Origin of the sequence: Bradyrhizobium sp. 17 (assembly GCF_023073515.1) — a bacterium.
GTDB lineage: Bacteria > Pseudomonadota > Alphaproteobacteria > Rhizobiales > Xanthobacteraceae > Bradyrhizobium > Bradyrhizobium canariense_D.
The window spans coordinates 100,409-212,754 of record NZ_JADPJQ010000073.1 but is presented as its reverse complement, the minus strand read 5'-3'; the positions used below and the strand labels follow the sequence as shown (position 1 = coordinate 212,754).

105 protein-coding genes, 2 tRNA genes and 3 pseudogenes (1 of these 110 cut by a window edge) are annotated in these 112,346 nt (G+C 64.1%); 51 read left to right on the top strand and 59 right to left on the bottom strand.

The genetic code is table 11. The annotated features are described in order from the left end of the window. On the top strand, positions 1–1,170 hold the 3' portion of the coding sequence (locus IVB13_RS14820; RefSeq protein WP_247489370.1) for an acyl-CoA dehydrogenase family protein. 27 nt of this gene lie to the left of the window's left edge; only the last 1,170 of its 1,197 coding nucleotides appear in the window; its start codon lies off the left edge, out of view; the stop codon is at positions 1,168–1,170. A 107-nt stretch (positions 1,171–1,277) separates the two neighbouring features. Here the strand turns inward: IVB13_RS14820 and IVB13_RS14815 are convergent, their stop codons facing one another. The 4 genes and pseudogenes from IVB13_RS14815 to IVB13_RS14800 all read right to left on the bottom strand — a co-directional run bounded on the left by IVB13_RS14815 (position 1,278) and on the right by IVB13_RS14800 (position 6,883). Further along, positions 1,278–3,602: a xanthine dehydrogenase family protein molybdopterin-binding subunit gene (locus tag IVB13_RS14815; protein ID WP_247489369.1), complete on the bottom strand. Its 2,325-nt coding sequence runs from the start codon at positions 3,600–3,602 to the stop codon at positions 1,278–1,280. A 124-nt stretch (positions 3,603–3,726) separates the two neighbouring features. Continuing rightward, positions 3,727–4,812 carry a trypsin-like peptidase domain-containing protein gene (locus IVB13_RS14810; protein WP_018453660.1) on the bottom strand — a complete coding sequence of 362 codons (1,086 nt, stop codon included), beginning with the start codon at positions 4,810–4,812 and terminating at the stop codon, positions 3,727–3,729. 168 nt (positions 4,813–4,980) lie between these two features. Beyond that, complete coding sequence (locus IVB13_RS14805) at positions 4,981–5,856, bottom strand: dihydrodipicolinate synthase family protein (protein ID WP_018453659.1); 876 nt, start codon at positions 5,854–5,856, stop codon at positions 4,981–4,983. 63 nt (positions 5,857–5,919) lie between these two features. Further along, positions 5,920–6,883 (bottom strand): annotated as a pseudogene (locus IVB13_RS14800) (VOC family protein). A gap of 202 nt (positions 6,884–7,085) precedes the next feature. On the opposite strand from IVB13_RS14800, the gene IVB13_RS14795 reads away from it, so the two are divergent. Both IVB13_RS14795 and IVB13_RS14790 read left to right on the top strand, forming a co-directional pair. Continuing rightward, a complete protein-coding gene (locus IVB13_RS14795) occupies positions 7,086–7,952 on the top strand; it encodes a S1C family serine protease (protein ID WP_247489366.1) in 867 nt (288 codons plus the stop codon). Then, positions 7,949–8,320 carry a helix-turn-helix transcriptional regulator gene (locus IVB13_RS14790; RefSeq protein WP_007614569.1) on the top strand — a complete coding sequence of 124 codons (372 nt, stop codon included), beginning with the start codon at positions 7,949–7,951 and terminating at the stop codon, positions 8,318–8,320. The genes IVB13_RS14795 and IVB13_RS14790 overlap by 4 nt, the downstream gene beginning before the upstream one ends. On the opposite strand, the gene IVB13_RS14785 is transcribed toward IVB13_RS14790, so the two are convergent. The 4 genes from IVB13_RS14785 to IVB13_RS14770 all read right to left on the bottom strand — a co-directional run bounded on the left by IVB13_RS14785 (position 8,317) and on the right by IVB13_RS14770 (position 13,156). Then, positions 8,317–9,390 (bottom strand): HAMP domain-containing sensor histidine kinase, encoded by a 1,074-nt coding sequence (locus tag IVB13_RS14785; protein WP_018453655.1) that lies wholly within the window; start codon positions 9,388–9,390, stop codon positions 8,317–8,319. The two genes, IVB13_RS14790 and IVB13_RS14785, sit on opposite strands and share 4 nt — an antisense overlap. Further along, positions 9,377–10,069 carry a response regulator transcription factor gene (locus IVB13_RS14780; protein WP_018453654.1) on the bottom strand — a complete coding sequence of 231 codons (693 nt, stop codon included), beginning with the start codon at positions 10,067–10,069 and terminating at the stop codon, positions 9,377–9,379. The genes IVB13_RS14785 and IVB13_RS14780 overlap by 14 nt, the downstream gene beginning before the upstream one ends. Positions 10,070–10,165: 96 nt before the next feature. After that, positions 10,166–10,633, bottom strand: a complete 468-nt coding sequence (locus IVB13_RS14775; protein WP_247489364.1) for a hypothetical protein — start codon at positions 10,631–10,633, stop codon at positions 10,166–10,168. Between the two features lie 186 nt (positions 10,634–10,819). Further along, the gene (locus tag IVB13_RS14770) at positions 10,820–13,156 is read right to left on the bottom strand and encodes a Tex family protein (protein ID WP_018453652.1); all 2,337 of its coding nucleotides are present in this window, start codon (positions 13,154–13,156) and stop codon (positions 10,820–10,822) included. 298 nt (positions 13,157–13,454) lie between these two features. On the opposite strand from IVB13_RS14770, the gene IVB13_RS14765 reads away from it, so the two are divergent. Together IVB13_RS14765 and IVB13_RS14760 are read left to right on the top strand one after the other, a co-directional pair. Further along, positions 13,455–14,570, top strand: coding sequence for a ring-opening amidohydrolase (locus tag IVB13_RS14765; RefSeq protein WP_247489362.1), 1,116 nt, complete (start codon positions 13,455–13,457; stop codon positions 14,568–14,570). 124 nt (positions 14,571–14,694) lie between these two features. Next, a complete protein-coding gene (locus IVB13_RS14760; protein WP_247489361.1) occupies positions 14,695–16,164 on the top strand; it encodes an amidase in 1,470 nt (489 codons plus the stop codon). A 38-nt stretch (positions 16,165–16,202) separates the two neighbouring features. On the opposite strand, the gene IVB13_RS14755 is transcribed toward IVB13_RS14760, so the two are convergent. Then, positions 16,203–16,523, bottom strand: a complete 321-nt coding sequence (locus tag IVB13_RS14755; RefSeq protein WP_247489359.1) for a hypothetical protein — start codon at positions 16,521–16,523, stop codon at positions 16,203–16,205. A gap of 148 nt (positions 16,524–16,671) precedes the next feature. Here IVB13_RS14755 and IVB13_RS14750 point away from each other — a divergent pair, with 148 nt between their 5' ends. Further along, positions 16,672–17,580, top strand: coding sequence for a PaaI family thioesterase (locus tag IVB13_RS14750; RefSeq protein ID WP_204512304.1), 909 nt, complete (start codon positions 16,672–16,674; stop codon positions 17,578–17,580). 69 nt (positions 17,581–17,649) lie between these two features. Beyond that, positions 17,650–18,015 (top strand): hypothetical protein, encoded by a 366-nt coding sequence (locus tag IVB13_RS14745; protein WP_166517536.1) that lies wholly within the window; start codon positions 17,650–17,652, stop codon positions 18,013–18,015. Here IVB13_RS14745 and poxB read toward each other — a convergent pair. From poxB to IVB13_RS14730, 3 genes are all read right to left on the bottom strand, one after another. Beyond that, positions 18,012–19,748 carry a ubiquinone-dependent pyruvate dehydrogenase gene (gene poxB, locus IVB13_RS14740; protein WP_204512305.1) on the bottom strand — a complete coding sequence of 579 codons (1,737 nt, stop codon included), beginning with the start codon at positions 19,746–19,748 and terminating at the stop codon, positions 18,012–18,014. The two genes, IVB13_RS14745 and poxB, sit on opposite strands and share 4 nt — an antisense overlap. A gap of 80 nt (positions 19,749–19,828) precedes the next feature. Beyond that, on the bottom strand, positions 19,829–20,461 hold the full coding sequence (locus IVB13_RS14735) for a 2-dehydro-3-deoxy-6-phosphogalactonate aldolase (RefSeq protein ID WP_247489357.1): 633 nt from the start codon (positions 20,459–20,461) through the stop codon (positions 19,829–19,831). Positions 20,462–20,474: 13 nt separating this feature from the next. Beyond that, the gene (locus IVB13_RS14730) at positions 20,475–21,389 is read right to left on the bottom strand and encodes a 2-dehydro-3-deoxygalactonokinase (protein ID WP_085360499.1); all 915 of its coding nucleotides are present in this window, start codon (positions 21,387–21,389) and stop codon (positions 20,475–20,477) included. 239 nt (positions 21,390–21,628) lie between these two features. Between IVB13_RS14730 and IVB13_RS14725 the strand changes: the two genes are divergently transcribed. Beyond that, on the top strand, positions 21,629–22,726 hold the full coding sequence (locus tag IVB13_RS14725; RefSeq protein WP_085360501.1) for an LLM class flavin-dependent oxidoreductase: 1,098 nt from the start codon (positions 21,629–21,631) through the stop codon (positions 22,724–22,726). 57 nt (positions 22,727–22,783) lie between these two features. Next, a complete protein-coding gene (locus IVB13_RS14720; RefSeq protein ID WP_247489354.1) occupies positions 22,784–23,353 on the top strand; it encodes a flavin reductase family protein in 570 nt (189 codons plus the stop codon). 189 nt (positions 23,354–23,542) lie between these two features. Here the strand turns inward: IVB13_RS14720 and IVB13_RS14715 are convergent, their stop codons facing one another. The 5 genes from IVB13_RS14715 to IVB13_RS14695 form a co-directional block, all read right to left on the bottom strand. After that, a complete protein-coding gene (locus tag IVB13_RS14715; RefSeq protein ID WP_247489353.1) occupies positions 23,543–25,420 on the bottom strand; it encodes a sigma-54-dependent Fis family transcriptional regulator in 1,878 nt (625 codons plus the stop codon). A gap of 109 nt (positions 25,421–25,529) precedes the next feature. Then, positions 25,530–28,835, bottom strand: coding sequence for a carboxyl transferase domain-containing protein (locus IVB13_RS14710; protein ID WP_247489351.1), 3,306 nt, complete (start codon positions 28,833–28,835; stop codon positions 25,530–25,532). A 126-nt stretch (positions 28,836–28,961) separates the two neighbouring features. After that, the gene (locus IVB13_RS14705; RefSeq protein WP_247296136.1) at positions 28,962–29,627 is read right to left on the bottom strand and encodes an aspartate/glutamate racemase family protein; all 666 of its coding nucleotides are present in this window, start codon (positions 29,625–29,627) and stop codon (positions 28,962–28,964) included. Between the two features lie 12 nt (positions 29,628–29,639). Continuing rightward, positions 29,640–31,322, bottom strand: coding sequence for a cache domain-containing protein (locus IVB13_RS14700; RefSeq protein WP_247489349.1), 1,683 nt, complete (start codon positions 31,320–31,322; stop codon positions 29,640–29,642). A gap of 175 nt (positions 31,323–31,497) precedes the next feature. Beyond that, a complete protein-coding gene (locus IVB13_RS14695; RefSeq protein WP_247489347.1) occupies positions 31,498–32,043 on the bottom strand; it encodes a hypothetical protein in 546 nt (181 codons plus the stop codon). 84 nt (positions 32,044–32,127) lie between these two features. On the opposite strand from IVB13_RS14695, the pseudogene IVB13_RS14690 reads away from it, so the two are divergent. Next, positions 32,128–32,601, top strand: a pseudogene (locus IVB13_RS14690) (hypothetical protein). A 3-nt stretch (positions 32,602–32,604) separates the two neighbouring features. On the opposite strand, the gene IVB13_RS14685 reads toward IVB13_RS14690, so the two are convergent. Further along, complete coding sequence (locus IVB13_RS14685) at positions 32,605–33,204, bottom strand: TetR/AcrR family transcriptional regulator (protein ID WP_247489345.1); 600 nt, start codon at positions 33,202–33,204, stop codon at positions 32,605–32,607. A gap of 110 nt (positions 33,205–33,314) precedes the next feature. Here IVB13_RS14685 and IVB13_RS14680 point away from each other — a divergent pair, with 110 nt between their 5' ends. Next, on the top strand, positions 33,315–33,692 hold the full coding sequence (locus IVB13_RS14680; protein WP_026232569.1) for a tautomerase family protein: 378 nt from the start codon (positions 33,315–33,317) through the stop codon (positions 33,690–33,692). A gap of 10 nt (positions 33,693–33,702) precedes the next feature. Here the strand turns inward: IVB13_RS14680 and IVB13_RS14675 are convergent, their stop codons facing one another. Together IVB13_RS14675 and IVB13_RS14670 are read right to left on the bottom strand one after the other, a co-directional pair. Further along, a complete protein-coding gene (locus IVB13_RS14675) occupies positions 33,703–34,632 on the bottom strand; it encodes a GTP-binding protein (RefSeq protein WP_247489343.1) in 930 nt (309 codons plus the stop codon). A gap of 3 nt (positions 34,633–34,635) precedes the next feature. Continuing rightward, a complete protein-coding gene (locus IVB13_RS14670; RefSeq protein ID WP_247489341.1) occupies positions 34,636–36,126 on the bottom strand; it encodes an amidohydrolase family protein in 1,491 nt (496 codons plus the stop codon). A 992-nt stretch (positions 36,127–37,118) separates the two neighbouring features. On the opposite strand from IVB13_RS14670, the gene IVB13_RS14665 reads away from it, so the two are divergent. Then, on the top strand, positions 37,119–38,072 hold the full coding sequence (locus tag IVB13_RS14665; RefSeq protein WP_085384409.1) for an alpha/beta hydrolase: 954 nt from the start codon (positions 37,119–37,121) through the stop codon (positions 38,070–38,072). On the opposite strand, the gene IVB13_RS14660 is transcribed toward IVB13_RS14665, so the two are convergent. The 3 genes from IVB13_RS14660 to IVB13_RS14650 all read right to left on the bottom strand — a co-directional run bounded on the left by IVB13_RS14660 (position 38,069) and on the right by IVB13_RS14650 (position 39,646). Further along, on the bottom strand, positions 38,069–38,896 hold the full coding sequence (locus tag IVB13_RS14660; protein ID WP_247489339.1) for a hypothetical protein: 828 nt from the start codon (positions 38,894–38,896) through the stop codon (positions 38,069–38,071). The two genes, IVB13_RS14665 and IVB13_RS14660, sit on opposite strands and share 4 nt — an antisense overlap. 103 nt (positions 38,897–38,999) lie before the next feature. Beyond that, a tRNA-Glu gene (locus tag IVB13_RS14655) sits at positions 39,000–39,074 on the bottom strand. Positions 39,075–39,301: 227 nt separating this feature from the next. Continuing rightward, complete coding sequence (locus tag IVB13_RS14650; protein ID WP_018453628.1) at positions 39,302–39,646, bottom strand: hypothetical protein; 345 nt, start codon at positions 39,644–39,646, stop codon at positions 39,302–39,304. Between IVB13_RS14650 and IVB13_RS14645 the strand changes: the two genes are divergently transcribed. The 3 genes from IVB13_RS14645 (at position 39,645) to IVB13_RS14635 (ending at position 42,260) form a co-directional block, all read left to right on the top strand. Continuing rightward, positions 39,645–40,655, top strand: a complete 1,011-nt coding sequence (locus tag IVB13_RS14645; RefSeq protein ID WP_247489337.1) for an RluA family pseudouridine synthase — start codon at positions 39,645–39,647, stop codon at positions 40,653–40,655. The two genes, IVB13_RS14650 and IVB13_RS14645, sit on opposite strands and share 2 nt — an antisense overlap. A 174-nt stretch (positions 40,656–40,829) precedes the next feature. Next, positions 40,830–41,729 carry an RNA polymerase sigma factor RpoH gene (rpoH, locus tag IVB13_RS14640; RefSeq protein ID WP_007596598.1) on the top strand — a complete coding sequence of 300 codons (900 nt, stop codon included), beginning with the start codon at positions 40,830–40,832 and terminating at the stop codon, positions 41,727–41,729. 189 nt (positions 41,730–41,918) lie between these two features. Then, a complete protein-coding gene (locus IVB13_RS14635; protein ID WP_018453625.1) occupies positions 41,919–42,260 on the top strand; it encodes a hypothetical protein in 342 nt (113 codons plus the stop codon). 184 nt (positions 42,261–42,444) lie between these two features. Here IVB13_RS14635 and IVB13_RS14630 read toward each other — a convergent pair whose 3' ends face one another. The 4 genes from IVB13_RS14630 to IVB13_RS14615 all read right to left on the bottom strand — a co-directional run bounded on the left by IVB13_RS14630 (position 42,445) and on the right by IVB13_RS14615 (position 45,924). Continuing rightward, the gene (locus IVB13_RS14630; RefSeq protein WP_018453624.1) at positions 42,445–43,071 is read right to left on the bottom strand and encodes an N-acetylmuramoyl-L-alanine amidase; all 627 of its coding nucleotides are present in this window, start codon (positions 43,069–43,071) and stop codon (positions 42,445–42,447) included. Positions 43,072–43,105: 34 nt separating this feature from the next. Beyond that, positions 43,106–44,317: a GGDEF domain-containing protein gene (locus tag IVB13_RS14625; RefSeq protein ID WP_085360511.1), complete on the bottom strand. Its 1,212-nt coding sequence runs from the start codon at positions 44,315–44,317 to the stop codon at positions 43,106–43,108. A 564-nt stretch (positions 44,318–44,881) separates the two neighbouring features. After that, positions 44,882–45,493: a LysE family translocator gene (locus IVB13_RS14620; RefSeq protein ID WP_007596605.1), complete on the bottom strand. Its 612-nt coding sequence runs from the start codon at positions 45,491–45,493 to the stop codon at positions 44,882–44,884. Between the two features lie 56 nt (positions 45,494–45,549). Beyond that, positions 45,550–45,924, bottom strand: a complete 375-nt coding sequence (locus tag IVB13_RS14615; protein ID WP_018453620.1) for a response regulator — start codon at positions 45,922–45,924, stop codon at positions 45,550–45,552. A gap of 130 nt (positions 45,925–46,054) precedes the next feature. Here IVB13_RS14615 and IVB13_RS14610 point away from each other — a divergent pair, with 130 nt between their 5' ends. Then, the gene (locus IVB13_RS14610; RefSeq protein WP_247489335.1) at positions 46,055–46,888 is read left to right on the top strand and encodes an SDR family oxidoreductase; all 834 of its coding nucleotides are present in this window, start codon (positions 46,055–46,057) and stop codon (positions 46,886–46,888) included. 195 nt (positions 46,889–47,083) lie between these two features. Here the strand turns inward: IVB13_RS14610 and IVB13_RS14605 are convergent, their stop codons facing one another. Further along, positions 47,084–47,890, bottom strand: a complete 807-nt coding sequence (locus IVB13_RS14605) for a lytic murein transglycosylase (protein ID WP_247489333.1) — start codon at positions 47,888–47,890, stop codon at positions 47,084–47,086. 504 nt (positions 47,891–48,394) lie between these two features. On the opposite strand from IVB13_RS14605, the gene IVB13_RS14600 reads away from it, so the two are divergent. Next, positions 48,395–48,631, top strand: coding sequence for a hypothetical protein (locus IVB13_RS14600; RefSeq protein WP_007614643.1), 237 nt, complete (start codon positions 48,395–48,397; stop codon positions 48,629–48,631). Between the two features lie 18 nt (positions 48,632–48,649). Here the strand turns inward: IVB13_RS14600 and IVB13_RS14595 are convergent, their stop codons facing one another. The 3 genes from IVB13_RS14595 to dnaG form a co-directional block, all read right to left on the bottom strand. Then, positions 48,650–49,027, bottom strand: coding sequence for a DCC1-like thiol-disulfide oxidoreductase family protein (locus tag IVB13_RS14595; protein WP_247489416.1), 378 nt, complete (start codon positions 49,025–49,027; stop codon positions 48,650–48,652). 209 nt (positions 49,028–49,236) lie between these two features. Further along, entirely contained in the window at positions 49,237–51,387 is a 2,151-nt protein-coding gene (rpoD, locus tag IVB13_RS14590; protein ID WP_247489331.1) for an RNA polymerase sigma factor RpoD, read from the bottom strand. 377 nt (positions 51,388–51,764) lie between these two features. Further along, complete coding sequence (gene dnaG, locus IVB13_RS14585; protein ID WP_247489329.1) at positions 51,765–53,777, bottom strand: DNA primase; 2,013 nt, start codon at positions 53,775–53,777, stop codon at positions 51,765–51,767. Between the two features lie 161 nt (positions 53,778–53,938). Between dnaG and IVB13_RS14580 the strand changes: the two genes are divergently transcribed. Beyond that, on the top strand, positions 53,939–54,502 hold the full coding sequence (locus IVB13_RS14580) for a chlorite dismutase family protein (RefSeq protein ID WP_085360595.1): 564 nt from the start codon (positions 53,939–53,941) through the stop codon (positions 54,500–54,502). Here the strand turns inward: IVB13_RS14580 and IVB13_RS14575 are convergent. Next, positions 54,499–54,897, bottom strand: coding sequence for a gamma-glutamylcyclotransferase family protein (locus IVB13_RS14575; RefSeq protein WP_018453612.1), 399 nt, complete (start codon positions 54,895–54,897; stop codon positions 54,499–54,501). The genes IVB13_RS14580 and IVB13_RS14575 overlap by 4 nt on opposite strands. 45 nt (positions 54,898–54,942) lie before the next feature. Next, positions 54,943–55,854: a transglutaminase family protein gene (locus IVB13_RS14570; RefSeq protein ID WP_018453611.1), complete on the bottom strand. Its 912-nt coding sequence runs from the start codon at positions 55,852–55,854 to the stop codon at positions 54,943–54,945. A gap of 91 nt (positions 55,855–55,945) precedes the next feature. On the opposite strand from IVB13_RS14570, the gene IVB13_RS14565 reads away from it, so the two are divergent. Continuing rightward, a complete protein-coding gene (locus tag IVB13_RS14565; RefSeq protein WP_247489327.1) occupies positions 55,946–56,752 on the top strand; it encodes an N-formylglutamate amidohydrolase in 807 nt (268 codons plus the stop codon). An 11-nt stretch (positions 56,753–56,763) separates the two neighbouring features. Here the strand turns inward: IVB13_RS14565 and IVB13_RS14560 are convergent, their stop codons facing one another. Beyond that, on the bottom strand, positions 56,764–57,384 hold the full coding sequence (locus IVB13_RS14560; protein WP_085384410.1) for a LysE family translocator: 621 nt from the start codon (positions 57,382–57,384) through the stop codon (positions 56,764–56,766). A 165-nt stretch (positions 57,385–57,549) separates the two neighbouring features. Here IVB13_RS14560 and IVB13_RS14555 point away from each other — a divergent pair, with 165 nt between their 5' ends. The 3 genes from IVB13_RS14555 to IVB13_RS14545 are packed head-to-tail and all read left to right on the top strand — an operon-like array spanning position 57,550 to position 58,836. Then, positions 57,550–57,864, top strand: coding sequence for a metalloregulator ArsR/SmtB family transcription factor (locus tag IVB13_RS14555; RefSeq protein ID WP_007614659.1), 315 nt, complete (start codon positions 57,550–57,552; stop codon positions 57,862–57,864). Further along, positions 57,857–58,327: an SRPBCC family protein gene (locus IVB13_RS14550; protein WP_247489325.1), complete on the top strand. Its 471-nt coding sequence runs from the start codon at positions 57,857–57,859 to the stop codon at positions 58,325–58,327. Before IVB13_RS14555 ends, IVB13_RS14550 begins: the two co-directional genes overlap by 8 nt. Further along, positions 58,324–58,836 carry an SRPBCC family protein gene (locus IVB13_RS14545; protein ID WP_085360525.1) on the top strand — a complete coding sequence of 171 codons (513 nt, stop codon included), beginning with the start codon at positions 58,324–58,326 and terminating at the stop codon, positions 58,834–58,836. The genes IVB13_RS14550 and IVB13_RS14545 overlap by 4 nt, the downstream gene beginning before the upstream one ends. Positions 58,837–58,854: 18 nt before the next feature. Here the strand turns inward: IVB13_RS14545 and IVB13_RS14540 are convergent, their stop codons facing one another. Beyond that, complete coding sequence (locus tag IVB13_RS14540; protein WP_007614662.1) at positions 58,855–59,079, bottom strand: hypothetical protein; 225 nt, start codon at positions 59,077–59,079, stop codon at positions 58,855–58,857. A 360-nt stretch (positions 59,080–59,439) separates the two neighbouring features. Here IVB13_RS14540 and IVB13_RS14535 point away from each other — a divergent pair, with 360 nt between their 5' ends. Together IVB13_RS14535 and IVB13_RS14530 are read left to right on the top strand one after the other, a co-directional pair. After that, on the top strand, positions 59,440–60,246 hold the full coding sequence (locus tag IVB13_RS14535; RefSeq protein ID WP_085349611.1) for a transglutaminase family protein: 807 nt from the start codon (positions 59,440–59,442) through the stop codon (positions 60,244–60,246). Further along, positions 60,246–60,437, top strand: a complete 192-nt coding sequence (locus IVB13_RS14530; RefSeq protein WP_085349612.1) for a hypothetical protein — start codon at positions 60,246–60,248, stop codon at positions 60,435–60,437. The genes IVB13_RS14535 and IVB13_RS14530 overlap by 1 nt, the downstream gene beginning before the upstream one ends. Positions 60,438–60,464: 27 nt before the next feature. Here the strand turns inward: IVB13_RS14530 and IVB13_RS14525 are convergent, their stop codons facing one another. Next, positions 60,465–61,238: a DUF2189 domain-containing protein gene (locus IVB13_RS14525; protein ID WP_247489323.1), complete on the bottom strand. Its 774-nt coding sequence runs from the start codon at positions 61,236–61,238 to the stop codon at positions 60,465–60,467. A 312-nt stretch (positions 61,239–61,550) separates the two neighbouring features. On the opposite strand from IVB13_RS14525, the gene IVB13_RS14520 reads away from it, so the two are divergent. Further along, on the top strand, positions 61,551–63,779 hold the full coding sequence (locus IVB13_RS14520; protein ID WP_247489321.1) for an ATP-binding protein: 2,229 nt from the start codon (positions 61,551–61,553) through the stop codon (positions 63,777–63,779). Here the strand turns inward: IVB13_RS14520 and IVB13_RS14515 are convergent, their stop codons facing one another. The 6 genes from IVB13_RS14515 to IVB13_RS14490 all read right to left on the bottom strand — a co-directional run bounded on the left by IVB13_RS14515 (position 63,780) and on the right by IVB13_RS14490 (position 69,034). After that, positions 63,780–64,223, bottom strand: coding sequence for a hypothetical protein (locus IVB13_RS14515; protein ID WP_085360599.1), 444 nt, complete (start codon positions 64,221–64,223; stop codon positions 63,780–63,782). Between the two features lie 81 nt (positions 64,224–64,304). Further along, a complete protein-coding gene (locus IVB13_RS14510; protein ID WP_018453600.1) occupies positions 64,305–64,772 on the bottom strand; it encodes a MarR family transcriptional regulator in 468 nt (155 codons plus the stop codon). 9 nt (positions 64,773–64,781) lie between these two features. Continuing rightward, the gene (locus tag IVB13_RS14505; RefSeq protein ID WP_247489414.1) at positions 64,782–66,392 is read right to left on the bottom strand and encodes an acyl-CoA synthetase; all 1,611 of its coding nucleotides are present in this window, start codon (positions 66,390–66,392) and stop codon (positions 64,782–64,784) included. A 127-nt stretch (positions 66,393–66,519) separates the two neighbouring features. Beyond that, positions 66,520–67,656, bottom strand: coding sequence for an epoxide hydrolase family protein (locus tag IVB13_RS14500; RefSeq protein WP_247489412.1), 1,137 nt, complete (start codon positions 67,654–67,656; stop codon positions 66,520–66,522). 160 nt (positions 67,657–67,816) lie between these two features. Further along, entirely contained in the window at positions 67,817–68,272 is a 456-nt protein-coding gene (locus IVB13_RS14495; protein ID WP_247489319.1) for a GatB/YqeY domain-containing protein, read from the bottom strand. A 33-nt stretch (positions 68,273–68,305) separates the two neighbouring features. Then, positions 68,306–69,034, bottom strand: coding sequence for an alpha/beta hydrolase (locus IVB13_RS14490; protein WP_247489317.1), 729 nt, complete (start codon positions 69,032–69,034; stop codon positions 68,306–68,308). Between the two features lie 146 nt (positions 69,035–69,180). Between IVB13_RS14490 and carA the strand changes: the two genes are divergently transcribed. Together carA and IVB13_RS14480 are read left to right on the top strand one after the other, a co-directional pair. Continuing rightward, positions 69,181–70,371 (top strand): glutamine-hydrolyzing carbamoyl-phosphate synthase small subunit, encoded by a 1,191-nt coding sequence (gene carA / locus IVB13_RS14485; RefSeq protein ID WP_247489315.1) that lies wholly within the window; start codon positions 69,181–69,183, stop codon positions 70,369–70,371. 165 nt (positions 70,372–70,536) lie between these two features. Continuing rightward, positions 70,537–71,058, top strand: coding sequence for a hypothetical protein (locus IVB13_RS14480; protein ID WP_247360997.1), 522 nt, complete (start codon positions 70,537–70,539; stop codon positions 71,056–71,058). Between the two features lie 124 nt (positions 71,059–71,182). On the opposite strand, the gene IVB13_RS14475 is transcribed toward IVB13_RS14480, so the two are convergent. After that, on the bottom strand, positions 71,183–71,707 hold the full coding sequence (locus IVB13_RS14475; RefSeq protein WP_007596666.1) for a DNA starvation/stationary phase protection protein: 525 nt from the start codon (positions 71,705–71,707) through the stop codon (positions 71,183–71,185). A gap of 113 nt (positions 71,708–71,820) precedes the next feature. Between IVB13_RS14475 and IVB13_RS14470 the strand changes: the two genes are divergently transcribed. Then, the gene (locus tag IVB13_RS14470) at positions 71,821–72,522 is read left to right on the top strand and encodes a class I SAM-dependent methyltransferase (protein ID WP_085360537.1); all 702 of its coding nucleotides are present in this window, start codon (positions 71,821–71,823) and stop codon (positions 72,520–72,522) included. A gap of 263 nt (positions 72,523–72,785) precedes the next feature. On the opposite strand, the gene IVB13_RS14465 is transcribed toward IVB13_RS14470, so the two are convergent. Beyond that, on the bottom strand, positions 72,786–73,157 hold the full coding sequence (locus IVB13_RS14465) for a helix-turn-helix transcriptional regulator (RefSeq protein WP_018453591.1): 372 nt from the start codon (positions 73,155–73,157) through the stop codon (positions 72,786–72,788). A 113-nt stretch (positions 73,158–73,270) separates the two neighbouring features. Here IVB13_RS14465 and IVB13_RS14460 point away from each other — a divergent pair, with 113 nt between their 5' ends. The 3 genes from IVB13_RS14460 (at position 73,271) to greA (ending at position 78,736) form a co-directional block, all read left to right on the top strand. Further along, positions 73,271–74,440: an MFS transporter gene (locus IVB13_RS14460; RefSeq protein WP_204512332.1), complete on the top strand. Its 1,170-nt coding sequence runs from the start codon at positions 73,271–73,273 to the stop codon at positions 74,438–74,440. A gap of 145 nt (positions 74,441–74,585) precedes the next feature. Continuing rightward, complete coding sequence (gene carB / locus IVB13_RS14455; protein ID WP_247489313.1) at positions 74,586–78,050, top strand: carbamoyl-phosphate synthase large subunit; 3,465 nt, start codon at positions 74,586–74,588, stop codon at positions 78,048–78,050. A gap of 212 nt (positions 78,051–78,262) precedes the next feature. Continuing rightward, a complete protein-coding gene (gene greA / locus IVB13_RS14450; protein WP_007596674.1) occupies positions 78,263–78,736 on the top strand; it encodes a transcription elongation factor GreA in 474 nt (157 codons plus the stop codon). A 116-nt stretch (positions 78,737–78,852) separates the two neighbouring features. Here the strand turns inward: greA and IVB13_RS14445 are convergent, their stop codons facing one another. Next, positions 78,853–79,332: an Lrp/AsnC family transcriptional regulator gene (locus IVB13_RS14445; protein WP_007596676.1), complete on the bottom strand. Its 480-nt coding sequence runs from the start codon at positions 79,330–79,332 to the stop codon at positions 78,853–78,855. 264 nt (positions 79,333–79,596) lie between these two features. Here IVB13_RS14445 and trxB point away from each other — a divergent pair, with 264 nt between their 5' ends. The 5 genes from trxB to IVB13_RS14420 all read left to right on the top strand — a co-directional run bounded on the left by trxB (position 79,597) and on the right by IVB13_RS14420 (position 83,460). Then, entirely contained in the window at positions 79,597–80,562 is a 966-nt protein-coding gene (gene trxB, locus IVB13_RS14440) for a thioredoxin-disulfide reductase (protein ID WP_018453588.1), read from the top strand. A 5-nt stretch (positions 80,563–80,567) separates the two neighbouring features. Next, positions 80,568–81,491, top strand: coding sequence for a LysR family transcriptional regulator (locus IVB13_RS14435; RefSeq protein ID WP_007614700.1), 924 nt, complete (start codon positions 80,568–80,570; stop codon positions 81,489–81,491). A 460-nt stretch (positions 81,492–81,951) separates the two neighbouring features. Further along, complete coding sequence (locus IVB13_RS14430) at positions 81,952–82,860, top strand: 4-hydroxy-tetrahydrodipicolinate synthase (protein WP_247489311.1); 909 nt, start codon at positions 81,952–81,954, stop codon at positions 82,858–82,860. Positions 82,861–83,037: 177 nt separating this feature from the next. Next, positions 83,038–83,184 (top strand): hypothetical protein, encoded by a 147-nt coding sequence (locus tag IVB13_RS14425; RefSeq protein ID WP_247489309.1) that lies wholly within the window; start codon positions 83,038–83,040, stop codon positions 83,182–83,184. A 96-nt stretch (positions 83,185–83,280) separates the two neighbouring features. After that, positions 83,281–83,460: a hypothetical protein gene (locus IVB13_RS14420; RefSeq protein ID WP_007596684.1), complete on the top strand. Its 180-nt coding sequence runs from the start codon at positions 83,281–83,283 to the stop codon at positions 83,458–83,460. A gap of 129 nt (positions 83,461–83,589) precedes the next feature. Here IVB13_RS14420 and IVB13_RS14415 read toward each other — a convergent pair whose 3' ends face one another. Continuing rightward, a complete protein-coding gene (locus tag IVB13_RS14415; RefSeq protein WP_007596685.1) occupies positions 83,590–84,267 on the bottom strand; it encodes a ParA family protein in 678 nt (225 codons plus the stop codon). A gap of 458 nt (positions 84,268–84,725) precedes the next feature. Then, positions 84,726–85,088, bottom strand: a complete 363-nt coding sequence (locus IVB13_RS14410) for a hypothetical protein (protein ID WP_247489307.1) — start codon at positions 85,086–85,088, stop codon at positions 84,726–84,728. A 322-nt stretch (positions 85,089–85,410) separates the two neighbouring features. Here IVB13_RS14410 and IVB13_RS14405 point away from each other — a divergent pair, with 322 nt between their 5' ends. The 7 genes from IVB13_RS14405 to IVB13_RS14380 all read left to right on the top strand — a co-directional run bounded on the left by IVB13_RS14405 (position 85,411) and on the right by IVB13_RS14380 (position 90,752). After that, on the top strand, positions 85,411–86,577 hold the full coding sequence (locus tag IVB13_RS14405; RefSeq protein WP_247296195.1) for a CaiB/BaiF CoA-transferase family protein: 1,167 nt from the start codon (positions 85,411–85,413) through the stop codon (positions 86,575–86,577). Between the two features lie 2 nt (positions 86,578–86,579). Continuing rightward, positions 86,580–87,503 (top strand): CoA ester lyase, encoded by a 924-nt coding sequence (locus IVB13_RS14400; protein WP_085360601.1) that lies wholly within the window; start codon positions 86,580–86,582, stop codon positions 87,501–87,503. 6 nt (positions 87,504–87,509) lie between these two features. After that, positions 87,510–88,448, top strand: a complete 939-nt coding sequence (locus tag IVB13_RS14395) for an AEC family transporter (protein ID WP_247489306.1) — start codon at positions 87,510–87,512, stop codon at positions 88,446–88,448. Further along, complete coding sequence (locus IVB13_RS40185) at positions 88,445–88,579, top strand: hypothetical protein (protein WP_256467693.1); 135 nt, start codon at positions 88,445–88,447, stop codon at positions 88,577–88,579. The genes IVB13_RS14395 and IVB13_RS40185 overlap by 4 nt, the downstream gene beginning before the upstream one ends. Positions 88,580–88,688: 109 nt before the next feature. Continuing rightward, positions 88,689–89,759 (top strand): hypothetical protein, encoded by a 1,071-nt coding sequence (locus tag IVB13_RS14390; protein ID WP_085354353.1) that lies wholly within the window; start codon positions 88,689–88,691, stop codon positions 89,757–89,759. 47 nt (positions 89,760–89,806) lie between these two features. Beyond that, the gene (locus tag IVB13_RS14385; RefSeq protein WP_247489304.1) at positions 89,807–90,004 is read left to right on the top strand and encodes a hypothetical protein; all 198 of its coding nucleotides are present in this window, start codon (positions 89,807–89,809) and stop codon (positions 90,002–90,004) included. A 343-nt stretch (positions 90,005–90,347) separates the two neighbouring features. Beyond that, on the top strand, positions 90,348–90,752 hold the full coding sequence (locus IVB13_RS14380) for a nuclear transport factor 2 family protein (protein ID WP_247489302.1): 405 nt from the start codon (positions 90,348–90,350) through the stop codon (positions 90,750–90,752). Positions 90,753–90,861: 109 nt separating this feature from the next. Here the strand turns inward: IVB13_RS14380 and tenA are convergent, their stop codons facing one another. The 4 genes from tenA to IVB13_RS14360 form a co-directional block, all read right to left on the bottom strand. Beyond that, positions 90,862–91,536 (bottom strand): thiaminase II, encoded by a 675-nt coding sequence (gene tenA, locus IVB13_RS14375; RefSeq protein ID WP_247489300.1) that lies wholly within the window; start codon positions 91,534–91,536, stop codon positions 90,862–90,864. Between the two features lie 260 nt (positions 91,537–91,796). Then, complete coding sequence (locus IVB13_RS14370; protein ID WP_247296207.1) at positions 91,797–92,405, bottom strand: Abi-alpha family protein; 609 nt, start codon at positions 92,403–92,405, stop codon at positions 91,797–91,799. A gap of 75 nt (positions 92,406–92,480) precedes the next feature. Further along, complete coding sequence (locus IVB13_RS14365; RefSeq protein ID WP_247296209.1) at positions 92,481–92,831, bottom strand: hypothetical protein; 351 nt, start codon at positions 92,829–92,831, stop codon at positions 92,481–92,483. A 317-nt stretch (positions 92,832–93,148) separates the two neighbouring features. Then, entirely contained in the window at positions 93,149–93,448 is a 300-nt protein-coding gene (locus IVB13_RS14360) for a hypothetical protein (protein WP_247296211.1), read from the bottom strand. Between the two features lie 893 nt (positions 93,449–94,341). On the opposite strand from IVB13_RS14360, the gene IVB13_RS14355 reads away from it, so the two are divergent. Both IVB13_RS14355 and IVB13_RS14350 read left to right on the top strand, forming a co-directional pair. Further along, positions 94,342–95,031, top strand: coding sequence for a hypothetical protein (locus tag IVB13_RS14355; protein ID WP_247489299.1), 690 nt, complete (start codon positions 94,342–94,344; stop codon positions 95,029–95,031). Positions 95,032–95,287: 256 nt separating this feature from the next. Then, complete coding sequence (locus IVB13_RS14350) at positions 95,288–95,605, top strand: DUF1648 domain-containing protein (RefSeq protein WP_247489297.1); 318 nt, start codon at positions 95,288–95,290, stop codon at positions 95,603–95,605. A 145-nt stretch (positions 95,606–95,750) separates the two neighbouring features. Here the strand turns inward: IVB13_RS14350 and IVB13_RS14345 are convergent, their stop codons facing one another. From IVB13_RS14345 to IVB13_RS14330, 4 genes are all read right to left on the bottom strand, one after another. After that, entirely contained in the window at positions 95,751–96,398 is a 648-nt protein-coding gene (locus IVB13_RS14345) for a hypothetical protein (protein ID WP_247489296.1), read from the bottom strand. 256 nt (positions 96,399–96,654) lie between these two features. Next, complete coding sequence (locus IVB13_RS14340) at positions 96,655–98,268, bottom strand: tyrosine-type recombinase/integrase (RefSeq protein ID WP_247489294.1); 1,614 nt, start codon at positions 98,266–98,268, stop codon at positions 96,655–96,657. 95 nt (positions 98,269–98,363) lie between these two features. Next, positions 98,364–98,440 (bottom strand) — tRNA-His (locus IVB13_RS14335). Positions 98,441–98,634: 194 nt separating this feature from the next. Continuing rightward, the gene (locus IVB13_RS14330; RefSeq protein WP_018453573.1) at positions 98,635–99,066 is read right to left on the bottom strand and encodes a phasin; all 432 of its coding nucleotides are present in this window, start codon (positions 99,064–99,066) and stop codon (positions 98,635–98,637) included. Positions 99,067–99,592: 526 nt separating this feature from the next. Here IVB13_RS14330 and IVB13_RS14325 point away from each other — a divergent pair. After that, positions 99,593–102,997: a PAS domain-containing protein gene (locus tag IVB13_RS14325; protein WP_247489292.1), complete on the top strand. Its 3,405-nt coding sequence runs from the start codon at positions 99,593–99,595 to the stop codon at positions 102,995–102,997. A gap of 190 nt (positions 102,998–103,187) precedes the next feature. Beyond that, on the top strand, positions 103,188–104,357 hold the full coding sequence (locus IVB13_RS14320) for an AI-2E family transporter (RefSeq protein WP_247489290.1): 1,170 nt from the start codon (positions 103,188–103,190) through the stop codon (positions 104,355–104,357). A 90-nt stretch (positions 104,358–104,447) separates the two neighbouring features. Here the strand turns inward: IVB13_RS14320 and IVB13_RS14315 are convergent. Next, a pseudogene (locus IVB13_RS14315) lies at positions 104,448–104,594 on the bottom strand (acetyl-CoA C-acyltransferase); the annotation flags it as partial. A 90-nt stretch (positions 104,595–104,684) separates the two neighbouring features. Between IVB13_RS14315 and IVB13_RS14310 the strand changes: the two are divergent. After that, on the top strand, positions 104,685–105,179 hold the full coding sequence (locus IVB13_RS14310; protein WP_143273320.1) for an MAPEG family protein: 495 nt from the start codon (positions 104,685–104,687) through the stop codon (positions 105,177–105,179). Between the two features lie 3 nt (positions 105,180–105,182). Here the strand turns inward: IVB13_RS14310 and IVB13_RS14305 are convergent, their stop codons facing one another. Continuing rightward, complete coding sequence (locus tag IVB13_RS14305; protein WP_247489288.1) at positions 105,183–107,186, bottom strand: BTAD domain-containing putative transcriptional regulator; 2,004 nt, start codon at positions 107,184–107,186, stop codon at positions 105,183–105,185. Positions 107,187–107,337: 151 nt separating this feature from the next. On the opposite strand from IVB13_RS14305, the gene IVB13_RS14300 reads away from it, so the two are divergent. The 3 genes from IVB13_RS14300 to IVB13_RS14290 all read left to right on the top strand — a co-directional run bounded on the left by IVB13_RS14300 (position 107,338) and on the right by IVB13_RS14290 (position 109,272). Beyond that, positions 107,338–107,526, top strand: coding sequence for a hypothetical protein (locus IVB13_RS14300; RefSeq protein ID WP_085348785.1), 189 nt, complete (start codon positions 107,338–107,340; stop codon positions 107,524–107,526). 42 nt (positions 107,527–107,568) lie between these two features. Beyond that, positions 107,569–107,796: a hypothetical protein gene (locus IVB13_RS14295; RefSeq protein ID WP_085348786.1), complete on the top strand. Its 228-nt coding sequence runs from the start codon at positions 107,569–107,571 to the stop codon at positions 107,794–107,796. 570 nt (positions 107,797–108,366) lie between these two features. Continuing rightward, positions 108,367–109,272, top strand: a complete 906-nt coding sequence (locus IVB13_RS14290) for a hypothetical protein (RefSeq protein ID WP_247489286.1) — start codon at positions 108,367–108,369, stop codon at positions 109,270–109,272. Positions 109,273–109,359: 87 nt separating this feature from the next. Here IVB13_RS14290 and IVB13_RS14285 read toward each other — a convergent pair whose 3' ends face one another. Next, positions 109,360–110,532 carry an acetyl-CoA C-acyltransferase gene (locus tag IVB13_RS14285; protein ID WP_247489284.1) on the bottom strand — a complete coding sequence of 391 codons (1,173 nt, stop codon included), beginning with the start codon at positions 110,530–110,532 and terminating at the stop codon, positions 109,360–109,362. A gap of 151 nt (positions 110,533–110,683) precedes the next feature. Then, positions 110,684–112,273, bottom strand: coding sequence for a phosphoglycerate dehydrogenase (gene serA, locus IVB13_RS14280; RefSeq protein ID WP_247489282.1), 1,590 nt, complete (start codon positions 112,271–112,273; stop codon positions 110,684–110,686). Positions 112,274–112,346 lie beyond the last annotated feature (73 nt).

The window sequence follows — 112,346 nt, the reverse complement described above, 5'->3', positions numbered from 1 at the left end:
CGCGCCTTCCAGGACGAGGTGCGCGGCTTCATTGCCAGAAACCTCACCGAGGAGATGAAGCGCGCGACGGCGCTGACGCCGTCGGTGTTCTCCGATCCCGATATCGGCATGGCCTGGCAGCGCACGCTGCACAAGCAAGGCTGGGGCGCGCCGGGCTGGCCGGTCGAGCATGGCGGGCCGGATTGGACCCCGGCGCAGCGCTGGATCTTCGAGACTGAAAGCGCGCGGGCCGGCGTGCCCAATGTCAATGTGATGGGCGTGAAGATGGTCGGGCCCGTCATCATCGGCTTCGGCTCGCCCGAGCAGAAGAACTTCTACCTGCCGCGCATTCTGTCCGGTGAGGATTATTGGTGCCAAGGCTATTCCGAGCCGGGCTCCGGCTCCGATCTCTCCTCGCTGAAGACGCGCGCGGTGCGCGATGGCGACGACTACGTCATCAACGGCACCAAGATCTGGACCACGCATGCCCACCACGCCAACCGCATGTTCGCGCTGGTGCGCACCAGCGACGGGCCACGGCAGCAGGACGGCATCAGCTTCATCCTGATCGACATGAAGACACCGGGCATCACGACGCGTCCTATCCTCACCATCGGCGGCGACCACGAGGTTAACCAGGTATTCTTCGACGACGTGCGCGTTCCCGTGGCGAACCGCGTCGGCGAGGAAGGCAAGGGCTGGACCTACGGCAAGTATCTGCTCGAGTTCGAGCGCGGCTCCGGCATCGCCTCGGCGAAGCTGCGCGAGGGGCTGAAGGCGATCGCGGAGCTTGCCGAGTCCGATCTGACGGGCCGCGCGATCGACAGTCCCGACATCGCGACGCGCATCTCCGAAGTCGAGGTCGACATCGACGCGCTGGAGATGACCGAGCTGCGCGTGCTGTCGGCGCTGCAGACCGGACAGAATCCCGGTGCGGTGTCGTCGATCCTGAAGCTGCGCAACAGCGAGATCCGCCAGGCCGTGACCCGGCTCGGCGCCGACGTGATCGGCCATGACGCCCTCGCGGTCGAGCCGATGCGCCCGCTCTACAAGCTCAACCACGAGCCGGCGATGCCGGAGGAGATGCTGACGGTGATGCCGGAATATCTCAACGGCCGCGCCTATACGATCTTCGGCGGCACCTCGGAGATCCAGCGCGATATTATTGCGAAGATGATGTTGGGGATCTGAGGGGCACTGGCGCTACATTCTCACTGTCGTCCCGGTCTCACTGTCGTCCCGGCGAAGGCCGGGACGACGAGTTGGATTTGTGGCGACAGCCAGCACGACAATGGCCGCTAACCGCCCACCTTCGCATCCCGGATCGCCTGCCAGATCTTCTGCGGCGTCAGGGGCGTGTTGAGCTGGGTGATGCCGAGCTCGGCGAGCGCATCCATCACGCCGTTGGTGACGCAAGGGGGGCCACCGATGGCGCCGGATTCGCCGCAGCCCTTGGCGCCGAGCGGATTGGTGCGACAGGGCGCGGAATCGTCGAGCGTCACCACGATCGGCGGAACGTCGTCGGCGCGCGGGATGCAATAGTCCTGGTAGCTCGCCGTGAGCAGCTGGCCGTCGGCATCATAGGACACCCCCTCATACAGCGCCTGGCCGATACCCTGCGCCACGCCACCATGGATCTGGCCGGTGACCAGCATCGGGTTCACGGCGACACCGACGTCGTCCACGGTGGTGTAGCGCACGACCTTGGAGACGCCGGTCTCGGGATCGATCTCGACCTCGCAGATATGGGTGCCGTTCGGCCAGCTCGGACCATCGACCTCGCCTTCGGAATCGACGCTGAGCTTTGCGCCGCCTTCCTTCTCGGCCAGATCGAACAGGCTGATGCGGCGGTCGGTGCCGACCACGGTGAGCATGCCGCCCTGGTATTCGATGTCCTCGATCGAGGTCTCCAGCACGTTTGCCGCCTTCTCACGCGCCTTCTGAATCAGATCGTTGGAGGAGACAGCGACCGCCGTGCCGCCGACGAACAGCGAACGCGACCCGACGCTGCCGAAGCCCGTCGCCAGATCGGTGTCGCCCTGGACCACGTCGATCTTGTCCATGGCAATGCCGAGCGTGTCGGAGATCATCTGCGTGTAAGTGGTCTGCAGCCCCTGCCCCATCGCCATGGTGCCGGAATGCAGGACGACGCGGCCCTGCGCGGTCGCGTGCAGGCTGACCTTCTCGGTGTGGGCGCGGCCGCCGGTCCACTCGATATAGGAGGTGAGCCCGCGGCCGTAGAGCAGGCCCTTCTTCTTCGCCGCTTTCTTGCGCGCGGCAAAGCCGTCCCAATCCGCAAGCTTCACGGCGCGATCGAGCATGTGCGCGAAGGCGCCGGAATCGTAAACCTGCCCCGCAGCATTCGTATAGGGCAGTTGCGCCGGCTTGATGTAATTCGCTTTCCGGATCGCGCGCGGATCCATGCCGATTTTTCGTGCAGCCGCGTCGAACAGGCGCTCGACGATGAACACGGCCTCCGGGCGGCCCGCACCGCGATAAGCGCCGACCGGCGCGGTGTGGGTCATCACCGACTTCACCTCGAAATGTACCAGCGGCAAATCGTAGACGCCGGTCTGCACGAACGGCCCCAGCACCAGCGGGATGATGTTGGCCGCGCCTGAGGAATACGCGCCGGTGCAGCCGATCGAGCTGACGCGGTAGGCCAGCACCTTGCCCTTCTCGTCGAGCGCAAAGGAAGCTGTCGAGGTAAGATCGCGGCCGTGGGTGCCACCGACGAATTCGTCGGTGCGGTCGCCGCGCCAGCGGATCTTCCTGTTCAGCTTGGTTGCGGCATAGGCGACGATGCCGTCCTCGGGATAGAGGTTGGTCTTCTGGCCAAAGCCGCCGCCGATATCGCCGACCAGCACGCGAACGCTGTCCTTGGGACGCTTCAGCACGGCCTCGGCCAGCACGTCGCGGGTCGAGGCAGGCGTCTGCGACTGCACATGCAGCAGGAGACGGCCGGACGTCTTGTCGATCTCGGCAATGGTCGAGCGCGGCTCCATCGCCGAGGGCACCAGGCGCTGGCTGACGAGATCGAGCTCGACGGTATGCGCCGCCCTGGCAAAAGCCTCGTCCACCTTGGCGGCATCGCCGTAAGCCATCGCGCCGACGATGTTGTCGGGGGCCTCCGGCCACACCACGGGCGCGCCGGGCTTGACCGCCTCGACGGGATCGACCACCGCCGGCTGCACGTCATATTCGACCACGATCGCTTCGGCTGCGCTCTGCGCGTCGGCACGCGAGGAGGCCACCACGGCAGCCACGGCCTCGCCCGCATAGCGCACGATGTCGTGCGCCAGCAGACGGCGTGGCGGCACCGTCATCGGCTTGCCGTCGGGGCGCTTGAAGATGCTCAAGGTCGGGATAACGCCGATGTCGTCCTTGACGAGGTCGGCGCCGGTATAGACCGCGGTCACGCCGGGCATCGCCGTGGCGGCGCTGGTGTCGATCGAGACGATCTTCGCATGGGCATGCGGCGAGCGCAGCAGGTACAACCACAGCGCGCCATCTTCCGGCTTGTCGTCGATGAACTGCCCCTTCCCGGTGAGCAGTCGCTGGTCTTCCAAACGCTTGACGGGCTGCCCCGCTCCGAAACGCAAATTGCCGGGAAGAATGTTCATTCCACCATGTCCTTGAAACCCAGAAAACGACCGCGGGGGTTTTAGCCGATTTTGCGGTCGATACAACCGAGCCGCGGCACATCTGCATTGCGTGTCACGTCCGCTTTGGCCGCAGATTGCCGGGTCAGGAGCGCTCTATGTCGATGATGCCCACATTGATATCACGGGTGTCCGAATCCCGCTTTACCGTGAGGCGAACGGTCTTACCGGCACCGGCCTGCTCGAGCGCATCAGTCAGGTCGGAGAGCCGCCGCACCGGCTTGCCTTCCACCGCGGTGATGATGTCTCCGACCGTTCCAGTCGACAAGTTGACACCGCGAATCCCCGCCTGTTCCGCAGGGCTGCCGGGGGCTGTCCGGACCACGATCACCCCTTGGACGCCAAGCCGCGTCGACACATCCTCGCTGGCGGCGACGATGCCGATGCCGGGCGTCGGCACGCGGCCATTGCGAATAAGCTCGGGGACAATCCGGTTCACGACGTCCACCGGCACCGCGAAACCGATGCCTGCATTCGAGCCGGACGGCGATATGATCGCAGTCGTGACGCCGATCAGCCGGCCGGCGGAGTCCAGCAGCGGCCCGCCCGAATTGCCCGGGTTGATTGCGGCATCCGTCTGGATGACATTGGCAATCTCCCGGCCGCCATGGGTCGGAAGCCTCCGCTTGAGGGCACTGATGATGCCGCTCGTCATCGACTGATCTAGCCCGAAAGGATTGCCGATCGCAAACGCGGATTGCCCGACTTTCAGGTCGGTCGAGCTGCCGAGAGCCACCTGCGGTGGAAGCTCGCGCACGCTGCGGATCCGCAGGACCGCAAGATCGTAATTGGGGGCGGTGCCGATCAGATCAACCCGAGCCACCTCTCCCGACGCAAAGCGCACCGCGATCTCGCCGCCATTGGCCACGACATGGTTGTTCGTGACGAGATGCCCGTCGCGGTCCCAGACAAATCCCGTGCCGGAAGCGCCGCCCTGCCCCTCCTCTCCCATGACAGGAGTAGCGGCCGATCTCACCGCAACCTGGACAACCGAGGGCGACACTCGTTCGAAGATGTCGATGGTGGCCCTTTCGGCCTCGGACAGCGGACCACGTTGCTCGACGGCGCGCGCGGAGGGGGTTGTCCATGGCGCATGCTGGACCTTCACGGCAGTTACCACGAGCAGCAGGGCGGCAAAAGCCGCCGCAATGATTGCGTAGCGACGATTCATCAGTGATCACCGTGTCGTATGCTGAAGACGATCTCTCGAATGCACATGCCGGGAGGTGACAGAGCCAGCTCACGCAGCAACGTCGAAAATGAATGGAAGTTTCTCGAATCGGGCAGCTAAGGACGGTTCCGCTGCCCGTGCCGGGGCCCATTGCCGCGTGACAAACCGCTACGCCAGCTCCCGCAATGCCGCTTCTACGACCTTGCGCGCATCGGCGGTGAGAGCGGCCTGCGGCGGGACAGGATCGCCGACGTCGTACCCCTGGATGGCCAAGCCGGCCTTGATGCAGGCCGCCAGGTTGAAGCGGGCAAAAGCTTCGTTGATGCGCCACAGCCTGCGCTGGAGCGCCATCGCCTCGTCCCAGCGGCCGGCCTTGCAGAGGTCGTAGAGCGCGACGCTCTGGCGCGGAATGATGCAGGCGGGGCCCGCCATCCAGCCGAGGCCGCCGATCAGCATCACCGCGGCCGGGATATGGGCGGAGGCGGAGAACACCCGCAAGGCATCGCCGCAGCGGTTCATGATCGAGAGCAGCCGGCCGGTGTTGGTCGAGGCGTCCTTGATGTAGCCGATGCGCGGATGTTCGGCGAGGCGCGCGATGATTTCGAGGGTGAGATCGGAGCGCTGGAATTGCGGATTGGTATAGATGACGACGGGGATGTCCACGGCATCCGCGATGGCGCGGAAATAGGATTCGATCTGGGCGTCGGCGAGCGGGAAATACGCTTCCAGGATCGCCAGAATGCCGTCGGCGCCGAGCTTCTGATACGCCTTCGCCTGCGCCACCGCATCTGCCGTCGAGGTGGAGGCGACGCCCGCGACAACAGGCACACGTCCCCTTGCCGCCTCGATCGTGGTCTGCACGACCGCGGTGCGTTGGGCGGCGTTGAGATAGGCGAACTCGCCGGTCGAGCCGAGCGGGGTCAGACCGTGGACGCCCGCGCCGATCAGATCGTCGCAGAGCTTTGCGAGGACGTTCGTCCGCACCGCGCCATCGGCAGCGACGGGAGAGACGAGATAAGGGAAGACGCCGCGAAAATCGGACATGTCAGGTGTGAATCCCGGAAACTGGCTAGCGCCTGACGGTCTTACCAACGCTCGTGCCGGCGATCAAATCCTGATCAGCCGCACCCGCGTGCCCCAGGGATCGATCGCCTCAACGCCGTCCGCTAGCGCCGTGACTTTCGCGCCGCCCTTGCGCAGGCGCTCTTCCTGCGCGGCGAGCAGATCCTGCTTAGCTGTCACCAGCGAGAACCAGGCGAGCCCCGTTGCCTGATCGTCGCGTTGGCCGGCGCCCTGGCTCTGCCAGACGTTCATGCCGAGGTGATGATGGTAGCTCCCGACGACAGGAACGCGGCGCCGTTGCGGCTGCGGGTCGGGTCGAGTCCGATCGTGCCGTGGTAGAAATTCTGCGCCTGCGCGAGGTCGCCGACGCGCAGATGCATGTGGCCGATGCGCATTCCGTCCGGTGCCTTGGCATAATCAGGCACGCGCGTATTGGTCAGCGACAGCAGGTCGGGAATGTCGAGCTCGTCGGCCGCCATCTTCACGCTGCCTTCGCTCCACTGCCATTGCGAGGGATCGCGGTCGGCATAGACCTCGATGCCGTTGCCTTCGGGATCGTCGAGATAGACGGATTCGCTGACGAGATGATCGGCAAAGCCCGACAGCGGCACGCGATGCGAAGCGGCTGCTACCAGCCAGCGGGCCAAGTCCTTGCGGGTCGGCATCAGGAAGGCGGTGTGATAGAGGCCGGCGGCGTTGCGCGGCTCGATCTCGGCATCAGGACGGGCCTCCAGCACCAGCAGCGCGATGCCGGCCGTGCCGAGCTTGGCGGCGCGCGCCGAGCGTTCCATCACGGTGAGCCCGATCACGTCGCGTAGTAGTCCGCAACCTTGTCGAGATTTTTCACCCGGAGCGTCACCATGCCGACCCGCATCGGCGTGCGGCTGGCATAGGTCGGCCCGCCGCCCTGCGGTGTCCCCTCGGCGCGCGCTGCGCCCGCAGCCGCCATTGCGAGCGAGCTGGCGCCGGCGAGTTTAAGCAGGGTGCGGCGGGTAAGGTCGATGGTCATCAATCAGGGCTCGCAAAAAAGGCTTGAGGCCGTACGGCACAAAGTTGAGCCGATTGCTACACGTTCCCGTGAGCGGCTCCAATCACATGTTCGTCGGCCGTGGTCTTCCGGACCAGCTTCCCTGCTTATTTCCTGGCCATGCGGCCAGTTACGCGATCGCCCGCCACATCCCAGATTGAGGACAGCTTTACAGGAGCCTGCCATGACCGACTCAACTCCCCTGACTTCGCTGTCGTCCGCGCTCGCGGATATGGTGTCCCGCACCGCGCCGTCCGTCGTCGCCGTCCATTCGCATCGTTCCCGCGCCACCGGCTTGGTCTGGAAACCCGGCCTGATCGTCACCGCCGACGAGGCGCTGGCCGACGAGGGCGACGTCGAGATCGGCCTCCCCGACGGCAGCACCGCGGCCGCCACGATCGCCGGCCGCGACCATACGACGGATATCGCACTGCTGCGCGCCGATACGGCGATTGCCCCGGTCAAGCTGGCCACAATTGTGCCGCCCCTTGGCGCGTTGTCGGTCGTCGTCGCCACCAACCGCGATACGCCGAGCGCCGCGCTCGCGATGGTGTCGCAGTCCGGCAAGAGCTGGCGCTCCCTGCGCGGCGGCGACATCGACGCGCGGATCGAGCTCGACGTCCGCTTGCGCTCCAGCCAGCAGGGCGGCCTCGCGCTCGACGCATCGGGCGAAGCCTTCGGCATGGCCGTGCTCGGCCCGAGGCGTGTGCTGGTGATCCCGACAGCGACGATCGAGCGGGTCGCGGCCCAGTTAGAGGCGCGCGGCCGCATCGCACGCGGATATCTCGGCCTCGGGCTGCAGCCGGTCCGGCTCGACGACGGCGTCGGCGCGATGGTGATGAATGTCGACAAGGCCGGCCCTTCGGCGGCGGCCGGCATCCGCCAGGGCGACGTCATCGTCGCGGTCAACGACCAGAAGTTGTCCGGCGTGCGCGCGCTGTCGCGGACGCTGGGTCCGGCGAGCGTGGGCGCGGTGGTCGATATCGCGGCGCGCCGCGGCGGCGAGCCGGTCAGCTTCAAGGTCACGATCGGCGAGAGGCCGGCGGCGTGAGCGAGGACATCGCGCCCGAGATCGTGTTGGCTTTGGAGATCGACGATCCCGCCCTCGCCGATCGCCTGGCTGCTCTGCTCGGCAATATCGCCGGGCTTCGCCTCGCCGAACCCGGCGAGAAGGCCGCCGCGACGATTGTCACTCGCGATCCGCGCATCATGCCTGAGGACATTGCGCTGACGCAGCGTGAGCTCGACGTGCTGGCGTTGATGGCGGAAGGCGGCTCCAACAAGATGATCGCGCGTCAGCTCGGCATTTCCGTCCACACGGTGAAATTCCATGTCGGCTCGCTGCTCGACAAGCTCGACGCTACCGGCCGCACCGATGCGGTGGCACATGCGGCCCGCCGCGGCGTGATCGAGCTCTAGGTCGGGTGCGGCGGGAAGCTGAGCTGGACCGTCAGGCCCGGCGCGTTGTCGTGCAGGGCAATCTCGGCACCATGGAGGCGAGCGACCGCGGCGACCAGGCTTAAGCCAAGGCCGTTACCCGGGGTGTAGCGGCTCTGCTCGAGCCGGTAGAAGCGTTTGAACACGTGATCGCGCTGATCCGCCGGAATGCCCGGGCCGTCGTCGGCGATCGCGATCGTCGCACCGCCGTCGGTGCTGCTGCAGGTGACGGTCACCTGCCCGCCTTTGCAGCCGTGCTTGATCGCGTTGTCGACGAGATTGGCGATAGCGTCGAACAGCAGGTCGCGATCGCCAATAATCGCCACCTCGCGATCGCCGCCGAGGCTGAGCCGCGTCGCAACCTGTTCGGCGGCGGCATCGTAGAGCTCGACGACCTCGCCGGCGATTTCGGCGAGATTGAGGGTGCGAAACGCACTACGGCGGGCGCGGGTCTCGATCTCCGAGATGCGCGTGATGGAGGCGAACATGCCGAGCACGGCGTCGAGATCGGCGATGGTGTCACCGATCAGCGCCGCGTCGGCCTCGCCATTGCGCGAGGCGTGATAAGCCTTTTCCAGCCGACCCCGCATGCGCGTCAGCGGCGTACGCAAATCATGGGCGACGTTGTCGCTGACCTGCTTGACCTCTCCCATCAAAGTCTCGATGCGGTCGAGCATCTGGTTGAGGTTTTCGGCGACCCGGTCCCATTCGTCGTGACTGCCGCGCAAGGGAATGCGCTGGTCGAGGCCCGACATCATGATGGCGCGGCTGGTGGCGTTGATCTCCTCGATCCGCCCGACCGTGCGGCGCGTCACCAGCACCGCGGCGAGCCCGGCGAGCACCAGCATCAGCACGGCGACAGCGGCCATTGCGAGCTCGATCATCGCGGTGAAGCCGCTGTGGTCGCCGGCATCGCCGACACGGCTCTGCACATAGGCGATCGTGCCGAAATAGACATAGGCCATGATCGCCGCGACGATCAGCCCGAACGCCGCGATCGCGATCAGCGCAAGGCGGAAGGTCGAGGAGCGGAGCGTTTTAGCCAGGAGCACGGAGACAATATCCGATGCCGCGGATGGTGTGGATCAGCGGATAGGCCTGGGCATCATCGACCTTGCGACGGACGCGTCCGACATAGACGTCGATGATGTTGGTGGAGGGATCGAAATGCAGATCCCAGACATGCTGGAGCAGCATCGCACGCGAGACGACGCGGCCCTCGTTGCGGACCAGATATTCGAGTAATTGGAATTCCCGCGGCAACAGCGGAATCTTCCGGCCGCGGCGGCTCGCGCTGCGTGCGATCAGGTCGATGGCGAGATCGCCGACCCGCAGGATCGTCTCCTTGGCGACGGTGTCGCTGCGCCGGCCGAGTGCCTCCAGCCGCGCCAGCAATTCGGTGAAGGAGAACGGCTTGACGAGATAATCGTCGCCGCCGGCCCGCAAGCCGCGCACGCGGTCGTCGACCTCGCCAAGTGCGGAAATGATTAGGAACGGCGCGGCGATGCCGTCGTCGCGCAACTGGCGCATCACGCTGATGCCGTCGATGTCGGGCAGCATGCGGTCGATGGTGATCACGGCATAGTCGCGCGCGGCGCCGTGGCTGAGCGCTTCGCGCCCGGTGGCGGCGAGATCGACGTCGTAGCCGGAAGTCGTCAGCTCCTCGACGAGCTGGCCTGCGGTTTCCGCGTCGTCCTCGACGACCAGAATGCGGCGGTGAGCTCCGGTCATGACAAACTCCGCGCGACGATCGCCACCAGACTATCCCGTTCCGGGGCTGAGCGGAACCGTCCGATGACGATCGCGCAATGGTGCGGTACGGCGATGCTAGTACCAAGAGTCTCCGCACACATTGACCCATTGCCACCCATAGGGCGTCAAGCTCCTGCGCCAGCAGCCGTCATAGTAGCCGGCATAGATGAAAGGTGCTCCGAAGAAGAAGCGATGGTGGTGCCGGAAGAAGGCGTGGCGGCCGATGAAGGGCCTGCCGTGCCAGCCGGAGCCAGCGAAGCGCGGCCCGATCGCCGCATGCGCGAAACGTGCACCGCCAAAGCCCGGGCCGCCGAAACGGGCGCCGCCCATGCCGCCGACGTGCATACCACCGAAGCCACCGGTGTGCATGCCGCCGCCGAAGCCTCCCGTGTGCATGCCGCCGCCACCGAAATGCCCACCACCGCCGAATCCGCCATGACCGCCACCGCCACCGCCACCCCCTCTGGCAAGCACCGGTGAAGCGAGCGCCATCACCGCTGCGATCGTCACCGCGGTGAGGCCTTTGAGAATCCTGTTGTCCATCGAAGCATCCTCCGTGCTGCGCGACAATATTCTGCCGCGCGAGGAGGATCAGATGAGAGAAAGGGACAGGCGCCTTCAACTTACAAACGCGCCAGATTCTGACGCGGAAGTTAGGGAGACGCTGCTCTCTCACTCCCTCGCCCCGTTCTTGCGGGGGGTGGGGTGAGAGCGGGGAGAGGTTAGAAGCTACGCCCGCTTGCCGCCGTTTTTCTCGGCCGCGCGGCGCAGCGCTTCGGCGAGCGCACCGCCGCCGGAAGACTCCTGCTGGCGCGGGGCCGACGACGTCATGCGGGACGGGTTGCGTGAGCTGTTATCCCGCTGCATGCCGGGCGCGTCCTTCTTGGCGCCGACCTCGTCGTCAAGCCGTAGTGTCAACGAGATACGCTTGCGCGCGACCTCGAAGTCCAGCACCTTCACTTTGACGATGTCGCCGGGCTTCACCACTTCACGCGGATCCTTGATGTAGGTCTTGGACATCGCCGAGATGTGCACGAGGCCGTCCTGGTGCACGCCGATATCGACGAAGGCGCCGAACGCCGCGACGTTGGTTACGGTGCCCTCGAGGATCATGCCCTTCTTGAGGTGCTTGATCTCCTCGACGCCGTCCATGAACACAGCTGCCTTGAAGGCCGGACGCGGGTCGCGACCGGGCTTCTCGAGCTCGCGCAGGATGTCGGTGACGGTCGGCAGACCAAACGTCTCGTCCACGAAGTCTTTCGGCTTCAGCGTGCGAACGATGTCGCTGCTGCCGATCAGCGCCTTGATGTCGCTCTTGGTGGCGCTGAGAATCCGGCGCACCACCGGATAGGCTTCCGGATGCACACCGGAGGCGTCGAGCGGGTCCTCGCCGCCGAGGATGCGCAGGAAGCCCGCGCACTGCTCGAACGCCTTGGGGCCGAGCCGCGGCACGTCCTTCAACGCCTTGCGCGACTTGAACGGCCCGTTGGCGTCGCGGTGTGCCACGATGCTCGAGGCGAGGCCGGAGCCGACGCCCGACACGCGCGCGAGCAGCGGAGCGGACGCGGTGTTGACGTCGACGCCGACGGCGTTCACGCAGTCTTCGACCACGGCGTCGAGGGATTTGGCGAGCTTGGCCTGGCCGAGGTCGTGCTGGTACTGGCCGACGCCGATCGCCTTGGGTTCGATCTTGACGAGCTCGGCGAGCGGATCCTGGAGCCGCCGCGCGATTGACACCGCGCCGCGCAGGGTGACGTCGAGGCCCGGCAACTCCTCCGAGGCGAACGCCGAGGCCGAATAAACCGACGCGCCGGCTTCCGACACCACGATCTTGGTCATCTTCAAGTCGGGCAGGCCCTTGACGAGGTCGGCCGCGAGTTTGTCGGTCTCGCGCGAGGCGGTGCCGTTGCCGATCGCGATCAGCTCGACACGATGTTTCAGCGCGAGCTTGCCGAGGATCGCAAGCGCCTCGTTCCACTGCCGCTGCGGCTCGTGCGGATAGATCACGGCGGTATCCACCACCTTGCCGGTCGCGTCGGTGACGGCGACCTTGACCCCGGTGCGGAAGCCGGGATCGAGACCCATGGTGACGCGGGTCCCGGCGGGCGCCGCGAGCAGCAAGTCGCGCAGGTTCGAGGCGAACACGCGCACGGCCTCTGTCTCGGCCGCATTCCACAGCCGCATGCGCAGGTCGATGTTGAGATGCACCTGGATCTTGGTGCGCCAGGCCCAGCGCACGGTATCGATCATCCAGCGGTCGCCGGCGCGCTTAAGGTCGGCGATGCCGAACCGCTTCATGATCTTCAGCTCATACACACTCGGCACGCCCGGGGGCGATGGTTCGGCCTCGGCCTGGATCTGGAGATCGAGGATTTCTTCTTTCTCGCCGCGGAACATTGCGAGGATTCGGTGCGAGGGCAGCTTCGTCAGCGGCTCGGAGAACTCGAAATAGTCGGCAAACTTTTCGCCCTCGGTTTTCTTGCCGTCGCGCACCTTGGAGGTCATGCGCGCATTGGTCCACACCTCCTCACGAAGCGCACCGATCAGGTCGGCGTCTTCGTCGAAACGCTCGACCAGGATGGCGCGGGCGCCGTCGAGTGCCGCAGCGGCATCGGCAACGCCCTTCTCGGCATTGACGAAGGCTTCGGCGACCACCTTCGGATCGTTGGTGGGCTCGGCCATGAGCTGATTGGCGAGCGGCTCGAGGCCGGCTTCCTTGGCGATCTCGGCCTTGGTGCGGCGCTTCGGCTTGAACGGCAGATAGATGTCTTCGAGGCGCGCCTTGCTGTCGGCGGCGAGAATGGAGGCTTCCAGCGCCGCATCGAGCTTGCCCTGCTCGCGGACCGATTCGAGGATGGCCTTGCGGCGGTCCTCGAGCTCGCGCAGGTAACCCAGGCGCTCCTCCAGCGTGCGCAATTGTGCGTCGTCGAGCGCACCGGTCGCTTCCTTGCGGTAGCGGGCGATGAAGGGAACCGTGGCGCCGCCGTCGAGCAGCGCCACTGTCGCCTCGACCTGCTCCGCCCGAACCCCAAGCTCCTGCGCAATTTTCTGGTTGATATTTACCACGCGAGAACCCCTCTATCCAAGCACGCATCGCGGAGGCGAACCACCGGCTGCGGGACGCCGCTTATGGACCAATCGGGGTTGATTCATCAAGGTGCGGCGGACGACCGTCGACAAGGGATTTTTTGTCGAAGCGATGCGATCTCGCCACAATCGTGGGTGCTACGCAGACGGCGCACGTCCTGCTGTCGTCCTGGCTTTCGCCAGGACGACGACGGGGATTGCCTCGACACCTTGACAGGCGCCCCGGTTCAGCGGCTGTTTTGTCTGCCGGACTCCTGAACTTCATGTGAGGATTATAATGCGGACGACATCGGTCGGCGTCTTCAAGGTCGCCACCAGAGGCCCCGGCGACGTCTCCGGATTGATGAGCATGATCGGCTCCGGCGCGATCGATCCGGCATCCATCCTGGCGATCCTCGGCAAGACCGAAGGCAATGGCGGCGTCAATGACTTCACCCGGGAATATGCCGTTGCCGCGCTGTGCACGGCGCTGGCGCCGCAGCTCGGGCTGTCGCCGCAGGAGGTCGAGCAACGCATCGCTTTCGTGATGTCGGGCGGCACCGAGGGCGTGCTCAGCCCGCACATCACGGTGTTCACGCGCCAGGACATTCTACAGCGCCCGGCAGGCCTCTCCGGCAAGCGCCTGAGCATCGGCATGGCGTACACGCGGGATTTTCTCCCTGAAGAGCTCGGCCGCTCCGCTCAGATCACGGAGACAGCCAAGGCCGTGAAGGCCGCGATGGCGGATGCCGGGATCGCCGATCCCGCCGACGTCCATTTCGTGCAGATCAAATGCCCGCTGCTCACCAGCGAGCGCGTCGAAGCGGCGAATGCGCGCGGTCACAAGACAGCGACGACCAGCGCCTACAGTTCGATGGCCTATGCGCGCGGCGCTTCCGCGCTCGGCGTTGCGGTCGCGCTCGGCGAGATCGCAACCGGCGTCGTTCGTGATGAGGACGTGCTGCGACGCTACGATCTGTTCTCGAACGTCGCCTCGACCTCGTCCGGGATCGAGCTCATGCATAACGTCGTCATCGTGCTCGGCAATTCGATGTCCTCGACGAGCGAATTCGAGATCGGGCATGCCGTGATGAGCGATGCGATCGACGCCGCCGCGGTGCTTGCGGCGCTGGAGAGCGTTGGGCTCCGTGCCGGGCAACAGACGACGACCGGCAGCAAGCTTGTCAACATCTTCGCTAAGGCCGAGGCCTCCCCTGATGGCAGCGTGCGCGGCTTCCGCCACACCATGCTCGAAGATACCGATATCAGCTCGACACGCCACGCCCGGGCTGCCGTTGGCGGGTTGATTGCCGGCCTCGCCGGCACTGGTGCGGTCTACGTCTCCGGCGGCGCCGAGCATCAGGGCCCAGCCGGCGGCGGGCCGGTCGCGGTGATCGCAAAGTTCTCCAATTGATGCGCGCGCATGCAATTCGGGATTACCTCTCCATCCGGCGCAACCCTGCCCTTCGCGCCGCTCAGTTGATTAAAGTGTTCCTGTGCGAAACTAAGGTGGCGCCGCACGAAGAGGTTTGGATCGCATGACTTTCCCGATGAGCTGGAACGAATGGGCGCAGCACGACGGCGTGGGGCTGGCCGCGCGCGTCCGCAAGGGCGAGCTCACGGCAAAGGAGTTGGCGCGCCAGGCCGCCGCGGGCGTTGCCAAGGTCAATCCGGCACTGTCGGGCGTGGTCGAGCTGTTCGATGACGTGATCGCCGATCCGGCTAAGGACGGCGCCAATCTCGCCGGCCCATTCGCAGGCCTTCCCTTCCTGATGAAGGACCTCGGCCCGACCATGAAGGGGCGGCTCCAGGAGATGGGCTCGCTGTTAATGCGCGGCAATCGCGCCAGCGCCGACACGTTCCTGACCGGCAAATTCCGCCAGGCCGGACTGAACCTGATCGGACGCACCACGACACCGGAGTTCGGCGTCTGCAGCTCGGCCGACAATCCGGCCGTCTATGTCACGCGCAATCCCTGGGACACCGACTACACCACCTGCGGCTCGTCGGCCGGGAGCGCCGCAATGGTCGCGGCCGGCGTGGTGCCGATCGCACACGCGACTGACGGCGGCGGCTCGATCCGCATTCCCGCCGGCGTCAACGGCAATGTCGGCTTGAAAGTCTCGCGCGGCGTGTTCTCGCTCGCACCGCACATGTCCGATCTCACCGGCCTCGTCTCGATCCAGGGCTGCCAGTCGCGCTCGGTGCGCGACACCGCCGCCTTCGTCGACCATGCAAGGGGAGCGGCGCCCGGCGAATTCATGCCGTTCTGGACCACGGCGCAGCCTTATTCCGAGATGATCAAGCGCGACCCGTCAAAGCTTCGTATCGCGCTGTCGCACAGCTGGGGCGACTACACCGCGACGCCCGAGATCGCGGCCGAGCTGGCGAAGGCCGGCCGCTTCCTCGAAGGCCTCGGCCATCACGTCGACTACGCCCTGCCCGAAATCGACTTCCGCGCCGCGTTCGAGGCGCAGACCACCTGCTACATCTCGAATTTTGCCGTGGTGATCTCCAACATGCTCGCCGCGCGCGGACTGGAACGGCCGCCGGAAGATCTCATCGAACCCATGAATATCCGGATCTGGGAAGCCGGCCGGCATACGAGCTTCGCCGAGCGGGCGAAGATGCAAGGCGTGTTCAACACGACCTCGCGCGCCTTCGGCGCCTTCTTCGAGCAGTGGGACGTGATCTTGACCCCGATCACGGCGCTGCCGACGCCGAAGGTCGGCACCCGGGAATATCTCACCATCTCCGACAACCCCGACGTGCTCGACTGGTTCGGCAATCTTTGGCGCTTCTTCGCCTTCACGCCGCTCGCCAATCTCTGCGGCATGCCGGCGATCTCGATGCCGATGGCCACGCAGGACCACGGCCTGCCGCTGGGCATCCAGGCGATTGCGAAGCAGGCCAATGACGGCCTCCTGCTGCAACTCGCCGCCCAGATCGAGCGCGCGCTCGACGGCAAGTGGAACGACGGCAGGAAGCCGAAGGTGCATGTGAGCTGAGCGAGTTGATCGCATTAACTTGCGATCCGCGAACGGCCTCAGTTCTTCACCGAGGGAATTTCCTCCGGCCGGGGCTGCTGCTGGCCCTGCCGGTACATTGCCAGCGCCTTTTCGAGCGCTTCGCGCAGAGCCAGCGCCGCGGCCACGCTGCAACGCAGATGCGCGGTCTGGACCACATCAACCCTGACGGCGGCGCCGACCGGCATCAGAAGGTTCGCCGCAAGCTCGATTTGAATCGCGCCGTTGTGGTGGCCGAAGCAGGATGCACCGTCGAAATAGATGATCGGCGCCCGCTCCGAGCTCGATGTCGAAATGATGACGGGCCCCTGGCTGGTGACGGGCGTTTCGGGATCGGCCATGGGCACTCCTTACGGCTGGTCGAACGAACGAGGCGCCCACCATCGTTGCTTCGGCCCGCCCTGTCGAGGCCAAACCGCCCCCGGCACCCACCGTGGGACGCGCATTCGGGGTTTTGCGCCGCGCCCGCCACTGGTCTAGAACGTCCTCATGTCCAGCTCACCGACCACACTTTCGTTCGAGGACCTCGCCGAGGCGATCAAGGGTCGCCGCTCCGATTACGGCCAGATCAGCGGGCTCCAGCTCGACCGCTTCGCACCGCGCGAAGCCTGGTCCAGCCTGCCCTACCGGCCGGTCTTTGTCGGTGACACCGAGACCGGCGTCCTGCATGGCGGGGTCGTCACCGCGATGCTGGACGAGAGTTGCGGCATGGCGGTGCAACTCGCGCTGGACGGCACAAGCGCGATCGCGACGCTCGATCTGCGCATCGACTATCAGAAGCCGGCAACGCCGGGCCTCGACATCAAGGCGCATTCGGTCTGCTACCGCACCACGCGTTCGATTGCCTTCGTGCGCTCCACCGCCTATCAGGAGTCCGAGGACGATCCGGTCGCGACCGCGACCGCCTGTTTCATGATCGGCGCCAACCGCACCAACATGCTCGCGGATCGCAGGATGGATTCGCCCGGCATCCCGAGGCTGGAGGCGCCGGACGATCCGGAAGGCCCGTTCGCCAACAGCCCGTTCGCACGCTGCCTCGGCATTCGCGTCAACGACGACGGCACACTGACGATGCCGTTCTCGCCAAAGATCATCGGCAATCCGATTCTGCCTGCGATCCATGGCGGCATGACCGGCGCCTTCCTCGAAACCACCGCGATCTTCGGAGTGGCCCGTGAACTCGGCGCCACCGCACTGCCCAAGCCGATCGGACTGACCGTCAACTATCTGCGCTCCGGCCGCGCGCTCGACACGTTCGCCAACGTCTCGATCGTGAAACAGGGCCGGCGCATCGTCGCCTTCGAGGCACGGGCCTGGCAGGACGATGCGAACAAGCCGATCGCCACAGCCTTCGGCCATTTCATGCTGCGGCCGACGCCCGGAAACGACGAGGAATAGGCGCATTTTCCCTTGACGGCCAAGGTCTGGGCCACAACGATAGCGCGTCCCCTCACGAGAGGTATTGGCTTGCGGCATCCGCTCGACATCATCGCCATGTTCGCCGCGCTCTGGCTGCTGGCAGCGATGGTGCTCGACGCGCTGACGCCGAAGGAGCTGACGACGGTGATGATCGGCATCGCCATCGGACCCGCCGTCGTCATCACCGCCGTGTTCTACTATCTGCGCTGCCCGCGCACCGATTTCGCGGTGATGTTCGCCGCGCTTTGGCTGATCTCCGACATCGGCATCGCGTTCATCTCGCCAACGCAGCTGCCCCACTTTCTGATCGCGCTCGGCTTCGTGCCGGCGCTGCTGATCGGGATCGTGCTGCACTGGCAACGCTTCCAGCGCCGCCATGAGCGGCTGCCCGTGCCATCGGTCAAGCGCGGCTAGCGCGGCAGCAAATTGGTCTTGGCGAGATCGACGACCTCGTCGCCGCGGCCGTTCATCACGGCGCGCAAGACCCAGAGGCTGAAGCCCTTGATCTGTTCGGGCGTGATGGTCGGCGGCATCGACAGCTCCTGCTTGGCGGTGACCACATCGAGCAGCGCCGGTCCGTGGTGGGCCAGCATCTCCTTCATCGCACCTGGAAGCTCGCCGGGATCCTCGACCCGCCTTGCGAAGATACCCATCGCGCGCGCCATCGCCGCGAAGTCCGGATTCTCCAGATCGACATTGGTGTCGACGAAACCGGCCGCCTTCATCTCCAGTGCGACGAAGCCGAGCACGCCGTTGTTGAAGATGACCACCTTCACCGGCAGCTTCATCTGCGTCAGCGTGATCAGATCGCCCATCAGCATGGTGAAGCCCCCGTCGCCGGAGAGCGAGATCACCTGCCGGCCGGGCTGCGCGGCCTGCGCGCCGATCGCCTGCGGCATGGCGTTGGCCATCGAGCCGTGCACGAACGAGCCGATCAGCCGGCGGCGTCCGTTCATCTCGAGATAGCGCGCGGCCCACACCGTCGGCGTGCCGACATCGGCGGTGAACACCGCATCATCGCTCGCATGGTCGCTGATGACCTTTGCCAGGTATTGCGGATGGATTGGTTTGCTGCCCGGCGTGCCCTTGGCGAGCGAGTCGAGGCCTTCGCGCGCCTTCTTGTAATGCGCGATCGCATCGTCGAGGTGCTTGCGCTGCGTCTTGGATTTCAGAAGCGGCAGCAGCGCCTCGAGGGTGAGCTTGACGTCGCCGACCAGGCCGAGGTCGATCTTGCAGCGGCGCCCGAGATTTTCCGGACGGATGTCGATCTGCGCGATCTTGGCATCGGTCGGGAAGAACTGCTTGTAGGGAAAATCGGTCCCGAGCATCACCAGCGCGTCGCAGGCGTGCATGGCGGCATAGCCGGAGGAGAAGCCGATGAAGCCGGTCATGCCGACATCGTAGGGATTGTCGTATTCGACATGCTCCTTTCCGCCCAGCGCATGCACGATCGGGCTCTTCAAGGCTTCCGCAAGCTGCATCAGCGGCGCATGCGCGCCGGCGCAGCCGCGACCGCAGAACAGGGTGATGCGTTCGGCGCCGTTCAGGAGATCCGCAAGCGCCTTCAACTCATCCGCCTGCGGCACAACCTTCGGCGCCGACAGCGCAAGGCCACGCGCCGTCGACAGCGCGCGCTTGGGTGGGCTGCGGAAGGCGACGTCGCCCGGCATGGCGACAACGGCGACGCCGCGCATGCCGACCGCCGCGCGGATCGCGTTTTCCAGCACGTAGGGAAGCTGACTCGGATCGGAGACCAGCTCGCAATAATGGCTGCACTCGCGGAACAGGTTTTGCGGATGCGTCTCCTGGAAATAGCCGCTGCCGATCTCGGCGGTCGGAATTTGCGCGGCGATCGCAAGCACGGGAACGCGGCTGCGATGGGCGTCGAACAGGCCGTTGATCAGATGCAGATTGCCGGGACCACACGAGCCCGCGCACACCGCAAGGCTGCCCGTCATTTCCGCTTCCCCGGCGGCGGCGAAGGCCGCGACCTCCTCGTGCCGGACATGGATCCATTCGATCGTGCCGCGCCGCCGCAGCGCTTCGGTCAGCGCATTGAGACTGTCGCCGACGATGCCGTAGATGCGCTTGACGCCAGCCTGTTCGAGCGTTGCCACGAACAGATCGGCCACGTTGTTGATTGCCATGTCGGTCTCCTGATCTCGCCTCTGCGGCAAGATAGGATAACGCGCAACCGTGACGGCATCACGGCTTGTTTATTGCTGCTTCAGTCTTTCGCAATCGCCCGATCGTAGGCCGCGATCGTCAATTTTGCGCGAGCGGCAACGTCCGTTACCGTCATGCCGGGCTTGTAGAGGTTGGAGCCCAGCCCGAACGCCGTCGCGCCACCCTCGATGTACTCCGCGAAATTCTGGTCGGAGACGCCGCCGACGGCGGCGATCATCACGCCGGCCGGCAGCACGGCGCGGATCGCGGCGATGCCGGACGCGCCGAGCACGCTTGCCGGAAAGAACTTCAGGCCAGAGGCGCCGGAGCGCGCGGCCAGCAGCGCCTCGGTCGGCGAAAACACGCCCGGCAACGTGACCATGGCGTATTGGTGCGCACGTGTGAGCACCTGCGTATCGACATTCGGCGAGACCATCAGCTTGCCGCCGACATCCTTGAGCCGATCGACATCCGCTGTGGTCAGCACCGTGCCGGCGCCGATCAGCACGCCGGCCGGCGCGAGCTTGACGGCGGTGGCGATGGAGCGGAACGGATCGGGCGAGTTTAGCGGGATCTCGATCGCGGTCATGCCGGCCTCGATCAGCACGCCGACGATGGCCTGCGTTTCCTCGGGCTTCACGCCGCGCAGGATCGCAAGCAGTGGCCGCTTCATCGCCGGAAAGGGAACGCTCATTTCAACAGTCCTCTCATTTCGTCCAGATCGCGGCAGCCGCCATCGACAGACCGCGGCGGACCGCTTCATCGGCATCGACGGGGTTCACGGTGACCGACAACGCATCGAAAGCCAACTTGTACAGCATCGCGAGCCGCCCCGAGGCAATCAACGTAATGCCTGCTTTCGGCACGGCGCCGGAGAGCCCGGCGGCCAGCTCGATGCCGATCAAAGTGCCCGACAACGTTTCGCGCGCCGCGGCCGGTGTGCTCCCGAACAGAAGCTGACGCGAGCGCGCGCTGAACAGAAAATTGGCCGCGAACGACGGCGCCTCATACGCAGCTCTCACCGCCGCCTTGAAGCTCGCGACGTCCTCGGCGTCTTCGGCGCCTGCGACCGCAAGCGACAAGATCGTCTCGCGCGACACAACGCTGAAGAGCTCGCCGGTCATGAAGGTGGAGAAATGCGCGATCGTATCGTCCTTCAGGCGTACCCATTTCGAATGCGTGCCGGGCATGCAGACCAGCGCCTCACCTGCGGCATCGAGACCAAGCGCGCCGAGCAGCTGCGTCTCCTCGCCGCGCATCACGTCCGGCGCTCTTGTATCGCGCTGCGCGATACCCGGCAGGATGCGGATATCGTGTGCTTCGCCCGGCACGTGCGCGGCCTGCTCCAGGACGGCCGCGAGCGGCGCGGGTGTATCGACATATCCGGCTTCGACCCAGCCCGTCTTGGCGCCGGCCATGCCGCAGACCAGAACCGGCAGATGAGCTGGTGCTTCGACGGCGGCAAGATGGGATTGCAGCACGGCCGCGAAGCCGGTCTTTGCCGCCGCCAGCATGCCCTCGCCGCTGCGGCGTTCGGCCAGCACTACGCCGGTACGATCGATCAACCAGAGCCGGAAGCTGCTGGTGCCCCAGTCCACCGCGACGTAAGCGGGTTCGGTCATCTCGGTTCTCGTCCTCGTCTCACCGGCAAGACGCCGTCTCGCGACAATGAGACGACGGCCCGCAAATTCGCCACGGGATATCGGCTATTGCCGCCGCAAACCAGCGTTTTCTCGCGGGACTGAGCCGCTGTAGCGCTGGCACACCGCTTGCGGAGCGGTGGCACACCGCTTGCTCAAGCAACCCTGCTCACGTCCGTGAACCGCGCAATAAGACGCGTCAACATCAGATGAGGAAACCCATGGAGATCGGCTATTTCACGATGCCTTCGCACCCGCCGGAGTGCGGCCTGAAGGAAGGGAACGACTGGGACCTGCAGGTCATGCGCTGGCTCGACGAGCTCGGCTATCAGGAGGCCTGGGTCGGCGAGCACCATACCGCGCCCTGGGAACCCAATCCCACGCCCGATCTGCTGATCGCGCAGGCGCTGATGCAGACCAAGAATATCCGTATCGGGCCGGGCGGCTTCCTGCTGCCCTATCACCACCCGGCCGAGCTCGCCAACCGCGTCGCCATGCTCGATCACCTCTCGGGAGGTCGGCTCAATTTCGGCGTCGCGGCGAGCGGCCTGCCGAGCGACTGGGCCATGTTCAATGTCGACGGCATGAGCGGACAGAACCGCGACATGACGCGCGAGGCGCTGGAGATCATTCTGAAGATGTGGAGCGATCCCGCGCCCTGGACCTACAAGGGCAAATTCTGGACGGTGACCAAGCCGGACACGATGTTCGACTTCTTGAAACCCCACATCAAGCCGTTGCAGACGCCGCACCCGCCGATCGGCGTCGCTGGGCTCTCGAAGAACTCGGACACGCTGAAGCTCGCCGGCGAGCGCGGCTTCATTCCAATGAGCCTCAACCTGAACCCGGCCTATGTCGGCAGTCATTGGGATTCGGTTGTAGCCGGTGCCGCCAAGACCGGGCGCAAGCCGGACCGGGCCGATTGGCGGCTGGTGCGCGAGGTGTTCGTCGCCGATACCGACGAGGAAGCGTGGCGGCTCTCGACCGGCGACATGATGGGCCGGATGATGGGCGAGTACTTCCTGCCGCTGCTCGGCCATTTCGGCTTCAAGGACTATCTGAAGCACGCGCCCGACGTGCCCGATAGCGACGTCACCGTCGAATATTGCGCCAAGCGGAACTGGATCGTCGGCTCGCCAGCGACCGTCGCCGAGAAAATCGAGAAGATCTACGAGGAGGTCGGCGGCTTCGGCGTGCTGCTGGTGTTCGGCTTCGACTACAAGCACAAGGCTGAAGCCTGGCATCACTCGCTGTCGATGCTGAAGAACGAGGTGATGCCGCGCCTGAAGCATCTCGGCTCCGCGAAGAAGGCGGCTTGACCCGGCGCGGGTGCGGCGCGATCGTGCCGCACCCGCATCCATTTCGGAGATTTCCGCGTGAGGGTGGACGCCAGTGCTTTCGACGCTAAGGATTTCAAGCAGGCGATGCGCCAGTGCGCCGGCGCGGTCGCGCTGGTGACGGTCGGCGCCGAGCACGGCAAGCGCACGGGGCTGACGGTGACCTCGGCCTGCTCACTGTCGGACTCGCCACCATCCCTGATCGTGTGCGTCAACCGCAACGCCAGTGCGCACGCGCGCATCCGCGAGGAAGGCGCGTTCGCGATCAACTTCCTGCATGAGGACCACGCCCTCCTGGCGCTCACCTTCAGTGGCCAGAAGGGCGTCAATGGCGACGACCGTTTTGCGTTCGGGGAGTGGACGCGCGGGGTGACCGGCGCGCCGGTGCTGAGCGATGCGGTCGCCGCATTCGACTGCGTGCTGGCGCAGGAATTCGAGACCACGACGCATTCGATCTTCGTCGGTGAGGTGCGCGGCGCATCGCATTCCGACGGCGCGGCGCCGCTCGTGTATCTGCGCAGCAGCTTCCACGCCCCGCGCGAAATCCGCGGCACCGTGACAGTCGGCGACCTCGACTCGCGACATCTGAGCTGGAGCGATTTTTCGTAGAGAGCGCCAGGAGGCTCGCTGCCGCTCCCGTCTCCCCTTGCGGGAGAAGGTGGCGCGAAGCCCCGGATGAGGGGTATCTCTCCGCGGACTCAGAAGCAAGAGAGTCAAGTGCGGAGAGATACCCCTCGCCGTCTCGCCGCGTTCGCGGCGAGCCGCCCTCTCCCGCAAGGGGAGAGGGAAGAAAGATCGTTACTGCGTCGTCTCGATCTTCAACTGCTTGATCTTGCGATACAGCGTGGCGCGGCTCAGCTTCAGCGCGCGCGCTGTTTCCGTCACGCGGCCGCCATGCTTGCGCAAGGCTTCGACGATCGCCGCGCGCTCCGCCGCTGCGAGATCCGGCTCCGCCCTTCCACCAAACGGCGGCAGATCGAGGTCGGCATCGGTGATGACGTCGTCCTCCGCCGTGCAGCCGGCGAGCCGCAGCACATGCCGAAGCTGGCGCATGTTGCCGGGATAGGGATAGGCCGCGAGCCGCGCCCAGGCCTCGTCCGAGAGCGAGCAATTCGGCGCCTCCTCGTGAGCGATCTGGCGGATGACGTCGTCGCGGTCGGCGCGCTCGCGCAAGGCCGGCAGCCGCACCTCCATGCCGCGCAGACGGAAATAGAGGTCGGTGCGGAAGGCGCCCTCCTCGGCCATGCGGCCGAGATCGCGATGGGTGGCGCTGATCAGGCGAATGTCGACCGGCACGGGCTTCAGCGCGCCGAGCGGCCAGACTTCGCGGTTCTCCAGCACCCGTAGCAGCCGCGTCTGCAGCGCGATCGGCATGTCGCCGATCTCGTCGAGGAACAGCGTGCCGCCGTCGGCCTGCACGATCAGGCCCTTCGAGCCGTCGCGGCGCGCGCCGGTGAAGGCGCCGGCCTCGTAACCGAACAGCTCGGCATCGATCAGGCTTTCCGGCATCGCCGCGCAGTTAAGCGCGACATAGTTGTGGCGTGCGCGATTGCCGCCTGCGTGAATGGCACGGGCGAACACATCCTTGCCGACGCCGGTCTCGCCATGCAGCAGCACCGGCAGATTGCGATCGCCGATGCTTCTAAGTCGCTTCACGCTCCTGATCAGGCTGGGATCGCGTCCGGCGAGCCGCTGCAGCGCATCGAAGCGATCGACCGGTGCATCGCGGCGCGGCGCGAGCGGACGGGTCGAGGCCCTCGCCCGCAGCGGCGGCGCGACATGGCCGTGCCCTAGTGAACTGCCATCGGCCCGGCGCAGCTCGACGAGATCGTCTGCGTCGCGCGCGGCGGGATGGTCGAATTTGACATAGCGCGACAGATCGATGCCGGCTGCGATCAAGCCGTCGGTGAGACCCAGCAGTGCGCGCGCCGAACGGCAGGCGCCGACGATTCGGCGATCGTCGTCATAGGCGAGCAGGCCGCTGCCGCCGTCGCCCGGCACGGTCGCGATCCAGGCGTTGCGGAAATGACTGCGGAAGATCGCGCCCTCCATGCGCCGCGTTGCCTCCATCGTCACCGCGAGCGCAAGCTGATGTGCGGTGCGTTCGAGGTCCTCGCGGCAGGAGGTGATGTTCACGGCGCCTGCGAGCCGTCCCGCCTGGTCAAACAGCGGCGTCACGGCGCAGGAAAACATGTGCCACTGCGCGCGAAAATGCTCGTCGCGATGCACCAGGATCGGCTTCTGCTCGGCGAGCGCGGTGCCGAGCCCATTGGTGCCTTCGGAGGCCTCGGAAAAATTCGAGCCTGTGTAGATCTTCCAGTCCATGAATAGTCGTGCGTCGGCCTCGCCGGGCAGGCGGCTGAACAGCATGGTTGCGTTCACGTCTGCCAGGTTGACGCAATAGCCGGCACCGCGCAGTATCCGGGCGAGGTCGTCGAGCTCCGGTGTTGCAAGCCGGATCGTCTCCTCCATGGGTTCGGCGACGTGACGGATCTCGGCTTCGGTGAGCGTCTGCGGCGGCCCCTGACGGCCGGGATCGAGCTTGTGGCTGACCAGGCAGCGCCGCCAGGAATTGGCAATGCGCGAAGAGGCATCGACGTCGGCCAAGCGGTCTGTAACCTGATTGGCGACGGACAAGACACGGGCGACATGGTTCGAGGCCGAAAGGCTGGCCATCGCGGACGTCTCCACCCTGCGTTATTGTGCAAAGTCTGGCACCGCAGGCGGGGATGTCAATCGGGAACCGGGAACGCGGCGAAGCGCAATCAGAATTGCTGCACCGCCCTCACCACGTATCAATACAGGGCCGCTTCTTCCCAGTCCGCGCCGGCGGCTTCGGCACCGAGCGCAGGCCCGCCATGATCCAGCGCCTGGTCTCGGCGGGGTCGATGACGTTGTCGATCTCGAACACGGAGGCGATCGAGACCGCCTTGCCGTTGGCATAGAGCTCGGCGACCTTGTTGCGATAGTAAGTCTCGCGCTCGACGGGGTCGGCGATCGCCTCCATCTCCTTGCGGAAGCCGAGGCGGACGTAACCCTCCAGGCCCATGCCGCCGAACTCGCCGGTCGGCCACGCCGCGGTGAAGAATGAGGCGTGGAAGCCGCCGCCGATCATCGACTGTGCACCCAGCCCATAGCCCTTGCGCAGCACGATGCCGAACAACGGCACAGTCAGGCTCGCGCCTGTCACGAACATGCGCGAGACGTGACGCACGATCGCCGTCTTCTCGGCTTCCGGGCCGACCATGAAGCCGGGCGTGTCGCACAGCGAGACGATCGGCAGATCGAAGGCGTCGCAGAGCTGGAGGAAGCGCGCGGCCTTGTCGCCGGCATCGGCGTCGATCGCGCCGCCGAGATGGCGCGGATTGTTGGCGATCAGGCCGAACGGTTTCCCTTCGATGCGAATCAACGCTGTGATCATGCCGACACCGTAGTCGCGGCGCAGCTCCAGCACGGCCTCCTTATCCGCGACGAGGTCGATCACGCTGCGGATGTCGTAGACGCGCAGTCGGTTCTCGGGGATCGCGCGGCGCAGCAGGCGCTGGTCGGCGGCCTGCCACTCCGTCACCGCGCCCTGGAAATAGGATAGGTATTTTTGCGCAACGGATGTTGCCTCCTCTTCGTCTTCGACGAGGATGTCGATCACGCCGTTCGGCGACTGGAACGTAACAGGACCGACCTCGGCCGGGTGATAGACGCCGAGCCCGCCGCCTTCGATCATCGCGGGGCCCCCCATGCCGATCGAGGCGTTCTTGGTCGCGATGATGACATCGCAGCAGCCGAGCATCGCGGCATTACCGGCGAAGCAATAGCCGGAGACGATGCCGATAACCGGCACCAGACCCGAGAGCCTTGCGAACTGCACGAAGGACGGACCATCAAGCCCGGTCATGCCGAGCCGGTCGGTATCGCCGGGGCGGCCGCCGCCGCCCTCGGCATAGAACACCAGCGGCACGCGCCAGTCTTCCGCGAGCGTCAGCATGCGGTCGATCTTCTTGTGGTTCATGTGGCCTTGCGTGCCCGCGAGCACGGTGTAGTCGTAGGCCACGACGATGCAGCGCCCGCCTTCGGGACCGAACTTCTCGGCGTTCACGGTCGCGACGCCCATGACGAGGCCGTCGGCCGGCGTGTTCTTGACGAGATCGTCGAGCTTGCGCCGGCGCCGCTGCGCCGCAATCGCAAGGCTGCCGTACTCCATGAACGAGTCGTCGTCGACGAGCTGCGCGACATTCTCGCGCGCGGTGCGCTGATTGGTGTTGCGGCGGCGCTCGACGGAGGCAGGGCGATTTTCGTCGAGCGTGTTGGCCTGGCGGGCGATCAGTTCGGCGAGATCAGGACGGATGTGGTCGAGATCGACATCGGTTTCCGTTGCCGACGCGTCCGCCGCAACGTCGAGCGGCTCCAGATACATGATCGGCTCGCCATGCATCAGCGTGATACCGTCGCCGGCGAGTAGCTTCGTGACGCGGCCGCCCTGCTCGGCCATGACCAGATGTTCCATTTTCATGGATTCGATCACGGCGAGCTGCTGGCCCGGGCGCACGACCTCGCCTTCCTTCACCTGAATAGTGACAATGGTCCCCTGCAAGGGTGCCGCGACCATCACTGTGCCTTCGGGCACGGTCTGTGCCGTATGCGCCTCGGTGCCGGGACCGCCGTTTCGCTCCGTCGCTGCAAAATAAAGTGGTTTGGCCGCGCCATCCGCGGCTTCGACGAGCTTGCCCATGTTGCAATCGATGAAGTCGGTCGCGATGCGGTTGGACCTGAAGTCGGGATGCGCCAGCACCGCCTGGAGGAAGGCGATGTTGGTGATGACGCCGTCGATCCGAAACTCGCGCAAGGCGCGCGAAGCCTTGGCGACCACGTCGTGCCAGGCTTCACCGGGCGTATGCACGATGACCTTTGCCAGGAGCGAGTCGAAGGCGGCGCTGGTCTTGTAGCCGGCATACCCGAAACTATCGACGCGGACGCCGGGACCCGACGGCGGTTCGAACACGGCGAGCACGCCGCCGGTCGGGTGCGTCGCCCCCAGCTCGTCCAGCGTCTCCATGTTGACGCGCAACTGCATGGCATAGCCGCGCGGTTTCGGGATCGAGCCTTGCGCCAGGCCGATCGAGGCAAGCGAGGCGCCGGCAGCAACCGCGAGCTGGGCGCGGACGAGGTCGAGGCCGAGCACCTCTTCCGTCACGGTGTGCTCGACCTGAAGCCGCGGGTTGGCCTCGATGAAGGCAAAACTGTCTTCGGCGGCACCGTCGACCAGGAACTCGAACGTGCCGAGATTGTCGTACGACGCGGCCACGGCGAGTTGCTTCGCCGCCGCGATGATACGGCCACGCAAGCCGTCGCTGAGCGACGGGCTCGGCGCCACCTCGATCAGCTTCTGGTGTCGGCGCTGAATGGTGCATTCGCGCTCCCAGAGGTGGGAGATCGCGCCGTCGCGATCGCCGATGATCTGCACCTCGATATGGCGCGCCTGCCGGATCAACCGCTCGGCATAGACGCCGTCGAAGCCGAACGCGGCCTTGGCCTCGGACTGGCAGCGCGCATAGGCCTCCGCGAGATCGGCAGCGCGCTCGACCACGCGCATGCCGCGCCCGCCGCCGCCGGCCATTGCCTTGATCACGATCGCCGCGTTGCTGCCGAGCGAGGTGAAGAACGCCGCGATGTCCTCCAGCGAGGACGGCCCGCTGGTGCCGGCGATGATCGGGACGCCGCAGCGCTTTGCCAGTTGCCGTGCCGCCACCTTGTCGCCGAACAACTCGAGCGCCGCGGCTTGGGGCCCGACGAAGGCGATGCCTGCATCGGCGCAGGCCTTCGCGAACGCAGCGTTCTCGCTGAGGAAGCCGTAGCCGGGATGCACGGCGTCGCAGCCTGCGCTCTTCGCCGCCTTGACCACGGCCTCGATGTCGAGATAGGCCCGCGCGCCGCGACCGGGGATTTCGACGGCCTCGTCGGCAACCCGCACATGCAGCGACATCGCATCGTCCGCGGGATGGATCGCGACCGTCGCGATGCCGGAATCGGCGGCGGCGCGCGCGATACGGATGGCGATCTCGCCGCGATTGGCGATCAGGAGCTTCTTGAACGACATGCAGCGTCTCCATGCCCGCGTGCCCAAGCGCGGGTCGGCAGGTCCCATGGTTCTGCTTCGTCACTTTAACCGAGGCCGTCAAGGGCAAGAACGCGGTCCCGACGACCGTTCCCGCGGGCCGGAATTTCAGTCGGTCGCGCGCGCCGTGATGAGGCGAATAATCCGCGCCACGGCAGACGGGATCGGCGCGATGATCGGCACGGTGAACATCGGCTGAAGCTCGCACGCAGCTTCGCCCAGCGGGCCGCCACCGATGATGACCGCCTCCGCGCCATCCTGTGCGATGCAGGCCTCGACCGCGCCGGCAAGCGCCGCACGCAATCGCGCCGGATCGCCCATCAGGTCTTGCGGATCGCCTTTGGCGAAGCGGGCGCCGGTATAACGCGATCGCAACCCCAGCGCGTCCGGCACGGCGTCGATCTTCGATTCCAGCAGCGGCGTCGTGGTCGCCACGCCGAAGCGACGGCCGTTCTCGGCGGCTGCCAGCATGGAGGACTGACCGATACCGACCGCGGGCCGTTTAACCGCGGCTTTGATCCCGGCCAACCCAGGATCGCCGAACGCCGCGACGATGATGCCGTCGCATGCATGCCGGTTCGACTGCGCGATCTCCAGAACTTCGATGGAAGCTGCATCCAGCGCATCCGGCGTCACGATCATTTGCGGCGCGCGCGTTGCGGTCGCGCCGTCGATGTCGAAGCCGTCCACGGCGGCCGACCTCGCGATGGCGACCATCATCTCAGTGGTCGCCACAGAACTGTTCGGATTGATCAGGAGAATGCGCGCGCTCATTCTCCTGCTATACTAGGCCGCCCGTACCCCCGCAACGAAAGCACTGACCTCGTCTTCCAGCGATTGCAGCTTCTGCGACAGCCGGCCGCTCGATTGCAGCACGAGGCCGGCGGCCTGGCCGGTCTCCGCCGTCGCGTCGGTCACACCCGAGATGTTCTGCGAAACCTGGTCGGTGCCGGAGGCGGCCTCCCGTACGCTGTGCGCGATCGCCGCCGTCGCGGCGCCCTGCTCCTCGACGGCTGCGGCGATCGACGAGGAAATTTCGTTGACCTCCATGATGGTCTTGCGAATGCTGTCGATGTTGCCGACCACCTGGTTGGTCTCGGCCTGGATCGCCGATATCTGCGCGCCGATCTCGTCGGTCGCCTTCGCGGTCTGGCTCGCCAGCGACTTCACTTCGCTTGCCACCACTGCAAAACCCTTGCCGGCCTCGCCGGCGCGCGCCGCCTCGATGGTGGCGTTGAGCGCGAGCAGATTGGTCTGCGAGGCGATCTGGTTGATGAGGTCGATGACCTCGCCGATCTTGTGCGCGGCTGCAGCAAGTCCCTGCACGGTGTCGTTGGTGCGTTGACCGTCGGCGGCGGCCTTGTCGGCCACGCTTGCAGCCTGCGCGACGCGCTGGCTGATCTCGGCGATCGAGGACGACAGCTGCCCGGCGGCGGAGGCCACCGTCTGCACGTTGCTCGAGGCCTGCTGACAAGCGGTGGCGACGAGGCTCGCACGGTCGGTGGCCTTGTCGGCGGTCTCGGACATGCCCTGCGCGGCCTGCTGCATCGCGCGCGCCTCCTTGAACACGTCGCGGACGACGGCTTGAACGTTCGCCTCGAACTTGCCGGCGAGGTCGGTCATCGTCTTGCGCTTCTCCTCGTCGGCCTTCTGCTTCGTCTCCTGCTGTTCGGCGTGCATGCGGCCGACCGCAGACGCATTGTCCTTGAACACGGCGAGCGCCTTGGCGAGCCCGCCGATCTCGTCGCGACGATCGGTATGGGGCACGTCGAACGCGCTGTCGCCCGCGGCGAGGCGGTCGGTCAGTGCCGTGATCTTCGCCAGCGGCCGGGTCACGCTGCGGCCGATCACGAAGGAGGCGCCGAGCACGAGCACGAACACGACCAGGCACACCAGGGCGAAGGTCATCGCATTCTGGCGGAAAACGGCGTCGACGTCGTCGAGATAGATCCCGGTGCCGATGATCCAGCCCCAGGGCGCAAAGCCCTTCACATAGGAGATTTTCCCGACCGGCTGGTCGAAGCCGGGCTTCGGCCAGAGGTAGCTATAGAAGCCCGCGCCCTGCTTTTTGACGACGTCGACGAAGCCGACGAACAGCGCGTTGCCGGACGGATCCTTCATCCCGGAGAGATCCTTGCCATCGAGCTCGGGCTTGATCGGATGCATGACCATCTTGGGGGTCATGTCGTTCAGCCAGAAATACTCGACCTTGTCGTAGCGCAGGCTCTTGATCTCCGCGATCGCGCCGGCCTGGGCCTGCTCGCGCGGGAGTTTTCCTTCGCTCTCGAGCTTCTGGTAGTGCGCCAGGATGCCGTAGCCGACGTCGACCATGTGCTGCGTCTTGGCCTGACGATCCGCGATCATCTGCGCGCGCAAGGTCGAAAGCGCGATCGGCGCCAGCGCGATCATGCCAAGGAGGCTGATGCCGACAATCAGGACCAGCTTGAAACTGATGCGGGAGAAAAACATCGGTGCTCGCAAGATTTGGAAGGGCTGATATGCCAGTTTATCCCGCGCCCCTTAGCAAAGCTTTAAGCATTCGGGTTCCCCCACCCCGCAAAACTCCATAGCATCCTACCGGCATGCCGCAGACGGCTCGCAGGCTCGCGAAGCTGGCTGCATCCGAGATGCGAACTCTTCAAAACTAGAAGACCTCGACATCGCCCCTCCGAGCGTTGACTTGCAGGGGGCTCTGACGGAACGATCGATGCAGATCATCGGCGCCTGCCGGGACGTGGGCGCAGCCAGAGACCAGAGGCTCAATGCATCGATCGACAGCCACAGTCTCTCTCGACCTTCCGGCGCTAAGCGCAGCGGAACGGCTCTTCATTTGGGGATTTCGGGCCAAGGCACGCAGCGGAAGCGCCGTTCCGACCGCGGCCGACATCCAGCAAGTGTACGACCATTTTGGCGTGGGCGACGCCGTGCCTTCGCTGGAATCCATCATCGAGATCTTTGCCTGCACGGCGCATACGGCGATCGCGGTGCACTGCCCGACCTGCCCGCGCATGTCCGACAGCGAGCACGGCATGTTGCGGGCGATCGCCGCCGCGCAGAAGAGCGTGACGATATCGCGCGCGAGCAATTCGAATGCTGGTTGCCGCCGGTCGGCGCCGATTGGGCTCTCGCGCCCGTGCGGGGGCTTGCAACGATCTTCCGCATGGCGGGCCTCATCCTGCCCGACCGGCACGTTCCATCTTTGGACCATGACCAGACGATGGCGATGAAGAGCTGGCTGGTCGGAAGCCCCACGTTGCACTGACCGGGATCGCGCATGATGCAGGATAGTTGCGGCTCTGTGCCTGTCACGGAAGCCGGCCAGGCGCGGCTCTGTCCGCTTCAGGCCGCGCTTGCGACGCGGCCTGACGTCGAGAGTTACGATGATTTTGGCCGCGTCACGCTCTCGCTGTTCCGGTTCATCGCTGCCGCCTATGCGACCGGCGCGTCCGATTGCTGGGAGGCGGCCTATCGCTTTGCCGACGAGGCGCCTGGCATCACCGACAGTCCGCTGCTGGTCGCACGCGTTGCCGCGCTGGTCAGAATCCTGCGCAGCGGCCGGCCTTGCCAATTGTGCTTCATGCCGCCATCGTGCTGACGCCTGTCGAAGGACGAGGCGGAATTGATGCGGCTGCTGGCGGTCGCACGCGGCAAGCAGCCGGGCGAGCTCCAAACTGTCGTCTGCCAGTTCGTCGGCAACGAGAACGAGACCGTGATGACGCGGGCGGTCAACGCGCTCGCGGTCTGCTGACCCCTAGCCGCCCTTCCTGCCGAGCACGAGATCGATGGTGTGGGACGCGATCTTGCGCAGCTGGGGCTCGTCGCCGAAGGCACGTTCGAGCACGGCGAGGCCGCGCGTCACCGTGATGATGTGCAGCGCTGCGGACGCGGAATTGCCGTTGAATTCACCGCGCGCCGCACCCGCCGACAACGTCTCCTGAACCAGAACGGTGATGCGCGAGATGAGGTTCGCGAAGGCCTGCCGCGCCTCCTTGTCGAGCCCCTCGCCTTCGGCCGCGCCGAGCTCCATCAGCCCGCGCGTCGTCGGACATCCGCGCGGGGGCGTGCCGGCGCGGAAGTTGCTGATGGTCAGGTCGAAGAACGCGGTGAGGCGTTTTCGCAATGAGCCCGCACCCAGCGCCTTTTGCAGGGCGACGAGATAATCGCCCGCGTAGCGCTCGTAGGCCTGGAGGAACAGCGCCTCCTTGCTGCCGAAGGCGTTGTAGAGGCTACCGCGCTGGACACCGGCGTCGCGCGCGATATCCGACAGCGAGGTGCCGCGGACGCCCTTGCGCCAGAACTGGTCGAAGGCGATACGCAGGACATCGTCGTGGTCGAACTCGCGCGGCCTCAAGCTTTGCTCCTACCAAGCATATTTGACACGATGTCAAAAACATGATTTCTTGACGCCGCGTCAAAAACAAGCTGGGGCCGATGCGCCCTTTCGTCAATGAGGATTTCGCGATGCCTCTCCTCCACATTTCGATGCGCGCCGGAAAGCCGGAAGTCTACCGGCAGGCGATCCTCGACGGCCTCTACCGCGCCATGCGCGAAGCGCTGAACGTCCCTGAAGGCGACGAGTTCATGACCATCAGCGAGCTTTCGCCCGCGAACTTCCGCTGCGGCAATGCCTACGGCGTCACGCGCAGCGACGATGCCGTGCTGATCCAGATCACCGTGTTCGCCTCGCGCACCCCCGAGCAGAAGAAGGCCCTGTACCGGCGGATCGCGGACCTGCTCGGCGAAAAACCGGGCCTCCGCCCCGAGGACGTGTTCGTCAACGTCCTCGATGCGCCCGCGGAGAATTGGTCCGTTGGAAACGGCATCGCACAATTCGCCTGAAGCGGCAGCTTCAACGATCCGCAACGCAGGTCTCCATGATCCCGTCGAGCTCCGCCTTCGAGAGCACGCCTAGCTCGACGATGAAGACAATCCGCGCGCACGGCACGCCCGGCGTCGGCGCTTCGCCTGGGGCCAGCGTGGCGCGGCCGGCGGCGAGTTGAAACACCATCTGGCGCCCCGGCTGCTCGACGGTCTCGAACAGGCCTTTTGCCCGCGCGAGTTTTGGCGCCAGTCGGCCGATCGCCTGCTGCAGGCGGGCCAGCGAAAGTGGCTGGTTCGAGGTCCAGCTCAGCGTTTCGAAGCGTTGCTCTGCCGGACGCTTCGGTCCGGATTTGCGCGGCGCGGGCGCACGATCGACGGTCGCGGGAAACAGCAGCGCGGACGGAATCTCGCCGTGCTGCGCGTCGACGACCACGGCAGGAACGCGCTGCGCGCGGATGGCCTCGCGGATATGCGCGCCCGCACCCTCATCCGCCAGATCCAGCTTGCTCAGCGCCACGATGTCGGCGACGCGCAGCTGCGAACGGTGCAGCGCGTCGTCGAGAGCGGCCGGCGGTGTCGCCGTGTCCATCACGCAGAGCACCGTTTCCAACGGCGCTTCGCGCAGGATCACGGGATCCATCAAATTGCGGACGATCTCGGCGGGATCGGCGACGCCGCTGGTCTCGATGACGATGTATTCCGGCTTCGGATCACGCCGCAGCAGCGTCGCAAGCGTGCGCAGCAGGTCGCCTTCGAGCGAGCAGCAGATGCAGCCATTGGCGAGGCTGACCACGCCGTCGCTCGCGCCCGCGATCAGCTCGGCATCGATGTTGATCGCACCGAAATCGTTGACCACAGCGGCGATCCGCCGCCCCTCCGCATGCGCCAGCAGATGGTTCACGACAGTGGTCTTGCCGGCCCCCAGAAAGCCCGTCACCAGGAGAATGGGGACCGGCATGTCTCAGCTCCCGACGACGGGACGGCGCACGGGACGGCCGGGCCGCACCGCGACGTCCAGCACACCATCTGTGATTAACGGCTGGCCGCTGACGATCAGATGCCGCACGCCTTCGGAGGGACGGTTCATCGCCGTGAAGGTCGCGCGGTCCGAGAGCTTCTCGTAGTCGAACACGACGATGTCGGCATCGGCATCCTTCGCGAGCCGACCTTTTGCGCGCATCGCGGGCGTGCTCTGCGACAGGATCTCCGCCGGGATCAGCGCGCATTTGCGCACGCCTTCGAGCAGCGACACGGTCTTGCGCTCGCGCACCCATTCGCGGATGAATTTCGTGAAGCAGCCCGCCGAGCGCGGATGCGAGGTGGCGTCATCCGGCAGCGGCCAGGCATCGCCGGTGTAGGTCTTGCCGTCCGACGCCGTCCACGGCATCGCGTCGGAGGCGATCGCGCCGCCGGGATAGAGCACCGACATGTCGAGGAGGTCGCGGTGATGCGCATTGTTCTCGGTGTCGAGGATGTGCCACAGCACCAGCGAGGACGGCTCTTCCGCCTGCGCCTTCAGGAGCTCCTCGCGATCGCTGAAGCGATGGCCGTCGGTGACCCGCTGCACGGAATCGTAACCGGTGCCGTTGCGCTCGACGAATTCGGGGTCGCTGAAGAAGGCGGCCGCCAGCACGGTCGAGCCGGTGCCGTAGGGATAGGCCTCGACCGTGATGGGCAGGCCCTGCGCCTGCGCTTTCGCGATCAGCACGCGGCAGCGCTCGACGTCGGTCTTGCTCGACGAGTTGAAATGGCAGATGTGCATGTGCGCGCCGGTGGCTCCGGCATAGCCGATCAGGCGGATATAGGCTTCCGCCGCGCTCTCGGGATCGATGCGCGACATGTAGGCGACATGGGTGAAGGTCGGCACGTCCTGCGCGGCCGCGAGCTGGCAGACCGCGGTCAGCTCCTGCACGCCGGCGCCCGGCGCATAGGCGTTCAAGATCCCGATGCCGATGCCGCCCTCGTTCAGGCCGCGCGAAAGGCGCTCGAGGATGCCGGCAACCTCCGCATCGCTCGCCACGTTGTCCATCCAGCGGCGATCGCGCATGGCGTTGCCGAACGCCTCCAGCGAGCTCTCCGCATTGGAGCCCGTCATCGCGCCAATACGCGCGAAAGCCCAATTGGTGGCCGCGCCGTAGTTCAACACGCGCCCCTTCCGCGCCTGGCGCTCATACCAGGACCCGACCGGCAGCACGCCCGCTTCGAGATCGAGCGTCGTCGTGACGCCGTCGAACGCCTGCATCCGATCCGCGGGGAGCGACTGGCCATGCGCGTGCAGGTCGATGAAGCCGGGGGCGACCACTAGCCCCGTCGCGTCGATTGTCCGCTCGGCGCTTCCGAGCGAGGCGCCAACCGCGGCGATCCTGCCGTCCACGACCGCCACATCCCCGATGGCGTCCATTCCGCTGGCGGGATCCACCACCCGGCCGCCAGAGATCACCAAGCCGCTCATGTCAAAATTCCTCCGCGCTGAATTCGCATCAAGGCAGATTCCGGGAGGGACGACCACCTCCACCGATGCCGACGCATCATGCTCGCAAGGAAGCTCGAAAGGGAGGCTCGAAAGGGAGGTCAGTTTGCATGCGGGTCGCGGACACGCGCTCGCAGCCTCGCGGCATGTTTTGCCCGAGCTATGCTTCTCGCTTCACCCCCTCGAAAAGAAAGGGCGCAGGGAAGACCGGGCGCCGGCTGGCACCCATAAAAACCCCCATGCGAACTGATTGCACACGCAATGCACAGGGGAGACACAGGGCAGCCGAGACCAGGCCTTCCCTGCGCGATGGTTTGACGGCCTATGCCGCGCTCTCCCCGGAGACGAGTTCCTTCTTGCCTCCGTCACCTCCGCGAAATGCACGGCACCGCGCCGGTTGACGCGATGACGCCTTCGCAAAGGCTTGACCGTAGCAACGACGGCCAAGACCACACGGTTTCGCCGTACGCAGGCATCCTGCTTCGCCCAAGCTTCGCAGGACATGGCCCTGCTTCGCCAGAGGCTTCGCGAGGTTTGAGCGCCGTCCGTCAATGCGGTTCGTGCCATGCTCACGAGGTTCATCTCGCCCTGCACGCACAAGCCCGCCTTTAACGCCGCCCGCGTCCACCGCAACTCCCAACCCGCGTTCGTGACGACGTACGACCGCCCCTTTTGTGGGCTGGGATGGCCGACACATACGATATTTCCGAATTTCGGTAAACTGGAATATTTTTGCGGAGAGGGATTGACTTGCGTTTGTGGCTGTTTCGCTCTACCGGCGGAGACGATGGACTGCACGACCATGCAATGGACCGCAGAGCAGCTCCGCCGTCTTCTCGCCCCCATTGTCATTCAGAGATGTAGCGGGGCGCTACGGTGGGCAAAGTTCCCAAAGGTTTCGTGTGATCGCTCGACGTCTCCTGCAACGCGACCCTCGTCATTCTATTTCGCGCCGCGCTCTCCTCGGCGGATTTATGTCGGCGGGGACCGCCCTCGCGCTTGGCGGATGCGCCGGCTTGGGTGCGACCGGGGCGCGTTTCGACGCGTCATCGCTATCCCTTGACCCCACATTGCTCGTCACCACCACGCGCAAGCCGGTGAACGGCGGTCGCACGAAGCCCTGGTTCGGGCCGGAGCGCGCGACGACCATGACAATCGCGCGGGCGAAGCTGGGGGCGCCGGACGAGAGCCGCCTTTCTCTGGCCTCGGTTGGACTTGGCGATTGGCGCCTTGACCGGGTCGAACCGGTGTCGGCCGACGTTGGCGATCTCGTTGCGCAGGCCGGCGGAGGAGACGTGCTGATCTATGTGCACGGCTTCAAGCAGACGTTCGAGACGGCGGTGCTGGATGGCGCCCATCTCTCCGATGGGATCAAGTTCCGCGGCCGGACCATGGTGTTCTCCTGGCCCTCCAAGGCAGGACTGTTCGACTATGCCTATGACCGCGACAGTGCGATGTGGTCCCGCGACGAGTTCGAGCGCGTGCTCTCCACACTCGTGTCGGCGCCAGGCACCGGCCGCGTGAACATCGTTGCGCACAGCATGGGAACCATGCTGTCGCTCGAAAGCCTGCGTCAGCTCTATGCGCGATACGGCGACACAGTGACGAGCAAGATCGGCGCCGTGGTGTTTGCCGCGCCCGATATCGACATGGACGTGTTCTCGTCAGCGATCCAGCGCATCGGTCCGCTTGCGGGCAAAATCACCGTGATCGCCGCGACGAACGATCGCGCACTGGCGTTGTCGGGACAGATCGCAGGTGGAATGACCAGGGTCGGCGCCGCCGAAAAAGCCGTCATCGCGCGCCTCGGCGTACGCGTGGTCGATGCGTCAGCGGAAGGCTGGGGCATCATCAACCACGATCTTTTTCTGTCGAATGCCGAAGTGCAGCGGGTGATCCGCCGCTCGATCGACGGCACGATCGCTTAGGAGAGCGCCTGCGCCAGGTCGCTAGAAGCTTGCTCGTGCGCACGAAACGGTTTGGTTTTGCAGTGTCGCACGCGAATGGCGCGCCCTGGTTGGTTTATATCGGCTGTGCGGCAGCCCACATGGTACGGTAGCTGTCCAATTTTAGAATCGGCCGCCTCTGACTCGAATCGCGTTACGGAGGCCGGCGCCCGTTCCGCCAAATGAGCGAACGACTGAGTGACTATCCAAACTTCTTTGTCGTCAACAATGATCAGGCGATCATGCAGTTGGCGAGGCGAAGTTAAACGCGCCTCCAGTGGCCGATTTTGAAACTGGCTTTGCCAGCGCTCGACGGCGGGCTTAAGGGACGATTTCACATAAAACGGATCGACCAGAATCTTAAGCAGAACATTTTCCGCCGCGAGCGGTGCAAAATCACGCAACAGCTTCTCATCAGAATAGGGATCGACAATGAATAGCTCAGTCGTCGCTAAGCTGAAAACTCGAGCGATAGCGGCGAGTGCATCAAACGAGTTGCCGGCGGGAATATAGGCGCCTTGCAAGTTGGGAGTCGATTGTGACTCTACACGCGCAAACGTTCGAAAGAGAATGCTAGCCGCTTTAGAGACCGCTTGCCCATGCCTATAGGAGTTCGATTCCCCGATGACGGCGTCCATCGCGAGTACGAACCCCGCTGCATCGAGCGACGATCCGCCGGCTTCGACCATAGCCGCGGCACGACCGAGCCACATTCGCCCTTCCGGGGTGTTGGATGCCGAATTGTGAAAGTTTGGCATCGTATCGATGAGGTTGCGTAGCTCGAAAAGTACTCGCTCGATTTCCACTCGGCAAAATCCGGCAGGGGATGAACGGAGAACATACGCGATCCCACTCTATCGGGAGTGGGACGATTGCCTGAAAAAAAATCGAAGGAAATCAACCGAAACTTGGCGCTCCCTAGGGGAATCGAACCCCTGTTTCAGCCTTGAGAGGGCCGCGTCCTAACCGCTAGACGAAGGGAGCGTTGAGGGAGAGGACATAGCCTCGAATTTTGCCGGCGGCAAGCGGGGATCGAGGGGTTTCGGATGCTCGCTCTCCGCTGTCGTCCTGGCGAATGCCAGGACCCATTACCCCGTATGCGGATGGTTAAGGCATATCTGAACGACGATCTCGTTCGTGCAACCGGATTCGGTGGTTATGGGTCCTGGCCTTCGCCAAGACGACGATGGCGGCGAGTTCCGAGGCCGTACTCACGGCTCATTGGCGAATTTCAGCTTTCCAGCCGGCTTCAACGTGTGGGCATCGAAGGTGCGGATCTCGGTGACGCCGCCGATGTCGAGCGTGATCACGAGCCGGTCGCCGGCGACGCCGCTCGAGACGATTTTGGCGCCCTTCGGGAGAGTCGCGGTGACGTCGCCTGCCGGCTCGGGCGCCCTTCCCTCGGACTTGAAAAGGCGGTAGCCCACCGCGATCAGCACGGCGCAGATTGCCAGCGCCGTGGTCAACCCCGCGATCAGCATCATCCGCCGCACCCGCGCGAACAGCGCGGCCTGCTCGGGGCTCGGTTCGGGAACAACGGTATCAGACGTCGTCATGGAAAATTCTGGCTCTGCGCAAAGGTTGGAGGTTGTCGTCGAAGGCTCCGAGGGCTCGACCCGGCTCGACCGCGTGCTGGCGCTGCACCTTGCCGAGCTATCGCGATCGAGGCTGAAAGCCCTGATTCTGGGGGGCGCGGTGAGCCTCAGGGACGCCGCGATCCGGGACCCCGCTTATCACGTCGCCTCCGGCGATACGATCACAATCGACGTGCCGGAAGCGGCCGCGCCGGAGCCGAAAGGCGAGGATATCGCCCTCGACATCGTGTTCGAGGACGACGACATCGTCGTCCTCAACAAGCCGAAGGGGCTGGTGGTGCATCCCGCGGCGGGCCACGAGACCGGTACGCTGGTCAATGCGCTGATCGCCCATTGCGGCGGCTCGCTCTCCGGCATCGGCGGGGTGCGCCGGCCCGGCATCGTGCACCGGCTGGACAAGGACACCACCGGGTTGATGGTGGTCGCTAAGAACGACCTCGCGCATGCCTCGCTCACCGCGCAATTCGCCGATCACGGCCGTACCGGGCCGATGCGGCGCGGCTACATGGCCTTCGCCTGGGGGCTGCCGGGCCGCCATCGCGGCACCGTGGACGCGCCGATCGACCGTCACCCGCATGCGCGCGAGAAAATGGCGGTGCGCCAGGGCGGCCGCGAGGCCGTGACGCATTGGGAGCTTCTGGAGAGTTTTGCCGGACGCGACGGCAAGCCGATCGCGACGCTGCTCGCCTGCGAACTCGAGACCGGACGCACCCATCAGATCCGCGTCCACCTCGCCCATATCGGCCACCCCCTGATGGGCGACGCCGTCTACGGCCCGCATTTCAAGACCAAGGCGAACCAGCTGGGCCCCGAGTCGCAGGCCGCCCTCGCCGCGCTAGGGCGGCAGGCGCTGCACGCCTACCTGCTGGTATTGGAGCACCCGAGGACTGGAGAATTACTTCACTGGGAGACGCCTCTGCCGGAGGATTTGCTTCTCCTTCAGGGGGCCTTACATTACAAAAAGTTATAGCTGCCACACGGGGACGTGACGTCAGCAATCCTTCCCTTTTTGCCTTCCGATGGAGTATATTGCGCTTGCGTTGAAGACCAACGCGGAACATCGCAGCACCGATCGGCTTTAACCAAGCGGTCGTCTGCCTGGCCCGCCGCTATCGGGGGCCTGAACCTGTTTGGAGGGCGCACTATGGCCCGTACAGCTACCCTGCCGGTCCTTAATGGCGAATCCGGTCTTTCCCGTTACCTCGGCGAAATCCGCAAGTTTCCGATGCTGGAACCCCAGCAGGAATACATGCTCGCCAAGCGTTGGCGCGAGCACGATGATCGCGACGCCGCGCACCAACTCGTCACCAGCCATCTCCGTCTCGTGGCCAAGATCGCCATGGGCTATCGCGGCTACGGCCTGCCGATCTCCGAGGTCGTCTCGGAAGGCAATGTCGGCCTGATGCAGGCGGTGAAGCGGTTCGAGCCCGAGAAGGGCTTCCGTCTCGCAACCTACGCGATGTGGTGGATCAAGGCGTCGATTCAAGAGTACATCCTGCGTTCGTGGTCGCTCGTGAAGATGGGCACCACCGCGAACCAGAAGAAGCTGTTCTTCAACCTGCGCAAGGCGAAGAGCAAGATTTCCGCTCTGGACGAAGGCGATCTTCGCCCCGACCAGGTGGCCATAATCGCAAAGCGTCTCGGCGTCACGGCTCAGGACGTGGTCGACATGAACCGCCGCCTCGGTGGCGACGCGTCGCTCAACGCTCCGATCCGCGACGACGGCGAAGCCGGCGAATGGCAGGACTGGCTGGTCGACAATTCGCCCAACCAGGAAGCCATGCTGGCCGAGCACGAGGAGTATGATCACCGTCGTGACGCCCTGAACGGCGCCATGGGCGTGCTCAACCCGCGCGAACGCCGCATCTTCGAGGCCCGCCGCCTCGCCGACGAGCCGATGACCCTGGAAGACCTTGCCGCCGAGTTCGGCGTGTCGCGCGAGCGCGTCCGCCAGATCGAGGTCCGCGCCTTCGAGAAGGTGCAGTCTGCGGTCAAGGGCACGATCGCAAAGGCCGAACAGGCCGCGCTGGAAGCCGCGCTCTAAGCGCGAGGTTTTGGCGCCAGAGATTGGCGGATCGACAAGAGACAGAAAGCCGGCGGCGACGCCGGCTTTTTGTTTGCGTGTGAGGCGCAGCATGTTCGCGGGGACGCGGACCAGGCATCTTGAACCCGCGCTGCCGGTTGACCGACCAAAGGGATCGGGCCGACAGCATCAAGAGAACGGACACGCGCCGTGTCGATCATCCTGCAATCCACCGTGGGCGGCTTCTCCGCCCAGTTCATGCGCAAGCTGCCGCTGGTCGAGCAGGCGATGCGCGAGCACGGGCTCGAGCCGTCGGAGTTCGTGATCTCGAAGGACTATGCCTCGACCGCGACGATCCCGCTCATGGGCCCGTTCTTCTTCAATTACAGCGTCTATTTCGGCGAGGAGACATTCACCGTCACCGAGCCGAACGACATGGTGTTCCTGGACTACTTCTTCAAGCGCGTGCTGGCCGCGGACGGCCCGCCGGAACTGCCGCGGCGACCGGGCTTGATCCGGCGGCTGTTCGGGTGGATGTCGGAGCCGGTGTGATTGATCTTCCCCTCTCCCCTTGCGGGAGAGGGTGGCTCGCCGCGATAGCGGCGAGACGGGTGAGGGGTTGTCTCCGCGAGCACGTCTCTCACATCGTCATTCGCGGAGACAACCCCTCATCCGGCGCTTCGCGCCACCTTCTCCCGCAAGGGGAGAAGGGAAGAGCGCATCGTCGGCGCTTCGCTCACTCCTCCCATGTCCGCGCCAGCGTCGCGAGCCAGCAGCCTTCGCAATAGCGGGCATCCTTGTAGTCGATCCAGTTGTGCGCATAGACGTGGTCGAGCGGGATGCCGTAGCGCGCGCGCAGGATTTGGACGAGGATCTTCCACGCCGCGACCTGCGCCGCGGTCGGTCCCGTGGTGACGTCGGGATAGTTGCCGGCGAACTCGACGCCGATCGAATTGTCGCGCACCACCTGGCGGTAGGTCGGCTTGTTGTCGATGTACTTGTTGTCGTTGCGGTTGGCGCCGTCGCCATGGGTCGGCACCAGGTTTTCCGCGACCGCCCAATAGACGGTGCCGTCGGTCTCGACCCACAATGTGACGCCGCGACGCGTGGGATTCTTCGTTTGCATCTCGGCGCCGCCGCGCGCCGAGCCTGCCGGTCCCTCGGTCTGGTGCACGATGATGTTGCGCCAGGCTTTTGCGTTGCCGACATCGCCCCATGGCGCCAGCCACACCATCTTCAGGCCGGGAATGTCGGGCGTGCCGGAGGCGCGCGCGAGCTTTGCGAGCTCGGCGTCGGTCGCAGCGGCAGGTGCGATCAGAATGAGGGCGGCGAGAACGGCCGCGAGCAGGCGAGAGATCATCATGCGGGTCCAATGCGGACCTGACGTTAGCACGCCCTTACGCGAATTTGCGCAAGGCCTCGCCTGAACCGATCGGGTCAGGCATCAGCGGTGGCGCTGGATCGTGGACGGCAAAGTCGTTCTTGCCGTTCTTCTTGGCCGCATAGAGGGCGTGGTCGGCATGCGCGATCAGGCGGTCCGGAAACTGGCCGACGCCGCGGTCCCACTGCGCCACCCCGATCGAGATCGCAATCGGAATGTCGATGCCGGTGCAGCTGACGGCATCCTGGCGGCAGACCTCGAGCACGCGGCGGGCGATCGCAGCCGCCTCGCGCAAGGTCGACGACGGCAGCACGACGCAGAATTCGTCGCCGCCGGTGCGGGCGAGCATGTCGCCGGGCCTCAAGCGCGTCTGCGCCATCAGGGTGAAGTGCTGGAGGCAGGCATCGCCCGCGGCATGGCCATGGGTGTCGTTGATGGTCTTGAAGCCGTCGAGATCGATGACCAGCAGCGAGAACGGCTCGCTGCTGCGCTCCGAGCGGGCGCATTCTTCGCTCAGCCGCTGCAACAGATGCCGCCGGTTGGCGACGCCGGTGAGATCGTCGAGTAGCGCGAGGTCGGCGACCTCGTTGCGCAAGCTGTCCATCGCCATCAGCAGGAAGCCGAAATTGAGCGTCATGGACAGGAACAGGAGACCCAGCACCATGACGCCATGAGCCTGGCCGCCGGCGCTTGCCGAGAAATCGCCGCCGAGCAGATTGCCCACCGTGCGGACGACGAGGATCGCGATAATGGCGAGGATGACGATGCCGGACAGCCGGGCGCCCGGACTGACGCGGCCTTCCGGCGGCGACAGCAACAGACGCAGCGCCAGCACCAGCGGCACGGCCTGACCGAGCGTGTAGCAGAGCATGCGCAGCTGCATGTTGTCGAAGCCGACCACGAAGAACACGACGCCGGCGAGGCTTAAGCCTGCTGTTGCGATCATGACGCGCCATGAGACGGGCCGGTGATAGAAGCGTTGAATGCCCATGGCGGCAAGGCAGCTCGCCGCGATGACGCCGGCGGCGCCAAGCAGGAGCGGCAACGGAGACGCGACGAACAGGCGCAGCAGGGCCGTCATCGCGCCGGTCGCGCCGATAAAGGACGATGCCATCCAGAACCGCGCGGCCGCGAATTTCGGATAGGTGCGCATCACGTAGGCCCAGATCAGGCCGAGCGCCAGGAAGTTGACGACGAACACGGTCCAGAGTGTCGGCACGTTCAGCATGGCGCACGCGGCGCGCGCAGCGTCGCGCCCTCCGTCCCTGCCAGCTGACCGTCCATGATCCCGTCCCCGTTTTCTTGGGGGGACAATGCCGCCGCCGCGCTTAACGGAGTCTCACTGCGATCCGCGAAAGCATGACTTTGGTTTTGGATTCATGAACGGCTGGCGCATTGTCGGATCGTAGGCATGCCGGCGACGCGGATTCGTGAGCCAAAATCACCCGAAAATGCATCTGAGCTGTGGATAACGCGATGACACGGATGTGACAGCGCGGGGCAGAAGCGCGCGAATCTGCTGAGCTTGTCATCGAGGATGTTGCGAGGCTGGCCCTCCGCCGAGCATCCCTCGTGTCGCGTTTCACCATTAACCCTGAAGAGGATCCTATGGCTAAGAAAGCGAAGAAGGCGAAGAAGGCGACGAAGAAGAAGGCCAAGAAGGCAGCGAAGAAGAAGTAGCGAGGCTTCTTATTCTTTGCCCGGGTGGAGCACGCTCCGCCCGGGCGTCGGGTGGGAGTTCTGAGTTGGAAGATGGCGGGCGCAAGGCCCGCTTTTTTATTGGCTGGAGAAGCTATCGCTCCGCGAACGCCAGCTTGGCGCCGAGCGCGGCGAAGCCGGCGGCAAAACTCCGGCGCAGCCAGGCCATGACACGCGGGCGGGAGATGACGCGCTCGCGCACCGATGCCGCACAGAGGCCGTAGACCACGAACACCGCAAACGTCATCGCCATGAAGGCGCCGCTCAACTCCAGCATTCGCGCCAGCACATGGGCTTCGTCCGCGGCGATGAACTGCGGCAGGAAAGCCAGGAAGAAGATCGACAGTTTTGGATTGAGGATGTTGATCAGGAAGCCGGTCACGATCACCCGACCGACCGAACGCTCGCGGATCTCGCCGTCGACTGCCAGCGCCCCGGTCTCGCGCAGCGCCTGCCAGGACATGTAGAGCAGATAGGCGACACCGCACCATTTCAGCGCGGCGAAGGCGAGCGCGCTGGTGTGGAGCACGGCGGCGAGCCCCAGCATCGCGGCCGTCATGTGCGGCACGATTCCGAGGGTGCAGCCGAAGGCAGCGGCGATGCTCGCGCGCGAGCCGCGGGTCAGCGCGGCCGCCAGCGTGTAGAGCACGCCGGTGCCGGGCGAGGCGACGACGATCAGCGAGGTGAGCAGGAAGGACAAGGTCATGGACCGACCTTATCACCGCGCCGCGGACCACGAAAGCCGGCCTGCCGGATCGACCCTCAGGACAGCTGCGCGATCTCGGCCTCGCGGAGCACGTCGAGCGGCGCCCATGGCTTGGCCCAGAACTTCGCGCCGTTCGGCAAGGCCTGCATCAAGGGCCGGCCGGAGGTGACGACGACGTCGAGCTTCGGGTTGCGGTCCTTGGCGACATGCGCGAGCTCGACGCCGTTCATGCGGCCGGCAAGCTGAACGTCGGTCATCATCAGGCAGAGCGCGCCGGCGCTCTTCTCCAGCACAAGCTCGGCCGCCTCGGCGCTCTCGCATTGAATGACGTCGTAGCCGCTTTCTTCGAGAAGAAGACTGAGCATCTCCCTCTGCATGAGGTCGTCTTCCACGATCAGTGCGGTGGCTCGAAACGGCTTTGCTTGTCCCATCGGCGGCTCCCAATGCTGCCTGTCTTCATCAAGTAACGTAGGTTAAGGTGGGAACCGCCATGCGGTTCGGTTCCAATATGAAAAAATGTAAATCATAGTTCCGCTCAAGTGGCTCGACTGGGGGATCATCTTGACTGCAATCCGCGGCGCCGCCGCTATCACCGGAGCGGCAAGCGGCATCGGCCGCGCACTGGCGATCGAACTTGCACGGCGCGGCTGCGATCTCGCGCTCGCCGATCGCGACGAGCCCGGGCTGAAGACGCTCGCGGCCGAGATCGGCGCCGCAAGCAAGCTCAGCCTGCATCGCGTCGATGTCAGCGAGCCCGACGACATCGCGCAATTCGCGCGTGAGGCGGCCACCGCGCATCCCGCACTTGGCATCGTCGTCAACAATGCCGGCGTTGCACTGATGGGATCGTTCGAGGAGATCGACCAGGCGCAGATGGACTGGCTGTTCGACATCAATTTCTGGGGCGTGGTGCACGGCACGCGCGCCTTCCTGCCGCATCTGAGGACGAGGCCAGAGGCGCACATCGTCAATTTGTCCTCGATCTTCGGCATCATCGCCCCGCCGGGGCAGTCGGCCTATGCCGCGGCGAAATTCGCGGTGCGCGGCTTTTCCGAGAGCGTGCGGCACGAACTGGCCATGGCGGGCAGCCCTGTCAGGCTGTCGGTCGTGCATCCTGGCGGCGTCGCCACCGCCATCGCCCGCAACTCGCGCACCGGGGTCGGCGTCACCGACAACGCACGCCGGTCGCAATCGATCGAGCGGTTCGAGAACGCGGCAAGGACCACGCCACGGGACGCCGCGCTGCGCATCATCACGGGCATCGAGAGAAACGAGCCGCGCATCCTGATCGGCAACGACGCCCGCTTCATGGATCTCCTGCAGCGCTTCCGCCCGGCAACGTACTGGGCGCCGTTGCAGCGCAAGCTGGAGAGGATGGCGAAGGGGACGGAGTGAGGGGCGCCGTCGAATTAAACCGTCGTCCTGGCGAGCGTTCACGGACCTCTCCGTTGTCATTCCCCGCGAAGGCGGGGAATCCAGTACGCCGTAGCCTCTCCGTATTCTCGCGCGGTCTCTGGAATACTGGATCGCCCGCCTTCGCGGGCGATGACACCAAGTATGTGCGCGAGTGCTCCGTCTCTTTGGCTCCCCTCACTGCCCCGCCAGCCGATCGGCAAAATACCCGATCGTCTTGCGATAGATCACCGCCCTGTTCCATTCGCGCATGGCCTCGAAATTGGCGGTGCCTTCGCTGTAGGGCTGGCCCATCTTGAAGCCGCTGGTGTGGAGCAGGTTCGCGGTCGAGGCGAGCACGTCGGGGACGCTGTGGCGGAGATCGACGTGGCCGTCGCCGTCGAAATCGACGCCGTACTTGATGTAGGAGGAGGGCAGGAACTGGGTCTGGCCGATCTCGCCGGCATAGGCGCCGATCAGGTCGCGCAGCGGCAGGTCACCGCGCTGCACGATCTTCAGCGCCGCGAGCAGCTCGCCCTGGAATAGCTCGGTGCGGCGGCAGTCATGCGCGAGCGTCGCCAGCGTGCGGACCACCGGCAGCTTGCCGATGTCGCCCTTGCCGAAATCGCTCTCCAGCCCCCAGATCGCGACCAGGATATAGCGGGGCACGCCGAACTGCTGCTCGATGCGTGACAGCAGCGCGGCGTGGCGCTGCAACAGCGCCTTGCCGCCATTGATGCGGCCGGGGCCGACCCGGGTCGAGACATACTGCTCGAAGCTCTTGTTGAAGGTGTAGCGCTGGCGCCGGTCGAAGGCGAGCACCGCGCCGTCCTGCTGCACACCACTGAGTGCCGCGCTGGTCACGCCCGCCGAGACGCCGGCTGCTTGCGCTTCCGCGGTCATGCTCGCGACAAAGCTATTGAAGTCGCCGCCGCAGCGCGCGGCCTGCGCCGATCCGCCGGCCAGACAGGTGATGACGGCGATGGCCAGGGCGTATTTCGACATTGGGAAAAATCCTACAGGGAATGAGTGGGGAAGCGGCGCGCGATCATGCCCGGGAACCGGATTCGCGTCAAAGCGGCAAATCCTCGCCAGAACCGATCGCATCCTGCTCGACGAATGAAGTCCGATGTCGCGACTCCTGCATATCTGAGATGCGCTCGCTGCGACTTCGCAGCGCCAACGATTTGCCTTGCCATGGCATGGCGCCGGTTCTAATATTCTATTCTAGGTTGTCGCCCCGCCAGCCCCGGGCGACGCTGAAGACCAAAATAAACGGCGGGCTTCGCGGCCCGCCGTTTGTTGAGGCAAGGGTGAGGCAAGAATCTCCTAAGGAGCGCATCGGGTTTTACGAAGCGTTGGACTCTTCCGCCCGACATCGAGGCGCCTCGTAAATGGGTTCGTCGATCGATCGCGCAGCTGGTTCTGCCGCTGCAGGGTCCGCGCCCAGCCACCGGAAACCTGCCAAAGTCATTTGACTATGGCCCCCTGATCGACGAAAAGCCGGCCATGGCCAAAAAACCCGGAACCAATCCCAAGGGCGAATTCGCCTTTTTCAACGTCTTCTATGAAGACGGCTCACAACGCTCCAACCGGCGCGTGCCCGCCGAATTGCTCGGCGGCCTCGACGGCGACGAGCCGGCCCGCGCCTATATCATGGAGCAGGACCGCGAGATCGCCGAAAAATCCGGCCGCCCGGCGCTTGAGATCAAGAACCTCGAGCGGGTCGGCGCGAAGAAGAAATAGGTCGACCCAGGCAGGCGCTCACCAGCGCCCGCTCCGCCTGTTCCAGGCAAACAGCAGATCGGCAAACCGATCATAGAAGAACCGGGTGAACGGCAGCGCCACGCGATTGCCGAACAACCCCGCAAGCCACCCCTCCCCCAGGGTCAGCGTCCACAGCGCAATCGCGACATCCGCACCGACGATGAGTTGGCCGGTCTCGTCGGTCGCATGCAAGCGACGTCTGATGCCGTCGAGCGTGGCGCCAAAGTGCCCCAGCGCATCGGGCTGCTCGTTGATATCCCTGAATTCGATCGTGCCCGCGCGCACCAGCGCCAACAGCTTGTTGCGCTGCCAGTCGATGCCGGCATCGCAGACAGGGCAACGGGTGTTGTACCAGACGGTGAGGTGAGCCGGCATCATCGAAGCATAGATGTCGATCTGTGCGACGTCGAGGCTAGAGCCATCCACCCGGAATTCCAGAATCGATGCGCCTCTCTCGTCGGATGTATATTCGATTGGAAAAGCATGAGCCTCTTTGGGCTGAACGCTGTCGAACTAGGCATGAACGAAAACGGCGGGCTTTCGCCCGCCGTTCTTGTTTCAACAGCCAAGTGGCGGCGTTTGAACTAGTTATCCAGGAACGACCGCAGCTTCCGCGACCTTGACGGGTGCTTCAGCTTGCGCAGCGCCTTCGCTTCGATCTGACGAATACGCTCTCTCGTCACCGAGAACTGCTGGCCGACTTCTTCCAGCGTATGGTCGGTGTTCATGCCGATGCCGAAGCGCATGCGCAGCACGCGCTCTTCGCGCGGGGTGAGCGAGGCCAGCACGCGCGTGGTGGTTTCGCGCAGGTTCGACTGGATCGCGGCGTCGATCGGCAGGATCGCGTTCTTGTCCTCGATGAAATCGCCGAGGTGTGAATCCTCTTCGTCACCGACGGGCGTCTCCAGCGACAACGGCTCCTTGGCGATCTTGAGGACTTTTCGCACTTTCTCCAGCGGCATGCCGAGCTTTTCGGCCAATTCCTCAGGAGTGGGCTCGCGGCCGATCTCGTTGAGCATCTGCCGCGAGGTGCGCACGATCTTGTTGATCGTCTCGATCATGTGCACGGGGATGCGGATGGTGCGCGCCTGGTCGGCGATCGAGCGGGTGATCGCCTGCCGGATCCACCACGTGGCGTAGGTCGAGAACTTGTAGCCGCGGCGATACTCGAACTTGTCGACCGCCTTCATCAGACCGATGTTGCCTTCCTGGATCAGGTCGAGGAACTGCAGGCCGCGGTTGGTGTATTTCTTGGCGATCGAGATCACGAGACGGAGGTTGGCTTCCACCATCTCCTTCTTGGCCTGGCGGGCTTCGCGCTCGCCCTTCTGCACCGAGTGCACGATCTTGCGGAACTCGATGATCTCCAAGCCGGTCAGCGCCGCGAGCTGATGCACCTCGTGGCGGAGGTCCTTGATGCGGTCCTTCTCGTGATGGACGAAGTTCTTCCAGCCCTTGGCCGACAGCTTCGAGACACGGTTGAGCCAGCGCGGATCGAGCTCCGAGCCGGTGTAGTTGCGCAGGAAGTCTTCGCGCGCGACGCCGTGGCTGTCGGCAAGGCGCATCAGGCGGCCCTCATGGGAGACGAGGCGCTTGTTGATGTCGTAGAGCTGCTCGACCAGTGAGTCGATACGCGCCTGGTTCAGGCGCAGCGACTTCACCTCGACGATGATCTCGTCCTTGAGCTTGCGGTATTTGCGCTCCTGGTGCGGCGAGAGCGAGGGGCCGTGCGAGGTGCTCTCGAGCTGGTTCTGGATGTCCTGCTCTTGCAGCTTGCGCAGCTTCTTGTAGCTGTCGGCGATCTTGTCGAAGATCTCGACGACCTTCGGCTTGAGCTCGGCCTCGATCGCCGCAAGCGACATCTGGTTCTCGAACTCGTCGTCCTCGTCCATGTCGGCTTCGGCGGCGGACTCCGCGGGATCCTTCGCGGCGTCGCCGGCATTGCCGGGCGCAGGCGCGGCGCGGAACGGGGTCGGCGCCGGCGGTGCGGCGGGCGGCGCGACATGCGCCGGCGCGGCGCCGGTGGCCTGGCCGCCTTCGGCCGACGCTTCACCGGTCTCGCCGTTCGGACCGGCGATCATCGCATTGTTCATGCCGGCCTTGGCGTCGGGCCCAGCATAGGTGGCTTCGAGATCGATGATGTCACGAAGGAAGATTTTTCCTTCGTTGAGCTCGTCGCGCCAGATGATGATGGCCTGGAAGGTCAGCGGGCTTTCGCACAGACCTGCGATCATCGCCTCGCGGCCGGCCTCGATGCGCTTCGCAATCGCGATTTCGCCTTCGCGCGACAGCAGCTCGACGGTGCCCATCTCGCGCAGATACATGCGCACGGGATCATCGGTGCGCTCGCCCGGCTCGCTCTTCTTGACCTCGGTGACGGCCTTCTGGGTGACTTCGACCAGTTCGTTGTCGGTCTCGTCCTCGCCGCTCTCGTCCTTGTCCTCCTCGCCTTCGCTATCGTCGGCTTCGGTGACGTTGATGCCCATGTCCGAGAGCATGGACATGATGTCCTCGATCTGCTCGGGAGAGGTCTGGTCGGACGGCAAAACTTCGTTGAGCTGATCGAAGGTCACGAAGCCGCGCTTCTTGGCCTGCTTGATCATCTTCTTCACGGCCGCGTCGGACAGATCGAGCAACGGCGAGGGCGCGTCCTGGGAGTCCTTCTCCGGCGCGTCCGCTGCCTTGTCGTCTTTTTCCTTGTCCTTCGCCTGCAGCGTCTTTGCCTTGGTGGCCATCCATTGCTCCTAAACGCGTTTCACACAGACGTTCGCCGCGCCCGCGTGAAATCACTTGAACCTGTTGCTCGATGCTCTCGCTTCGTCAGATCTCGACACGGAAAGGGCGGCGCGGACCTCTTGTCGCCACCCCCGACCTTTCACTCGCCGGATTTGCCTAACGCTTCGTAGAGCCTCTTTGTCGCAGCGGATGCAGGTGTAGTGCCAACAGCAATTGCGCGGATTCATTCCTGACGCGTCTGTTCTGCCTGCGGCCGCCTGGTGGCCAAAGTGCTACAAGACCGTTAAGCCTCGATTAACCCTGTTTTTGCCGCCAAACCTCGGATTTGGCGAGTCTTTTAGCGGTTCCGGTCCCGGCCGTCCGCATGATTCTTTCATCACACGCTCTTCTGGAACCGGCCCGACAGCTCGCCAAAACCCTCGATCAGGGCCTCGGTGCCGTCGACTTCGCCTATCCGAGCCTTGACGTCGCGCAGCCACGCCATGTTGGCCTCGCTGGGATCTTCCCCCAAGGCCAGCTCGGCGTCTTTCAGCTCTCTAAGTAGTGAATGGTACTGCCGATGCAAGGCGACCAGCTGATGCCAGGTGGAGAGAACGTCGTCCCGTGCGGCGCCCTCGCGGGCGCCCCACACCGCCGCGGTCGTGATGCCGCCCTCAACCCTTTGAAGGGCCTGATAAAATCCACCCTTCTCGAGGTCGCTGCGCATCTTCTCGGCGAGCTCGCCGGGGTCCGGCGAATGGTGATGGTCGTTGGCGAAGGCGGCGATGATGCCGGCCCGGAGCTTATGGACCTCGGGATGGGCCAGCTCCAGGGCCGCGACTTCCTCGAGATGATCGTGGAGGAGCCAGGGGTGGTTGATCAGGATTTGCAGGATCAGGGCCTCCCGGCGGGAGATGGCGCTGCGTTGGCCGCGCATGATCGGGCTTGCCGCCAGCTGCGCGCTCGCCGCCTGATAGGGCCCGGAGGGCAGCTGGATCGGGCCGGGCGGGCCGCGGCGGCCACCAAATCCCTGACCGCCGAATCGATTCGCGCCTCCCCCACCGCGCGGCTGGAACTGGCGACCGCCGGGCCCGGGGCGGAAATTGCCACGGCCGGCGCCGAAGCCGCCGCGCCCGCCTTCGGGGGCAAAGGCACGCTGGAGCCGCTCGGCAAGATCCTGCCGATAATAGCGCCGCACCACCTCGTCGCGGATGCCGTTGGAGAGCTCCTTGATGCGCGCCTCTAGCGCGGCGCGGCGCTCGGGCGTGGCGAAATTGCCGCCTTCGAGCTCGCGCGACCAGATCATCTCGGCGAGCGGACGCGCCGCCGCGATCACCTCCTCGATCGCGCCACGACCGCCGGAGCGCACGAGATCGTCGGGGTCCTGCCCTTCCGGCAGCAGGGCGAAGCGCAGACTCTTGCCGGGCGCGAGGAAGGGTAAGGCGAGATCCGCGGCACGATAAGCGGCTTTCTGGCCGGCGCGGTCGCCGTCGAAGCAGAGGATCGGCTCGTCCGCCATTTTCCAGAGCAGCGCGAGCTGGTTTTCAGTGAGCGCGGTGCCGAGCGGCGCCACGCTGCCGGCAAAGCCCGCGGTGACCATGGCGATGACGTCGACATAGCCTTCGACCACGATGAGGGGGCTGCCGTCATGGGTGGCTTTGCGCGCGGTCTGGTGGTTGTACAGATTGTCGCCCTTGTGGAAGAGCGGCGTCTCCGGCGAGTTCAGGTACTTGGCCGGAACGTCCTTCTCCAGCGCGCGCCCGCCGAAGGCGATGACGCGGCCGCGCAGATCCGTGATCGGAAACATCACGCGATCGCGGAAGCGATCATAGGGCACCGGGATGTCGTTGCCGGCCACCAGCATGCCGGTTTCGACCATGTCGTCGACGGAGACGCCGAGCTTGCCGAGATGCTCTTTCAGCGCAAAGCGATCAGGTGGCGCATAGCCCAGCCGAAACTGCAATTGCGTCGCCGGCGAGATCGCGCGGTCGGCGAGATAGCCGCGCGCCTTGGCGCCGACGCGAGAGGCCAGCGTCTCGGCAAAGAACTTGGCGGCGAGATCCATGACGTCATGCAGCGAGCGGCGCCGCTGCTCCTGACGCGCCGCATCCGGTGTCACCGCTGGCAGCGGTAGGCCCGCCATATTGGCGAGCCGCTCCACGGCCTCCGCGAACGGCAGGCCGTCGGTCTCCATCATGAAGCTGATGATGTCGCCGTGCTTGCCGGAGGAGAAGTCGTGGTAAAAGCCCTTCTGGTCGTTGACGTAGAAGGACGGCGTCTTTTCCTGCTGGAACGGCGACAGCCCCTTCCACTCTCGCCCCGCCTTCTTCAGTTTGACGCGCTTGCCCACGACTTCGGAGACCGAAAGCCGGGCCCGAAGCTCGTCGAGGAATTGGGGCGTGAAGCGCATCAGGTTGATTTCTGGGGTGAGTCGGGCGTTTTGCCAACGAATAGGCATATAAGGATGCCCCCGGGAAATACGATGCACTTGGGGCTTCTCCCGGCTATTCACAGGTCGAAGATTCGACGGAAAGCTTGAACCCGCCCCGGTTCCACGCTTCCATGGGGGCCATGTTCAGGACCTTCCGAGGCGGCCAGAGCGGGGGTTGGCGCATCACCTCGATTTCGCCGGTGACGGGCGAGCCCCTCGCCTTCATGCCAACGCTGTCGGTCACCGACAGCGAGGCCATCGCGTTGCCGCTGGTGCCCTCGCGCAATGCCTGGCGCCTGGTCGGTGTCGCGAGCAGCTTGCGCTACACCGAGCGCCCGGAGAAGCAGCAGCTCACTGCCGTGCAGGCCGGCCTCGGCCGGCTGGAAGCAACCAGTGCGGCGCTGATCCCGATCCGCAAGTCGCAGGCCTGGTGGGATCTGACCCAGGAAGAGCGCCGCAGGATCTTCGAGGACAAGTCGCATCACATCGCGAACAGCCTGCGCTTCCTGCCTGCGATTGCGCGGCAGCTCTATCATTGCCGCGACCTCGGCGGGCCCTTCGACTTCCTGACCTGGTTCGAATTCGCGCCTGCGCACGCCTCGCTGTTCGAGGAGCTGGTCGCGATGCTCAGGCGAACCGAGGAGTGGAGTTATGTCGAGCGCGAGGTCGACGTGCGCGCAGTGAAGGAAGTGCTGTCGGGCTAGAGCCCAAGAAAGCGGCCGGATTCGATGCGCGGCAGATCGGTGACGGGCCAGTTGTAGATGTAAGTCCAGGCCGGTGCCGTCACCCCGTCTGCACCTGTCACGTCGACCAGCTGGCGCAGATATTCGGTCGGCTCCGGAAAGCCCTCGCCGCAGGCCTCGTACATGTCGAGCTCGCGCAAGAGTTCGTCGGGCACGCGCAGGTGAAAGAGTTCGCCGTGGACGCGGTCGGACGGCACATCAGAGAGCAGCAGCCCCGGATAATGCTTCACCAGAACGAGCCGGCCGCGGCAGGTCGCTTCCCCCAGAAAATCCGCGTGGCCCGCAAGCAGCCGCGCCATCGGATGGTCGAAGCCGCGCATCAGCGTGCCGTAGACGAAGAGACGATTGGAGGTCATGGCCTTCTATAACCATCAATCGGCAGCGTGCAAATCGCAGCGGATCTACAAAACCTCCGCCTCGAGTGTCTCGCCGCTGCATTGCTCGTCCGACACCACCCTGATGGTCACGTCCATGGCGTCGAACGCGCCGGCAGGGCCGATATAGACGCCGTGCAGCGGGATTGCCTGGCGCGGATCGCGGGCGACCGCGACGCGGATGAGGTCGCGGGTGCCGACGATGCCGTTGGTCGGATCGAACTCGATCCAGCCCGCGCTGGGCAGGTAGACCTGGACCCAGGCATGCGTCGAACCGCCGCCGACATGGCGCTGCTCAATATCCTCCGGCAGGAAGATGTAGCCGGAGACGAATCGTGCGGCGATGCCGAGATGACGCAGCGCCTCGATCATGAACAGCGCGTAGTCGCGGCAGGTTCCGCTACCGGACTGCAAGGTGTCGAGCGGATGCTGCGTGCCCAGCTCGTGGCGCTTGCGGTACTTGAACCGCTCGCGGATACCGTGGGTCATGCCGCTCAGGATCTTGAAGGTCGGCGTCGGCGCGTCCTCGTCGAGAAAGCCGCGCGCCCATTCCGCGATCTCGCCATCGGGATCGGTATATTGCGGCGTGATGTAGTGGACGAGGTCGGGAAACTCCTCATCGTCATACGCGAAAGGATAGAAATAGGCCGAGTCGTCCGGCGTCAGCGCGAACTCCTCGACCGGATTGTGCTCGACGGTGACGTGCCAGTCGAAGATCAGCGCGTCCGCGCGCTCGTCGAAATTCGCGATCGCGACGGAATTGCCGAACACGTCGTGGATCCAGTGCAGCGACATCGGCTCGGGCGATATCTCGAGCCTGGAGTCGAGCACGCGCAGATCATGCCCGTCGCGCGGCCGCAGCATGATCCTGTGTTCGCCGAACGCCACGGGGCGGGTGTAGCGATATTCGGTCTTGTGATGAATCGTCAGCAACGGCATCGTCAGGCAATCATGGTGATGTCGGGCGGACCAATCTATAGCAATCCCGCCCGATTCTTCGGGGTGACTGCTGTTTCATTAGGCAATCAGGATGGCTTTAGACACAATCGGGGCGACCAATCAACTCCTCAGCGAGGGTGACGTCCCCCCGGTGCACGAGGTGAATGCGCAAGGGACATCGCCTTTTTTGCTCACCTCGGACCACTACGGACGGGTCCTGCCGGCTGCGCTTGGCGATCTTGGCGTCGCCGAGAACGAGCTGACGCGGCATATCGCCTGGGACATCGGCATTGGGGGTGTCGCCGACCGGCTGGCAGAGATGCTGGGCGCACATCTGATCGCCCAGCGCTATTCGCGGCTGGTGATCGACTGCAACCGCCCGCCCGCCGCCGTGAGCTCGATTCCCCTGATTTCCGAAGCAACCGCGATCCCGCGCAACGAGGGAATTTCGGAGCAGGAGCGCAAAGCGCGCCGCCGCGAGATTTTCGAGCCCTATCACCGCCGTATCGATGCCGCGATCGACCGCCGCGTGCACGACAAGCGGCCGACGGTGCTGGTGTCGCTGCACAGCTTCACCCCCGTTTACGCCGGCGTCGCGCGTCCCTGGCACATCGGCGCGCTCTACAATCGCGACACCGTGCTGCCGCAGCTGCTGCTCAGGCATCTCCGCAGCGAGGGCGATCTCGTCGTGGGCGACAACGAGCCCTATGCGGTGAACGACCTCACCGACTACACCATCCCCGTGCACGGCGAAGCTCGCGGCCTCGTCAATACCGGCATCGAGATCCGCCAGGATCTGATCGCCGACCAGTCTGGCCAGCAACAATGGGCCGAGCGGCTGGCGCGGATTTTTGCAGAGATCGAGGTTGAGCTGCGGGCGGAAAGGCTGGTCGATTAGCCCGACGGCGGTTATTTCGCCCTGGTCAGCGCCAGCCAGATGCCGCCGCCGATCATGAAGCCGCCGGAGATACGCGACATCATGCGGGTGCGGCGAGCCGAGAAGAACTTCCGGGCCCGCCCCGCGGCGATGGCGTAGAGCGCGTCCGTCATCACCGCAGTGACCATGAAGGTGGCCCCCAGCAGTGCGACCTGCGGGAAGTGGTCGCGGTTCATGTCCATGAACTGCGGGATGAAGGCACCGAAGAACACCAGCACTTTCGGGTTCGACAGCAGCACCAGGAAACCTTGCAGGAAGAATCCGCCGCGCGGCGGCGCCGGCGGCTCATCCACATTGACGCCCTCGACCGGCGCCCAGATCAGCTTGATGCCGAGCCAGACCAGATAGGCGGCGCCGGCAAAGCGCACCCAGTCGAACCAATACCCCATGGTCGCCATCAGCGAGGTCAGTCCGACCGCGACGATGCCGATGACGATGGCGAGGCCGGCCTGCGCACCGGCCACATTGGTCAGCGCCGCGCGCGTGCCGTGGCGCAGCCCGTTGGCGATGACGAGGGTGACGATCGGCCCCGGCAACAGCGCGAGCGCGATGCAGGCGGCAAGGAAGGCGAGATAGGCTTGCAGAGACATCATGGGGAGGACTCGCTGGGAGCGGTTTGGGGCATTAATGCATGACACTCAATGTCCGTCCAGCGCCGCAGCCCCCACGTCTTCATCTCCGGTGCTGCAGGAACACGAGCCGCGCGCGATGCATCACCGTCTTGACAAGCAACCATTTGGTTGCCTATTATCGCCGCCATGGATGAGGTCTTCAAAGCGCTCGCCGATGCGTCACGACGGTCGCTGCTCGACAGACTTCACGCCAGGAACGGCCAGACGCTGAACGAACTCTGCGAAGGCCTCGCGATGACGCGCCAGGCCGTGACCAAGCACCTTGCCATTCTGGAAGAGGCCAATCTGGTCACGACCATCAGGCACGGCCGCGAGAAGCTGCACTATCTCAATCCGGTTCCGATCCATCAGATCGGCGAACGCTGGATCAAGAAATTCGAGCGCGGCAAGCTCGCCGCACTCGGCGAGTTGAAACGCCAGTTGGAGAAGCGCGATGAGTAAGCCGCAATTCGTCTATGTCACCTACATCGAGACAACACCAACGAGGCTGTGGGAGGCGCTGACATCGAGCGAGTTCACCAAGCAATACTGGTTCGGCGCCGAGGTCAGGTCCGACTGGAAAATCGGCTCCCCTTTCGCGCTGCTGCTGGACGGCGAGACCACCGATTCCGGCGAGATCCTCGAAGCCGATCCGCCGCGGCGGCTGTCTTACAGCTTCAAGCACCAAAAATACGAGGAGCTGCGCGGTGAGCCGATCTCGCGGGTGGTCTTTACCATTGAACCGTTCGGCTCGCTCGTGCGTTTGACGGTGCTGCATGACGGCTTCGTCGAAGGCGGCAGATATTTCGGCGCCGTTTCCAACGGGTGGCCGGCGATCCTGTCCGGGCTCAAGAGCCTGCTGGAAAGCGGCAAGGTGCTGGCCATTCCGCACGCAGCCCTCAACAAGGGATTCGATGCAAAATGAACCTCGATCAGTTCAAACCGCTCACCGTCTACACGATTTACATCGCCGCGACGCCGGACCAGGTGTGGGAGGCGCTGACCTCCGCCGAGTTCAGCCGCAAATACTTTTCCGGCTTTGCGGTCGAGATGGAGCCAAGACTCGGAGGCAAATTCGTCGTGCGCGCGCCTGATGGCTCGGAACACATTTCGGGCGATGTGTTCGAATACGCTCCGCCGAACAAGCTGACGGTGACGTGGAACGTCAACTGGCCCGACCTCGTCGCGAAGCTCGGCACGACGCTTGTCACTTACGCGATTGAACAAGCCGGCGAGGCCGTCCGCCTCACCATGAGCGAACGCCACGACCGCCCGCTCAGCGACGACATCCTTTCCGGCGGCCGCACCGGCTGGCCCGCAATCCTGTCGGGGCTGAAGAGCCTGCTGGAAACGGGCAAGGCGCCGCAGATCAAGATGGCGCCGCCGGCGCAGATGCTGGAAGCGTTGAAGGCGATGGGTATCAAGACGCCGTAGCGGGCGAACTCCGTGTCGTCATCGCTTCTTCTTCACCGGAGGCGGATTGATTTCGTCGATCTTGCGACTGCAATCCGCTTCCGAGTCGTGCGGGCCCGAGACAAAGGTCCCGCTGACCTTGATCGCGTACCAGCCCGACTCGACGCCGAGCCGGAGCGCTTCTTCTGTCTTGACGTGCCGTGGCGAGAGAGCTTGCATCGGTTGAGTTTGCATCGGGTGCTTTCGGTTGGCGTTCGATCTCATGATCGATCGCGGTGAAACCTTCAGGTGTCCGCGGCACGCGCCTGCCGCGTCCAACTCACCGCTGGAGTGGGCAATATGCGCGACGACCGCTGTTACGACGTCGCTACGAGTCGGCTCCGCCGGTGCGAGGGAATGAGGCGCTTCACGTCGCGCGAATAGTCGTGGCGCTGCATAGGCGCAGAAACGACAGATCTTTCGACATTCCCGCACCGTGCGCGCAATCGCCGCAATTAGCTATCATTTTCTCGCCCGTGCCGCACTTTTGAGGCGCCAATTGCCGCCCGCGACCGAATAAGCCGTCAAAGCCTTGTGATCGGCCGCTTCGTAGCCATGTTACGAGCTTAGCCAAGGGAAAATCGTATGAAGCTCCGCGTCGGGTTTGAGATGCTGTACGAATTCCCGCAGCCCACGCCTATGATCATGGTGCTGGGCACGCACTTCACCCGCGCCTCCGATGTCATCGTGCCCGACCTGCTGACCACCAGACCGTCGGTGCCGATCACTCCCTATCGCGACCTCTTCGGCAATTGGTGCAGCCGCATCGTGGCGCCGGCTGGCGCCTTTCGCCTTGCCGGCGACGGCGTCGTGAGCGACAGCGGCCTGCCCGATCCAGTGTTCCCGAACGCGGCTCAGCACGCCGTCGAGGCGCTGCCGACCGACACGCTCGTCTATCTGCTCGGCAGTCGCTACTGCGAGACCGATCGCCTGTCGGATATCGCATGGAAGTTGTTCGAGCACACGCCGCCCGGCTGGGCGCGGGTCCAGGCCATCTGCGATTTCGTTCATCGTCACATCGCCTTCGGCTATGAGCACGCGCGCGCGACCAAGACGGCGCGGGAAGCCTACGACGAAGGCAAGGGCGTGTGCCGCGACTATGCTCATCTTGCCATCGCGTTCTGCCGCTGCATGAACATCCCGGCGCGTTACTGCACCGGTTATCTCAGCGACATCGGCACGCCGAAGCCCTGGGCCGTGGGAGATTTCGCCGGCTGGTTTGAGGCTTATCTCGGCGGAAGCTGGCACATGTTCGATCCGCGCAACAACACGCCGCGGATCGGCCGCGTGTTGATCGCACAAGGACGCGATGCCGCGGACGTCCCGATCACCCAGACCTTCGGTCCGAATACCCTTGTCAATTTCAAGGTATGGACCGACGAGGCTGCCTGATGACAGACAGCAGCGTTGCACTCAGCGCCGATGAATTTGCGTCCTTGGCCGAGATCGGCAAGGGCAAGGCGCAAGGCGAAATCCCGCAAGCGCACGGCGAGCGCCTGACCAACCTCGGTTATGCAATCAGGCGCCTCGGCGAACTCGAACTGACCTCATCCGGCGAACGCCGGCTGGCAACTAGCGAATAGCTCGCTGCCGTTGCGTCCGGCTTCCTGCTACGCCACCGGCACCACGATCCGCCGATAAAGATGCCAGGTCGCGTGCCCGAGCACGGGCAGCGTCACCACCAGCCCCAGAAAATACGGCAGCCCCGAGACGATCAGGACCATCACGATCACCGCGGCCCAGCCAATCATCGGCAGCGGGCTGGCCACGACCGCGCGCACGCTCGTCACCATCGCCGTGACGAAATCGACCTCACGGTCGAGCAGCAGCGGAAACGACACCACGGTCAGCGAAAACAGGATCAGCGACAGCACCGCGCCGACCGCGTTGCCGATGCCGAGGAACAGCAGGCCCTCGTTCGTAGTCAGCACCACCGTCATGAACTCCTGTAGGCTCGAGAACGAGGCATGCAGGCCAAGCAGCAGCGCGATCAGAAGCCGCACCTGATACATCCAGACCACGAACACGAACAGCGTGACGAAGGCCATCCAGCCGATCTCGCTACGCGCGCGCACGGCCGACCAGATCGCGCCGAGCGAGACGGGCTCGCCGCGCTCGCGACGGCGGCTGACTTCATAGAGCCCGATCGCCACGAATGGCCCGAGCAGCGCGAAGCCGGCGGCCAGCGGATAGACCAGATAGACCATGCCGAACGCAGTGAAGCACAGCATGATGGCGATGCCGCCGGCGGCGTAGAGCGTACCGAAGCAGAGGCCGTAAAGCGGCAGCGCCTGGAAATCCCGCAGGCCTTCGACCAGCGCCTCGGCGATATCGGTCGCCGCGACAGGACGCACCACCGGATCGACCTTGCCCGAAATGGACATCAGCTTCCTCCTCGTTCGCCGGCGCGATCTCCGTCGCACGCGGATTGACTCGATCTTAGCGTCCCCGCGGCAGGTGCGCACGCGCGAGTTGTTGGCTGGACGACAGTATCCCGAAGCCGCCGGCGCAGACCCGGGAAAACCACCGCGCCGACGGCGCGCGTCCTTCGGGAAGCTCATCCGTCCTGCCCGCGGCTCGAAATCTTTCCCCATCGGGGACTTTTTCGACCCGATGCCTATGGACTGAGCGGCGGGTGGTGCCGCAAATTGGGTCTTTGAACGAGCGCGCGATGACCCGAATGGACCGTCCGACCGATGAGCTTGCGTACCCGGCTACTGATACTCGTCATCGCGGCCATGCTGGTGCCGGCGAGCCTCGTCGGGCTGCGTTTCGTGCAGAACCGGAGCAGTGAAGTCAACGCCGCCCTGGCCAATCTGGCGGCCTCGGCCGACGACATTGCGAGCGATCTGGGTGGGAAGATTCAGGGCACCGCTCAGCTTCACTATGGTCTGGCCCGCGCGCGCGACCTCGACACGCGCGACAAGGCGGCGTGCTCGGCGTTTCTGTCGGACGTGCGCGAGGAATATCCTCAGTTCACGGGAATCCTGACCATCGATCCGGACGGCAGCCTGTTCTGCGACTCGCTACGGACCAACCGCACCCTCGATCTGAGGGATCGCGCCTATTTCAAGCAGGCCCTGGTCTCGCGCAACGTCGTGGTTGAGCCGGTATTCGGCCGGCTGACCGGAATATCGGTGCTCCAGATCGCATATCCGGTGCGATCGGAGGCGGGCGCGCTGAAGCTGGTGCTGCTTGCCTCGTTCAACCTGCGCAAATTCGCCGAGTATCACCACAAGCGGCTGCTCGCCGAGAAGGATATTCTGCTCATTGACGGCAAGGGCACCGTTCTCGTCGCTCCCTCGGGAGCCGGCTGGACCGCGCCCGTGGGCGCGTCGATCGCGGGATCCGACCTGCTCGGCTTCGCGACGGCTCCCGATCAAAAGGCATTTCAGGAAGTGACCGATCGCGACGGCCGCACGCAGGTCTGGGCCGTCGCCCACTCACCTTCGATCCGTGATGCCGGCCTCTACATCCTGGTCGGACGGTCCAAGGACGGATTGGTCGCGGCGGCGAATCGCCGGCTCTATGAGGATATGGCGATCCTCGCGGTGGCCTTGCTGCTGCTGCTGGCCGGCGTATGGATCCTCGCGACCGTGAGCGTCGGGCGCCAGGTCGGGCGGCTCGCCAACATGGCGAAGAGACTCGGGCTCGGCGATCTCAGCGCGCGAATTCCTCCTCCCCATCCGCGCGGCGAGCTGGGCGGACTGATGACTCTGCTCAACGGCACCGCCGAGTCGCTTGAGCAGCAACGGGCGGCCATCGCGGACCTCAACCAGAAGCTCAGCCAATCCCAGAAGATGGAGGCCATGGGCCAGCTCACCGGCGGTGTGGCGCATGACTTCAACAATCTCCTCACCGTCATTCTCGGCAATTCGGAGCACCTTGCCGACAGGCTGGCGGGGAACAAGGAGTTGCACCGGATCGCCGGCGACATCGCGACAGCTGCCGAACGCGGCTCCGACCTGACGCGGAGCCTGCTCGCCTTCGCGCGCAAGCAGCCCCTGAGGCCGCGAGACATCGACATCGGCGAAAAGATTAAGGAGGTGGAGCACTTGTTGCGCCGCCCCTTGGGCGAGCACATCGAATGCACCTTCGCGCTCGCACCGGACCTGTGGTTGATCAGCGTCGATCCCGGCCAGCTCACGACTGCGCTGCTCAATCTCGTGCTCAACGCGCGCGATGTCATGCAGTTGGGCGGCAGGCTGACCATCGAGGCGCGCAACGTCTCGCTCGGTGAATCCGACTTGGACATCAATGGCGAACCGCGACCAGGCGACTATGTCATGGTGGCCGTGATCGACACCGGCAGCGGCATGACCGCCGAGGTGGCGAGCCGGGCGTTCGAGCCGTTTTTCACCACCAAGGAGGTCGGCAAGGGAACCGGGCTCGGCCTGAGCATGGTCTACGGTTTTGTGCGGCAGTCCGGCGGGCTGGTGCAGATGCAGTCCGCACCGAGACAAGGCAGCACCGTCAGGCTGTTCTTTCCCCGCCTGGCAACACCGCCAAACGAGGACGCCTCACCCGCCGAAGGGATCGTCACGCGCGAAGGAAGCGAGACCATTCTCGTCGTCGAAGACAACAACATGGTTCGGACTTATGTCGAAAGCGAGCTGAAGACGCTCGGCTATCGCGTCATCACGGCCGCGAGCGGCCCGGCGGCGCTCGACTTGTTGCGCCAGTCCGGGGATATCGACCTGCTGTTCACCGACGTCGTGATGCCCGGCGGCATGTTCGGGCCGGAGCTTGCCCGGCAAGCAATCCAGCTGCGACCCGGGCTCAAGGTGCTCTTCACCTCCGGCTACAGCCAAAATCCGGTCTCGGCGCCCGACGCAATCGGCGATGCCCGCATCCTGACCAAGCCGTTCCGGCGGCGAGACCTCGCCGCCATGCTGCGATCTGCGCTGTCGACGCCGTCGCGGTAGTCAGGAGCGCGACGCGAGGAGAAGCGCCGCACCCAGATTGGCCACGAACAAGGCCGCGTCGATGACGAAGATCCTGAGCATCGGGCCTTTCAACACGGGCCAATAAGCGACCCCGACGCGTCCTCCGCGCAGCAGGACCGGAAGGTTGTAGGCGAACTGGCTGAAATGGCAGGCGGCAAAGAACAGGAACAGCACCAGCTGCGCTTCGACCGGCTGGAAGAAGACCGGACGGGCTGCCAGAAAGTAGAGCGACAGAAGGCCGATTGGCAGATTGATGCCGCCAAGGAATGCCACGCTGGCCGACAATGTCGGCGCGATCGGATTGGTGCGCTCTTCCCGCGGCAGGAGAATCTTCAGTGTATTGGCTTGCGCAATGCTGAACTGGATGAAGGCGCCGCCGAACCAGAGCGCGTTGAGGAGCAGCACGATATCCGAAAGACGCATGGCGGAGCCCTCCCACGGCTCGTTGGCCAGGAAAGTGGCAAAGCCCACTCCTCATGTCAACCATATTGACTTCAGGAATCGTCAGTTGGTGTCGGCGATCGCCTCCATCACGCCCATCCACGCAGCCGCACCTGTCGCTCCGACGCGATCGAACGCCTCGCGCAGCACCTTGCGCTCGTGGTCCGATGCGCGCTGCTCGATGCGCTGCCCCGCGGCCGTCAGGCGCAGCAGCTTCGAGCGATGCTGCTCGGGCGAGCGTTTTGAGGTCAGGAGCTTGCGCTCAAGCAACAAATTGAGCGGCCGGTTCAGGGCCTGCTTGGAAATGCCGAGGATCTCGATCAGCGAGCCGATCGCGATATCGGGCCGGCGCGCCACCACGTAGAGGATGCGATGGTGCGGGCGCGACAGTCCTTGCTTGGCGAGATATGCGTCGGCTTCGAGTGTCATCCCGCGCCAGCCGTAATACATGAGCTCCAGCGCCGCATCGAGTTCGCTCAGCTTCGCAAGTGAAGCGCGGTGAAGCCCCGCGGCTTGAGACGTCTTTGCCATTGCAGGAAGCTAACCCCTCGTCCGCAGCTCGCGCCGCAGCACCTTTCCGGTGGCGGTCATTGGAAGTGTCTCCGCGAACTCCACGAACCGTGGGTATTCGTGGGCGGCGAGTTGCACCTTGACGAACTCCTGGATCTCGCGCGCGAGTGCGTCGCTGGCGGCAAAGCCCGGGCGCAGCACGATCCAGGCCTTGATCGATTCAGTGCGGATCGGATCGGGAATGCCGACCACCGCCGCCATCGCCACCGCCGGGTGCTTCATCAGCGTGTGCTCGATCTCGGACGGGCCGACACGATAGCCGGCGGTGGTGATGACGTCGTCCTCGCGGCTGACGTACCAGAAGTAACCGTCCTCGTCCTGCACCCCGAGATCGCCGGTGAGCAGGAACTCGCCGGCATATTTCTTCGACGTTGCCTCCGGATTGCGCCAGTATTCGAGCATCGTGCAAGGACAGGGTTGGCGCACCCCGATGATGCCGCGCTGGCCACGTGGCTGCTCCTCGCCTCTGTCATTGACGATGCGGACGTCGAAACCCGGCGTCGCCTTGCCCATCGAACCGGGGCGGATCGGAAACAGATTCGCGTTGCTGCCGATCACGAGATTGCATTCGGTCTGGCCAAACACCTCGTGCGCGTCGACGCCGAAGGTCTCGCGCACCCAGCCGAGCAGCTCGCCGCCGAGGGACTCGCCGCCGGTAAAGATGCTGCGCAGCTTGACGCCGGAATGCGTCACGCCGGCCTGCCGCATCAGCTTCAGCGCGGTCGGCGGCAGGAACACATTACGCACGCCGAGATCGGCCATCATCTGCATCGCCGCTTGCGGCTCGAACTTTCGCGCGCGGTGACCGACCAGGGGAATGCCGTGGTACCAGAACGCGAACAGGCCGTTGATGAGGCCGCCGATCCAGGCCCAGTCCGCCGGCGTCCACATCAGATCGCCGGGGCGCGGCAGGAAGTTGTGGCACATCTCGACATTGGGGAGATGTCCGAGCACGACGCGGTGGGCGTGCAGCGCGCCCTTCGGATTGCCCGTCGTGCCCGAGGTGTAGATGATCAGCGCGGGATCGTCAGCAGACGTGTCCACCAGCCTGAAGTCGGGCGATGCAGCCTTGACCGAATTCCAGAACGATGTCGTACCCGCCGGCGTTCGTTCGCCAACGATGTAGACCTTCTTCAGCTCCGGCAGACGGTCGCGAATCTTCGAAAGCTTCTCCCAGCCACCCTCGTCGGTGACGATCGCCCTGGCTTGCGAGTTCGACAGGCGGAATTCCAGCGCGTCTTCGCCGAACAATGCGAACAGCGGAATGGAGATCATCGCCGATCGGAACGCCGCCATGTGCGCGATCGGCAGCTCCAGCGACTGCGACAGGAACACCGCGACGCGGTCGCCGCGGGCAAGACCATCTGCCTTCAGCACATTGGCGAAGCGGCGCGACATCCCCGCGACTTCGTCAAAGGATGTGCGCGTGGTGGCGCCGTTCTCGTCGAGATAGACCAGCGCCAGCCGGCCGGTGCCGTCGGCGTGGCGATCGCAGCAGGCCTCCGCCAGGTTGAAGCGCGCCGGGATCTCCCAGCGGAAATTGCTGTAGAGTTCGTCATAGGTGCTGGCTTCGGTGAGCATGGCTGCGGGCGTTTCCACGGTCTCGGCGTCATGGCCGGGCTTGTCCCGGCCATCCACGTTCTTGTTTGGCCTGAGTTTAAGGGCGTGGATGCCCGGGACAAGCCCCGGGCATGACGGAGAACGCGTCTCAGCGCACCGTCCGGAAGAATTTTCTAACGTCGCCGACATAGAGCTCCGGCTGCTCGAATGCGGCGAAATGGCCGCCCTTCTCCATCTCGCTCCAATGCGTGATGTTGTGGAAGCTCGGCTCCATCCAGCGCCGCACCGGCGTGATGATCTCCCTGGGAAAGACAGCCACGCCCGTCGGCACCTTGACGACCGGCGTGGTCCGGCGCTTGCCGAAGCTTTCCCAATAGAGCCGCGCCGACGAGGTCGCCGTCTCCGTCGCCCAGTAGAGCATGACGTTGTCGAGCAGCTCGTCCTTGGTGAAGATGTTCTCGGGATGACCGTTGCAATCGGTCCAGGCCCAGAATTTTTCCAGAATCCAAGCCGCCTGCCCGCTCGGCGAATCCGTCAAGCCATAGCCGAGTGTCTGCGGCCGCGTCGATTGCTGCTTCGAATAGCCGGAGTCGAGGTCGACATAATGCTTGAGGCCGGCGAGCGCGCGCTTGTCTTCCGGCGTCGGTTCGCCCTCGACTTTCGGCGCGGCGTTGAAGGCGAGCGTGACGTGGATGCCGGCGCAATGCTCGCCGTCCTGCATGCCAAGCGAGGTCGTCACCGCCGAGCCCCAGTCGCCGCCCTGCGCGCCATAACGCGCGTAGCCGAGCCGGTCCATCAGCTTGGCCCAGGTCGCGGCGATACGATCGACGCCCCAGCCGGTGGTGTTCGGCTTGCCGGAGAACCCAAAGCCCGGCAGCGACGGACAGACGACGTGGAAAGCATCGGCGGGATTGCCGCCATGCGCGACAGGATCGACCAGCGGCGCGATCACCTTCTGGAATTCGACGATCGAGCCGGGCCAGCCATGGGTGATGATCAGCGGCAGTGCCGACGGCTCCTTCGAGCGCACATACAGGAAGTGGATGTCGAGCCCGTCGATCTCGGTGGTGAACTGCTCGAAGCAGTTGAGTTTTGCTTCGCGCGCGCGCCAGTCGTAGCCATCAGCCCAATAGGTGCAGATTTCCTGGATCCATGCCAGCGGCGCGCCCTGGCTCCAATCATCGACCAGCTCCGCCTCCGGCCAGCGCGTGCGGGCGAGGCGCGACTTGAGGTCGGTGAGGACGTCGTCGCTGATGGCGATGCGGAACGGCTTGATGGCGGTCATGGGAGAGGCCCTGCTCATCGGAGGTTCTCGTCATGGCCGGGCTCGTCCCGGCCATCCACGTTCTTTCTCTCCATTTTGAAGAACGTGGATGCCCGGCACAAGGCCGGGCATGACCAGGATGATAGTCTGTCAGCTCCTGGCAAACCTTCGGCGCGGCCGCTTAGCCCGTCAGAGCAGCCTTCACCAAACCAGAGGCCTTGCCGAAATCCATCTGGCCGGCGTACTTCGTCTTCAACACGGCGATCACCTTGCCCATGTCCCTCATGCCGGCGGCGCCGGTCTCGGCGATCGCGTCCGAGATCGCCTTCTTGACGTCGTCGTCCGACATCTGCTTCGGCAAGTACGCCGAGATCACCGCGATCTCGTCGCGCTCCTGCGCGGCGAGTTCGGCGCGGCCGCCCTTCTCGTAGAGCTCGACCGATTCCTGGCGCTGCTTGATCATCTTCTGAAACACGCCGAGCAGGTCCGCGTCCGAGAGCGGCGGCTTGCCGTTGCCGCGCGCCTCGATGTCGGCGTTCTTGATGGTCGAGTTGACCATGCGCAGCGTGGACAGCTTGCGCTCTTCCTTGGCCTTCATGGCCTCCTTGACCGCATTGTTGATGTCGTCGCGCAGCATGATCGTGATCCCCTAGAATATCCGACGCCTGATCTAGGCCGTTCGCAGCTCGGAGACAACCGGGGTTCCCAGCCATTCGACCAGCGCCCGCACCGTCGCCGCAGGCTGCTCCGGTTGCGGCAGGTGTCCGCAATTCTCCAGAACGACGAGCCTTGCGCCGGCAATGCCCTCCGCCATCTCCTTCGAGAATGCGTTGGGAATCGTGTTGTCCTGATCGCCCGTCAGCACCAATGTCGGGCATTTGATCGTCGCAAGCGTCGGCCGTGAATCCACTCGCGCGATGATCGCGATCTGCTGCCGCAGATAGCCTTCGATGCCGACGTCATCGCCCTGCTCGTGTACGAGCTGGCGAATGCCTGCATCGTCGCGGCGCGAGGGATGCACCAGTTCGGGAAACATCTCCTCGCGCGCGGCACGCAGCTCCCCGCGCCGGGCCCGCTCCATCAGGCCGCGGCGGCGCGCGGTCGCCTCCTCCGTGTCGGGCCGCGCCTGAGTGTTGATCAGCGCGAGCCTGGCCACCCGCTCGGGCGCCTGGCGCATGATCTCGAGCGCGATGTAGCCGCCCATGGAATGGCCGGCGAGCGCGAAGCGCGGCGGCGCCTCGCTCAGCACCCGCCGGGCGATCGCCGCCATGCTGTCATCGCGAATATGGTTGGCGACCATCACCGGGCCGAACTGCCACAGCGACGGGATCACCGGTGCATAGATCCGGGCCGAGGAGGCTAATCCCGGAACCAGCAGAATCGGCGTCATCTGGTCCATTATTGCCTCCCGAGCCCCGGAATTTGCCGGAAATTATGCCGCGGAGCTTAGGGGCCCAAGCCGACCTGTCAAATATGCAAAAACGCATGTGAATCGGCGCATCTCCGCTTTGACGGCGGCGCCCGCGGGGACTATGAACCGGGCTCATGACACAACATGATAACGATCACGCTTGGCCGGACCACAAACCGACCGCGCTGTTGGTGCTTGCCGACGGCACGGTGCTCGAAGGCTTTGGCCTCGGCGCCGAAGGCCAAGCCGTCGGTGAGGTCTGCTTCAACACAGCGATGACCGGCTATGAGGAGATCCTCACCGATCCCTCCTATGCCGGCCAGCTCATCACCTTCACGTTCCCGCATATCGGCAATGTCGGCACCAACGACGACGACATCGAGACGGTGAACATGGCCGCCACGCCCGGCGCGCGCGGCGTGATCCTGCGCACCGCGATCACCGATCCCTCGAACTACCGCGCCACCAAGCACCTCGACCAGTGGCTGAAGGCGCGCGGCATCATCGGCCTTTCTGGCATCGACACCCGCGCGCTGACCGCGCTGATCCGCAACAAGGGCATGCCCAACGCCGTGATCGCGCACGCCAGGGACGGCGAGTTCGACCTGCACGGCTTGAAGGAAGAAGCGCGCGAATGGCCCGGCCTCGAGGGCATGGACCTGGTGCCAATGGTCACCTCAGGCCAGCGCTTCACCTGGGACGAGACGCCCTGGCTCTGGGACAAGGGCTTTGGCCGCCAGGACAAGCCTGAGTTCAACGTGGTCGCCATCGATTACGGCATCAAGCGCAACATTCTGCGCCTGCTTGCCGGCGTCGGCTGCAAGGTAACGGTGGTGCCGGCAACGACGTCGTCCGAGGATATCCTGTCGATGAAGCCGGATGGCGTGTTCCTGTCGAACGGTCCCGGCGATCCGGCCGCGACCGGCAAATATGCCGTGCCCGTGATCCAGGACGTGATCAAGTCGGGCACGCCGACATTCGGAATTTGCCTTGGCCATCAGATGCTCGGCCTCGCCGTCGGCGCCAAGACCAAGAAGATGCACCAGGGCCATCACGGCGCCAATCATCCCGTGAAGGACGAGACCACAGGCAAGGTCGAGATCACCTCGATGAACCACGGCTTTGCCGTCGACGAGAGCACCCTGCCGACGGGCGCGACGCAGACCCACATCTCGCTGTTCGACGGCTCCAATTGCGGCATCCAGCTCGACGGCAAGCCGGTGTTCTCGGTGCAGTACCACCCCGAGGCCTCACCGGGTCCGCGCGACTCGCACTATCTGTTCCAGCGCTTTGCCGATCTGATGCGGCAGAACAAGAGCGTGTAGGGCGCGCGCTCTCCTGCAACTGCTTTGACGACATCGAGCCCGGGCCTTCGCCCGGGCTCTTGTCGTTCCGGGCGCAGCGCAGCGCGAACCCGGAATGACAGCGGAACGAGGAACGCCGCTTAACTCCCTTCGTTGATCACTGCTACGCTCACGCAGGAGCCTCTTATGTCTGTCGTCCGCGACAATGCCGAGCCGCTCGCCATCGTATTTGAGGACGACGGGCTCGTGCCGAACAATATCCTCCCCTTCCTGGTCTACCAGGCCGCGGTGAAGCTTGATTCCAGACAGCCGGAAGAGACGATCGAACGCTTGTTCGAAGCGAACGGTTGGGGCGGCACGTGGCGCAATGGGGTCTTCGACTATCTGCATTATCACGCGACGGTGCACGAGGTGCTCGGCGTTGCGCGTGGCAGCGCGCGCGTCCGCTTCGGCGGCGACCACGGCCAGGAGCTGGAGATCAAGGCCGGCGACGTCGCGATCCTGCCCGCCGGCACAGGTCACCAACGCATCAAGGCCAGCGCGGATTTCTGCGTGATCGGCGCCTATCCGCCGGGCGCGAAGATGGAGGTCACCCGCGCAACACCGGAGAACCACGCCAAGGCGCTGAAGACGATTCCAAACGTCGCGCGGCCGCCGGCCGATCCGGTGACGGGCAAGAACGGGGCGTTGATGCGGTTGTGGCGGTAGCTACAAAGACGGTGCAGTAGGGTGGGCAAAGCGAAGCCTGCCCACCAAACAGTTTGAACTGCGGAGAGATAGTGGGCACGGCGCGCGAAGAGCGCGCCTTTGGCCACCCTCCGACAGCGTGCCCCTACGCCTCGTTCGCGCCTTCCTGTCTTGTGGCTTCGAACAGGAACCAGGTGCGGCGCTCGGTCTCGTCGATGAAGTTCTCGAGGATGCTGGCGCTGGCGACGTCGCCGGCGTCGTCGCAGACCTCGTGCGCCTTGCGCATTGCGGCGGCGACATGCTTGTTGTCCTGCATCAGCTCACGCAGCATCTCGCGCGGCGGGACATAGTCTTCGTTGTTGTCCTTGATGGTCTGGAGCTTGGCGATCTGCCCGATCGATTTCAGCGTGGTGCCGCCGATCTTGCGGACGCGCTCGGCGAGCTGGTCGGTGGTGGCGAAGATCTGGTCGGACTGCTCGTCGAGCAGCAGATGATAGTCGCGGAAATGCCGGCCGCTGATGTGCCAGTGGAAATTCTTGGTCTTCAGATACAGCGCGAACGCGTCGGCCAGAAGCACGTTCAGTGCCTCCGAAACCTTGTTGACCGCCTGGGACGACAGATCGGTGGGCGTGTCGAGGTCGGGCGAGACCTTTTGTGGAGCTTTGCTCACGGGAAACCTTCCTGTTAGGACGCAGACATTGACGGCGCGCCGCCGCACCCCTAACGCAGGCGGGCAGCGCCGGTTCCTGCAGCGGAACCGTTTGGCCGGGGCCCTCGACGACCATGGACGATTGGATCGATTATTACGACTCGACGCACACGATCTATGTCAGCAAGCTGCATCGCGACTTGCACTTCCAGATCATCGCGCGGGACATCATCGGCTACATCTCTTCGCCCGAGGCGACCGTGCTCGACTATGCCTGCGGCGAGGCGCTGTCGGCGAGCCAGGTCGCGGCGGCCTGCGGCAAGCTAATCCTCGCCGAGCCCGCGCCGGGCGTGCGCGGCCGGTTGATCGCGCGGTTTGCCCCGAACACGAAAATCCGCGTCCGCTCGCTCGACGACGTCCGCAAGATGCAGGAGCAGTCGATCGATCTCGTCGTGATGAACTCGGTCGCGCAATACATGACGCCGGACGAGCTCGACGCCGCGCTCCTCAACTTCTCCCGTATCCTGAAGCCCTCGGGCAAGCTCGTGCTGGGCGATATCCTCCAGCCCAATGTCGGCATGTTCAGGGACGTCACAGCGCTGCTCAGCTTCGGCCTGCGTCACGGCTTTTTGAAAGATGCGCTGATCGGGCTGATCAGCACCGCACTGTCGGATTACCGCCAGCTGCGCACGCGCATCGGGCTACAGCGCTACAGCGAGGAGGAGATCACCGCCAAGCTCAAGGCAGCCGGCTTCGCGGTCCAGCGCGCTCACCGCAATATCGGCCACAATAGCTGGCGCATGACGTTCGTCGCGCGGCCGCCGCTGGTCCGTTGAGCTTGGTGGATCCGTTAAGCATAACGTCTGCCTGAGGTGGCTTGTCGCACCCCGATCGGTAATGATCGCCGCGGCCCGGTGGCGGAAGTGTCTACGCGAGGGCGATGCATCGCTCTTTATCCTGGTTCAAATCCAGGCCGGGTCTCCACGCTTCGCCCCTCACGGGGCTACGCGTGGCGCAGCCACGCAAGACCCGCAGGGGCGAAGCGTGTCCGGCGTAGCTGGAGCGAAGCGCAAGCGTAGAGGGACTGGCCGCCCAATCCTCAATCAGCCTCAACCACTTCACATTCCGACACAAGCCGCAGCCGGTCTGCATCCTTTGCCGCAGAGATGATGACGGCATCGAGCAGGCCCGGAAAGCGTGCGTCCAGATCCTCACGGCGCAGGCGCACGAATCGGTTGGTGCCGGCGACGCGGGTCTGCATCAGGCCGCATTCGCGCAGCTTGGCGAAGTGATAGGCAAGATTCGACTTGCCGCTGAGCCCGTTGAAATCCCCACAGCACAGCTCGCCGCTGACACGTTCCTGCTGCGCGAGCTGGTACACGATCGCCAATCTGATCGGATCGCTGAGGCAATCCAAAACCATCGGCAGCTCGATCTGCTCGCGGGTGGGGTGGGGTGGGGTGCGGCTCATGGTCCGAAGATCATAGCGAAATGGCCCTAGATGTTCAATAGTTCTTGAACCAATTGACTCCTGACGTGGTCCCATCAATAGTTCAATAAACGTTGAACATAGGGATTTCTCGGATGAGCGTATTCTGGTTGGCCTTGGTAGCCTTTGCGATCGGCACGGAAGGCTTTGTCATTGCTGGGCTTTTGCCGTCGATCGCCACGGACCTGGCGATTTCCGTCCCCGCCGCCGGACAGTTGGTGACGGCCTACGCCCTCACCTATGCGGTCGGCTCGCCGATCCTGGCGGTCACACTGAACAATATCGACCGCCGCACCGTGCTGGCCTTGGCGCTATCGACCTTCATCGCCGGAAACCTCGCGGCGATGGTGGCGTCGAATTACGCCCTGCTGCTGGCCTCGCGCATGCTGATGGCGCTGGGCTCAGGGCTGTGCATGCCGACCGCGCTGGCCGTATCCGTGGCCGTCGCCGCGCCGGAGCGACGCGGCCGCGCGGTGGCGCTGGTTACCTCGGGCCTCACGGTTGCGACCGTCATCGGCGTTCCCCTCGGCAATCTCGTCGGCAGCCTGCTCGGCTGGCGCGCGACCTTTGCCATGGTCGCCCTAATCGGTGCCGTTGCGCTCGCCGGCCTCCTGCTCGGTCTGCCCCGCGGCCTGCCACGCAACACGGCCTCGCTCAGCGATCGGCTGGCAGTGGCGCGTCACCGCAATGTCCTGACGGCGCTTCTGATCACGATTTTATGGGCGCTCGGTGGCTTCACCGTCTTCACCTATTTCGCGGTCCCGCTGCGCGGCCTTGGATTCGATGCGTCGCAGATCAGCCTGGCGCTGCTGGTGTTCGGCGGCGCCGCCGCGATCGGGAATATGCTCGGTGGCGTCCTGGCCGACCGGCTCGGCACGCTCGCCACAGCAGGTCTCGGACTTGCCGGCATGGCCAGCGCGCTGATCCTGCATTCGCTGGTCCTGAAGCTGATGCCGGGACAGACGCATTACGCGGTGCTGGGTGCGATCTTCCTCTGGGGCATCTCGGGATGGGCGTTCTACCCGGCCCAGGTTGCCAGCATCATCCGGATCGAGCCGCACGCCTCGATGATCGCGCTCTCACTCAACGCCTCGGCCATGTATCTCGGCTTTGCGATCGGCGGAGCCTTGGGCGGCGCCGTGCTTGCGGCGTGGAGCCCCGCCGATCTCGGCTGGGTCGGCGGATTGAGCGTTTCGGCCGCTCTTCTGGTCCATCTCGCCCGCGGTTGGCAGGCCCGGCCAAAACCGATCAAAATTGCCGGTTGATGGGCGTTTTTCGGGGTTTCGCCGCCCCGAAAACTGGTCTAAGACCCACCCCGCGCGCGAGGGGGGACCACCGCGCTCTCGGCCAAAGGGACGCGCAGCAGGCGCGCCCTTTTTTTGTGCCCAAATTCCACTTCGGCGAGAGTTGATGCCCAAACGTACAGACATCACCACCATCCTGATCATCGGCGCCGGTCCCATCGTGATCGGCCAAGCCTGCGAGTTCGACTATTCGGGCACCCAGGCGGTGAAGACGCTGAAGGAAGAGGGCTATCGCATCGTCCTCGTCAATTCCAATCCGGCCACCATCATGACCGACCCCGAATTGGCCGATGCGACCTATATCGAGCCGATCACGCCCGAGATCGTCGCGAAAATCATCGAGAAGGAACGTCACGTCATTCCGGGCGGCTTCGCGCTGCTGCCGACCATGGGCGGACAGACCGCGCTGAACTGCGCGCTCTCGCTGCGCCAGCAAGGCACGCTGGAAAAGTATGACGTCGAGATGATCGGCGCCACCGCGGACGCGATCGACAAGGCCGAGGACCGCCAGCTGTTCCGCGAGGCCATGACCAAGATCGGGCTCGAGACGCCGAAGTCGCGGCTCGCCAACGCCTCCGCCCTGAAGAAGTCCTTCCGCGACAAGTACCAGGCCGAACGCGCCAAGGCATCGGGCGCTGCACTCGAAGAGCTCGAGCGGCAATGGGCACTCGGCGAAAGCGACCGCCGCAAGCGCTACCAGGAATATGCGCTTGGCCAGGCGCTGATGGCGCTGTCCGAGATCGGCCTGCCCGCGATCATCCGCCCCTCCTTCACCATGGGCGGCACCGGCGGCGGCATTGCCTACAACAAGGAAGAGTTCCTCGACATCATCGAGCGCGGCCTGGATGCGTCTCCCACCAACGAAGTGCTGATCGAAGAATCCGTGCTCGGCTGGAAAGAGTACGAGATGGAGGTGGTGCGCGACAAGAACGACAATTGCATCATCGTGTGCTCGATCGAGAACCTCGATCCGATGGGCGTGCACACCGGCGATTCCATCACGGTGGCGCCGGCGCTGACGCTGACCGACAAGGAATACCAGATCATGCGCGACGCCTCGCTGGCGGTGCTGCGCGAGATCGGCGTCGAGACCGGCGGCTCCAACGTGCAGTTCGGCGTCAACCCGGAAGACGGCCGCATGGTCGTCATCGAGATGAACCCGCGCGTGTCGCGCTCTTCCGCACTGGCTTCGAAAGCTACCGGCTTTCCGATCGCAAAGGTCGCCGCCAAGCTTGCGGTCGGCTACACGCTCGACGAAATCGCCAACGACATCACCGGCGGCGCCACGCCGGCCTCGTTCGAGCCGACGATCGACTATGTCGTCACCAAGGTGCCGCGTTTCGCTTTCGAGAAATTCCCCGGTGCCTCCACCACGCTGACTACGTCGATGAAGTCGGTCGGCGAAGTCATGGCGATCGGCCGCACCTTCCAGGAAAGCCTTCAGAAAGCATTGCGCGGGCTCGAGACCGGCCTCACCGGACTTGACGAGATCGAGATCGAAGGCCTCGGCCGCGACGACGACAAGAATGCGATCCGCGCTGCGCTGGGCACGCCGACACCGAACCGGCTGCTCCAGGTCGCGCAGGCGATGCGGCTCGGCTGGTCGGACGAGGAGATCTTCAATTCCTGCAAGATCGATCCGTGGTTCCTCAGCGAGATGCGCGGCATCGTCGAGATGGAAGCGAAGGTCCGCAAGAACGGCCTGCCGGGCAACGCCTTCGGCATGCGCACGCTCAAGGCCATGGGCTTCTCCGATGCCCGGCTCGCGGTGATCGCGGAGACGACGGAGGCCGAGGTCACGGCGAAGCGCCACGCGCTCGGCGTTCGCCCGGTCTACAAGCGCATCGACACCTGCGCGGCCGAGTTCGCTTCGCCCACCGCCTACATGTACTCGACCTATGAGGCGCCATTCGCGGGCACGCCTGCGGACGAGAGCTCGCCGTCCGACAAGAAGAAGGTCATCATCCTCGGCGGCGGACCGAACCGCATCGGCCAGGGCATCGAGTTCGACTATTGCTGCTGTCACGCCTGCTTCGCGCTGCACGACGCCGGCTACGAATCCATCATGGTCAACTGCAACCCGGAGACGGTGTCGACCGACTACGACACCGCCGATCGGCTCTATTTCGAGCCGCTCACCGCCGAGGACGTGCTGGAGATCATCGCGAAGGAACGCACCAACGGCACGCTGCACGGCGTCATCGTGCAGTTCGGCGGCCAGACCCCGCTCAAGCTCGCGCGTGCGCTGGAAGCCGCCGAAGTGCCGATCCTCGGCACCTCGCCCGACGCCATCGACCTTGCGGAAGACCGCGACCGCTTCAAGCGGGTGCTCGACAAGCTGCGGCTGAAGCAGCCCAAGAACGGCATCGCCTATTCGGTGGAGCAAGCGCGCCTGGTCGCAACCGATCTCGGGCTGCCGCTGGTGGTGCGCCCGTCCTACGTGCTCGGCGGCCGCGCGATGCAAATCATCCGCGAGGAAAACCAGCTCAGCGATTACCTGCTCGGCACGCTGCCGGAGCTGGTGCCGGGCGACGTCAAGGCGCGCTACCCGAACGACAAGACCGGCCAAATCAACACCGTGCTCGGCAAGAACCCACTGCTGTTCGACCGCTATCTGTCCGATGCGACCGAGATCGACGTCGACTGCCTCTGCGACGGCAAGGACACCTTCATCGTCGGCATCATGGAGCACATCGAGGAAGCCGGCATCCATTCCGGCGACAGCGCCTGCTCGCTGCCGCCGCACTCGCTGGACGACAAGATGATCGAGGAGCTGGAGCGGCAGACCCGCGAGCTGGCCCTCGGCCTCGACGTCGTCGGCCTGATGAATGTGCAATACGCCATCAAGGACGGCGAGATCTACGTGCTCGAAGTCAATCCGCGGGCCTCGCGCACGGTGCCCTTTGTCGCCAAGGTGGTCGGTACGCCGGTGGCGAAGATCGCGGCGCGCATCATGGCCGGCGAGAAGCTCGCCGATTTCAACCTGAAGAAGGCGAACCTCGATCATGTCGGCGTGAAGGAATCGGTGTTTCCGTTCGCCCGCTTCCCCGGGGTCGATACCGTGCTCGGCCCCGAGATGCGCTCGACCGGCGAGGTCATGGGCATCGACCGCTCCTTTGCGGTGGCGTTCGCCAAGAGCCAGCTCGGCGGCGGCACGCGGGTGCCGCGCAAGGGCACGGTGTTCGTTTCGGTTCGCGAGAGCGACAAGACGCGCATCACCGAGGCCGTTCGCGAGCTGCATTCGCTCGGCTTCAAGGTGCTGGCGACGTCGGGCACGGCACGCTTCCTGACCGACCAGGGCATCCCGACCGAGAAGGTGAACAAGGTGCTGGAGGGCCGGCCGCACATCGTCGATGCCATCACCAATGGCGACGTCCAGCTCGTCTTCAACACCACCGAAGGCCCGCAGGCGCTCGCCGACAGCCGTTCTCTGCGGCGCGCGGCCCTCTTGCATAAAGTGCCGTATTACACCACTCTTTCCGGGGCCGTGGCGGCCGCGCAGGGCATCCGCGCCTATCTGGGCGGGGACCTTGAGGTTCGGACCCTGCAGAGCTACTTTTCGGAAACCTGATCGCGAGCGGAAGGCCCAACCTTCTGTTAAGTGATTGGCGGTGAAGCCACTATGGCCGGAGGAACTGTCCGGCCATATGGTTGTTCTGTTCCGGTGCCAAGCCCATATGAACGTTCGGCGGCACGCGCGTTGAGCCCCCGGACAGACTGACGAATCAAGTTGCGTGCGCGCTGACTTTTCAGGGCGCGTGCGACCGAAGGACGAGAGAAGAGATGGAAAAGGTACCGATGACAGCGGGCGGCTTTGCCGCGCTCGGGGAAGAACTGAAGAAGCGCCAGTCGGAGGACCGTCCGCGGATCATCGAGCATATCGCCGAGGCGCGCTCGCACGGAGACCTTTCGGAGAACGCGGAATACCACGCCGCGAAGGAAGAGCAGTCCCACAATGAAGGCCGCATCGCCGAGCTCGAGGACAAGCTGGCGCGCGCCGACATCATCGACATCTCGAAGCTGTCCGGCGACACCATCAAGTTCGGCGCGACCGTGACACTGGTCGACGAGGACACCGAAAAGAAGACGGTGTGGCAGATCGTCGGCGAGGTCGAGGCCGACGCCAAGAAGGGCCGCATCTCCATCACCTCGCCGCTCGCGCGCGCGCTGATCGGCAAGAAGAAGGGCTCAACAGTCGAGGTCAACGCACCCGGCGGCGCCAAGGCTTATGAGATCACCAAGGTGGAGTGGCGGTAACGATTTGCCGTCGCGCGTGATTTGAAAAGGCCGCGCGATGCGCGGCCTTTTGTATCTAGTGTTGCCGAGGGGGTGCGGCTTACTCCACCTCGCTCCGCCTGCGGGGAGAGGACGAACTACCTTCTTCCTCTCACGTCGAGCGGCACGGCCGCCTCGTATTTCGAATTGTGCAGCACCAGCGAGGTCCGCACGTTGCGGACGTGCGGGGCGGCGGTCAGGTGGGTGACGAAATCCTGGAAGGTGGCCATGTCGGGTGCGACGCATTTCAGGATGAAATCGACTTCGCCCGACAGCATCCAGCACTCGCGCACCAGCGGCTCGGCGCGGACGAACTCCTCGAAGGCGCGCAAATCGGCCTCCGCCTGGCTCGAGAGGTGCACTGCGGCAAACACCGTGACGTCGAAGCCGAGCTTGCGTGCATCCAGAAGCCCGCGATAGCCGTGGATATACCCCTCCTCCTCCAGCGCCCGCACGCGGCGCAGGCAGGGCGGGGGCGAAATGCCGACGCGCTTGGCCAGCTCGACATTCGTGATTCGACCGTCGGCCTGAATCTCGGTGAGAATCTTCAGGTCGATCTCGTCTAGGTTCCGCGACACGTGATTGGAACTCCTGGTCTTGCGGCGGTATCGGTGGCTTTGTCGCAATCCTCATAGCCCAGACCGCACGACCGGCGCAATTTTATTGCGCGTGCAGCGCAATCGACTTTTGTTCCCTGTTGGAAAAATCCGCCGATAGGGAATGCAATTCTTGCATAGCTCACCAGAAGGCTTAGATTACCTCTGATATTTCAGCGCCTCCGCGAGGCCTCCCGGCACGTTCCGCGCCCGCGCTGCAGTCCCCCGTGAAAGGCATCTGTCGAAATGTCCGCCGCTGTCCATGCAAAGGTCGTCATCATCGGCTCCGGCCCCGCAGGCTACACGGCGGCGATCTACGCCGCGCGCGCGATGCTCGAGCCGATCCTGATCCAGGGCATCCAGGCAGGCGGCCAGCTCACCATCACCACCGACGTCGAGAACTATCCCGGCTTCGCCGACGTGATCCAGGGCCCCTGGCTGATGGAGCAGATGGAGAAGCAGGCGCTGCATGTGGGCACCCAGATCAAGACCGATCTGGTGACGAAGCTCGACACCTCGCAGCGACCCTTTCGCCTCACCTGCGATAGCGGTGACGTCTATCTCGCCGACACCGTGATCCTCGCCACCGGCGCCCAGGCGCGCTGGCTCGGGCTGCCGTCCGAAGCGAAATTCCAGGGCGGCGGCGTGTCGGCCTGTGCCACCTGTGACGGCTTCTTCTACCGCAACAAGCAAGTCGTGGTGGTCGGCGGCGGCAATACCGCGGTCGAAGAAGCCCTGTATCTCACCAACCATGCCTCGCAGGTCACCATCGTGCATCGTCGCGATCACTTCCGCGCCGAACGCATCCTGCAGGAGCGTCTGTTCAAGCACCCGAAGATCAAGGTGGTCTGGGACTCAGCCGTCGACGAGATCTGCGGCACCGAGAACCCGAACAAGGTCACCCATGTGCGACTGAAGAACGTCAAGTCCGGCGCGTTGACCGATGTGCCGACCGACGGCGTCTTCATCGCCATCGGGCATGCCCCGGCGACCGAGCTCGTGGCTGGGCAGGTCAAGCTGAAACCGTCGGGCTATGTCGAGGTCGCCCCGAACTCGACCGCGACCTCGGTCCCCGGCCTGTTCGCCGCCGGCGACGTCGCCGACGAGACCTATCGTCAAGCGGTCACGGCGGCCGGCCTCGGCTGCATGGCGGCGCTCGAGGCGGAACGATTTTTGGCCCTGCGCGCCAGCGAGCGCGCGGCAGCGGAATAGACATCATGGCAAGAACACGCGACGGATTTACGGATATGGACTGGGACAAGCTGAAGGTGTTTCACGCCGCGGCGGAAGCGGGCAGCTTCACGCACGCGGGCGAGCAGCTCGGCCTGTCGCAATCGGCGGTGTCACGCCAGGTCTCGGCACTGGAGCAGGAGCTCTCTGTCTCGCTGTTCCACCGCCACGCCCGCGGCCTGATCCTCACCGAACAGGGCGACCTCCTGTTCCGCACCGCCCATGACGTCTTCATGCAGCTGCAGGCGGCGCGCGCGAAACTGACCGACAGCCGCGAGCGGCCGAGTGGCGATCTCAAGATCACCACCACGCCCGGCGTCGGCATCAACTGGCTGATCCCCAGGCTCGGCGAATTCACCGCGCTCTATCCGGAAATCCGGATCTCGCTGATCGTCACCGACGAGGAGCTCGACCTATCGATGCGGGAGGCCGACGTCGCGATCCGCACCCGCAAGCCGACGCAGCCGGATCTCATTCAGCGCAAGCTGTTCGCGATGGGCTTCCACGCCTATTGCTCGCCTGATTACATCAAGCGCTTCGGCACGCCGCGCACGCTGGAGGAGCTCGACTCCCACCGCATCATCACGCTCTCTGACGGCAACTTCGCCCCGCATCTTCAGAACCGCAACTGGCTGGTCGAAGCGGGACGCAACGGCTCGGGTCCGCGCGAAGCCTATTTCAGGGTCAACAACATTCTCGGCCTCGTCCGCGCCTGTCAGCAGGGCCTCGGCATCGCGGCGCTGCCGGACTATCTGATCGAAGAACAGAGCCGCCTCGTGCAGCTGTTCGGCGAATCGGATTCGATCCAGCTCGATACGTATTTTGTTTATCCGGAAGAGCTGAAGACGGTCGCGCGCGTGCAAGTGTTCCGCGACTTCGTGGTGAGCAAAGCGCAGCGCTGGCCGTCCTGATTTCCGCATGTCTGACATGCGGCTTGGACGCTTGATGCATGGCGCGAGGCTAGCCCATAATGTTTCTACGCTGAGCCTTCGCGTTGCGCATTTGTCCCCCTCCTCCAGTGGCGCGGGAGTTCAGTAATCCCTCTTGGAAGGTGATTGTGTCGGCCTCACGTGGCCAATACCTTAAGCCGGGCTCGATCGAGCCCGGCTTTTTTTTGGCAAATCCGGCCATCGCCCTCCGCGTGTATTGACAGTTCCATGCTTACCCCGCATCATTTGCGAATGATCACGAAGTCGTGCGCAATCTCCTCGCAGGCAGTCGCCTCGAAAAAAGGCCCCCATCTGGGGACCTCGGATTTTTGCGCGCGCTAACAGCCTTCGTCATCGCGAGCCGAAACTTCGAAAACCCCGCCGCCTGGACGGGGTTTTTTTCATGTGCCCCGTCTCAGGTTTCCCGAGAAGGAGATGGAACATGACCGGACTACAGGAACATTTGCACGGGCTCTGGCTGCCGCTGGTGACGCCGTTTCGCGACGGCGCCCTCGACGAAAGGTCGCTGCGCCGGCTGACACGGCATTACAGCGGACAGGCCGTCGACGGCTTCATCCTGGGCGCGACCTCCGGTGAAGGCATGACGCTGCGCGACGCCGAGCTCGAACGCCTCGTCGCCATCGTGCGCGACGAGCTGACCACCGGCCACAGCAAGCTTCCGATCTGCCTCGGACTTTCAGGCGCGGACACCTCGCGGCTGAAGGAGCGTCTCGACGAGACCGCGGACTGGCCGATCGACGGTTATCTGATCGCGAGCCCGTATTATGTGCGGCCCTCGCAGCGCGGCCTTCTGGCGCATTTCGAGGCGCTCGCCGATCACGCCGCCTGGCCGCTCGCGCTCTACAACATCCCCTATCGCACCTCGGTCAACATCACCAACCAGACGCTGCTGCGGCTTGCCGGGCATCCGAACATCATCGGCCTGAAGGATTGCGGCGCAAGCCGCGAGCAATCCATCGCGCTGCTGCGCGACAGGCCTGCGGACTTTCGCGTGCTGACCGGCGAGGATGCGAATTATTTCGAGGCGCTCAGCGACGGCGCCGATGGCGGCATCGTGCTGTCAGCCCATCTCGAGACCGCGACGTTCGCGGCTGTCCATGCCGAGCTGAAGCGCGGCAATCACGATGCAGCGCTGGCGCGCTGGCAGGAGGTCGCGGACCTGACGCGCCTGTTGTTCACCGAGCCCAGTCCCGCGCCGGCAAAATACTGGCTGTGGCGCACGGGTTTGATCGACAGCCCCGAAGTGCGCCTGCCGATGGTCGAGATCGGCAGCGAACTCGCAGTCCAGCTCGACCGCGAGATCGAACGGCGGATGCAAGTCGCGGCGTAGCTGATAGCCCCTCACCCCACCCTCTCCCCGTAAGAACGGGGAGAGGGTGTGATAGAGCGTGCGCGTGGTTAACCCCGCCCCAACGGCCTTCGCTGCTGCCGCATGGCGCATCCACGGCTCGTTTACGCAAACGCGCCTATCGTCTTCATTCAAAGTCTTTTCAATGGGGGAATGATCATGGGGCAACGCATCCGCCCGACGACGGCAGACACGTTCGCGTCGGCTGATTTCTTGCGGGGAATTGTGGTGGTGTCGTCGTTCGGCTTCTGGGCGGTGATGCTCGGCCTGATGCCGGTGCTGGTGTTTCGGGTCTGGCTGGCATGATGCCAGCGCGCCGCGATGGTTAACTCGTGGTAGCAGCTGTGTTCAAAAGCGCGCGAAACTGCGACCCGGAATTTTAAAATATCCCGTGTAGCGTTCATGCCCATAAGCGAAGAAATCGCGGGGGCGTTTGTGAATAGTCATAACGAGATGGCGTCGCATTACGACGCTGGACAGCAGGGCTTTACCACCGAGGACATTCTCTGGGCCGCCGGCATCTGGTCGGTGATCCTCACTCTGTCGCCGGTGATCGTGTTCTACATGCTGATGGTGGCGTAACTTCCATCCACTTTCTTGAGCACGATCTTATCGGAAAACCGCTTCACACTTTTCCGGATCGTGCTCGCCCGAAAACGCAAAACGCGCGGAGGTCCGCGCGTTTTTCGTCCGGGGAATGATTTATGAAAATTACGCCGCCTGCTTGTGCATTGCGCCGGACGCCGACGCCGTGCCGCGAATAGCCTTCACCGAACGTTCGATCGCCGCCCACAGCCTTGCGATTTCCTGCGCCGCACGGCTCTCGGCCTGATATTCCCGCGCGCCCTCGCCGTGGCTCAGCGCCATCAGCAGATCCGAACGGTTGGTGATCTGGCCGCCCCACACCGGAGCACGGAACTTCGCCAACGCCTCGCGGGCGATGGTGACGATCGGGCTTTCGGACTCGTCGCGGCGCGCCGGCGCACCGTTGAGCACGACCGCGTAGGGCTTGCGCGCCGCACGGCACATCTGGATGGTTTCCTGCACCGCGTTGACGTCGAACACGCCGGGACGGGCAGGAATCACCACCATGGTGGCATTGCGGATGGCGTCGTCGACGACGGCCGACAGGTTTGGCGGCGTGTCGATCAACACCCATTCATAACCGTCGCGCTTGGCCGCGGAGACGATGCCGCTGACCGAGTTCACCGCGGACTTGATCGGCGGCTCGTTGGTGCCACGCAGCTTGTGCCACAGCGTGAGCGAGCCTTGCGGATCGGCATCGACGAGCAGGATCGGCTTGGTCGCCTTGATCTGCGCGGCGAGATGCGCGGCCAGGGTACTCTTGCCTGAGCCACCTTTACGCGATGCAAAAACAATAACGTTCATACCTCTGCCTCCAGATTGACCCCAGGCGGCGAAAATGAATCACCGCGGTGATTCGGGAAAGAAAAATTTATCATAAGTTATGCTGGCGCCATGAAATAACAAAGCGCGTTGGCTTTTGAGTCACACTACTGCGTGCGACGACGGCTGCGAGCTGCATCGCAACACCCTTCACGCCAGCAATCGTGCGTTTTTTGAGCAGCCTTGGCAGGACGAAGCGGAATGCAACCTCGCCGCGCAATCCGTTTCGCTAGCCTTTCCGTCCTGCCTTATCGCAAGCTTCCGCACGCGGAGGCGAACAAAAGGAGTCCGGTGGCTGGTGTGGGGCTGATGCCTGGGTCAGTTTGACTCAAGGGGCGAGCGAACGAGGGCTGGACACGCAAATGCCCGGGACATCAAACGCACTGCGCGCTGTGGCCCGGGCATGATCGAGTTTCAAAAAGGGAACGCGGCGCCCGCGTTCAGCCTTCGCTGGCTTTCTTCTTCTTGGCCGGCTTGGTGCTCTTCTTCGCCGTCCGGCCCGAGCTCCTGGGCGCGATGCTGGTCGGCTTGCCGGCGCGGGGCGCGGCCGCCATGCCCGGCTCCGGTCCAGGCCGGAAGAACGCGCGGCACTGCGGCGAGAGCTGCGACTTCTTCTGGATCATGCAGGCGGTGATGGCGTCGACGTTCGGAACGAACTCGCCGCACAGCCGCATCGCATCCGGCGTGCAGGCCTGCTGCTCCTCCTGGGAGTAGGCAAAGCCTTCACCCGGCTGGATCAGGACGGCCAGGGCGATCCCCGTGATCGCGGCAGCCAAGGTTTTCTTGAAACGGAACGCCGGCATCGATCCCCCCAAATGTCGAGTCGGAGGCGATAGTGGGTGAACGGGGGTTCGTTGGCAACCGAGGGGAGATGCGAAAGGCGGGACGTGTGCGGTCTCGGCAACAGGGACCCCCAAAACAAAAAACGCGAAAACAACCCCATGCACAGTAGCCAAGTCCATGTGGCGATTGAACTTTGCGGATCGCATTTTTGCGGATTTTACGAAATAGATTTGACTCGTCGGGCAAAACAGGAGCATGATGCCATCATCACAGAACGTGCGTGGGGTGGTCGGCTTGTCTCCTGCGCTGGACAAAAGCGTGAGCAGGAGCGGAGACGATTGCATGGAGCGACATGAGGCGGAGCTGCCGCTGTCGGGCGTGACGGTGGTCTCGCTCGAGCAGGCGATCGCGGCTCCTCTTGCCAGCCGGCATCTTGCGGACTGGGGCGCCCGCGTCATCAAGATCGAGCGGCCGGGCGACGGCGATTTCTGCCGCGACTACGATCACGTGATGAACGGGATGTCGAGCCAGTTCGTCTGGACCAACAGGTCGAAGGAGAGCCTCGCCATCGACATCAAGAGCCCTGAAGGCCAGGAGGTGCTCAAGGCCCTGCTGCCGCAGGCCGACGTCTTCATCCAGAACCTGGCGCCCGGCGCGGCGGAGCGGCTCGGCCTCGATGCCGCATCGCTGCTGCGGAAGTATCCCCGGATCATCGCCTGCGACGTGTCGGGCTATGGCGCGGGCGGTCCCTACAGCGACAAGAAGGCCTATGATCTCCTCGTGCAGTGCGAGGCCGGCGTTCTCGCCATCAACGGCACCGAGGCGGAGCCCGCCAAGGTTGGGCTGTCGGTGGTCGATATCGCCACCGGCATGTACATCCTCAACGGCGTGCTGATGGCGCTGTATCGCCGCGAGCGCACCGGCAAGGGCACCGCCTTCCAGGCCTCGCTGTTCGATTCCATCACGGACTGGATGAGCTATCCCGCCTTCTACACGCAGAGTACGGGCCGGCCACTGCCGCGAACCGGGGCAAGGCACGCAACGATAGCGCCGTATGGCCCGTTCCGCGTCGGAGACGGCAACACGATTTTCTTCGGCATCCAGAACGACCGGGAATGGCGATCGCTGTGCGCCGTCGTGCTTGGCGAGGCGGCCCTTGCCGACCACCCCCGCTTCCGCAGCAATCCGCTGCGCATGCAGAACAGGGACGATCTGCAGGTCCATATCGAGCAGCGTTTTGCAGCGATGACCAGTGACGAGGTGCTGCGGCTGCTCGACGAGGCCTCGATCGCCAACGCGCATCTGAATTCGGTCGAGGCGTTCCTGGAGCACGAGCAGCTCCGCGCCCGCTCCCGGGTGCAAACGGTGGGATCTCGTTGCGGCCCGGTGATGAGCTTCCTGCCGGCTCTCACCATTCCCGGCCTGTCGCCCCGGATGGATCCCGTGCCTGACGTCGGGCAACACAACCAATCCATCCTCAGCGAACTCGGTCTCGCAAAGGAGACATGACGATGGCCCCTCAGCGGCCGACGCGGGTCTATCTGGCCGTTCCCGCGCATCGCTCCCGTCTCGTCGCCAAGGCGGCTACCTCGGCCGCGGATGCGGTGTTCATGGACCTCGAGGACGCCGTGCCGCCGTCCGAGAAGGGCGCGGCGCTGGAGGAAGCTGCGGGGGCTTTATCTTCTCTGGATTGGGGCAACAAGGTCGTCGCGGTCAGGCTCAACGCCGTCGACAGCCCCTTCATCGCGCAGGAAATCGGCACGCTCGCTGCGCTTCCCAGATTGGATTCGGTGATCGTGCCGAAGGCGGAGCGGGCGAGCGACATCGCCGCCATTGCCGATCAGCTGCGTGCGGCCGCGCCCGATCGCCCCTCGCCTGTTGCGCTCGAACTGCTGATCGAGACCGCGCTGGGTCTCGTCAATGTCGACGCGCTCGCCGCCGCGCACGACAGCGTCGCGGCCCTTCATCTCGGTGTCGGCGATTTCGCGGCGTCGATCGGCGCCCGCTCCTCGGAAATCGGCGCGTCGCCGGACGGCTACCGCCACGTGGGCTCCGCCCAGAGCGGCTATGCCTCGGCGCCGCTCGATCTGTTCGCCTATCCGATGATGCGCCTGCTGGTGGCCGCGCGCGCGTTCGGGCTACGCGCGATCGACGGTCCGTGCGGCGCGTTCCGGGACGGCAAACTGACTGAAAGCAGCGCGCTCAAGGCGGCTGCGATGGGTTTCGACGGCAAGCAGGTGATCCATCCCGACCAGATCGAGCCGACGCTGCGGGCGTTCGTCCCGTCCGACACCGAGCTCGCGCACGCGCGGCGGGTGGTCGCGGCCATGGAGCACGCCGAGGCGCAGGGCCAGGGCGCGGTGACGCTCGACGGCAAGATGATCGACTATGCCAATGTGCGGATGGCGCGCAGGATCATCGAGATGGGGTCGTAGCGGCGCATGACCACGGTGCTGATCGTCGCGCCGGTGTTTGCGCTGATCGCGGCCGGCTATGCCGCGGTGCTGTTTCGCTTCGTCTCGGAGACCGCGCACAAGGGCATCTCCGAATTCGCCTTCAGCATCGCGATTCCCGCGCTGCTGTTCCGCACCATCGTCGTCTCGGAATTTTCCGGCGTCAGCCCCTGGCGGATGTGGGGCGCCTATTATGGCGCGCTCGCGCTGACCTGGATCGCGGCGCTGGCGCTGTCGGCGCTGCTGCGGCAACGGCGCGAGGATCACGAGGACGGCGTCGTGTTCGCGATCGGCTCGGTCTACGGCAATATCGTGATGCTCGGCATTCCGCTGACGCTGTCGGCATTGGGCAACGAGGCGGCAGGACCGATGGCGCTGATCCTGTCGGTGAACACGCCGCTGCTCTGGCTCTGCGGCACGCTGCAGATGGAGCTGGTCGACCGCAAGCAGACCGCCTCGGCCGCGTCGCTGATCGTGCCGGTGCTGCGCGATCTCGCCCGCAACCCGATCATGCTGGCGATCGGCTTCGGCCTCGTCTGGCGCCTCACCGGCCTCGGCCTTCATCCCGTCGTCGACCGGACCGTCGAGCTCCTGGCGCAGGCGGGATCGCCGGCGGCGCTGATCGCGCTCGGCATCAATTTGTTCAGGTTCGAGGTCAAGGGCGAGATGTTGAGCGTGGTCGTGATGAGCGCGCTCAAACTGCTGGCGATGCCGGCGGCCGCCTTCGTGCTGGCAAAACTGCTCGACCTGCCGCCGCTCGCAGCCGGCGTCGTCGTGCTGTTCGCGGCGATGCCGACCGGCGCCAATGCGTACATCTTCGCGGTACAGTATCAGCGGCTGGTGAATCCGGTGTCGGGCGCGGTGGCGCTGGGCACGCTGCTGGCGGCGGTGACGTTGCCGGTGGCGGTGTGGGTGGTGGCGAGGTGAGGCAGGCCGTGCGCGATAACTCGCTTTCGAGCAAAAACTTCTTTGATGTCATCCAGCTGTTTGGCATCGAACGCAATCCGCATATCAGCGTTCGTGGCGACACCTTGTCGTCGCTGTCCAAAGCTGTGTGATCTGCGTGGAACTCCTGACAGCACACGCGTGATAAATCCATTTCGGCGCATTGAACCGGTCCAAACGCTCAACTGACCAAAAAGAGATCTGCAATAAAGGAGCAGTTCCATGGGCATTCCCAAAGATGGGACGGTTTCGGTCCGCATCACATGCGTTGGTCACGCCAGCCGACGCTGGAGAGGTGCCCGCACGAAGGCGGCGGCGTCCGCACTGAATCAGCGCCTGTCGGAATTCAGGGCGAAAACGATCTTCGACCAGGTCGATCCCATCGTCAAAATGCAGCTGCCGGGATTGCCCGTCGCGCTTGGCCAAAAGGCAGTCGGGAGCACGGAACCGTTTCCGACGGCCGGCGAAGATAACGCCGCCATCGATCGCAGTGTCGTCCTCATGGTCGACCTGGTTTGGACAGGTACGGGCGGTTACAAGAAGGTGCACCGTCCGCCTCGGCTTGTTTATGCGCCGAGCACCTTCTGGGAGATGAAAATCGCAGCGCTCTTTGGCGCCTCGGGTATCGGCGTCAAATCGAGCTTGCTCCGCGTGAAGATCAAGAACTTGAGTACAGGGCGCGAACTTTCGCTTTTTGGGCCGATTATCGGCGGTGATCTGACCATCGGAGCCGGCATGTTCAAGAAGGTGCCCAAGGTGTCGCCCGTGAGCTTCGACAAGTTCGATCCCAAACAATTGCGGGATGCGCAAGTGGGCAAGCCGGTCGTGTTCACGACACCGCTCATGGACTTCGACGACTGGATCAACGGATCGGAAGGCCAGCTCGTGCGGGTCGTTCACGGTCATCTTAAAACCGGCGTGACCAAGTCGCAGACCAGCTTTCTCCAGTTCGTCAGCGTCGATACTCATCCCGGCTCATTGGTCTTCGATCTGAAGGCGCTCGGTTTCTCGTTGGGTATTCCCGAGGTATCCAATCAGGTGCAATCCGGAACACTCAAAGCCGAAAATCATCCGTCAGACCAGTATCTCGTCGACACACCTGATGACGTCGTTCCTGTCCAAGTCGCACAGCACCGCAGCGAAGGCCTTCTGATCAGCTTCCCAACTGAAAAACATCACTGGACGGATTTGAGTTCGAGCCAGCAAGAGGAAGTGAAGCGATTTGTGTTGAACAGAACGGCAGCCATTCGCGCTTTGTCTGACTTCAAGGATGTGGTCGCCCCGACGCCGTGATGGGGCGGGTAGCTGGCAGACTGATTTCCCGACGGAGCTGTGGCTTCGTGCTTCGAGGGGGCGAGAAGCCGAGCATCCTGGTGGTATGCGCGCTCGACCCACTGCAGGTGCCGACCTGCGCGAATACGCACATCTTCGCGGTGCCGTATCAGCGGCGGGTGAACCCGGTGTCAGTTGCGGTGGCGCCGGCACGCTGCTGGCCGGCGGTGACGTTGCCGGTGGTGGTGTGGGTGGTGACGAGGTGAGGTGGTCGGCGGCTTGGCGAGTGCGCCGCACCACCTCCCAAATACAATCAGCGCAGGCCCAGGAACGAGAGCACCACACCAATCACGACGACGAGTCCGACCAAATAGATAATGCCGTTCATGTCTCAGCTCCTCAGCGTTGTCAGTCCTGCCGCAACACAAACACCCAAGGTCGTGAAAAGGTTCGGCGTTGCCCAACGCCGATTTCTCCCGAAATGGGGGAACGAAAGCGACCGATCCTGCTTCGTGGCGTGCTGAGCCTTCGCCCCCCTCAACTCGATGATTTTGCGTTTACACGCAAAGGTCGCTAGGCTGACTTGATACGTCCTGCAGGGAGGGTGATATGGGACAGCATGAAGAGAGACTGGCAGTGATCAGAAGCGCTTACGCAGCACGCGACGGCGGTAATGCCGAGGGCTTGGTGACGGCCTTTCATCCCGAGGGCTTGTTCACGTTGATGGGCGACAAGAGCGCGCTCGAACTGACAGGGAGCATGCAAGGGCACCCGACCCTGCGTGGAGCCTTCAGTAAATTGATTGATGAATTCGGCTTCGAAGGTCGCGAAATCCTTGCTGAGCTGGTGGACGGAGATCGCGTCGCCGTTCATTCCCGCGTCGTCGTTCGACACCATCCGACCGGGAAGGCTTCCAGCACCGAGATCCTGGACCTGTTCAGATTTCGGGACGGCACGATCGTCGAGCTGATCGAGTTTGCGGACACTGCGCAGATCAAGGCGATGATCTCCTGAAAGCGCGGTAAGGTTCTGTTAGTGTCGCCTGACGTTGGTGAGTTTGGTGCACTGTCATAATAATTCGAATTGTATGACGTTCAGGTTGTGAACCTGACTGCCGAAAGAGTTATTGAACACGCTGGCCCACGCGCCAGGCCATCTGCCAGAAGTCCGCCTCGAGTCGGGTGGCTTCCTTGAAGATCGCAATCAGCTCTGCCTCGCGGGCCGGTGTGGCGTAGAGATCGGCGAGATGCTCCATGTGCGCCTGCGCTTTGGCAGCGACCTCCTGGTACGGCGCGCCGGCGTACTCGGCGATCCAGACGCGGTAGGCGTTCGTCGCAGCGTCCGCGAGGGGGAGCGAGGCGAGCCGCGTGGCGATCTCCGCGTACCCGATCACGCAGGGGGCAAGCGCCACCTTGAGCGCCAGCAGATCGCCGCGCATTCCTGCGTCGAGCACGTAGCGTGTATAGGCCAGCATCTCGGCCGCCGGCGGGGCCTGTTCAAGGTCGGCCGGGGACAGACCCCAATCGGCGCAGAGCTTCACATGCAGGTTCATCTCGACATCGAGGATAGCCGAAAGGCCGGCCGCGGCTTCACGCATGTCGGCAAGTCGGGGCGACTTGTAGACCGCGAGCGCGTAGGCGCGAGCAAACTCGATGAGGAACAAATAGTCCTGAACGAGGTAGTGACGAAACGCCGCTTCGGGGAGCGAGCCGTCTGCCAATCCGCTCGTGAAGGGATGCTCGGTGTAAGCCCGCCACTCAACGGATGCTGCTGTCTTGAGACGCTCGAAGAAACTCACGATCTTTTTCGCCCGGCTTGCTTGTCCATGAACGTCTTTTGGCTCGCTACCGATAGCGCATTGCGAACGGGGGAGCTACGGTGACCGCGCACAAAACTCACTTTAAGCAGCGTTGCGGATGGGCACTCCCCGCATCGGGAGTTTTGCGTCACCGTAACCCCAAGAGTTTTAAAAGGAACGGCTGGCCGACTTGTCCGGCGCCGCACTGCCCCAGCACTGTATGAGCGGGCTTCAAGTACAGGCTAACTGAGCGCCGAATTTCAAGGTCGGCATGCGTGCAACAGCTCGATGCCGAATCCAGCTAACCTGTAGTAGTCGGTTTGACCAGAAAGATGCCGCGACAAACAGCGAGCAATTACCAAATTTTCGATCGAAACAGCCGCTAGAGTCTCGCGAATACTCAATCGGTCCGCAAAGATTTTTGGATCAACAGTTGCCTGATTGGGGTTTTGGACGAGCGCGCGAGCCTCTTGCAATAGAAGTGCATCAAGCGGCTGCAGCTTCTGGAGAGCAGCAACGAACTCGGGTCGGACATCCGCGGCACGATCGGTGTCCATCGCATTAGCTAAAAGTCTTGCCCAAATCTCCTGCATCTCCGTGCGAGATTCTTGCTGGGCTGCTTCCAGCAACGGTATAGCGATTTGCTCTGGCAGTTCGGTCGTCTTAGCGTCGCGCTCCCGCAATATCTCCTGTGTTCGCCGGGTTATTGCATCCAGTCGCCGGTGCCGTGCAGCGTGGAGCGGGTCTCCAATCAGAATACCGTAAACATCGGCGATTTGCTGAGAACTGGCCTTCACAAGGTCCAGCGCCTTGCTGGCGGCTTTTGCGCTTTCTTCAATCGCGCCTTCGTACGGTGCCTTGTCGGTCATTCGCTTATTCCCCGAGCTTAAAGCCAGCGATAGGCGGCCCAGCCGACCTTGACGAGAGCAAATTGCAGCCAAGGACTAAGATTGCCAACTCCCAACTTTTTGATGCGCCTGAATGTAGGGGCCAAACAGCTTGGGAGCAGTCCGGTAATACTCGTTCAGCTCATTCATTCGATCATAGTGCAGCTTCGGGCCAGCCGGGTCGTGTAGTTTGATTGCAGAGTTCGAGTCCATCAGATCGATGATCACAATTCGGATGCGCTCAAGATATTCGTTGACGTCTGGTCCAAAATAAAACGGCGCTTTTTCGATTGCCTCCGCGTACTCATAAAGTGTGCCATCGTCTGGTTGTCCGGAGGACATGGTCTTGGCTACCACATGTCTTATTGCTTCAAAGATTGCTATACGGCAGTCGAACAGCTCTAGCACGACGCGCTCATTCTCGGTTTGCCAGTTTTGTTTGGCAACTTCTGCCTGGAGGCGAGCCGCCTCAGCTTGGGAGCTTCCTAGGCGATAGGCGACGAAAGCCGCAGCTCCGGCCGCGATGACACCGGCGCTTCCTTACGTGAACAACGATAGACGGCCCAGCCAGCGAGAAACGCGACGGCGAGCAGCACCGCGTTGCGGCGGGAGGCGAGCCATCCGAAGGTTCTAACAGAAGGCGCGCGCCAAGGCGCCCCGAAAGGGGCTTGGCAGATTAACGCTTCGGTGTTCGGATGTCCGTGGGCGTGAAATTAGGACCTGGGCTATTGCCGCGTCTTCACACACGCGTCCACCGCGTAAGCGCACTGCTCCCCGGCAGTTAGGAGACCGCCAGTTGGGCCGGTGTAGTTCATTGAAGAGACCTGGCCGCCGGCAAACACCACATTGATCTTGCAAAAGCGACGTGAGCTGACCGCGGTGGCGCCGTACCGATCGCCGCTGACGCTGGCGACCTCCATGCCATTGCCGGAATCATAGCCCCAGACCTCGGTCGCGCCCTCGGCCGCTTTGTTGGCCGGTGCGCCCATACAAGAGAGCACCTGCTCCTTTGACATGCCTACCATTTGCGTTCGTGCATCTTGGGCGATTTCGGCGCGCTGAAAAGCGCAACCACATAGCGCGACGCCAAGCGCTACGATTCCCAAAACTCGCATGTTCTATTCCCCCAGCCGTGCATCCAACCGCAACGTACGGGGAAGCGCAACCTAAACGCGCTGCAACAAAAGAGATTCCGGTTACAGTGCGTGAAATTGGGATTACAGAAAACGAGTGCCCTGGGATCGAGAGGTTAGTGCACTGTTATGGGTAACCTGGCAGGTCGACTAACCCCACGTCTCAAGCGGCAATCTGCTATTGCGGCGTTTTGTCTATGTGCCCCTCTGTCCGCTTGTCGCCTCGCTTGCAGGCTGTGGTACGGCGCAATATGCGTTCACGCCGATCCGACAAGCTACTGCAAGTGCAATGCCGACCACAGGAACCAAGACAACTGCCGATAAACCAACGACAGAGCCAATTCCAGCGGCTATGGCGCCTACGACTTCAACCTTATGCTTGTTAGTGAGGCTCTCGATCTTTTTTGCGCAAGTCCTTGTAAGAGGGGTCTCCGCAATGAACTTGCGCACCTCTTCCATCACTCGACGGAAAAAACTATGCGACCCGCTACTTGCTCCAAAAGGGAAGGTGTTCTCGGGACCGACCCTGGACAGCCAATTCTGACCGATTTCCTCTAAGCTCGTTTCCATTGGAGAGCATCGCTTCTATAGTCTTTGCATGAGCGGCCGGAAGCGCTCCTATCCAATCAAGTGGCGTAGAATTTTCGAAATCGAAGGTCATGACTGCAACTCGCGAATGTACTCAGCGGAAATCGCGTGGGTGGTCTGATGCAAGGTATGAGGGTCAACACCGCCCAAGCTGATGCCGCCACCTGCCCTAGGAGCGTAAGCACGTTGAGCATCTGGTGCCCACCAACGCGGACCTTGGGGTAACGGAAGTGGCTTCAGCGCATTGGGGCGCAATCGACGGCAGCAACGATTACAAGGACTTTGATACGGCCGTCATCTTCGGACTACCGTTCAGGGATCGCATCTGGGGCACCAACGTGTTCTTTGCGTTCAAGGGCGTCCAGGACGACGACTGGCACGACAACCCATGCTGGAAAGAGCACGCCAACGTCCGTGAGCTGCTGCAGCGCAGACATCTCGCGACCTCGATCATACAGGCGATGGGACGGGTACGGCTTCGCAAGGTTATTGACACGCAAGGTCGGTGCGCTCCCACCGAGGTGTTCATCGTGGTACCGAGTGGGGCGCGGGGCTCCGAGATACTTGAGTACATCCGTCAAGAGCTGCCCAACATCTCAGTGCGCGACTGGGACCTTGAACTCGACGGCCCCAAGATACGTGTGGACCGCAGTGTTCTGCCCGCCGAACGGCTGGTGACCTTCATGTCGAACCGAAGTCCCGGAAGGACCTCTATGAGCCTCATCGACCGCGAGTTTGGCCTCAAGCCTCACCAGCGGAAAGACCTGCAGAAGACTTTGCGTGATGATAACCACCCCACGACCCTGAAGCTCAGGGAGCTGGGGGTCACGTACGGTTCGGAAGGCAAAGGCAGGGGAGCGAAGAGCTTCCTTGTGAAGGCCGCCTGATCGGCAATGGCCGCACCAAGGTTTCCATTCGGAGCCTCAGGTGCGGCCTTTCTTATTCGCGGCACGTCAGCTTAGAACGCAATGGCGGAGATAGGGGCGAATTGGCGGAGATGCCGCTATGGGCAGAAGCGGTCGTCGCGTCCGGTCAACCTGACAGCAACCATAAGGAAATGGACGCGAACGGTTCCTTCTAAACAAGAATGGATAGCTTTTCCGTCTCTCGATACTCTCGGCTGGTGTTTGGAAGGCATACAGCATGTTACCAGCAGACTACGTCTTTGGCTTCGCTCTCGCGATGGTCGGCGCGTTGAACTTCTATTTTGGCCCCCGTATCGAAGGCGAGCGCATTGCCATGCAATGGGATCCCAACGGCCAGCCAACATGGTACGCGCCAAAACGGCTCGCAATGTGGGGAATGATTGCCTTCATGGCGGCTGTCCGCCTCCTCATTTGGTTGGCTTCGACATATGCGCCGCAGCATGTGCACGGTGCTGAATTAGGAATCGTCATTTTCTCGCTGATCGCCGCCGGCTCTCACCTGTTCGTTTTGACGAAAGCGAGAGCGACCCTCTAAACGGTCGCGCAAAGTCGATTTCGGGGTCATTCGCCTCCATGCAGACTTCTACCTGTCACTTCCGGACCACCCCGAACAGCGGACATAACGGAACCGACCTAGCTTGTCCGAAACGGGCCACAAGGAGACGTTGGGGGTTCGACCCTCACACTTCGGACGGGGGAGCGTCCTGCTTGCGCTTTCGAAGGGCGGCGTTCATCTCGTAAGGCGTCGCACTACGCGGAAGCCCAATCGCGCTGACTTTATGCCACCCAAACAAATAACCTATCACCGCGCCCGCCAACGCCGACAGCACGATTGCTACTAGACTATCGGAAATGAATTGGCGGAAGAACCGCCCAGTTGCCGCGTCCAAGAAGCCAAATACGGCGATGCCGACGAGCGCATACAGGATCGGAACAGGGAGCGTTGATCTTATAAATGATAGCGCAGTATTGGTTTGTTGCGGAGGGATAACAACCGGTGAAGCGGGCTGCTTCGGTTCAATGCCCAGCGACTTTGCGCGACGAAAACCGAGCATAAGAGCGAAACACGTCGGCACGAAAAAAATGAGGTTGGCGAACCCGATCTGCGAAGACCCCGAGTTGAAATGAGGAAGGAACGAAAACCTCGCGAATGCGAAAACGACTGCGGAGCAGACGACAACTAATTGAGCGCACGTAATGCAGAGCAGGTAGCCGAAGAGCGAGCTTTTGGTCTGTCCCGCGATCCAGGTGCCTGCCCAGCCGCCGGGGACCATAAGAACTCCGAACAGAAAGAGCCAGACAGCAAAAACTGCGGCGACTGCTGACATACAAGTTCCCCAAGCGGCGCTGCTTCTGTTTAGGGCACCGATTGCAAAGAAACTGTTGCGGGTGCCCTTGCCTCCAAGCAGCGGGTGATTGCGCTTTGTTAACTTCCGCTTCGGGTCAAACTGCGACCTGCCGAACTGCTCCGGCCTCGTCCGCTCCTCGTGCGTTAGCCGACGCGGTTCTCGCGAGCCCCAGAGCTGCCTTGCGGCTTCATCGGGTTACCTTGGTGCCGCGCGTGGGGCGTGCCGCGCACTGTGATCAATCTAGCTTGTATCTCGGGAATTTGTTCAATGCCTCAGCCATAGCGGCGGCAGTGGGAGCGCCGTATTTTCTGCCCTCGGTGGCTTGCGTGTGTCCGGTTATGGCGTCGTTCATCTTCTCAGGCATCCCAATTTCGTCAGCAATGCGCTTGAATGTGTGACGCCAAGCATGGTTGGGACTGATGTGGGGATCATCGACACCAAGCTCACGAACCCATGTCCCCAGATGAGCGCGTGCAGTGTCAGCACGAGGACGCGAGGGCTTGAGAGGATCAGCACTGGGGCGTGGCGGCGTCTTGTCGTTATAGAACAGCGCGCCTTTTCCAACCTGCTTGACCATTTCCAGGAAGCCTTGTGCAATCAAGTGTTCGTGGATGGGAACAACGCGCGACTTGCCTGTCTTGATCGTGCCAGCTTCCGGCGTCAGCTTCATAACGTGAAGACCCTTTCGGTCCTCGACGTCGATCCCACGCAACTGAGTGATTTCGCCTGACCTTGCTCCCGAATACGCACAAAGCCACGGTACCCAGCGGCGAGTTCTCTCCGCAGGCGTGACGGGTTTCTGATAGCCTAAGCTGGCGTTGAGAATGATGCTTGCCTCAGTGTCTGTGAAGCTGCGGCCTTCTTCTCGTGTCTGCGCCCTGCGAGGAACGTCTACTCGCACTTCCTTGAACGGGTTTTGCCTAACGTGCTTGTGCTCACGAGCCCAGCCAAATACGCGGCGAGCGGACGACAACCATACCTCGCGAACCGTGATTGCCTGACGGTCCTTGTTGATCAAGCCGTGCACCCATTTACGGGCAGCGTCCTCAGTAATCCCGTCAGCCCCGACCTCAGCGAACTCCCGCTGCATTTCGAGGAACACGGAGCGCCAACGGGTGACCGTCTTCGGGGCAATGTTGGTGGCCTTGACAAACGCCTCGAACAAACTCCAACAACTCACACCGGAGGCGCGCGCCGACCCATCGGTGAACGCTGGAAAGCTGTCAGGAGTGTCATCATGGGAGTAATCGCCATTCGCGCGCCTCTCTAGCAGTAGGATGGCGGGTAAGAGGTTGTCAGAGACCGCATCCACGAACAGTGCATAGCCGGTGGAGTTCAGCGCCTTACCTTCGCTGGCCAAGAACGTCGCAACGCGCCCCAATTCGGCTATCTGCGCCCTCACTGCTTCGCGGACATCCGTCTGCTTGGCCCATTCCCAATGAGGATCGGCCTTGGGATCCTCGTGGTAGCTGTCGGGAGCTTCAGGGTAGATCACGTTCCACATGAGGTGGTCGCTGAACTCCCGCCAGTGCTTGGCAGAGCCCGGTTCTCCCTCATGCTGCTTCACGAACCACTGGTACCAGCGGCCAGCGAGAGCGATGGCGTTGAGCTTGGTAAGTGGCTGGCCCTCGCCGTTTCGTTGGGCCCGTAGCGTGGCAATGCGCGTTTCGACCTCGGCTTCCCATTCCCCGAGACGGGCCTTTGCTTCGTGCCTCGACGTGACGGCTGGGAGCTTGAGATGCGCCTCGCGCTTGTGACCGTAGAGCCGCTGGTATTCCTCGCGGACGTCTTCGGGGATGACCTTGCGGGCAAACCAGCGACCGTCAGCAATCCTATTCAATGCAACCATTCGCAACGCCATTTGTGCAGCCTTTTGTATTTCGGCGGCGCAAATCCTCTTGGTCTATCAATAAGATGCTGAGAACGCGGAGTTATCCGCAGTCTTGGTACAGTTGGGTGGGCTCGAACCACCGACCTCCTGTTCCACAGACAGGCGCTCTAACCAACTGAGCTACAACTGCATCCTTGCGAGCCGCCCGAGGGGCGCCCTTGATAGGGCCGGTCACCGAGGGGGGCTGGACGGGGCGGAAACTAGGTGCAACGGGCGTTTTTGGCAAGGCCGCAACACCCTCAAAACGTCCCGCAAACGAGGTTATTTCCAAAGCAAAACCCGGGCTCTAGGCCCGGGTTTCTTAATTCAAACGACCCGGCCAGATCAGGCGGCGGGGTAGAGCTTCGCGGCGGAGGCCTTGATCGGCTCGGCGGCGGCAGTGGCCGCGCGCTGGGTGATCTCGGCGAGCTCCCGGGCCTGGGCCTGGAAGGTTTCGAGCTGCGTCTTGGAATGGTTGGTCCACAGCGCGAACGCATCCTGCGGCGCCTTCACGCTGAACAGCTCCTGGGTGAAGTCGAGATGGGCCTTGGTGTTGGCCTTCGCGAACTCCATCAGCTTGGCGGTGTATTCGCTGACGCCCTTGTGGGCGGACGCGAACACGGCCTCGACGGTGCCGTTGTGGGTTTCGGCGGCGTCCTTGAACTTGGCGTAGTTCTCGCGGGCCTGCGACACGCCCTTTTCGGCGAACGCACGCATCTGCTCCGGAACCTCGAACGGAATGACGGAGGCGGAGAATGGATCAGTCGTACCTGTCATGCTTTGTCCCTCACACTAATGAAAAAACGGAGTGAGCCTTCAGGCGCGCCCGCCGGCCAACCGGGTGACGGGCGCGAAGACTGGAAACACAAAACGAATGATGGCTCGCCCAGCGCGGAGACCATGCCTGCCTAAGATGTCAACATTGTGCAACGCAACGGGTTTTGGGGTGCATTGCGCAAATTTAATCGCGGGGAGGATGAGGTTCCCGGTATGGGGAACCGGTGGTTGAGGTAACCAGGTGGTGCCTGAGCGCGCGCCTCGTCCTTTGAGACGACCGCTGCGCGATCTCCTCAGGATGAGGCTGGGCGGCATGGGTATCTGCGGACGCGGGGATCTCGAAGAATGGGGATGCGAACGGGCTACGGCTTGCGGGGTCAGGGACATTAAGGTTATCGCGGCTTTAGGCCTTGGTGCATAGGCTTCGGCCGTGGACCTGCCCGGCCCTGCGGGCGATACTAACCCTTTCTTAAGGCTGTCATTCCCGGCAGCCTGATGCGCACAAGCGGGACGCGAAGCCGGTCGGATGACGAGTTCGGATTTCCAGTTGCGAGGCGTGGGCGATCCCCGGCTGGCCGTGCACGCGACCTCGCCGCTGCCCGTCTGGCTGTGGTCGATCGACGGCACGCGCGTGCTCTGGGCCAATCCGGTCGGGGCAAGACTGTTCGGCGCGGCCCATGCCACGGCGCTCGCAGACAAGACCTTCGGGCCCGCCGACAGCCACCGCCGCCAGATCATCCGGCTTGCCGGCCGGCTGCCTCCGAACGGCGCGATCCGGCTCGAACGGCTGCGCGGCTTCGGCGCGCGGTTGGGCACTCTGATGACCTGCGCCTGCGCCCGGCTCGACTTCGCCAATGGCGGCCGCGCCGTGCTGGTCACCGCGATGGACCCCGGCTTGCGCACCATGCCGCTGGTCGAGCGGCTGCTTCGTCTGGTCGACGGCGCCAAGACGCCGATGGCGGCGTTCGCACCCGACGGCCTGTTCGTCGGCGCCAGCGAAACGGCCCGCACCCTGCTCGGCTTCCGCGATCTGACCGAGGGCGGCCTCGAACAGGCGCGCAGCGATGCGCTCAGCCTTGGCCGCGCCGAGACGCCGATCGGCATCGGCCAGATGGTGCTGCAGCGGGTCGGCAGCGGGGCCGATGTCGGCCTGGTCGCGCTGATCGAGCCTGCCGTGCAGCAGGCGGCGGCTGCGACTGATGAGGTCGAGTCCGAGGCCGCCGAAGAGGTCGCGCGCGAAGAGATCGCCCGAGAAGACATCGCTCAGCATGAGGCTGCGCCGTCCGCTGCTCCAGCCGCCGTACCGCAGGATGTGCAAGCGGCGCCGTCGCACGAGGCGCCATCAGAGATCGCGCTGTTCGACGCCTTCGCCGAGCCGGTCGACGCGCCGCAAGCAACGATCGCGCACGAACCGCCCGTAAGCGAGCCGGCGACCGAGATCGTCTCGATCCAGCAAGCCGTCGAGCAAGCGGCCGAAGCCGCGCCAGAAACTCCGGTTGAAAACTCGGCCGAAGCCATGGTGTCGCCGCAGGCAGCGCCGACCGTGACCGGCATGGTCGAGCCGCCGTCGGGCCACGAAGAGCCGCCCGCACCGCGTCAGCATCCGCTGCGCTTCCTCTGGAAGGTGGATGCAGAGGGCCGCTTTGTGCTTCTCTCCGACGAATTCATCCACCTGATCGGGCCGCGCACGGCCGCCGGCTTCGACCGCCCCTGGCGCGAGATCGCCGACGCCTTCGCGCTCGATCCTGAGAGCCGCGTGGCGCAGGCGCTTGCGAGCAAGGACACCTGGGCCGGGATCACCGTGAACTGGCCAGCCGATGGCGGCGAGCATCTGCCGGTCGAGCTTGCCGGGCTTCCGGTTTATGACGGCGAGCGCAATTTCGCGGGCTTCAGGGGTTTTGGCGTCTGCCGCGATCTCGACGGCCTCAACCGGCTCGATGCGCTCAGGCGCTTTGAGCTTTTGGCCGAACCGGCGGCGCCGCAAAGCCTGTCCGCCAATGTGGTCGAACCCGAGCCAGAGCCCGAGCCGCCGCCTCCGCCGATCGAGCCGCCCGCGCCTGAGCCCGAGCCTGAAGCCGAACTGACCGACCCCACAACCGACGCGAATTCACATCCAACCGATCCGGAAACGCCAGTGGAAACGCCTCCCAATGTCCTGCCGTTCCGAGCGCCCGGCGACACGCGATCGCCGACGCTGACGCCGGTCGAGAACAGCGCGTTCAACGAGCTCGCCCGCCAATTGTCCGAGCGCCTCGAACGCGACAAGGAAACCATCGCGGCATCGTCCGAGCCGCCGGATGCCGAGATCACGCCTGAGGCGCCGACGCCGGAGCCCGAGCCTGAGACGCCGCACGCGCCGGCCGAATGGCTGACCGCGCCCGCGCCGCCCGCGCACGGCCACAGCCCGCGCGATCGCGCGCTGCTCGACCTGCTGCCGACCGGCATCCTGATCTATCGGCTCGACCGCCTGCTCTACGCCAACCCCGCGTTTCTCGCGCGCATGGGCTATGCCAGCCTGAGCGCACTTGAGAACGCCGGCGGGCTGGATGCACTCTATGTCGAGCCCGGCGTGTCCGCGGCCAGCAGCACGTCGCAAGCCGGCACGCCTGTCACGATCAGCGCGACGCTCGCCAATGGCGAAGCGCCGCTGCCGACCACCGAGGCGCATCTGCACGCGATCGACTGGGACGGCGAGAGCGCGCATGCGCTGATCTGCGCGCTGCCGCAGGCAGCACCCGTTGCGCCCGTCGTCGCCGAGACCGTCACCGCCGAGACCATTGTCCCCGAGACCTTCCCCACCGCGCCGGAGCCCGACGCCGGCGAGGCGGCCGCGGAAGATCTCGCCGCGATCCTCGACACCACGGCCGAGGGCATCGTGATGTTCGATGCCGAAGGCAACATCCACGCCTGCAACCGCAGCGCCGAGGCGCTGTTCGGCTATGACGGCGAGACGCTGATGCAGCAGAATCTGGTGACGCTGTTCGCGCCGGAGAGCCAGCATGTCGTGATCGACTATCTGGAAAACCTCAAGAGCCAGGACATCGCGAGCCTGCTCGACCACGGCCGCGAGGTGCTGGGGCGCGAGAAGAAGGGCGGCGTCATTCCGCTCGCGATGATCATGGGCCGCACCCGGCCCGACGGCCCGAACTTCTTCGCCGTGTTCCGCGATCTCTCGCACAGCAAGCAGGGCGAGAGCGAGCTGACGCAGGCGCGACGTCTGGTCGACGGCGCGGCCAATGCCAAGGCCGACATGCTGGCGCGGATCAGCCACGAGATCCGCACGCCGCTGAACGCCATCATCGGCTTCTCGGAGGTGATGATCTCGGAACGCTTCGGCACGCTCGGCAACGAGCGCTACGGCGAGTACATGAAGGACATCCGCGCCTCCGGCGAGCGCGTCATCGCCATCATCGACGACCTGCTCGAGCTGTCGCGGATCGAGACCGGCAAGCTCGACCTCGACTTCGCCAACCTCAACCTCAATGATCTGGTCGAGGCCTGCGTTGTCGTGATGCAGCCGCAGGCCAATCGCGAGCGCATCATCATCCGCACCTCGCTCGGCCATGCGCTGCCGCAGGTGAGCGCGGATGCGCGCGCGATGCGGCAGATCACGATGAACCTGATCTCGAACTCGATCCGGCTCGCCAGCGCCGGCGGCCAGGTCATCGTCTCGACCGCGCTCACCGACCACGGCGAGGTCGCACTTCGCATCCGCGACACCGGCCACGGCCTCAGCGAGCGCGAAGTCGCCGCCGCCATGGAGCCGTTCCGCACGCCGCCGCCGGGCGATGCCGAGGACAATTCGGCGCTGAGCCTGTCGCTGACCAAGGCCCTGGTCGAAGCCAACCGCGCCCGCTTCAACATCAAGAGCGCGGCGAACTCCGGCTCGCTGATCGAGGTGGTGTTCGCACCGGCGCTGGCGCAGGCGTAAGCGGCGAACGCGATTTCCTGCCCGCGGTGCACGGGCGGCTTCGGCCGAGCCGCGCCCGACGAAGGGCGCCAGCTCATTGCGACTTCTTCCCGAGCGGAACCGAAGCCCCTCGTTGCGGCTTGAAGCCTGGACCCAGCGTTTCTCCTGCTGATCAGTTCGACACTGCAGCTCCGCACCCCAGCGACTTCAAATGACCGACCGAGCGAAATCCGTGGCATCGAAGCAGCGTCCGCCCAAGCGGAGCGAGGCGGCGCGGAGCGAGGGCGGCCCGACCACGACCGAGCGAAAGCCGCTGCCTACCGGCGCGGGCGCGCGCATGAACGCACGGGTCGTGCTTGCCCTTGCGCTGGTCGCACTCGCGTTGTGGACGGCGGCGGGCTTTCTGCCCGCAGTGATCTGGGCCGCGATTCTCGCAACCAGCCTGTGGCCGCTCTACACCAAGTTTGCGGCACGCGTGACCTCCGGCCGGTCCAGCCTGGCCCCGCTGGTCTTCACGCTCGTCGTCGCCCTCATCCTGTTTACACCGATGTCGCTTGCCGTCTATCAGATCGCGCAGCAAGGCGATCTGCTCGTGGGCTGGATGAAACAGGCCGGAGAGAGCGGGATCGAAGTGCCTGATTGGCTCGCCCGCCTTCCGATCGCCGCAGAGAGCATCGAGCAGTGGTGGCGCAGCAATCTTTCCGATCCCAAAGCCGCGACCGCATGGCTGAAAAGCGTCAACGCAGACAACGCATCGGAACTGTTTCGAACGTTCGGCGGACAGCTGCTTCATCGCCTGTTTCTTCTGTTCTTTTCGCTGATCGCCTTGTTCGTCTTGCTGCGCAACGGCCGGTCGATCTCGGACCGCGTGCTGGAAACCTGCGATCGGCTTTTCGGTGAGGCGGGAGAGGGTCTCGCCGAGCAAATGGTCGATGCGATCCGCGGCACCGTGAACGGTACGGTGCTGGTCGCCGCAGGCGAGGGATTATTGATCGGCGTGGCCTATTTCGTCGCGGGCGTGCCGCATGCCATCGTATTCACGATATTGACCACGGCCTTCGCCATGCTTCCGTTCGGCGCCTGGCTCGCTTTCACCGCTGCGGCGGTGGTGCTGGTCTCTGGCGGAGGCAGCGGCTTCGCAGCCGCGGGCGTCTTCTTCTGGGGCGCGATCGTCATGTTGGCCGGCGATCATTTCGTCTGGCCGACCCTGGTCGGCGACTCCGCGCGGCTGCCGTTTCTGTTCGCGTTCGTCGGGATCTTCGGAGGCCTGGCGGCCTTCGGCCTTCTGGGCTTGTTTCTCGGCCCGGTGATCATGTCGGCGTTGCTGGTGGTCTGGCGCGAGTGGGTGTTCCGACCTGTCGCGCCCGAGAAGAACGGTTGAGTTGCCGCGGGCGTATCCCCAAGCACACGCCAGAAAGCAAAAGGCACGGCGCTTGCGACGCCGTGCCTTCCGCATTCATGAGGCTCGATCTCAGCTGTAGATTTCGAACAGTCCCGCGCCGCCCTGGCCGCCGCCGATGCACATCGTCACGACGCCCCACTTCGCCTTGCGGCGCTTGCCCTCCTGGAGGATGTGGCCGGTGAGCCGCGCGCCGGTCATGCCGAACGGATGGCCGATCGGCGCTGGCGAAGGCATAAGGCGAGATCAGGCTGGGACTGGACTGGCGGCTGCCTTTACGTAGTGGCGCAACCCGCTCGGACATGTAGTATGGCCCTGCCGGAGCGGGGTACCAAATTGGACGGAATCAATCTTCACGATCCCCTCTTCGCCACCTATGTCGTTGCCGCCAGCTTGATCATCCTCAAGGCCGTGGCGATGTCGTGGCTCACCGTGGTCCGGATGGTGAGGGCCCAGGGCGGCTACCGTTCGCCGGAGGACATCAAGAAGACACCACTGAATCCCGCACCCGATCCGGCGCAGCTTCTTCCCAACGAAGATGTGGAGCGGATCCGCCGGATCCAGATGAACGATCTCGAGAGCCTGCCGTATTTCCTGGCCGCGGGCTTTCTTTATGTTCTCACAAAGCCGTCGCTGCTTCTCGCGCAATGCCTGCTCTACGGCTACGTTGCCTCACGCCTGCTGCATTTTCTCGCCTATCTCACCGGGCAAATTCACGACATTCGCGCAATGCTGTGGACCGTCGGCTCGGTCATCCTGGTCTTCATGACCGTGCGCACGCTGCTCGTTGCACTCGGCGCTTGAGGCTCAGTCGGCCACGCCGGCGATCTGCTGGGCCGAAAGGTAGCGTTCAAGCGCCTCGTGCTGCTTGAAAAAGCGCATGGCGCGCAGATCGCGGATCGTCGTTTTTTGTGCCGCATCGCGAACCCGGGTGACCTCGCGGGCTTCCTCCAGCCGGCCGACCCCGACCAGGTTGGCCGCGAGCATGCGATGTCCGGTGCCGTTGCTCGGATTGTGCCGAACCGACTTGCGCGCCCAGGCAACGCCCTCCTCGTACTGCCCGAGGGCAAAGTAGGACGCGGTCAATCCCGTCATCCACATATGGAGCATGCTGTCCTCGGGGCTGAGGACGAGAGACCGATGCAGGCATGCGAGTGCGTTGGCATAATCGCCTCCCATGCTGTCGATCATTCTGAGTACACCCCATGCGAAAGCCGAACTCGGATTGAGCCTTGCGGCTTCGCTGGCGTGAATGCGCCCCTGATCGTTGTCGCCGGCGGGCCCAAACAGCGTGAAGCCATAGACAGCGTGGGCGAAAGCGTCCCCACTATCCTGCTCGACGGCGCGGCGCGCCAGACCGACCGCCTCGGACGCGGCATCCGCAGACATGTTGGCGCCGAGCGGCGGAGCCATCACGAGTCCCCAAGCCAGCGCCGCCAGCGTCGCCGTTCGCTCCTGATCGAGGCTCAGAGACCGCCGAAGCAGATCGATGGCCTTGACGATACCTTCGCGGGTGCCGCCCCATAAATGATGAAGGCCGCGCAAATACAGATCATAGGCCGAAAGATCAGTTGGCGGCTTGCGGCGTGCGCGTTCGATCTCGGCGCTACGAACGGCGGGATCGACGACTGCGGCAACACTGCTGCTGACGTCGTCCTGCAGGTCGAAGATGTCGACCAGGGGGCGATCGTAGCGATTGGACCAGACCTGGGCCTCGCTTCCGGTATGAGTGAGCTCGGCCGAGACGCGAATGCGGTTGCCCGCCTTGCGAATATGACCGCTCAGGACGTATTGCGCACCGAGTTGCTGCGCAATCTGCCGGCTGGTCATTCCCTTGTCCCGAAGGGCAAAGCTCGATCCGGCCGCGATCACCACCAGCTCGCGAAAGCGCGATAGAGCGGTGATGATGTCTGCAGTGACGCCATCGGCGAAGTAGTCCTGTTCGGTTTCATCACCCATGTTGCGGAACGGAAGCACCGCCACGGAGGGCCTGTCGTTGCCGAACACGTGCTCCGCCTGGTGCGAAAGGTCTGCCGTCGGCTCCGCTGCCGGCAGAACGATCTTCTGCTCCTGGACCTTGCGCAATTCCGCAGCCAGCGCGCTGGTTGTGGCATCGGGCGCGGTGCCGAGCTCTTGCTTCAGAAAGGCAACGACGGCCTGATAATATTTGAGCGCCTCGGCGTTGCGGCCGGCCGCGGACAACGCGCGCATGATCAGGCGGTGCGCATCCTCGCGCATGCTGTTGAGTGCATTGGCGCGCTGGCCGGCGAGCAGGGCATCGCCGGCACGTCCGTCGGACAGTTCCTGGTCGCCGAGCGCTACCATCCCGCCGACCGCCAGCTCCGATAACCGCTCGCGTTCGCCGGCCAGCCACTCGCTCCAGCCCTCAGCGTTGACCGCGATGTCATCGACGAGGCGCCCGCGATAGAGATCTGCCGCCGCGGTCAGCGCGTCACGGCTGCCCTTTCTGACAAGCCGCTCGAATTGCGGCACATCGCAGGTGATCACAACGGCATTCAACGAAATGAATTCGCCGTCACTCCTGAGAGCACTCTGACCAAGAACTTGACGCAGCTTGAACAGCGCCTGTCGCAGGTTTTGCTTCGCCTGCGCTTCGAAGTGCGATCCCCACAGCAAGGTCGAGAGTTTTTCGCGGTGCTGAGGCTGAGGTGCCGTGCAGGCCAGATAGGCCAGCAATCCCGCGAGCTTCTTGTTCGGTAAGCTGACGGCACCGTCCGGCCCGATCAGTTCAAAACGTCCAAGAAGTGCGAGAGTAAAACTTGGGCTGGGCGCGGGTGCAGTTTCGGTCATTCCGCCTCAAAAATAAGCAGATGCGCTCACGGATATACATCCTACACGAATTGCCGCCTTAGCGAACAATATTAACGCTGCAGTGACGGCCGAGTGACGCCGGCGACGACGACAGTGGGTTCAGATCGCATCGCGACGAGATGCCGGTTGGTTGATCGACGCGGAGCAATTTCATCCGGAAGCCAGCGTGCGCGCGCATCACCTCATCATGATCGTCGTTGGCTTGTTCGTGGTTCTCGCCGGATTCGACGCAGCGTTGACGACCTTTGCACACCCGACACTCAGGGCCGCTTCGCAGTCGGCGCCGCCCGTCGCACCGCTCCTTTTCGGAGGCGACTGATCGCACGCCGGCATCACAACAGCCATCAAACAGGAGGTCGCATTGACCGACATCGCACAGCAGGGAAGACAATCGCAGAGGTTTCTCGCGTCCGACCAAGAACAGCGATTGGTTGCGATGTGGAGACTTGGAGTGGTCGCCTTCTATGGCTCGCTCCTGGCGCTGGTGATTGCCTTCGCGGCAATGAGCAAGGCGCCCCGAGAGCGCCAAGCCAACCTCGCCTCCGACGATTTCGTTACCCACTACATTTCAAACCCGCCGGCGCCGTAGGCGATCGGGACGAGCGACAGCAAAGCATATGAGGACAATCGTGAACAATCACAACCGTGCTGCGTCTCCAATTCGGGCCAGATCTCCGGCATCGCACGACAGAAAGCGAACAGGCGGCGAGACGCGCCTGATGATCCTCGTTCTGCTGGGATTCGGCCTCGTTCACGTGATCGGCGCGATCCTGATTCAGCGCGCGTCGACCGAGCCAGGTGATCCGCCCCTGATCCTCGCTTCGCACACCGACTGACGGCCGCCACATGCAGCCGGTTCATGGGATTTGAAAAACCAGGAGGCAACATGCCAGCAATCATACGCACGATTTCCCGCACGGTCCTCTCGGTCATCGGTGCCGAATTGGCGAAGCACGCCCTCCTGTTGTGCGCAGCGTGCGCCTTTGTGTTCGTGCTCTCACGAACCTACGGCCTGGATTTGAGCGCCGGATTCTTCTGACGTTCGCAATGGCGGCCGACATGACTGAAATCTGAAGACGCATCGTCGTCGATGCGCAAGTCCAGAGGAGCTGATATGTACGTTGGCCGGATATTGTCCACGCTTGGCGGACAAGGACCCATGCTCCTGGTGATCTCGCTTTGCGCAGGGCTGGTGATCACTCCCTTCGCTCATCTCGGCTACGATCTTTTGCCTTTTTCGGCATTTCTTCTGACGCTGGGCTCGTTTCTTACGGCGGGTCTTGCCCCCTCTGAAGCCAGCATTCGTCCGCTCCTGATGGGCGTGGTGCTTGCCTGGGTTGGCCTGGTGCTGCCATTCGCTGCTGCGATTCTGCTGTCCTTTGCTCCGCTTCATCCTGCGCTGCGGGCCGGCGTTCTGCTTTCATTGCTGGCGCCGCCGGTCGGAAGCGCCGCTGCGATCGCCGGAATGCTCGGTTTGCGACCACGTCTCGCACTGCTCGTTTCCATCGCACTGACCTTGCTCACGCCGATCTCGATTCCGAGTTTTGCCACGGTGCTCGGACTTGGAATTGCATTCGACATGGGCGGGCTGGCGATCCGGCTCTTCAGCATTATCGGCGCTGCAGGCCTGGTGGCCTTCCTAGCCATGAGGTTTCGTCGTCATGTGATTCCTGTTCTGCCCGATCAAAGCGCCGCCACCGGGATCGCCGTTGTCGGGCTCATGATCGTGGGGCTTGCCACCTCGCAAGGCATACGGGCGCAATGGACCAGCAACGCCCTGCGTTTCGACGTGATGCTCGCCGCGGCGATCGTGTTCAATTTCGGTCTGTGCGTCCTCGCTGCCATGACGTTCGCGAGACTGGGGTGGCAAACCGCCGGTACCATCGGTCTCGTGAGCGGAAACCGCAACGTCACGCTCGTGTGGGCAGCGGCGAGCTTCGGTCTGCCGTCGCTGGCGGAAGGTTATGTCGCTGCGTGCGTCATCCCGGTCCTCGCGCTTCCCCTCATCATCAAGCTTTGTCTTAGACTACCATCCTTCAGCCGCTTCATCCCACAAAACCGATGACCCAAAGAGTACACGCCTGACCTGGTGCTCAAACAACAAGGCACGGCGCTTGCGGCGCCGTGCCTTCCGCATTCATGAGGCTCGATCTCAGCTGTAGATTTCGAACAGTCCCGCGCCGCCCTGGCCGCCGCCGATGCACATCGTCACGACGCCCCACTTCGCCTTGCGGCGCTTGCCTTCCTGGAGGATGTGGCCGGTGAGCCGCGCGCCGGTCATGCCGAACGGATGGCCGATCGCGATCGAGCCGCCGTTGACATTGTACTTGGCGGGATCGATGCCGAGCTTGTCGCGCGAATAGAGACACTGGCTGGCGAAGGCTTCGTTGAGCTCCCAGAGATCGATGTCGTCGATCTTCAGACCGTGACGCTTCAACAGCTTCGGCACGGCAAAGATCGGGCCGATGCCCATCTCGTCCGGTTCGCAACCCGCCGCCGCCCAGGCGACGAAGCGGCCCATGGGATTGAGGCCGCGCTTCTCCGCGTCCTTGGCTTCCATCAGCACCACGGCCGCGGCGCCGTCCGACAGCTGGCTGGCGTTGCCGGCCGTGACGAACTTGCCGGGACCCCTGACGGGCTCGAGCTTGGCAAGACCTTCCAGCGTGGTCTCGGGCCGGTTGCACTCGTCGCGATCGACGACGTAATCGACGATCGACTCGGCCTTGGTCGCCTTGTCGACCACCTTCATCTTGGTCTTCATCGGGACGATCTCGTCCTTGAACTTGCCGGCCTGCTGCGCGGCGGCCATGCGGCGCTGCGACTCCAGCGAATACTCGTCCTGATATTCACGGCTGAGATTGTAGCGCTCGGCGACGATATCGGCGGTGTCGATCATCGCCATGAAGATCGCCGGTGCCGTCTTGAGCAGTTCGGGATCGATCGATTCCTTCGGCGTGCCGCCGCCCGGCATCGAGATGCTCTCGACGCCGCCGGCGACGATGCAGTCGGAACCGTCCGAGCGGATCGAGTTAGCGGCCATCGCGATGGTCTGGAGACCGGACGAGCAGAACCGGTTCACCGAGACGCCCCCGGTCGATTTCGGCATTCCCGCCAGCAGCGCGGCCTGGCGGCCGATGTTCGGCGCGCCATGAGCGCAATTGCCGAGATAGCAATCCTCGACATAGTCCTTCTCGACGCCGGCGCGGTCGACTGCGTGGTGAATGGCGTGGGCCGCGAGCGACATCGGCGGGGGGATGTTGAACCCGCCGCGGCCGGATTTCGCGAGCCCCGTGCGTGCATAGGAAACGATGACGGCTTCACGCATTGTTTTCTCCCTTTCGAACGATTTTGACCGGAGCATCGGTCGAGGTTTCTCGGCGCCATTGGTACACAATGTCCGGCGGTCGCGGGAGAAATAAAAAAGCCGCCCTCGCGAGAGGGCGGCGTTGTTCCGCGGGTCGGAATATGTCGGCGGATCAGAACGTCAGCGCCTTGACCTGCTTGACCTGCGGCAGGGCCTGCACCTTGGCGAGCAGATCGGCCGGCACCGCGCCGTCGACCTCGATCAGCGCGATGGCATCGGAGCCCGGCGCGACGCGGCCGAGATGGAAGGTCGCGATGTTGATCTTGGCATCGCCGAGCAGGCTCGCGAACTTGCCGATGAAGCCCGGCTTGTCCTCGTTGGTCACGTAGATCATCGACTTGCCGAATTCGGCGTCGACGCGGATGCCCTTGATGTCGACCAGGCGCGGCTTGCCGTCGGCATAGACCGTGCCCGAGACCGACCGCTCCTGCCGCTCGGTGGTGACGGTGACAGTGATCAGGCTTTCATAGTCGCTCTGGGCGGCGCGGACGATCTCGTCCACCACCATGCCGCGCTCCTTGGCGACGACGGGCGCGGAGACGACGTTGACCTCGCCCAGCATCGGCCGCAGCAGGCCGGACAGCACGGCGGAGGTGATCGCCTTGATCTTCATCTCGGCGACATGGCCTTCATAGGTGATCTCGACCTTGAGGATGCCGCTCTCGGTCAGCTGTCCCGCGAACGAGCCGAGCTTTTCCGCGAGCGCGATGAACGGCTTCAGCTTCGGGGCCTCTTCCGCCGTGATCGAGGGGAAGTTGACGGCATTCGAGATCGCGCCGGTGAGCAGATAATCCGACATCTGCTCGGCGACCTGAAGCGCGACGTTCTCCTGCGCTTCGGTGGTGGACGCGCCGAGATGCGGCGTGCAGATCACGTTGGGATGGCCGAACAGCACGTTCGCGGTGGCGGGCTCCTCGACAAAGACGTCGAATGCGGCGCCGGCAATGTGCTTGGAATTCAAAGCGTCGACCACGGCCTGCTCGTCGACGAGACCGCCGCGGGCGCAGTTGATCAGGCGCACGCCCTTCTTCATCTTGGCGATCGCGGCTGCGTCGATGATGTTCCTGGTCTTCTCGGTGAGCGGCGTGTGCAGGGTGATGAAGTCGGCGCGCTTGAGCAGGCCGTCGAGCTCGACCTTCTCGACACCGATGTCCCTGGCGCGCTCCGGCGACAGGAACGGATCGAACGCAATCACCTTCATGCGCAGGCCGAGCGCGCGGTCGGCGACGATCGAGCCGATGTTGCCGCAGCCGACGACGCCGAGCACCTTGCCGGTGATCTCGACGCCCATGAAGCGGTTCTTCTCCCACTTGCCGGCCTGGGTCGAAGCGTCCGCCTGCGGAATCTCGCGCGCCAGCGCCAGCATCAGGGTGATGGCGTGCTCGGCGGTCGTGATCGAATTGCCGAACGGCGTGTTCATCACGATGATGCCCTTGGCCGTGGCGGCGGGAATCTCGACGTTGTCGACGCCGATGCCGGCGCGGCCGATCACCTTGAGATTGGTCGCCTTCTCGAGGATCTTCGCGGTCGCCTTGGTCGCCGAGCGGATCGCGAGGCCGTCGTAATTGCCGATGATCTCGGCGAGCTTGTCCTTGTCCTTGCCGAGGTTGGGCTGGAAATCGACCTCGACACCGCGGTCCTTGAAGATCTGTACGGCGGCGGGAGAGAGCGCGTCGGAAATGAGAACTTTGGGTTTGGTCATGGGAATGTGTCCTCTGCCTTCCTAAGGGAAGGGCCTTAGACCGGATTGGGTGAATGTCTCGGAGCACTTCTCC

Excerpts from the sequence above, each read along its gene's own strand:
- IVB13_RS14760 (WP_247489361.1), top strand. The coding sequence starts at position 14,695 with ATGACTTTCCCGATGAGCTGGAACGAATGGGCGCAGCACGACGGCGTG.
- IVB13_RS14505 (WP_247489414.1), bottom strand. The coding sequence starts at position 66,392 with ATGCTCACCGAAGCCAGCACCTATGACGAACTCTACAGCAATTTCCGC.
- IVB13_RS14595 (WP_247489416.1), bottom strand. The coding sequence starts at position 49,027 with ATGCCGGCTCACCTCACCGTCTGGTACAACACCCGTTGCCCTGTCTGC.
- IVB13_RS14780 (WP_018453654.1), bottom strand. The coding sequence starts at position 10,069 with ATGACCGGAGCTCACCGCCGCATTCTGGTCGTCGAGGACGACGCGGAA.
- IVB13_RS14465 (WP_018453591.1), bottom strand. The coding sequence starts at position 73,157 with ATGAGCCGCACCCCACCCCACCCCACCCGCGAGCAGATCGAGCTGCCG.
- IVB13_RS14435 (WP_007614700.1), top strand. The coding sequence starts at position 80,568 with ATGGCAAGAACACGCGACGGATTTACGGATATGGACTGGGACAAGCTG.
- poxB (WP_204512305.1), bottom strand. The coding sequence starts at position 19,748 with ATGGCAATCAACAACGTGGCCGATCTGTTCGTGGCAACGCTCGAACAG.
- carA (WP_247489315.1), top strand. The coding sequence starts at position 69,181 with ATGACACAACATGATAACGATCACGCTTGGCCGGACCACAAACCGACC.
- rpoD (WP_247489331.1), bottom strand. The coding sequence starts at position 51,387 with ATGGCCACCAAGGCAAAGACGCTGCAGGCGAAGGACAAGGAAAAAGAC.
- IVB13_RS14305 (WP_247489288.1), bottom strand. The coding sequence starts at position 107,186 with ATGACCGAAACTGCACCCGCGCCCAGCCCAAGTTTTACTCTCGCACTT.
- IVB13_RS14750 (WP_204512304.1), top strand. The coding sequence starts at position 16,672 with ATGTCCAGCTCACCGACCACACTTTCGTTCGAGGACCTCGCCGAGGCG.
- IVB13_RS14530 (WP_085349612.1), top strand. The coding sequence starts at position 60,246 with ATGACAGACAGCAGCGTTGCACTCAGCGCCGATGAATTTGCGTCCTTG.
- IVB13_RS14815 (WP_247489369.1), bottom strand. The coding sequence starts at position 3,602 with ATGAACATTCTTCCCGGCAATTTGCGTTTCGGAGCGGGGCAGCCCGTC.
- IVB13_RS14425 (WP_247489309.1), top strand. The coding sequence starts at position 83,038 with ATGGGGCAACGCATCCGCCCGACGACGGCAGACACGTTCGCGTCGGCT.
- IVB13_RS14580 (WP_085360595.1), top strand. The coding sequence starts at position 53,939 with ATGTTCAGGACCTTCCGAGGCGGCCAGAGCGGGGGTTGGCGCATCACC.
- trxB (WP_018453588.1), top strand. The coding sequence starts at position 79,597 with ATGTCCGCCGCTGTCCATGCAAAGGTCGTCATCATCGGCTCCGGCCCC.
- IVB13_RS14775 (WP_247489364.1), bottom strand. The coding sequence starts at position 10,633 with ATGGACAACAGGATTCTCAAAGGCCTCACCGCGGTGACGATCGCAGCG.
- IVB13_RS14285 (WP_247489284.1), bottom strand. The coding sequence starts at position 110,532 with ATGCGTGAAGCCGTCATCGTTTCCTATGCACGCACGGGGCTCGCGAAA.
- IVB13_RS14400 (WP_085360601.1), top strand. The coding sequence starts at position 86,580 with ATGGCCCCTCAGCGGCCGACGCGGGTCTATCTGGCCGTTCCCGCGCAT.
- IVB13_RS14560 (WP_085384410.1), bottom strand. The coding sequence starts at position 57,384 with ATGATGTCTCTGCAAGCCTATCTCGCCTTCCTTGCCGCCTGCATCGCG.
- IVB13_RS14545 (WP_085360525.1), top strand. The coding sequence starts at position 58,324 with ATGAACCTCGATCAGTTCAAACCGCTCACCGTCTACACGATTTACATC.
- IVB13_RS14525 (WP_247489323.1), bottom strand. The coding sequence starts at position 61,238 with ATGTCCATTTCGGGCAAGGTCGATCCGGTGGTGCGTCCTGTCGCGGCG.
- IVB13_RS14325 (WP_247489292.1), top strand. The coding sequence starts at position 99,593 with ATGACGAGTTCGGATTTCCAGTTGCGAGGCGTGGGCGATCCCCGGCTG.
- IVB13_RS14670 (WP_247489341.1), bottom strand. The coding sequence starts at position 36,126 with ATGAGCGGCTTGGTGATCTCTGGCGGCCGGGTGGTGGATCCCGCCAGC.
- IVB13_RS14605 (WP_247489333.1), bottom strand. The coding sequence starts at position 47,890 with ATGTCGAAATACGCCCTGGCCATCGCCGTCATCACCTGTCTGGCCGGC.
- IVB13_RS14535 (WP_085349611.1), top strand. The coding sequence starts at position 59,440 with ATGAAGCTCCGCGTCGGGTTTGAGATGCTGTACGAATTCCCGCAGCCC.
- IVB13_RS14360 (WP_247296211.1), bottom strand. The coding sequence starts at position 93,448 with ATGGTAGGCATGTCAAAGGAGCAGGTGCTCTCTTGTATGGGCGCACCG.
- IVB13_RS14725 (WP_085360501.1), top strand. The coding sequence starts at position 21,629 with ATGGAGATCGGCTATTTCACGATGCCTTCGCACCCGCCGGAGTGCGGC.
- IVB13_RS14480 (WP_247360997.1), top strand. The coding sequence starts at position 70,537 with ATGTCTGTCGTCCGCGACAATGCCGAGCCGCTCGCCATCGTATTTGAG.
- IVB13_RS14765 (WP_247489362.1), top strand. The coding sequence starts at position 13,455 with ATGCGGACGACATCGGTCGGCGTCTTCAAGGTCGCCACCAGAGGCCCC.
- IVB13_RS14630 (WP_018453624.1), bottom strand. The coding sequence starts at position 43,071 with ATGATGATCTCTCGCCTGCTCGCGGCCGTTCTCGCCGCCCTCATTCTG.
- IVB13_RS14320 (WP_247489290.1), top strand. The coding sequence starts at position 103,188 with ATGACCGACCGAGCGAAATCCGTGGCATCGAAGCAGCGTCCGCCCAAG.
- IVB13_RS14555 (WP_007614659.1), top strand. The coding sequence starts at position 57,550 with ATGGATGAGGTCTTCAAAGCGCTCGCCGATGCGTCACGACGGTCGCTG.
- IVB13_RS14310 (WP_143273320.1), top strand. The coding sequence starts at position 104,685 with ATGGCCCTGCCGGAGCGGGGTACCAAATTGGACGGAATCAATCTTCAC.
- IVB13_RS14490 (WP_247489317.1), bottom strand. The coding sequence starts at position 69,034 with ATGGACCAGATGACGCCGATTCTGCTGGTTCCGGGATTAGCCTCCTCG.
- IVB13_RS14405 (WP_247296195.1), top strand. The coding sequence starts at position 85,411 with ATGGAGCGACATGAGGCGGAGCTGCCGCTGTCGGGCGTGACGGTGGTC.
- IVB13_RS14495 (WP_247489319.1), bottom strand. The coding sequence starts at position 68,272 with ATGCTGCGCGACGACATCAACAATGCGGTCAAGGAGGCCATGAAGGCC.
- IVB13_RS14565 (WP_247489327.1), top strand. The coding sequence starts at position 55,946 with ATGGCTTTAGACACAATCGGGGCGACCAATCAACTCCTCAGCGAGGGT.
- IVB13_RS14390 (WP_085354353.1), top strand. The coding sequence starts at position 88,689 with ATGGGCATTCCCAAAGATGGGACGGTTTCGGTCCGCATCACATGCGTT.
- IVB13_RS14410 (WP_247489307.1), bottom strand. The coding sequence starts at position 85,088 with ATGCCGGCGTTCCGTTTCAAGAAAACCTTGGCTGCCGCGATCACGGGG.
- IVB13_RS14600 (WP_007614643.1), top strand. The coding sequence starts at position 48,395 with ATGGCCAAAAAACCCGGAACCAATCCCAAGGGCGAATTCGCCTTTTTC.
- IVB13_RS14650 (WP_018453628.1), bottom strand. The coding sequence starts at position 39,646 with ATGACGACGTCTGATACCGTTGTTCCCGAACCGAGCCCCGAGCAGGCC.
- IVB13_RS14550 (WP_247489325.1), top strand. The coding sequence starts at position 57,857 with ATGAGTAAGCCGCAATTCGTCTATGTCACCTACATCGAGACAACACCA.
- IVB13_RS14470 (WP_085360537.1), top strand. The coding sequence starts at position 71,821 with ATGGACGATTGGATCGATTATTACGACTCGACGCACACGATCTATGTC.
- IVB13_RS14755 (WP_247489359.1), bottom strand. The coding sequence starts at position 16,523 with ATGGCCGATCCCGAAACGCCCGTCACCAGCCAGGGGCCCGTCATCATT.
- IVB13_RS14330 (WP_018453573.1), bottom strand. The coding sequence starts at position 99,066 with ATGACAGGTACGACTGATCCATTCTCCGCCTCCGTCATTCCGTTCGAG.
- IVB13_RS14395 (WP_247489306.1), top strand. The coding sequence starts at position 87,510 with ATGACCACGGTGCTGATCGTCGCGCCGGTGTTTGCGCTGATCGCGGCC.
- IVB13_RS14795 (WP_247489366.1), top strand. The coding sequence starts at position 7,086 with ATGACCGACTCAACTCCCCTGACTTCGCTGTCGTCCGCGCTCGCGGAT.
- IVB13_RS14380 (WP_247489302.1), top strand. The coding sequence starts at position 90,348 with ATGGGACAGCATGAAGAGAGACTGGCAGTGATCAGAAGCGCTTACGCA.
- IVB13_RS14350 (WP_247489297.1), top strand. The coding sequence starts at position 95,288 with ATGTTACCAGCAGACTACGTCTTTGGCTTCGCTCTCGCGATGGTCGGC.
- IVB13_RS14735 (WP_247489357.1), bottom strand. The coding sequence starts at position 20,461 with ATGAGCGTTCCCTTTCCGGCGATGAAGCGGCCACTGCTTGCGATCCTG.
- IVB13_RS14370 (WP_247296207.1), bottom strand. The coding sequence starts at position 92,405 with ATGACCGACAAGGCACCGTACGAAGGCGCGATTGAAGAAAGCGCAAAA.
- greA (WP_007596674.1), top strand. The coding sequence starts at position 78,263 with ATGGAAAAGGTACCGATGACAGCGGGCGGCTTTGCCGCGCTCGGGGAA.
- IVB13_RS14620 (WP_007596605.1), bottom strand. The coding sequence starts at position 45,493 with ATGACCTTGTCCTTCCTGCTCACCTCGCTGATCGTCGTCGCCTCGCCC.
- IVB13_RS14570 (WP_018453611.1), bottom strand. The coding sequence starts at position 55,854 with ATGCCGTTGCTGACGATTCATCACAAGACCGAATATCGCTACACCCGC.
- carB (WP_247489313.1), top strand. The coding sequence starts at position 74,586 with ATGCCCAAACGTACAGACATCACCACCATCCTGATCATCGGCGCCGGT.
- IVB13_RS14705 (WP_247296136.1), bottom strand. The coding sequence starts at position 29,627 with ATGAGCGCGCGCATTCTCCTGATCAATCCGAACAGTTCTGTGGCGACC.
- IVB13_RS14575 (WP_018453612.1), bottom strand. The coding sequence starts at position 54,897 with ATGACCTCCAATCGTCTCTTCGTCTACGGCACGCTGATGCGCGGCTTC.
- dnaG (WP_247489329.1), bottom strand. The coding sequence starts at position 53,777 with ATGCGCTTCACGCCCCAATTCCTCGACGAGCTTCGGGCCCGGCTTTCG.
- IVB13_RS14665 (WP_085384409.1), top strand. The coding sequence starts at position 37,119 with ATGTCGGCGGGGACCGCCCTCGCGCTTGGCGGATGCGCCGGCTTGGGT.
- IVB13_RS14680 (WP_026232569.1), top strand. The coding sequence starts at position 33,315 with ATGCCTCTCCTCCACATTTCGATGCGCGCCGGAAAGCCGGAAGTCTAC.
- IVB13_RS14645 (WP_247489337.1), top strand. The coding sequence starts at position 39,645 with ATGGAAAATTCTGGCTCTGCGCAAAGGTTGGAGGTTGTCGTCGAAGGC.
- IVB13_RS14290 (WP_247489286.1), top strand. The coding sequence starts at position 108,367 with ATGCTCCTGGTGATCTCGCTTTGCGCAGGGCTGGTGATCACTCCCTTC.
- rpoH (WP_007596598.1), top strand. The coding sequence starts at position 40,830 with ATGGCCCGTACAGCTACCCTGCCGGTCCTTAATGGCGAATCCGGTCTT.
- IVB13_RS14520 (WP_247489321.1), top strand. The coding sequence starts at position 61,551 with ATGAGCTTGCGTACCCGGCTACTGATACTCGTCATCGCGGCCATGCTG.
- IVB13_RS14675 (WP_247489343.1), bottom strand. The coding sequence starts at position 34,632 with ATGCCGGTCCCCATTCTCCTGGTGACGGGCTTTCTGGGGGCCGGCAAG.
- IVB13_RS14730 (WP_085360499.1), bottom strand. The coding sequence starts at position 21,389 with ATGACCGAACCCGCTTACGTCGCGGTGGACTGGGGCACCAGCAGCTTC.
- IVB13_RS14615 (WP_018453620.1), bottom strand. The coding sequence starts at position 45,924 with ATGGGACAAGCAAAGCCGTTTCGAGCCACCGCACTGATCGTGGAAGAC.
- IVB13_RS14460 (WP_204512332.1), top strand. The coding sequence starts at position 73,271 with ATGAGCGTATTCTGGTTGGCCTTGGTAGCCTTTGCGATCGGCACGGAA.
- IVB13_RS14715 (WP_247489353.1), bottom strand. The coding sequence starts at position 25,420 with ATGGCCAGCCTTTCGGCCTCGAACCATGTCGCCCGTGTCTTGTCCGTC.
- IVB13_RS14430 (WP_247489311.1), top strand. The coding sequence starts at position 81,952 with ATGACCGGACTACAGGAACATTTGCACGGGCTCTGGCTGCCGCTGGTG.
- IVB13_RS14700 (WP_247489349.1), bottom strand. The coding sequence starts at position 31,322 with ATGTTTTTCTCCCGCATCAGTTTCAAGCTGGTCCTGATTGTCGGCATC.
- IVB13_RS14345 (WP_247489296.1), bottom strand. The coding sequence starts at position 96,398 with ATGTCAGCAGTCGCCGCAGTTTTTGCTGTCTGGCTCTTTCTGTTCGGA.
- IVB13_RS14340 (WP_247489294.1), bottom strand. The coding sequence starts at position 98,268 with ATGGTTGCATTGAATAGGATTGCTGACGGTCGCTGGTTTGCCCGCAAG.
- IVB13_RS14710 (WP_247489351.1), bottom strand. The coding sequence starts at position 28,835 with ATGTCGTTCAAGAAGCTCCTGATCGCCAATCGCGGCGAGATCGCCATC.
- IVB13_RS14510 (WP_018453600.1), bottom strand. The coding sequence starts at position 64,772 with ATGGCAAAGACGTCTCAAGCCGCGGGGCTTCACCGCGCTTCACTTGCG.
- IVB13_RS14540 (WP_007614662.1), bottom strand. The coding sequence starts at position 59,079 with ATGAGATCGAACGCCAACCGAAAGCACCCGATGCAAACTCAACCGATG.
- serA (WP_247489282.1), bottom strand. The coding sequence starts at position 112,273 with ATGACCAAACCCAAAGTTCTCATTTCCGACGCGCTCTCTCCCGCCGCC.
- IVB13_RS14420 (WP_007596684.1), top strand. The coding sequence starts at position 83,281 with ATGCCCATAAGCGAAGAAATCGCGGGGGCGTTTGTGAATAGTCATAAC.
- IVB13_RS14805 (WP_018453659.1), bottom strand. The coding sequence starts at position 5,856 with ATGTCCGATTTTCGCGGCGTCTTCCCTTATCTCGTCTCTCCCGTCGCT.
- IVB13_RS14810 (WP_018453660.1), bottom strand. The coding sequence starts at position 4,812 with ATGAATCGTCGCTACGCAATCATTGCGGCGGCTTTTGCCGCCCTGCTG.
- IVB13_RS14500 (WP_247489412.1), bottom strand. The coding sequence starts at position 67,656 with ATGACCGCCATCAAGCCGTTCCGCATCGCCATCAGCGACGACGTCCTC.
- IVB13_RS14415 (WP_007596685.1), bottom strand. The coding sequence starts at position 84,267 with ATGAACGTTATTGTTTTTGCATCGCGTAAAGGTGGCTCAGGCAAGAGT.
- IVB13_RS14625 (WP_085360511.1), bottom strand. The coding sequence starts at position 44,317 with ATGCTGAACGTGCCGACACTCTGGACCGTGTTCGTCGTCAACTTCCTG.
- IVB13_RS14515 (WP_085360599.1), bottom strand. The coding sequence starts at position 64,223 with ATGCGTCTTTCGGATATCGTGCTGCTCCTCAACGCGCTCTGGTTCGGC.